This is a genomic window from Rhizobium arsenicireducens, assembly GCF_964021225.1.
Map to the genome: position 1 here is coordinate 1,964,069 of NZ_CAXHYK020000001.1, position 112,973 is coordinate 2,077,041.

Consider the following 112,973-nt stretch of genomic DNA (forward strand, 5'->3'; position numbering starts at 1 on the left):
CTTGGAAAAGATTGCCGCCGAGGGCGAAAAGGCCGACGTTCCGGCCATGCATGGCTGGCGGCGCGAACTGTTCGGCGATGTCGCCCTGAAGCTCATTTCCGGCGACGTCGGCCTGCGCTTCATCGACAAGCGCGTCGAAGCGGTGGAATTCTGAACCCTGGACGGTGATGGAAGAGGACGGGACCCATGGAACTCCCCGCCCCGCTCAGAGCCGCCGTCGAGCAGATGCTGGCGCATGAGCCGATCGAGCGCCTGGCCCGTGCCAGCGAAAAACTCTCCGACCGCTATCGTCGAGAAGTGCGCGACGGAAAATTTCATCTCGATGGCGAACTGGCCGCCAAGGCCTATCTCGCCACCCGCCTGCCGGCGACTTTTGCCGCCGTGCGCGCTGCGCTTTCGATGGTCGAGGAGGCGTCCCCCGATTTCGAACCAGCGAGCCTTCTCGATTTCGGCGCCGGACCCGGCACTGTGCTCTGGGCAGCCACCGATGCCTGGCCGGAACTGGATCGTGCCACGCTCGTCGAGGCAAGCCCCGCCATCCGATCGGTCGGCGCGGCGCTGGCGAAGCACTCGAACGTGGCAAGCGAGTGGCTCGCCGGCGACGTCACAGGCACCGTCCCGCAACTGGAACCGGCCGACCTGGTCACGCTCGCCTATGTGCTGGACGAGATCGCCGAGACGGCCATACCCACTGTCGTCCAGCGGCTCTGGGATCTGACCGCTCACACCATCGTCATCGTCGAACCGGGTACGCCCGCCGGATGGCGGCGCATCCTTGCGGCGCGGCAGACGCTGATCGACGCGGGCGCCCAGGTCGTGGCGCCATGTCCGCACGCGCAGACCTGTCCGATCACCGCACCCGATTGGTGCCACTTTTCCCGTCGGGTCGCGCGTTCCCGGGTCCACCGCCTTTCCAAGGGCGCCGAGGTGCCGTGGGAAGACGAAAAATACATCTTCATCGCCGCCTCGCGCCATGCCGCCGCGCCACCGTCCGCCCGGGTGCTGGCGCCGCCGCGCACCTCCAGCGGACTTGCCAGGCTGAAGCTCTGTCTCGCCGATGGTCGGGCCGAGGAACTGACCGTCAGCCGCCGCGATGGCGCCGTGTTCAAGGCAGCCCGGCGCGCCGACTGGGGCGACGCCTTCGAGCCGGAAACCGGGGAAGGCGGCGGCGATGACGATTAAGCTTGATGGCGCAACCGCCGACCGCTTCGCGCGGATCGCCCTTGGCCATGTCGAGCGGGAGTATCCGCACAAGCCCGGTCATGTGCTTGCCGCAGCGACGGACCTTCGCTCGCCTCGTGAAAGCCATCCTGTCTTCTTCGGCAGCTTCGACTGGCATTCCTGCGTGCACGGCTACTGGATGCTGGTCCGGTTGCTCAACCGTTTTCCCGACATGCCATCGGCCGAGGCGATCCGCGCGCTGCTCACCCGCCGGCTGACCGGCGAGAGCATCGCGGGCGAATGCGCCACCTTCGATCGCCCGATGAATCGCGGCTTCGAGCGGCCCTATGGCTGGGGCTGGCTGCTGAAACTGGCCGCGGAACTGGAGGCGGCCGAAGACCGCAGTTTCGCCCGGACCCTGCGGCCACTGACAGACCGGATCGTAGGGCGCTTTTGCGAATTCCTGCCGCTCGCAACCTATCCGGTGCGCGTCGGCACGCATTACAACACCGCCTTCGCGCTCAGGCTCGCGACCGACTATGGCGAGGCCGTCGAGGACAAAGCACTCAACGATCTGCTGCGGACCACCGCGCGGCGCTGGTATGGGAAGGATGCGAATTGCCCGGCCTGGGGCGAGCCGTCCGGCGACGATTTCCTATCCTCGACGCTGATCGAGGCGGAATGCATGCGCAGCCTCATACCTGAAGCCGAGTTTTCCGAGTGGTTCACCCATTTCATGCCCAACCTGATGCAATGCGAGCCAAAGACCCTGTTCGTGCCAGTCACCGTATCCGATCGCTCCGACGGCAAGATCGCCCATCTCGACGGGCTGAACCTGTCGCGCGCCTGGTGCTGGCGCTCGTTGGCGATATCCGTTGCGGAGACGGACGCCCGCCGCACGATCATGAACGCGGCGGCCGACCGCCACCTGGAGGCCGCCCTTGCCCATGTCGCCGGGGACTACATGGGCGAACATTGGCTGGCGAGCTTTGCCGTGCTGGCGCTGGAGGCGTGACGGCATTTCTGGCATTCCAAGAGCCCGGTCGCGAACAGCAGCCGTGCCGACCCCGCGAAGCTGGATCAATCGCATCGTCGGAAGATTACCTCCCGGCGATGGCGTTGCCGATCAAAAGTAGAGCGTCGTGCCGTCCGTGGTTTCCCATGTCTGGCTATTGCCGGAGATATCATAAGCATAGGTGCCGCCCGCGTTCTGTTGCAGGGGCGGCTTTATCGTAGCGGGCATCTGAGCACCACCGACCGGCGCATCGTTGAAAGTGTAGGACTGGCTCCAGTCGACTGATGTCGGCATGGATGGAAGCCTTGTCGCCCAGGCGACACTTGCGCCCTCCGCCGTCTGCGGAGACTTTTGAAAGATAGTGTAGTTTCCGGAATGATTGGTATTGTTGACAAACGATAAGCTGTAGGCCGCCATAGTATTCACCTCGGGATGTCGAATATCGACAAAATATTGCGAACAGCAGCAAATACAACGACCGGAATTGGGGCCATCTCCATTGGAAACCAATTGGTTAAACAGGTGAAAATAGAACAGCTAAGATTTCATTGAAAGCAGGCCGGCCTTCCCATACCCACAGAAGCCCGGCGACCACAGGTCGTTGCTATTCGAACCGGAAGGCCAACCGCTTGCCGGTCAGGCGTGCGAGCTGTTGCAGACGACCGTCCAGACGTTCACCAGCGAAGTCACGATAGGCGTGCGGAACGACGAATTCGAGATCGAGATCCGGCCGAGTGGACTTTCGGAACGCCAGCTCGTGCACGATACCCGGCATCGAGGCGGAGAAGAGATAGACGACACGGAGAAGACCGCCGAGCAGCTTGGCGCGCTCCAGCAACCGTTCGGTGGCAATGGTCGCGAGCGGTCCCGTCTGACCATCGTCGTTTAGGCCTTCGAAACGATAGTAGTTGGCAAGTGCGATGAAGGCGCGGCCAGGATGGGTGATGCCGACGAAAGAGGAGTGGGCGATAATGTTCAAGGCCTGCAGGCCGCGATAGTCGGGATGGGCGCGCCAGCTGATGTCTGCAAGCAGGCAGGCGGCCTGCCGGTAGCGGCTCTCCTCTTCCGTTTCGATCGCGCCGAAACAGGGCATCATCCGGCCGGTCCAGTCGGCGAGTTCCCGGGCATGCTCCGGCGAACGGGCCCTGAGAATCGCAAGTTCGTCGGCCGCCGCCAGCAGCGGGTCGAGCGCGCGATCCTCCCTGGTCAGCAACGAGTAGAGGTAGCCCTCGCGCACCCCCTGCGCCGAGAACGAAACCCGGGCAGGCCGCATGGCCTCCAGAACCTCGCGCATGGCGACCGCACCGAACGGCAGCAGCGCCCGGCGGTTCTTGGAGATCGATCCCCAAGCCTGGTCACGGGCGTTGGCACCGGATATGATGTCGTCGAGAAAACGGGTGATTTCCTCGAAAGGCAATTCGTATCCCTGCATCATGTGCAAGGGATATTTGCCCATCTCCATGTGCAGCTTGGCGATATTTCGCCACGTGCCGCCCACCGCGTAGAAGGTGCGGCCCCTGCCCCGTTCCAGCAATTCAGCCGATTTGATCATTCTGCGGGCATGTGCCCGGGCTTTGGCTATCGAGCCGCCGGCCGTCTCCGACAACCTCAGACCACCGAGTGGCAGGGTGATGCCGGTGCCGAGCTCGCGGCCCTTGATGTCGATCAGTTCGAGCGAGCCGCCGCCGAGGTCGCCGGCAATGCCGTCTGGATGGTGAAAACCACTCACGATGCCGAGGGCGGAGTAGATCGCTTCCTGCTCACCGGTCAGAACCTCGATGCGGTGACCGAGGATTTCCTCGGCGCGGCGGATGAAGTCGGGGCCGTTTGCGGCCTCTCGGGCGGCGGCCGTGGCCAGGACATACATCTCGGTGGCCTTCGCCTGCCGCGACAGCGCACCAAAGCGCTTAAGCGAAGCAAGGGCGCGTGACACGCCTTCGTCGTCCATTCGTCCGGTGGTCGCAAGGCCCTTGCCGAGACCGCAGAGGACCTTCTCGTTGAACAGCACCGTCGGTGCCCGCGACAGGCCTTCATAAATGACCAGTCGGATCGAGTTCGAACCGATGTCGACGACGGAGACAGGGGCTATGCCAGGCAATCGCCCCTGTGCTTCTGATCTTGTCATGAAGTACCAGTTATTGTTTCCTGCCGGAAATGATGCCGGCAATCAGTTTCGGCGCACTCTCTTTCAGTGATTCTCCCCGACCTGAAAGGCTCGGATTGGTCATAAAATAGTGCTGCGCGTTAAATGGTTCCTCGCCGGGCCGCACTTCCATGCGCCGCGACGTCCCGTCGGGCAATATCTCGTAGCTCTGCTGGTTGTCAATCAAGTTGCCCAGCATGATCTGTGAAAGAACCTGCTCATGCACGGTCGGATTGACGAGCGGCACCAGCGTCTCGACGCGACGGTCGAGATTGCGCGGCATCATGTCGGCCGAGCCAATGTAGACCAGCGCGTTTTCTGACGGCAGGCCATGACCATTGCCGAAGCAGAAAATGCGGCTGTGTTCCAGGAAACGGCCGACGATCGACTTGACGCGGATGTTGTCGGACAGACCGGGCACGCGCGGGCGCAGGCAGCAAATCCCCCGGATGACCAGATCGATCTCGACGCCGGCCTGGCTGGCACGATAAAGCGCGTCGATGATTTCGGGATCGACCAGCGAGTTCATTTTCATCCAGATCGCCGCTGGCTTGTCGTTGCGCGCGTTGACGGTTTCCTCCTCGATGTGACGCAGGATGCGCGGCCGCAGCGTATAGGGCGAAACCGCGAGCTTCATTCCCTCTTCCGGCTCGCCATAGCCGGTGATGAAATTAAACACATTCGCCATGTCATGGGCGATCTTCGGATTGCAGGTGAAGAAGGACAGGTCGGTGTAAATCTTCGCCGTGACGGGATGGTAGTTGCCGGTGCCCAGATGGCAATAGGTCCTAAGCTTGCCGTCCTCGCGCCGCACGACCATCGACATCTTGGCGTGGGTCTTCAGTTCGATGAAGCCGAACACGACCTGCACGCCGGCGCGCTCCAGGTCGCGTGCCCAGCGGATATTGGCCTCCTCATCGAAGCGGGCCTTCAGCTCGACCAAAGCCGTAACCGACTTTCCGGCATCGGCTGCGTCGATCAGGGCCCGCACGATCGGGCTGTCGTTCGAGGTGCGGTACAGCGTCTGCTTGATCGCCAAAACGTCCGGATCGCGCGCCGCCTGGAGCAGAAACTGCACGACGACGTCGAAGCTCTCGTAAGGATGATGGACCACCATATCCTTTTCGCGGATTGCCGCCAGGCAGTCGCCGGCATGTTCGCGCACGCGCTCGGGGAAGCGGGCGTTGTAGGGCTCGAAACGCAGGTCGTCGCGCGGCGCCTTGGCAATTTCCGAGATGGTGTTGAGGGCCAGCAGACCAGGCAGGACGGCGACGCGATTGTCCGGAACCGCCAGTTCTTGCACGACAAACTGGCGCAGGCCGATCGGCATTTCGGAATCGACCTCGATACGGATCACCGATCCGCGACGGCGGCGCTTGAGCGCCCTCTCGAAGTAGCGCACCAGGTCTTCGGCCTCTTCCTCGACTTCGATGTCGCTGTCGCGAATGATGCGGAAAGTCCCGAACCCCTTGACCTCGTAACCTGGATACAGCTTGTCGATGAACAGGCCGACAACGTCTTCCAGCGTGATGTAGCGGATCGTCGTCTTGTCGTCCGGCAGGCGGACGAATCGATCCAGCGTCGGCGGCAGGCGCAACAGGGCGGTCATCGGCTCGCCGCCGCGCCGGCTCCCAAGCTGCAGCCCCATCGAGAATCCCAGGTTCGGGATGAACGGGAAAGGATGGGCGGGATCGATGGACAGCGGCGTCAGCACCGGGAAGATCGATTCCTCGAATTCGGTCGCCAGCCAAGTGCGATCCTCGGCCGAAAGCGCCGCCGGCCGGACGATGAGGATGTCTTCCTTGGCGAGATATTGCTGCAGGACGGCCAGCGAAGCCTGCTGCTCCATCTGCAAATTGTCGATTTCCTTGAGGATGTCATCAAGCTGTTCGGCTGGCGTCTTGCCATCAGGGCTCTTGATGGTGATGCCCTCGCGCACCTGCCCTTCGAGGCCGGCGACGCGCACCATGAAGAATTCGTCGAGATTGGCGGCGGAAATCGACAGGAATCGGATCCGCTCCAGCAAGGGATGCGCCGTGTTCAGCGTTTCCTCGAGCACGCGGCGATTGAATTGCAGCCAGGAAAACTCACGATTGATGAAGCGCAAGGGGCTGTTGGACAGATCCTCCGGTGCCTCCCCAACGATTGCATCGGGGGTGTTCGTCTCAGTCGCCACAGAATCCATTGCCCATCCCTCAATTGCCGGAGTGCCCGCAATTATAACAGTTTAACGACAATCCTGTGACGCTCACTTAAAGCCTTCCGGCTCGTAGAGTTCACCCAAGACCTCCGCCGCGAGCGCTCGCGTAATTTTCGTCCGTCGGGACAACGCGAGCCGGTCGAGCCGCTCGACGACCTCCTGTGCCGCCGCGCAAGACCGTTCCATGCGCTTCACGATATAGGCGACGATCTTGTCGTCAATATTAAGCTGGCGGTCGGCGAACAGTTTGACAATGACCTGGGACAACAGCGCCTCGTCCGGGCTGCCGATCTCGACCATGGTCGCAGCCCTCAGACGCGAGCGCAGGTCAGGAAGCGTCACCGGCCATGAAAGCGGCCAACTGCGCGAGGTCATGAGCATGCTGCTGCCATGCTCGCGCACGCTGTTGATCACATGGAAAAGCTCGACTTCGTCGAAGCCGACGCGATCGGCGTCTTCAAGAAGCACGGGCCCTGCGGACGCCAGCCGCGAGGCCTCGCCGCCGGTCACCGGGTTGATCGCTGTTGCGCCTGCCTGTTCGCGCCAGATCTCGGCGAGATGGGACTTGCCCGAACCGGCCGGTCCCGACAGGATAACGATCGGAGAGGGCCAGTGTGGCCAGCTGTCTATCAATGCGACAGCGGTCGCCAACCGATCCGAAACCAGGAGGTCGTCACGTCCGGTCGCCGTGCCGTGATCGAAAACGAGCGGCAGCTGTTCGGCTGTCCCTCGACGCGTCGCGGCCTTGCTGATGTCACGCATTCACTTCTCTGCAACGCCAGGGTTCGTCTCGCCATCTGCGATAGACGTCTGCCCGTAATATAGGTCGCTTTGAAGATACCGCGTCAGGGCAAAACGGACAAGCACGCCGATGGACGCCGCTGCCGGCACAGCCACCAGCACGCCAACAAAGCCGAACAATACGCCGAAGGCGAAGAGTGCGAACATCAGCCAGACCGGGTGAAGCCCGACGCTTTTGCCCACCCACTTCGGCTGCAGGATGTTGCCCTCGATGAACTGGCCGGAAAAGAAGAACAGGACGACAATGATCAAGTGAACATAGTCCGGCCAGAACTGCACCACCGCCACGCCCGCGGCGAGCACCAGGCCGACCGTCGAGCCGACATAGGGAATGAAACTCAACAGGCCCGTAAGAAAGCCGATCAACAGGCCGAAGTTCAGGCCGATCAGCGAAAGGCCAACCGCGTAATAAATCCCGAGGAACAGGCAAAGAGAACCCTGCCCACGGACGAAGCCGGCGATGGTGCTGTCGAGTTCGGTGGCGATCTGGCGCACGACGGCGACGTGGTTGCGCGGGATCCAGCCATCGACCTTGGCGATCATCCGGTCCCAGTCGAGCAGCAGGTAGAAGGCGACGACCGGGGTGACGATCAGCAACGAGGCGATATCGACCAGCGCCTTGCCCGAATTCCAGATCTGCGCGAGCAGCGTACCTAGGAAGCCGACGCCTTCGGAGAGATATTTGGAAAAGTTTTCCTTGATGCCTTCCGATTGGGTGCTGAGCCAATTCGGCAGCCATGCGGCGTTGGAGGTGGTGATATAGGTCTGCAGTTGCGTGATGTAGCCCGGTATACGCTGGATGAACTCGTTGAGCTGGCTTGCCAGAATCGGGATGATGATCATCAGCGACAGGACGAAAACGACGATGAAGGTCGCCAGGATGACCACGGTCGCCCACATGCGCGACAGGCCGAGCCGTTCCAGCCGGTCGGCGACCGGATCGAGAAAATAGGCCAGCGCCATGCCGGCGATGAACGGCAGAAGGATGGTTCGGAACATCATTAGGAAGACTATGAAGACCACGAGCGCGGCCAGCCAGAACAGCAACTGCCGCCTGAGCCCGCTCCCACTGATGTGCTGAACCATTGTCCGTCTTCCTCTTTCTCGCCGCAGCCGCATATCTTGCCGGCTCTTCTAGCAGGAAACGCCAGATAGGTCAGGCCGAAACGGAAGGTCAAGCTCGTGCAACGCGGCAACATCACGCCGGTGGCGAAAACGCCGGAAAACCGCGCTTTCGCCGCCGCGCGACTTGCATATCCGGGCTCTTCATGCAATGGCCACCGGCAATATCGACACCCATCGGAGGCACGAGATGAGCCAGTCTGAACGCAACGGTTTGACCTATAGCGACGCGGGCGTCGACATCGATGCCGGCAACTTGCTGGTCGAGAAGATCAAGCCAGCCGTGCGCTCGACACGCCGTCCCGGCGCCGACGGCGAGATCGGCGGCTTCGGCGGCCTGTTCGACCTCAAGGCTGCCGGCTTCACCGATCCGGTTCTTGTTGCCGCCAATGATGGCGTCGGCACCAAGCTGAAGATCGCCATCGACGCCGGCATCCACGACACGGTCGGCATCGACCTCGTCGCAATGTGCGTCAACGACCTCGTCGTCCAGGGCGCCGAACCCCTGTTCTTCCTCGACTATTTCGCCACCGGCAAGCTCGACCCGGACCAGGGGGCTGCCATCGTCGGCGGCATTGCGGCCGGCTGCCGCGAGGCGGGCTGCGCGCTGATCGGCGGCGAGACGGCCGAAATGCCGGGCATGTACTCGGGCGGCGACTATGACCTTGCCGGCTTTGCCGTCGGCGCAGTCGAACGCGGCAAGCTGTTGCCCGCTGGAGACATTACCGAAGGCGACGTTATCCTCGGGCTCGCCTCCTCGGGCGTGCACTCCAACGGCTTTTCGCTGGTGCGCAAGATCGTCGGTCTTTCCGGCCTCGACTGGAACGCGGCTGCGCCCTTCGACAACGGTAAGTCGCTGGGTGCCGCCCTGCTCGAACCGACCCGAATCTACGTCAAGCCGTTGCTGAAGGCGATCCGCGAGACCGGGGCCCTGAAGGCGCTCGCCCACATCACCGGCGGCGGCTTCCCGGAGAACATTCCGCGCGTGCTGCCGAAACACCTTGCCGCCTCGATCGACCTCGACGCCATCACCGTTCCGCCGGTCTTCTCCTGGCTCGCGCGCACCGGCGGCGTTGCCCAGAACGAGATGCTGCGGACCTTCAACTGCGGTGTGGGCATGATCATCGTCGTGGCCGAGAAGGATGCCGCGCGCGTTACCGAAGTGCTTTCGGCCGAAGGTGAAAAGGTCGTGACGCTCGGCCGCATGATCGCCCGCGCCGAGGGTGAGGCCGGCACCCGCTACGAAGGCAAGCTCGCTCTATGACGACGGCCCGGAAACGCGTCGTCGTCTTCATCTCCGGCGGCGGTTCGAACATGGTGGCGCTGGCGGATGCCTGCGCCGCACCGGACTTCCCGGCAGAGATCGTCGCGGTCATCTCCGACAAGCCAACGGCGGGTGGACTTGCCAAGGCCGCCGCGCGCGGCATCGCCACCTACGTGTTCGAGCGGCGCGCCTATGCCAGCAAGGCCGAGCACGAGGCGGCGATCCTTGATGTGCTGGCCGCACTTTCGCCCGACATCATCTGCCTCGCCGGCTACATGCGCCTGCTCAGCGCCGATTTCATCCGTCCTTACGCCGGGCGCATCCTCAACATCCACCCTTCCCTGCTGCCGCTCTTCCCTGGGCTGCACACCCATCAGCGCGCGATCGACGCCGGGATGATGGTGGCCGGTTGCACCGTGCATTTCGTCACCGAAGCCATGGACGAGGGGCCTATCGTTGCCCAGTCCGTCGTGCCGGTTCTGCCGGGCGATACATCGGATAGCCTCGCCGCCCGGGTGCTGACCATCGAGCACCGCAGCTATGCGAGGGCGTTGCGCCTTTTCGCCGACGGCACGTTGCGCATGGGCGCCGACGGCCGCGTCGAGCGTACCGGCTATGCCGGAGACGCGGCGGCGACCCTGGTTTCGGTCTAAGAGACTATTTCGCGTTGCTCATGAAGTAGGACGCGCCCCAGGCCAGCAGGCTGCGGGGTAGAAATCGCGTCGAAAGGGTGATCAGCTTGTTGGCGAAGCCCGGCACCACGCTCGGCCGCCCGGCATAGAGGGCTTTAAGGCTGGCCTCGACCACAACCTCGGGCGCCATCAGAACTGCTGATGCCATCCGGTTGAGCCGGTGCCCTGCCCGGTCCCAGAACGGCGTTTCGGTCGGGCCGGGACAGGTGACGGTGACCACGACCCCGCGCCGCCTCAATTCCCTGTGCAGCGCATGGCCGAATGACAGGACATAGGCCTTGGACGCCGCGTAGACTGCATAGCCCGGGATCGGCTGGAAGGCGGCCGTACTGGCGACCAGAAGGATATGCCCGCCGCCGCGATCGGCCATCTCTCCGGCAAAGACGTGAGCAAGATCGGTCAGTGCCCGGACGTTGACATCCACCATGCCGAGGGCCTCATCGCGTGGCCGGCCGGCAAACCGTCCCTGGACACCATAACCCGCATTGATCACAAGGGTGTCAATCGCGATTCCGCGGGCGCCGATTGTCTCCTTGAGCCGCAAACAGGCGTTCGGGTCCGCGAAATCCGCAGCTTCCACGGCGACCTCGATCGGATGAGCCAGCGATAGTTCCGCCGCCATCTCCTCCAGAGCGTCGGCCTTGCGGGCAGTCAGCACGAGATTGTAGCCGCGCGTGGCGAGCGCCACCGCGAAGGCACGCCCCAGCCCGCCGGTCGCCCCGGTGATCAAAGCCCATTTCCGATCGCCCGCCATTCGCATCTCCCCACTTGCGGCGGATCATCGGGAAAAATGCACCCGCTCGCAAGCTCGAATGGCCGCAGAAACAAGGCGCTCTGCGAGCCGACGGAAAGGGGCATGGGCACCGGCGATTTATGGGCCCATTTTTGGCCGCTACAAGGCCCAGATGTGGTCGCTCCAAGCCATTGAGAGTGTTTGCCTTTTCCATATGGTGCCGGCCATTGGACATTTCACATGGGGACCTCTCGCATGAACAGACTGCTGACCACGACCGCTCTTTTTGCCGGTATTGCGCTCTGCCCGACCTTCGCTGTCGCGGCGGACGATCTCTTCACCTCGCCCGATGGCGCCTTCTCGCTCTACGGCAGCGTCGGCCTTGCCAATGTCAAGGCTGGCGAATTCGTCTATGACGGTTCCCACAAGCTCAGCCAGCTCAACTGGGAAAGCAAGGGCATGACGCTCTACACCCTCGGCGCCGATGCCCAAATCGACAAGAACTGGAAGGTCCGCGCGGCCTTCAACGTGGGTACCGGCGGTAACGGCCACATGGTCGACTACGACTGGATGGACTACAGCAATCCCGACTGGACGGACCGTTCCATCCATCCCGACACGCGGCTCGACCACTATTTCAGCGGTTCGATCGAGATCGACCGCGGAGTGTACGAGAACGACACGACGAGCTTCGACGTCGGCGCAGGCTTCCGCTATACCGACGTCAAGTGGACCGCCTATGGCGGCTCCTTCATCTACAGTGGCGGCGGATTCCGCGACACGATCGGCAATTTCCCCGACGGCGAGCGCGGCATCAGCTATCAACAGAAAATCCCGGTCGGTTTTCTGGCGGTCAATGGCTCGCACACGATTGGCGCGTTGACGCTGAGCGGCGGTCTGCAAGGCGGCTTGAGCTTCGGCATCGATGACATTGATGATCACTGGATGCGCGACCTTCGCTTCTACGACAACATGAACGTCGCCCCGATGCTCGGCGCCAATGTCACGGCAAATTACCAGCTCAACGAAATGGCGGCGCTCTTCGTCACCGGTTCGTTCGAGCGCGTCTTCCATGCCCGAGGCGACATGAAAATGGTTGATACCACGGGCGCAAGCCCCGACGTCCGCCAGTCAGACGCAGCCGGTGCGACATACCAGGCGATGTCGATCTCATTCGGCCTCAAGGGCAAATTCTAGAAATACCGAGCCCCCGCGGGCAGCGGTCAACGCTGTCCGTCCGGCCGCGGACGCCCCTTTGCACGTCCGCGGCCCTTTCTATTTCAGCCTGAGAGAATGGCCGGGTTGAGTGCCGCCCATTGCAGCAGCATGATGGTCTTGGCATCCATGATACGACCGTCCTCGATCATCTGTAACGCAGCCTCAAGGGGCACGTCAGTGATTTCTATGTCCTCGTGTTCCTCCGCGAGCCCGCCGCCTTCAGCGATCTTGTGGTCGACATGGACACGCGCGAAGAAGAAGTGCACCTTCTCCGTCACCGCCCCGGGCGAGGCATAGGCGCTGAACAGGTGGCGCGGTTTCTCTATCTGATAGCCGGTCTCCTCCATGGCCTCGCGACACACGGTTTCGGCCGGGTCCTCTCCATGCTCCATCGAGCCGGCGGGCACCTCCAGCAGAAAAGCATGGTCGCCCATCAGGTGGACCGGAATACGGAACTGCCGGACCATGACGACGGCGCGCCGCTGAGGGTCGTAGAGCAGGATCGCCACGGCCTCGCCCCGGTCGAACACCTCCCATTCCAGTTCGACCTTGCTGTCGTCCGGGCGGATGTAGTCGAAGACGATGCGGCGGACATGGCTCCAGCCCTTCCACAGAGTCTCGTCCTTGAGGATGGTGATGCGGATCTGATCGAAGCGGCTCATCCGGCGGCCTTTTCCAGCCAGACCTTGTTGTCGTGGAAGGCGGCCCCGCCATGCGGCGCGACGGCGTCGGCCCCGGTCAGCACGTTGATGCCTTCGCCATCGAGATGCGCCTTGTTCGGCCACAGCCCCTCGGCCACCAGAACCCCGGGCTTGACCGCATCGGTCACCCGGGCGTGGATGCGCAGGCTCCCGCGCGTGTTGCCGAGGCGCACGACGTCGCCGTCTGCGATCGCCAGCCGCGCCGCATCGGCCGAATTGACCATCACCTCGGGTCGTCCTTCCTTCTCCCGCGACGTCGGTGTCTCGGAGAAGGTCGAGTTGAGGAAGTTGCGGGCCGGCGAGGTCGCCAGCCGGAAAGGATGCGCGGCATCGGCCACCTCGATCAGGTCGACCTGGTCGGGAAACTCGGGCAGCGCGGCGACGGGCCCGAGATTGCCGAGATTGGCCGGCGGCTTGTTCGGCGACTTGCCGTTCTGCCAGTCCGGGCGGAAGCGGAACCGGCCGTCGGCATGGCCGAAACCATCGAGATAATGGGCCTTGCGGAACTCCGGCTGGCAGTCGAACCAGCGTTCTTCCTTCAGCGTGTCGTAACCTGGCCAGCCGCTCGCCTTCAGCATGTGGTCGATGTGCTGATATTCCGAGAGACCGAAACCGGGCCGGTCGGCAACGCCGAGGCGCCTGGCCAGTTCCTCGATGACGAAGAGGTTGGTGCGCACCGTTTCCGGCGGCTCGACGATCTTCGGGCCGAGCAGGATATGGCTGTGGCCGCCGCCGCGATAGACGTCGTCATGCTCGACGAACATGGTGGCCGGCAACACGATATCGGCGACTTCCGCCGTCTCGGTCATGAAATGCTCGTGCACGGCGACGAACAGGTCGTCGCGCAGGAAGCCCTTCTTCACCAGCCGCTGTTCGGGGGCGACATTGACCGGATTGGTGTTCTGGATCAGCAGGGCGGTCACCGGGCCGCGGTGGCGAAGGGCCTCTGGGTCGCCGGTCAGCACGCGGCCGATCTGCGACTGGTCGAGCATGCGGATGTTTTCATCAACATAGCTCGTGCCCATGAGTTCGGCCTTGTTGAGCCGGAAGATATCGCCATTGTTGTGGAAGGCGCCGCCGCCTTCGTACTGCCAGGAGCCGAGCACGGTCGCCACCGACAGCGCGGCATGCATGCCGGCCGACCCATTGCGCTGGCGGGCAAAGCCATAACCGAGACGGAAGAAGGTCTTCTTCGTCGTGCCGACCAGGCGGGCGAAGGTCTCGATCTCCTCGACCGAAAGTCCGGTGATCGCGGCAGCCCATTCCGGGGTCCGCGATTTCAGATGGGCCTCAAGCCCGGCCGGGTCGTCGGCATATTGCGCCATGTAGGCGCGGTCGGCGTAACCGTCGCGAAACGCGATGTGCATGGCGGCGCAGGCGAGCGCCGCATCGGTGCCGGGCCGCACGATCAGGCCGAGATCGGCCTGCTTCATCGTCGCATTGTCGTAGACGTCGATCACCACGATCTTCGCGCCGCGTTCCTTGCGGGCCTTCATCGCATGGGTCATCACGTTGACCTGGGTCGCAACCGCATTGGTACCCCAGATGACGACGCAATCGGCTTTGGCAATCTCGCGCGGATCGGGACCGCGCAGCGCGCCGGTGCCCATGACATAGCCGGTCCAGGCCATGTTGGTGCAGATCGAGCCGAAGAAGCCGGAATAACGCTTGGCGTGGCGAAGGCGCTCGATCGAATCGCGCTGCACCTGGCCCATCGTACCGGCATAGAAGTAAGGCCAGACGGCCTCCGAACCGTGTGCCGCTTCGGCCTTGACGAAGGCCTCCGCGATCTCGTCCAGCGCCTCGTCCCACGAGATTTCCTGCCAGGCGCCCTCGCCTTTTGCGCCTTTGCGGCGCTTCGGCGTCAGCAGCCGGCCGGGATGATACAGCCGCTCGGCATAGCGGGCGACCTTGGCGCAGATGACGCCGGCCGTGTAGCTATTGTCGGGCGAGCCGCGGACGCGGCCGATCCGGCCGTCCGCCTCGAGATCGACGTTGAGCGCGCAGGCGGATGGACAGTCGTGCGGACAGACCGTATGACCAGTGGTTCGGATAGGGCTCGCGATGTTCATGACCTTTGTATATGGCAAGGCCGAACGGCTCAAAAGCCCCATTCCAAGAAATCATGGAACCCATCAGGTCGACAGATGAACTATCGCCACATCTACCATGCGGGTAATTTTGCTGACGTGCTGAAGCATGCGGTGTTGGCGCGGCTGATCGTCTATCTGCAGCAGAAGGACAAGGCCTTCCGCCTGCTCGACACCCATGCCGGCATCGGCCTTTACGACCTCTCCTCCGAGGAGGCGCAGAAGACCGGCGAATGGCGCGAAGGCATCGGACGGCTGATGGAGGCGGAGCTTCCAGAACCGGTCGCCACGATCCTGGCGCCCTATCTCGACGCGGTCCGCAGTCTCAACCCCCAAGGCGAGATTGCGCTCTATCCCGGATCGCCGAAGCTTGCCCGCATGCTGTTCCGGCCGCAGGACCGTCTTTCGGCGATGGAGCTTCATCCCGACGACAGCCGCCGGCTGGCCCGGCTGTTCGAGGGTGACTACCAGGTGCGGGTGACCGAGCTCGACGGCTGGCTGGCGCTCGGCGCCCATCTGCCGCCGAAGGAAAAGCGCGGCATCGTGCTGGTCGATCCGCCCTTCGAGGAGGAGGGCGAATATGACCGTCTGATCGAAGGGCTTTCGCGCGCCTGGCGCCGCTTCCCGGGCGGCGTCTATTGCCTCTGGTATCCGATCAAGAAGGGCGCGCCGCTTACCGCCTTCCACGAGGGCTTGAAGGCGCTGGAGATCCCCAAGATGCTGTGCGCCGAGCTTTCGGTGAAGAGCGACCGCGACACGACCGGGCTGTCCGGCACCGGCCTCATCATCGTCAATCCGCCCTTCACGCTGAAGGACGAGTTGCATGCGGTCCTTCCCGAACTGAAGCGCGTGATGGCCCAGGATCGCTACGCCTCGCACCGCTGCTTCTGGCTGCGCGGCGAGACGACGGACGCGGAGCGGCAGGACGACTGAGACGTCGCACGAGCCCACCCGCTCCTCCCTTGACCTTGCCCTGCTTTGCCAACATTCTGACGGCACAAGGGAGAGCTTCCATGTCCGCCAGATTGCTGATCCGTACCGCGCTTTCGCTCGCCGCCTTCCTGCCGCTGACTGTCGCGACCCAGGCTGTCGCCGCCACACCGTACTGCGAGGAGGTAGCGGGCACCGTTTCCGGCCGTTTTGCCCAGAACATGCGGAACTTCCTCGATCTGGACCTGTCGATCGCCGAATTCGGCGTGATCCACCAAAGCAGGCTCGAGCCGCGTGACGCCACGCATCGGGTTGAACGCCGCTACTGCCGGGCGAAAGTCATCACCACAGACGGCGCGCGGCGCCAGCTCTGGTATCTGATCGAAAGCAATTGGGGCTATGCCGGCGTCGGTTCCTCGGTCGAGTTCTGTGTCAGCGGCCTCGACCCGTGGCACGTCTACGGCGCGCACTGCAAATCGCTGCGTTGAGGCGTTTCCAGGCGAGCGGCTAAAGCATGTCTCGCGGAAGAGGCACCGCGTTCGGGGCAAAGACATGCGAAAAACAAGAAACCAAAGCGTTCGGAGATGATCTGAACGATCGCGCCACCCCCTAGGGCTTCGCGCCGGCGCGAAACTGCGTGCGTTCGAAGATCGGAATGACCAGAAGCGCCATTGCCAGCGGGATCAGAAGATAGAATAGCCGGAACACAAGCAGCGCGGCGATCACATCGGCCTGCGCCAAGTCCGGCAGGCCCATGACGAAGACGAGCTCGAGCACACCGAGGCCGCCGGGGGCGTGCGAGATCAGGGCAGCCGAGAACGACACCAGAAAAATGCCCAGCACGACGACAAAGCCGGGATTACCGGCCTCCGGCAAGGCGAAATAGATGATGCCGGCGGCACCGATCAGTTCCATCGGACCGATTATCAATTGGGACAGCACCACACGCGGTGCCGGATAGCTCATCTGGAACGAGCCGATGCGCAAGGGGCGGAGCCTCAGCAGGCTGGCGAGCGCATAGAAACCGATCAGCGTGAGAATGAGATAACCGGTCGCCGACGAGGCGCCCATCGGCAAGAGGTCGCCGAAGCGTTCGGTGATGTCTGGCTCCCAAACCAGTACGAGACCGGCGAGAAGCAATGTGCCGAGGAAAAACGTGAACGAGCAGAGCGCAATCAGGCCGCCGATCTCGCGCGCGGTCAGCCCCTTGGACGAATAGGCGCGATAACGCACCATGCCACCGGAAATGACCGAGGCTCCGACGTTGTGCGAGAGGGCATAGGCCGTGAAGGAACAGACCGTTATGAACAGCCAGCTTACCTTGCGGCCGAGATGCATCAAAGCGATGCGGTCATAGCCTGCAAGCGCAGCGTAAGCGACGAGCGAGCAAAGGCCGGCCATGATCCAGCCATGCGTGGGTATCTGAACGAGGCTGTCGTGTAGATCGTCGAGCGACAATCCTCGCAGTTCTTTGTAGAGAAGCCAACCGGAAACCGCTATCGTCGCGGCACCGATCACCGGCCAGAAAAATTTCTTCAGGGTCATTCAGTCTTGCCGATCTTCTCTCCTCGAAGCAGAACACGCTGCCATCTGTCCGGCGAAGACCCCAGTTTGGAGTCGAAGGGTTAATGCTTCAACCTCTTCGCGCGACATTGCTACTATTGTTGAGTGCTGTGGCATGGTTCGCACCCCTGCAGGCCCATGCACAGACAAAGGGGCGAGATTTTGATTTCTACGTCCTTTCGCTCTCCTGGTCCCCGACGTTTTGCGCATCGAAGGCGGGCGCGGGCAATCGCGACCAGTGCGCCACCTCGCGCCGCCACGGCCTGATCGTGCACGGCCTGTGGCCACAGCACGAACGCGGCTATCCCGCATTCTGCCGCACCGGCCCGCCGCAACGGGTTCCGCCAGGTCTCGCACGCAGCTATTTCGACATCATGCCTTCCATCGGCCTTATCGGTCATCAATGGCGCAAGCACGGCTCCTGTTCCGGCCTCAGTCAGCAGGAGTATTTCTCCACGACGCGCGCCGCGTTCCAACGCCTACGAATACCCTTCGTACTGAAGGGTGCAGCGCAGGAGACAAGGCTCTCGCCCGTCGAACTGGAACGGCAAATCATCCGAGCCAACCCGAGCCTCGAACCGCAAGCAATCGCCGTGATATGCGAGGCGGGCAAACTCGACGAGGTGCGGATCTGCCTGACGAAGGACCTTCGCTTTAGAACCTGCCCCGAAGTCGACCGAAGCGGTTGCAGGCAGGCTTTGATTACCGTTCCGCCCGTCTATTAGACGGGCGGTCGAGGCACTTTCCATAAGACCCATGAGGACCAAGCCGATGAAATTGTTCTGTTCGCCACCCTCGCCCTACACCTCCAAAGTTCGCATGGCAGCCTGCCATCTCGGCATCGAGCTTGAGGAAATCGTCGTCAACACCGCCGATAACCCGCCCGAACTGATCAGCGCCAATCCGCTCGGCAAGATCCCGACCCTGATTACCGACGACGGTCAGGCCGTCTTCGACAGCCGGGCGATCATGCAGCTTTTGCATCGAACAGCGAAGAAGCGGCTCTATCCGAAGAAGCACGCCAAGCGCACCGAGGCGGAAGTGCTGGAGGCGCTCTGCGACGGTATTGGCGATTGCCTGCTAGCGATCGTCTATGAAAAGCGGCTGCGGCCGCCGGAACTCCAGAGCCAGGATGCGATCGATCGCCAATGGGCCAAGGTCGAACGAGGTCTAGATTACCTGGACGGACATATGCCGAAGCTCGGAAAGACCCTGCATGGCGGTCACTTCGCACTGGCCGCGGTTCTCGGCTATCTGATGCTGCGCTTTCCCGGAGAATGGGAGAACGGCCGCACGCGGCTTGCGGCCTGGCCAGGCACGTTTTCCGAGCGCTTCAAGGGATATGCCGAGCTTCGGCCGCAAGCGTGAGTAAACCCGGCGTTCATCCAAGCCACAAAAAAGCCGGGCGCGAGCCCGGCTTCTTTTTGTCTACAACGCGTTCGGATCAGAACTTCACGCCGATACCAACCTTGACCGAGTGGTCGTCGAAACCGCGCGATACGTTTGCGCCGTCGATGTTGAAGTCACGCGAAGCGTAGTCCGTGTAGCGGTATTCGACGCGAGCGATGATGTTGTCCGTGACAAGGGCTTCGACGCCCGCACCGACGGTGTAGCCGACGGCGTACTTATCGTCTTCGTCCGTCGCGCTCTCGATCTTGTGGTTGGCGGCGGCAATACCACCGGTACCATAGATCAGGAACGGGTTCATGTCGTAACCGACGCGGGCACGCAGCGATCCGTTGACGCCCTGCTTGCCGGTGAGCGCACCGCCGACCGAAGTACCGGCCGAACCTTCTTCGCCATTGTAGCCGATGTCGGCTTCAGCACCGTAGACGATCTGACCACTCTGCATGTTGTAACCACCATAGAGCGCACCGCCAACGCCGTCGGCGTCGCGGTCGTCGCTACCGTCGAAACGGCCCCAGTCATAGGTAACCGCGCCACCGACATAGGCGCCAGTCCAGCCACCCACCGGAGCGACATAGCTTTCAGTCACAGCCGGAGCCTGCGGAATCTGGTCGATGGCGTCAGCAGCCCTGGCTGCCTGAAAAGCCGTCAGACTCGTGGCGGAAGCCAGAAAATCATAGTGAGGGTACGCATACTTTGTCTCCTTTCAGTTCCGAGCCGTGCCCAATGAAAATGAGGGCCGACTTGAACGATAGATGTAAATCCCTGCCCGTTCCAAACTGAAGATGGGCGTCAATTGAGGATTTGAAAGAGCCGAAATATGAATTCTTTGTGGCGCACAGGTGACGGAATTTGGATGTTGCTTAATGGCAACAAAGCTTTCATTAACCATACCGAAGCGTTAACAGTGATTTACTCACAAAATATGGCACTCAACTGAAACTATATATAACTATACATCTGAGCACGCAAAGAAGAGAATTGTCGCGTCCCTATGCAAAACACGCCGCGCAGTCCTATATGGCAAGCACAACCAGAGAAAACCAAGTCAGATCGCTATGAAAGACAACATTCCAAAGACAGCCCTCATCACTGGATCGGCAAAGAGACTTGGGCGCGCCATAGCGCTGGATCTGGCGCGTCACGGGTTTGCGATTGCTGTACACGCGAACCGTTCCAGCGACGAGGCGGAAGCGGTTGTCCGCGAGATTCGCGGCTTTGGCGGTCGCGCCTTCGCATTTCAGGCTGACCTCCGTGACAAGGCCGCGACCGTCGCACTGATACCCAGGGCGACTGAAGCGCTCGGCCCGATCGGGCTTCTCGTCAACAATGCCTCCGTCTTCGTCGACGACAGTGCCGAGGCCTTCGATGCCGAAGTCTTTGACCAGCATTTCGACCTGCATGTGCGCGCGCCGGCTATCCTGGCATCCGCCCTGCTTCAGCACCTTCCGCCCGAGCGGAGCGGGATGATCGTCAACATCATCGACCAGCGGGTGCTGGCACCCACGCCGCGCTTCTTTTCCTATGGCCTGTCAAAGGCGACGCTGCTCGCCGCAACGCATACGATGGCACAGGCCTTCGCGCCGCAGGTTCGCGTCAATGGCATCGGTCCTGGGCCGACATTAAAGAGCGTTCGGCAGACGGAGGAGGATTTCCAGGCACAGATTGACGCCCTGCCCCTTCGACGCGGACCGGAACTTGAGGAATTCGGCCGGACGATCCGCTTTCTTTTTGACACGCCGTCGATCACCGGCCAAATGATTGCGCTCGATGGCGGACAGCATCTCGCCTGGCGCGTGGCCGGTGCAACGGAGATCAATGAATGACCGGAGGAAAGCTGCCGGACGGCGGCGTTCTCTATGACGGGACGGAAGAGGACGACGATATCGTCGTCGAGAGCGATGCGCCGCGCGCGGTGCTGAGCGTCGACTGGAGCGTCACCAACGTCAACGAAACGGGTCTCGTCGGCGCCGAACTGATCGGCGAATTCGTCAAGCAGTTGCCCAACAGCCCCGGCGTCTACCGCATGCTCAATGCCGAGGGTGACGTGCTTTACGTCGGCAAGGCGCGCAGCCTTAAGAAGCGCGTCGGCAACTATGCCCAGGGGCGGCTTCACTCCAACCGTCTGACGCGCATGGTGCGCGAGACCGCCAATATGGAATTCGTCACGACCCGGACCGAGGTCGAGGCCCTGCTGCTCGAAGCCAATCTCATCAAGCGTTTGCGGCCGCGCTTCAACGTGCTGCTGCGCGACGACAAGAGCTTTCCCTACATCCTCCTCACCGGTGACAGCCGAGCGCCGGCAATCTACAAGCATCGCGGCGCGCGCGGCCGCAAGGGCGACTATTTCGGCCCCTTCGCCTCGGCAAGCGCGGTTGGCCGGACGATCAATTCCCTGCAACGCGCCTTTCTGCTTCGGACCTGCACCGACAGCGTTTTCGAGAGCCGGACCCGTCCCTGCCTGCTCTACCAGATCAAGCGCTGCTCGGCGCCATGCACGCATGATATCTCAGATGCCGATTATGCTGTGCTGGTGCGCGAGGCGAAGGATTTCCTCTCTGGCAAGAGCCAGAACGTCAAGGCGTCTATCGCCGCTGCGATGAACGAGGCGGCCGAGAACCTTGATTTCGAGCGGGCCGCCGTGTTTCGCGACCGCCTGGCCGGCCTCAGCCACGTGCAGAGCCACCAGGGCATCAATCCGGCCAATGTCGAGGAGGCGGACGTGTTCGCCATTCATCACGAGGGCGGACTTACCTGCATCCAGGTGTTCTTCTTCCGCGCTGGCCAGAACTGGGGCAACCAGGCCTATTTCCCCAAGGCCGATCCGCAGATGAGCAGCGCCGAGGTGCTCAACGCCTTCCTTGCGCAGTTCTATGACGACAAGCCCTGCCCGCGGCAGATCCTGCTGTCCGAGGTGATCGAGGAACAGGACCTGCTCGCCACGGCGCTCACCGAGCGGGCCGGCTACAAGGTGCATATCCTCGTGCCACAGCGCGGCGACAAAAAGGATGTCGTCGACCACGTCACGGCCAATGCGCGCGAAGCCCATGGCCGCAAGCTCGCCGAGACGGCATCGCAAGGGCGCCTGCTGCACGGCTTCGCCGAAACCTTCGGCCTGCCGTACGCGCCCCGCCGGATCGAGATCTACGACAATTCGCACATCATGGGCACCAATGCCGTTGGGGGCATGGTGGTCGCCGGGCCGGAAGGCTTCGTCAAGGGCCAGTACCGCAAGTTCAACATCAAGTCGGAGGACATCACGCCGGGCGATGACTTCGGCATGATGCGCGAGGTGATGACCCGCCGCTTCTCGCGTCTTCTCAAGGAAGAGGGAAAGCCCGATCGCAGCGTTGCGCCGGACGACTCGGCCGATGCCGCCTTCCCCGCCTGGCCCGACGTGATCCTGATCGACGGCGGCCAGGGCCAGATGACGGCGGTGCGCGCCATTCTCGATGAACTGGGTATTGCCGATTGTGTGACCGCGATCGGGGTCGCCAAGGGCGTCGACCGCGATGCCGGGCGGGAGCGGTTCTTCGCGCTCGGCCGTCCGGACTTCACCCTGCCGCCACGCGATCCGGTACTCTATTTCATCCAGCGCCTGCGCGACGAGGCGCACCGCTTCGCCATCGGATCGCACCGCGCACGGCGCAAGAAGGAAATGGTGAAGAATCCTCTGGACGAGATCGCCGGCATCGGCCCGACGCGCAAGCGGGCGCTGCTGCAGCACTTTGGTACGGCCAAGGCCGTTTCCCGCGCCGCCGTCACCGACCTGACCGCTGTCGAGGGGATTTCCGAGGCGGTCGCCAGGCTGATTTACAACCATTTCCACGAAAAAGCCGCGGATTGACGCCACCAGACGCGCGTTGGAGGCTCACGAGCTTAAAAACAATTCAGAAATCTTGTGTTGACGGTCGCGTCGGGAAACCGTCATCTACACACCAAACATATCCGACAGACAGGGCATCATGGCTTCGCGCGCTTACAATATCCCCAATCTCCTGACCTACGCCCGCATACTGGCCGTGCCGCTGATCGTCCTGTGCTTCTTCATCGAGGGCCGGCTTGAAAGCTCCGACTTCGCCCGCTGGACCGGCCTCGGCATCTTCATCGTCGCCTCGATCACGGACTATCTCGACGGTTATCTCGCCCGCATCTGGAACCAGACTTCCAATATCGGCAGGATGCTCGATCCGATCGCCGACAAGCTGCTCGTCGCCTCGGTGCTGTTGCTGATGGCGGCCGACGGGACGATCGCCGGCTGGTCGCTCTGGGCGGCCATTACGATTCTGTGCCGCGAGATTCTCGTTTCCGGCCTGCGCGAATACCTTGCCGCATTGAAGGTCAGCGTGCCGGTGACGCAGATCGCCAAGTGGAAGACCACGGCGCAGATGTTCGCTCTGGCCTTCCTGCTGGCCGGCCCTGCCGGCGACAAGGTCCTGCCCTACACGACGGAAATGGGCATTACCCTCTTGTGGATCGCTGCCGTGCTGACATTCTATACGGGCTACGACTATTTCCGTGCCGGCGTGAAGCACATGGTGGATTGATATGGTCAAGCTCGTCTATTTCGCCTGGGTCAGGGAACGGATCGGCAAGGGCGAGGAGGAAATCGAACTCCCCGGCCACGTGAAGACCGCTGGCGACCTCATCGCCCATTTGGCGACGCTCGGCGAGGAATACGAAAACGCCCTGCAGTTTCCCAAGGCCATCCGGGTTGCGATCAACCAGGAGCATGTCGAGCACGACGAACCAATCGCTGGCGCCCGCGAGATCGGGCTCTTTCCGCCGATGACGGGTGGGTGACATGGGCGCGCTGCATGGACGTGCAAGCGGGAGAGCGATGAGATGACCGTCCCAACCATCCGCGTCCAGAGTGAGGACTTCGACCTTTGTTCCGAGAGCCAGGTACTCACCCAAGGTCGGGCCGACATCGGCGCCGTCGTTTCCTTCGTCGGCCTCTGCCGCGATGAAGCCGGCACGCTTTTGGCGCTTGAACTCGAACACTATCCCGGCATGGCCGAGGCCGAGATCCGACGCATCGGTGAAATGGCGATCGCCCGCTTCGACCTGATCGGCCTGACCGCGATCCACCGCTTCGGCCGCATTGCACCGGGCGAACAGATCGTGCTGGTCATTGCCACGGCTCCCCACCGCCAGGCAGCCTTCGACGGCGCCAGTTTCATGATGGACTTTCTCAAGACCTCCGCACCCTTCTGGAAGAAGGAGTATCTGAAGGACGGCACGATCGGCGATTGGGTGTCGGCCAAGGATGCCGACGACCGCGCCCGCGACAAGTGGCGCTGATCAGCGAATAATGCGCTCGCGGCGACCGATGACCACGGCGACGCCCCAGCAGTGAAAAACCGGGATCTTTCGACCCCGGTTCCTTTGGCATTCTCAACTGGGCAGAGCCATGCGAGGCCCCGCGTAAAGCCTGGCTCAGCCTACGATTTCGGTGTCAGAGAACCAGTACTTGATTTCCTGCGCAGCGGTCTCCGGGGCGTCCGAGCCGTGGACCGAATTTTCGCCGATCGACAGGGCATGTGTCTTGCGGATGGTGCCTTCGTCGGCGTTGGCCGGGTTGGTGGCGCCCATGATCTCGCGATTCTTCAGGATGGCGTTTTCGCCTTCGAGAACCTGAACGACGGTCGGGCCAGAAGTCATGCCTTCAACCAGTTCGCCGAAGAACGGGCGTTCCTTGTGAACGGCGTAGAAGCCCTCGGCGTCGCGCTTGCTCATCCAGACGCGCTTGGAAGCAACGACACGCAGGCCGGCGTCTTCGAGCATCTTGGTGATGGCGCCCGTCAGGTTGCGCTTCGTTGCGTCCGGCTTGATCATCGAAAAGGTGCGTTCAATCGCCATCGGTCTAGTCCTTTTGTCTTAAGGGGAAAGTGGGCGGTTTCTAGCCGTCTCAGGCCCTGAAAACAAGGGGCTTGCATGAATTTCACGCGGGCGTCACACACGACGCTGGTGCGCCGCGCGCCGGCTCTGCTTTCAGGCAACCGCCCTCGCCTCGCCGTGATGGAGATCGAGGCAGCGCTCGAACCAATGACGCGCGGGATCGTCTTCCGCGAGGTGGACCGATCCGGTGGTGATCCGCAGCCATTGCAGCGCGCCGAACGGAATGTAGTCGCAGAATAGCGGCCTCTCGCCACCGATGAAGGGTTGGAACTTCAGTATATGCCGAAGCGGCTCGAGCTTTGCCGGGAAAGCGGCAATTTCGGCGGCGCGATCCGGCGCCACCTCCTCCAGCGGCTTGCCAAAGCGGTCCTCGCGGTTGGAGCGAAAATAGGCCTGGTCGACGGGCGCCAGCATGTCGTGGATGTCGAGCAGTGCGATGCGGGTGATGGCGGTGTGCAGAACCAGCTGGGAATAGCCTTCGACGAAACGCGCCATGGCCTTGCCGCCGTCTCCGCGAAACAGCGACGGTCGCTCCGGATAGGCCTCCTCCAGATAGAGGGCTATCGCAAAGCTGTCGGCCACCAGCCGCTCGCCGTCGCGCAACAGCGGGACGATTCGGGTGGCGCCGTTCTCCACCTTGGCGATTTCGGTGAACGGTAGCGGCGCCTCTACAAAATCGAGGCCTTTGTGGCGGAGCGACATCACCGTCTTCCAGCAATGCGGCGAGAACGGGCGGGCGCTGTCGGCGCCGCAAAGGGTGTAGAGCGTCCTGGACATGCTCATTCCTCGTAGAGGGCCGCGGCCCGCAATGGCAGTTTCGCTGGTGGCATTCGAATGCAGAACCTGCTGACAATCAAATCAGGAAATTTCATCGCTAGCATCACACCAAGTTGTGGCGATCTCCGCTAATATGCGAGACGCCACCTTTGGGGAGACCAGCCATGCTCCAGCATTTTCAAATGTTTGCGGCCTACAACCAGTGGGCCAACCGCAATCTCTATTCGGCGGCCCGGGAACTGACCCCAGACGAGCTGAACGCCGACCGCGGGGCCTTCTTCGGCTCATTGTTCTCTACCCTGACGCACCTCGTGGTCACTGACCGGATCTGGCTCAGACGTTTCACGGGTGCGGGGCCTCAGCATTCCACGCTCGACGAGAAGCCGTTTATGACATTTGCGGAACTCTCCGGGGCGAGGCAGGAAGAAGACCGGCGCATCATCGACTGGTGTGATGGTCTCACGAAGGAACAGATCGGCGGCGACTTCACCTATACGCCGATCACCAATCCCACGCCGATCACCCAAAGGCTCCGGCCCGCGCTCGCCCATCTCTTCAACCACCAGACCCATCATCGCGGACAGGCGCACGCCACCCTGACGGCGCTCGGCAAACCTTCGCTCTCGCTCGACCTTATCTATTTCCTCCGGCAAGAAGGCCAGCAGTGGCTTTAGGCGCCAGAGCTTGCCTCAGACGCAAGAAGCCGGCGGATCGCTCCGCCGGCTTTTCATGCCGAATGACATGGGCAGACCAGATCAGGCTGCCCGTTGCTGACGACCGTAACTTTCCCCCGTCGAGATCTGGAAGCGGACCATGAGTTGTTCGAGTTGCGAGGCTTCGTTGGCCAGCGACTGGATGGCTGCGGAGGATTCCTCCACCATGGCGGCGTTCTGCTGAGTGTTGCGGTCGATATGGCCGATTGCGGCGTCGATTTCGGTCAGGCCGTTCGATTGTTCGCGCGCGCTGCGAACGATCTTTTCGACTTCGAGGCTGATCGCAGTGACTTCGTTCGCGATGGTGTGCAGCGCCTCACCTGTCTGGTCGACAAGGCCGACGCCGTTCTTGACCTCGGCGCCCGAGGCGGTGATCAAGGCCTTGATGTCCTTTGCCGCATTGGCCGAGCGCTGCGCAAGTTCGCGCACTTCCTGGGCGACGACGGCAAAGCCCTTGCCGGCCTCGCCGGCGCGGGCCGCCTCGACCCCGGCATTGAGCGCCAGCAGGTTGGTCTGGAAGGCGATCTCGTCGATCACGTTGATGATTTGCGAAATTTCGCGCGACGATGTCTCGATCTTGCCCATCGCCTGGACCGCATTGGTGACGATCGAGCCGGAGCGCTCGGCGCCGTTGCGGGCATGCTCGACCAGACGGCCGACGTGTTCCGCGACCTTCGCGGTCTGCTGAACGGTCTCTGTGACGTTGCTAAGCGCACTTGCGGTTTCCTCGATCGAGGCGGCCTGGCGTTCGGTGCGCGACGAGAGGTCGTGGTTCGCGTGACTGATCTGGCCGGTCCCATCACGGATGATGCGGACCACCTGGCTCACCTGGCCGATGACCAATTCCAGCCCCTCGACCGAAGTGTTGAACGAGCAGCGCAGCTTGTCGAGTTCGCCCTTGAACTCCTGCGAGATGCGATGCGAAAGATTGCCGGCGGCGAGCTGGCTGAGCGCCTCGTCCAGCTTGCTGACGACGAAGTCGACGGCTTCGGCCTCGCGGGCCTTTTCCTGCTCGCGCTCGGCCCGCAGATGCTCGGCATGCTCGTCGGCCTGGCGGGCCTGCTCGGCCATCGTCGTGGCCTTGCGTTCCGCGCTCGTGGCCGCCTGGACCGCCGCCTCGGATGCGATAAAGGCGCTGACGACCGAATGAGCAAGGGCAATGAGGACGCCGCTCTGGAGCACCAGCACCACCGCATGCAGCACGACGCGAGAGAAGTCGGATTCGCCGGGGAAGATGGCAAACGGCATGACGAAGAACAGGAGCACATGGTGCACGGCGACCAGCGCCGCGTAGCCGACCAGCGCGCGCCAGTCGACCCAGACGGCACAGATCGCCAGCGAAGCGAAGAAATACATATGGATGTCGATCTGCAGCGGCGAACCGGCAAACGCGAAGACCATGACCGCGACTGTCGCCGCATGCGCCATTGAGGTGACGATACGGGTCGTCGGACCGGTGCGGTCCTTCATCCAAAGGAGCGTCGCCGAGCCGACGATCAGCAAGGTGGCGACGATGGAAAAGAGATCGAAGCCGTCGGCGCGCATGATATTGCGCAACACGATCAGCGCGAAATTCAGCCACAGAAGCGCGACGATCCCCGTCGAGGCCTTGTGCCGCAAAGCGTTCAGAGCATTCATGTCAATTCCCTTCAAGGCAGCCGACTGCCAGATCATGGTTCAGCACAAGGAGCGCGCCGGCACGCATCAGACGGCCGGCAAAGTCATTCGCATCGGAATAGGCAACCGACACCCAGGCATAACGCCCAGACCAGACGAGGCGGCCGCCCGCGTCTCCGATTACCTGCATATTGCCGCTCGCGTCGCCGCCCGGGTCCGTGACGACCAGAACGAAAGGCCCTGCCGGACGCGCCCAGACCGCCACGATTAGCAGCAGAAAGAACGCGAAATTCGCCAGGACGATCGACCTGTGCAATGCCATCAGTCGTTGCTCCTTGTTTCCTTCCGCGCACCGCTCCTCTTTCGGTGGCTTTGCCGTGCGAGACCTGTGGAAAACACTGCCGCCAGACTTCGCACTGCAAAATTAGGGTACCGCGCGGTAACTAAGATTTCATTAAATGGCCTTTGCCGCACCTCAGCTGCCGGATCAGTGAGCGCTGCGGGTCCGGTTGCACACGAAGCAGGCACTAAGGCAAAAATTAACCCAATGAAGAATGTTGGCGGCCAGGACCTCACCTCCTGCCGCCAATTTAACGGAATCCAGAAGACTGGAACCTACGCTCCCCCCGCAACACCGGAACAGCCGCCTATCAGGGGACAAGACATGCAGCCTCACGCCAGCATCCCGCATCAGAAATCTCATCCCAATCAGGCCGGCGTGAAGCCTGGACCCGGAACGGATCACCTGCAGAAGGTTGCGGGCTTCATGACAATACATGGCATAGCCGGGCTGCCCCGCAACTATCACCTCGTCCACGAGGCGCTCCACGGTCACAATGCCGGGCTCGCCCGCGACCTCGCCGCTCTCGCTCAGCGTCCCACGCAGCACGCCCTCGACCAGCTAGGACTGAAACACCGTCTTGCCAGTCATTGCTGGCTTGCCGAGGAGAGGCTGCAATCCGAAAGTGCCGCGCTGCTCCACAACCTGGGCGACCATCTTGGCCTGGGCATTCTGCACAAGCAGACTTTCGCCCGCGCCCTTGAAACCATCACCCGGTCGATCCGCGAAGACGAGACACGGGAAATCGGCGAGCTGATCGCCGAGCTCGATTTCCTGGCGGCAGCGGCGGCAGACCTGCTGCAGGCCGAGACGGAACTTGCCGTGAAGCTGAAGAAGGGCCTGCAGCAGATAGAGGCGGCGGACCGCGCAGCCGAAGCCGCGAAAGTCATGAAGGCGAAAGATGGCCTGACCGGCTTGCCTAATCGGCTGGCTTTCATGAACCGACTCGGCGAGCTGTTTGCGGAAGATGTGCCTGCACCCGCGACGGCGCTGGTCCTCATCGACGTCGACAACTTCCGCTCGATCAACCTGCAATTCGGCGAGGAGGCCGGCAACCGCCTGCTGAAGCGCATGGCCGCCATCTTCCGCAAGACGATCAAGAAGAACGATTTCGTCGCCCGCATCGACGGGGACGACTTCGCTTTCCTATTCAGCGACGTTTCGGGCGAGGAAGCTTATGCGATCGCCGAACGCCTGCATGGCGCCGTCGAAAACAATCTGGTCTTCGCCACCGAGCACGGTTCCCAGCACGGTGGGCTCGGCCTGTCGATCGGCATCGCGCTCAGCCACGACGCCGATGCGCCGATGGAACTCCTGGCCCAAGCGCAAGCCTCGCTCGGTGTAGCCCGCGCCAATCCGCGCCAGCCGATTGCCGTCTTTGTGCCCGAACGCGGCCGAGCCGGAGGCCGCCACGTCGCCTGAGGGCAAAAACCGCAAGCGGAGCGGCGCGCCTGTTGCCCGGATGCCACCCTCGACACGCCTCCATCGGCCACGGCCTACGCCAATCCGCCCGCAGCTTGCCTTTGTGCCGCACATCGGCCAAAAGCGCGGGCATGATTACCATCAACGACATATCGGCCCGCATCGCCGGCCGCCTTCTGATCGACCATGCCAGCGTTTCGCTGCCGAGCGGCACCAAGGCGGGTCTCGTCGGCCGCAATGGCGCCGGCAAGTCGACGCTGTTCAAGATCATCACCGGCGACCTCTCGCCCGAGAGCGGTTCGGTGTCGATCCCGAAGAATGCGCGCATCGGCCAGGTGGCGCAGGAAGCGCCCGGAACCGAGGAGTCGCTGATCGAGATCGTGCTGGCCGCCGACAAGGAACGCGCGGCCCTGATGCTCGAGTCTGAAACGGCGACGGATCCGCACCGCATCGCCGATATCCAGGTGCGGCTGTCCGACATCGACGCCCATTCGGCCGAGGCGCGCGCCGCGACCATCCTTGCCGGTCTCGGCTTCGATGCCGAAGCGCAGCTGCGTCCTGCCTCGTCGTTTTCCGGCGGCTGGCGCATGCGCGTGGCGCTGGCGGCCGTGCTGTTTTCCGAACCCGACCTGCTGCTGCTCGACGAACCGACCAACTATCTCGACCTCGAAGGCACGCTGTGGCTGGAGGACTATGTGCGGCGCTATCCGCACACCGTGATCGTCATCAGCCATGACCGCGACCTCCTGAACACTGCCGTCAACTCGATCATCCATCTCGACCAGAAGAAGCTGACCTTCTATCGCGGCGGCTATGACCAGTTCGAGCGGCAGAAGGCGGAAGCCGACGAGCTGCAAACCAAGGCCAAGGTGAAGAACGAGGCGGCGCGCAAGCACCTGCAGAGCTTCATCGACCGGTTCAAGGCCAAGGCCTCGAAGGCCAAGCAGGCGCAGAGCCGCGTCAAGGCGCTGGAGCGGATGGGCACGGTCGCCTCGGTGATCGAGGACCATGTGCAGCCGATCACCTTCCCGGAGCCGGAAAAACAGCCCGCCTCGCCGATCATCGCGATTTCCGGTGGTGCGGTCGGCTACGAGCCCGGCAAGCCGATCCTGAAAAACATCAACCTGCGTATCGACGCCGACGACCGCATCGCGCTGCTCGGCTCCAACGGCAACGGCAAGTCGACCTTCGCCAAGTTCATCTCCGGCAGGCTCAAGGCCGAAAGCGGCGAGATCAAGCTGGCACCGAGCCTGAAGATCGGCTTCTTCGCCCAGCACCAGCTCGAAGACCTCGTTCCGAACGACACGCCAGTCGAACATGTGCGCCGGCTGATGCCGGGCGCGCCGGAAGCCAAGGTACGCGCCCGCGTCGCGCAGATGGGCCTTGCCACCGAAAAGATGGCAACCGCAGCGAAAGACCTGTCGGGTGGCGAAAAGGCCCGCCTGCTGATGGGCCTTGCCGCCTTCCATGCGCCGAACCTTCTGATCCTCGACGAACCGACCAACCATCTCGACATCGACAGCCGCCGCGCGCTGATCGCGGCGCTGAACGACTACGACGGCGCGGTCATCCTGATCTCCCATGATCGCCACCTGATCGAGGCGACCGTCGACCGGCTGTGGCTGGTCAACAACGGCACCGTTTCCCCCTTCGAGGGAGACATGGAGGAATATCGCAGCCTAATCGTCTCTTCGGGTAAAAAAAAAGACGAAAAGGACAAGCCTGACCCCGTAGCCGACCAGGCGAGCAAGGCCGACCAGCGCAAGGTGGCCGCCGAGCGGCGAGCCTCGCTCGGCCCGCTGCGCAAGAAGATCAACGATATCGAGGCCGAGACCAAGAAGCTGGAAAAGCTGATTGCCGCTCTGGATGCGGAACTCGGCGACCCCGCACTCTACGAAAAGAGCCCGGCCAAGGCCGCCGACAAGGTCAAACAACGCGGCGAGGCCGCCGCAAAGCTCGCGGCAGCGGAAGAGCAGTGGCTCGAACTGTCGGCCGAGTATGAAGAGGCGATGGCGGGGTAGAGCAAGCAGCCGATTTACAGCTTTATCTCGCCGACACGCATCGGCACTATCAGATCCTCATGACCCTATACTGCTCGATGGACGACATCCGGCCCGAAAGCCACACCCGTGCGGAGGCTCAGGCCTTCTTTTCCCAGCGACCTTCATTAGTCTGTTGCCAGTAGGTGAGCTTGTGGCCCTCGGTCTTGAGCTTCTTCCACTGGCCGCGCGCACCTTCGAGCTGTTCCTGATTGTGGCCGTCGAAGACGAAGACTACGCGGTCGTATTCGAGGGCATCCGGCGGCTCGGCGCCGTCCACGATGAATCGGACAGTTGCGCCGTTTATATTGTCCGGCACGGTGGTGATCAGCACCGGCTGCGCTTCCGGTTCCTCGCCGGCATCGGTGCCGTGGGGCAGGAAACTGTCGTCGCGCCAGCTCCAGATATGCGTGTCGAGCGCATCGCGGCGAGCCGGTTCGACAGTCTGAACCGCAACCCGCCAGCCGCGCTCGACGCTCTTTTCGAGCAACGGCGGCAGGGCATCCTCGAGCTTCGATTCCGTCAGGTGGTAGAAAAGAATCTCGGCCAAGACCCCTGCCCTCTGCAATGTCACGCTTCGTAGTTGGAGCGGACCAGTTCGTCGAGCAGGCGCACGCCGAAGCCCGAGCCCCAAGACTGGTTGATTTCGTCCGCCGGCGATGACATGGCCGTGCCGGCGATGTCGAGATGGGCCCAGGGCGTGTCTTTGACGAATCGCTTGAGGAACTGCGCCGCAGCGATCGAACCGGCATGACGGCCGCTCGAGTTCTTCATGTCGGCGAACTTCGAATCGATCATCTTGTCGTAGTCCTTGCCCATCGGCAGGCGCCAGAGGCGCTCGTTGGTGGCAAGACCGGCGGCGAGCAATTTTTCCGAAAGCGCATCGTCATTGGAGAACAGTCCGGCATGCAGATTGCCGAGCGCCACCAGGACCGCGCCGGTGAGCGTCGCGAGGTTGACCATGAATTCCGGCTTGAAGCGGTCGTTGCAATACCAAAGCGCATCGGCGAGCACGAGGCGGCCTTCCGCATCGGTGTTGATGACCTCGATCGTCTGGCCGGACATCGAGGTGACGATGTCGCCCGGCCGCTGCGCATTGCCGTCGGGCATGTTCTCCACGAGGCCGATGATACCGACGACGTTCGCCTTGGCCTTGCGGGCGGCGAGCGTGTGCATCAGGCCCGTCACGGCGGCGGCGCCACCCATGTCGCCCTTCATGTCCTCCATGCCGGCGGACGGCTTGATCGAGATACCGCCGGTGTCGAACACGACGCCCTTGCCAACGAAGGCGATCGGCTTGTCCTTCGCCTTGCCGCCCTTCCACTGCATGACGACAAGGCGCGGCGGACGCACCGAGCCTTGAGCCACGCCGAGCAGCGCGCCCATGCCGAGCTTCTTTATCTCCTTTTCGCCGAGGATCTCGATGTCCACGCCAAGTGATTCGAGCTTCTTCGCCGTGTCGGCGAATTCTTCCGGGCCGAGCACGTTGGCCGGCTCGTTGACGAGGTTGCGCGCCAAGATCACACCCTCGGCTACCGCCTCAGCATCCGCGAAGGCCTTCTTCGCCACAGCCGCGTCGGCCATGACGATGGTAACCCTGACGTCCTTGTCGTTGGAATTGGCGTCATCGTCACCATTGACGTCGTTCTTTTTCTTGGTCTTGTAGGTGTCGAACTTGTAGGCGCGCAGCAGCATGCCGAGCGCGAAGTCGGCGGCAGCTTTTGGCGAGATCTCCAGACCGGCAACATCAAGGAAGACGGTGGCCTTGTCGGCGCCCTTGAGCGAGGCCGCGGCCTTGCCGCCGGCCTTCAGCCAGTCATGGGCCGCGATCGTTTCGGCCTTGCCCAGCCCGATGACGACGATACGATCGGCCTCCGAGCCGTGCGGGGCGACGATGTCGAGAGTGGCCATGGACTTGCCGGTGAATTTTGCGACCTTGGCGGCGCGGGCATAGATGCCAGCCGGATCGGCTTCCGCGGCGCCGGACGGCAGATCCGCCTCGACCGTCTTCAACAGGACGGCGACACCTCCCGTGACACGATGGGATTTGGAAAAGGTAATGTCGATCTTGCTGGCCATGGGGACTCCATCGAGCATGGAAGGATTTAAGAGAAGCGGACCGCGATCTTCTCCTTTTCCGCTGCTAAGGCAAGGAAAACCGGTCGTGGCCGGGTGACTATCCCCGATGGAGGGAACGTGATAGCGCGGCCTCTTGTCAGGCCAAGCCGAGTGCGGATAGGTTCCGCCCGCTCCGCGCAGATCGAGCGAAGTGACAACAAATGGATATGGAATCGCCTTTGCCGAAGTCAGACTACAAAGCCCTGCTCGATTCGCTCCGCCGCGACGGGGACGCTTATCGCGCCAGCATCCTGGCGCTGGCCCTGTTCACGCTGTGGTGGCTGCTGCTGGCAATCTTCTATTTCTTTCCGGTATTGGACATCACCACGAGCGCAGCGTTCTTTGACAGAACCCAATGCCCGGACGGGACCGCCGCTGGTGTCGTCTGTGGCGACTTCCCCTCTCGGCTGGACCCGCTCCTTATCTTTCTGCGCAAAGTCCTGTTTTACGCTCCGTCCGCGGCGGCAATCGTTGTGATCATAGCCCTGGTCAAGGCTCTGCAGCACCACGGGGCGACCTACGAACCGGCAAAGGTGCGGCGCTACGGCCTTTCCCTGATCGCATTCTTCCTCGGGCCCTATGTTCTGGTCAACCTGCTGCTCAAGAGCTTCTCCGGTCGCCCGCGGCCGCACCAGACCGATCTTTTCGGCGGCGAGCAGCCATTCATGCCGGCGGGATCCTTTGCCGGCCAGTGCGACAACAACTGTTCCTTCGTATCAGGCGAGGCCGCCGGCGCCGGATGGCTGATCTGCCTGATCCCGCTCCTCCAGAAAAAATTCCGTCTCGTCTTGGCGTCCGGCATTGTTGCCGTATCGTTGATCACGCCGGCCTTCCGCCTCAGCTTCGGCGGTCATTATCTTTCGGACGTCGTGCTCGGCTGGCTCTCCTCCCCGGTCGTCTTCGCGCTGGTGGTGGCCGTGTTCGAAATAGCGCGAGTGCGGAAAAACGCAGTATGACAATGCGGAAAAGCGAAGGCCGCCTGTCGCCAAAATGCCGCAAGCGTCGTAGAGAGAGCCAATCCTTAATCGCGGGCGCAATCGGATTGCCGCGCCCCCAGGGAACGGCATGAAGCTACTCGAACTCTACATCCTGCGGCGTGTCGGCCAGATGTTCCTCACCGCGCTCCTGCCGGTGCTGGCGATCATCTGGACTACGCAGGTGCTGGCGCGAATCAATCTGGTGACCGACAGCGGCCAGTCGGTCGGCTCGTTCATGAAGCTCGCGACGCTCATCCTGCCGACCATCGTTCCGGCCGTCCTGCCCTTCGCGCTGGTGATCGGAATCACCCAGACGCTGACAGCGATGAACAATGATTCGGAACTGACGGTGATCGACGCGGCGGGCGCGCCGCGCCGCACCATCAGCCGACCGCTTCTCCTTTTCGCCGTCGCGCTCAGCGTCTTTTCCTTCCTCATGGCCAATTTCGTCGAGCCCAAGTTGCGGGTCGGGACGCGCCACATGATTGCCGCCGCCTATGCCGACCTTCTGTCGACGGTCATCGAGGAGAAGAGCTTCCGCCGGATCGAGGACGGTCTCTATGTGCAGATCTCGGAACGCCTGTCCGGGCGCGTGCTGCGTGGTCTGTTTGTCGCCGACTCGCGCGATCCCGCCTACTCTCTCATCTACTACGCTCGGGAGGGCGCGGTCGACGAGAGCGGCACGGCGCTGGTGATGAAGGACGGCGAGGTGCAGCGCAAGACGCCCGAAGGTGAGGTGTCGATCGTGCGATTCGATTCCTATTCCTTCGACCTCTCCGATCTGTCGCAGACGCGCGGCCAGGCCCGCCTCAGTGCGATCGACCGTGATCTTCCTTTCCTGCTCAATCCCGATCCCAGCGACCCGCATGTGCAGAAGAACGCCGGTGAATATCGCAGCGAATTGCATCGTCGGCTGAGCACCTGGGCCATGCCGCTGGTGTTTGCGCTGATCGCACTTGTAATCTGCGGCAATGCCCGCTCGCATCGCGAAGCTCGGCTTCATCCGATGGCATCGTCGCTGGCCATCGCCCTCGGGCTTTACTGGCTATCAAACTACTCCGTGAAGTTGGCCGAAGGCGACGCCGCCTTCGTGCCTCTCGTCTATGCTGTGCCATTGGCGGGCGGCGGCGTTTCCGCCTTCCTGTTGTTCACAGGCCGACAATTGCGTCTCCCCTGCGCCATCCGCAATGCCTCGGCCCGACTGTGGAACGCGCTGGCTGCGCATTTCCCGCGTCGCGAATCATCCGGCAATGGGTCTGCGTCATGATGCTGACACTCGGGCGTTACTTCTTCCGCCGGTATGTAACGACGATGCTCTGGTTCCTCGCCGGCGTCATTGCCATCGCCTATCTGATCGACTTCAGCGAAACCTCAGGGCGGCTTGCCGGACGAGGGGTCTTTTCCGTGTGGGAGTTGCTTTGGCTGACAGCGCTTCGCCTCCCCTCTATCTTGCAGCAGACGATCCCCTTCATCACGCTGTTCGTTGGCATGACGACACTGATCGCCCTCAACCGGAAATCCGAACTCGTCATCGCGCGCGCTGCCGGCATCTCGGTCTGGCAGTTCATGGCGCCCTTCCTCGTCGGCGCATTCCTCGTCGGGCTGACCACTTCTTTCGTCATCAATCCGCTCGCGGCCTGGGGCCAGCGGCAGGCACTGCAGTTCGAGGCGAATTCGCGCGAGAGCGGAGGACGCCCCTCCTCCAACGCCGTGCCGTGGTTGCGGCAGATCAGCGGCAAGGCCGATGTGGTTGTCGGCGCTGAGACGGTTCTTGAAGACGGAACCTTCCTCGTCGGCGCCGTCCTGATCCATTTCGACAGCGACGGCCGCATCATTCTGAGACAGGACGCGCACTCGGCGAAATTGAAAGATGGTTACTGGATGCTTACCGAGGTGACGGAGACCCGTCCCGGTGAGATACCCACAAGGCTCGCCACAGCCAAAGTCAGTACCAATCTGAAACAGGAGTTCGTCCAGGAACGCCTCGCCCAACCGGAGACCGTTGCTTTTTATGATCTTTCTAGGAAAATCGCCGTCGCCAAATCATTCGGTGTATCGACCAAAGCGCTTGAGACGCAGTTTCATTCACTTCTCTCGCTACCATTCCTATTGGTCGCAATGACTCTGATTGCTGCAACCGTCTCATTAAAATTCAGCAGGTTCAACCAATCTCGCTCGGTGATTCTGGGTGGAATCCTGTCGGGCTTCGTGCTTTATGTGGTGACCGTGCTTGTAAAGGCATTCGGAAGCAGCGGTGTCGTACCGCCGTTCGTTGCGGCTTGGGTTCCAGTCGTCGTGGCGATGGCCTTGGGAGCGACAATCCTGCTTCATCAGGAGGATGGTTAGTGGCGGTAAGTGACCGCGAGAATATCAGAAGGCTAGCCCTAGCCCTGCTGACGGGAGTTGCCGTGTGCGCATTGGTGTCACCGGCCGTGGTCGCACGCGCCCAGGATGGCCAGCCAGCCCCCGCGCTCACAACTGGTATTCCCGAAGATGCAAAGCTCCTGCTGGCAGCCAATGAACTGGTCTATGACCGTGACGCTGAACGCGTAACCGCGATCGGTGGCGTGCAGATCAACTACGGCGGCTACCAGATGGTCGCCAGCACGGTCGTCTACGACCAGAAGACCGGCCGCATGACGGCCTCCGGCAACATTGAACTGGTCGAGCCGGGCGGTAACCGCATGTATGCGGACACGCTCGACGTGACCGACAATTTCGCCGACGGCTTCGTCAAGGCACTGCGAATTGAGACGACCGACAATACCCGGCTGGCCGCCGAGAGCGGCGAGCGTGTGGACGGTCGGGACATGATCCTCAACAAGGGCGTCTACACCGCCTGCCTGCCATGCGCTGATCATCCGGAACGTCCGCCGCTTTGGCAGGTCAAGGCCGAGCGGGTGATCCAGAACGGCGAGAAGCACACGGTGCGGCTGGAGAAGGCCCGCTTCGAACTGTTCGGCCGCACGATCGCCGTCCTGCCAGCGATCGAAGTGCCCGACCACACCGTCAAGCGCAAATCCGGCTTTCTCTTCCCCGTGATGCGCACATCGGAAAACCTCGGCTTCGGCCTGACGGTTCCCTATTATTTCGCCATTTCGAACCATCGCGACGCGACCGTCAAGGCGACCGGCCTAACCAGCCAGGGTGTTCTGCTTGAGGCCGAAATCCGCCAGCGCTTCGAGAACGGCACCGCTTCGTTCCGTGCGGCCGGCATTGACCAGTTGAACCGCGAAAACTTCGACGCAGGGACCAGCGACGCCGATCGGGACCTGCGCGGCATGGTGGCGTCCGAAGGCAAGTTCGTGATCAACCCGCGCTGGAGCTTCGGCTGGGACGTCATGCTTCAGAGCGACAATAATTTTGCCCGGACCTACAGCCTCGAAGGGCTCGACGACACCACCCACACCAATCAAGTCTACCTGACGGGACTCGGCAAGCGCAATTCCTTCGACATGCGCGGCTACTACTTCGACGTCCAGAACGCCGACCCTCAGAACAATGCCGAAAAAATGCAGCCAACGGTGCTGCCCTCGGTGGACTATGCCTACTATGCTCCCGAACCGGTCGCCGGAGGCCAGCTTTCCGGCAATCTGAACTTCACCGCCCTGTCCCGCTTCAAGTCTGACGAACTCGACGTCGATGGCGATGGCATCGACGATCGTTTCCCCGGCCTCAAAGGCACTTCGAGCCGTCTGACCGGCGAACTTGAATGGAAGCGCACCCTCAGCGTGCCAGGTGGCCTGCAACTGACGCCGCTGCTTGCCGCCCGCGGCGACGCCTACGGCCTGGACGTCAATGCACCAGCCGACTACACCGGAAACGTCACCTCACAGACGGCTGAAACCCGCTACATGCTGACGGCGGGGCTCGAGGCTCGCTACCCGCTGCTGATTACGACCAACAACAGCAGCCATATCATTGAGCCAATCGCCCAGATCTATGCGCGCAACGACGAGCAACTGGCTGGTCGTCTTCCGAACGAGGACGCGCAGAGCTTTGTCTTCGATGCGACCAACCTTTTCGATCGCGACAAATTCTCCGGCTATGACCGGGTCGAGGGGGGCACCCGTGCCAATGTCGGCTTGCGCTATACCGGTTCTTTCGACAACGGCTTCGGCGTACGCGGCGTGTTTGGCCAATCCTACCATATCGCCGGCCTGAACTCCTTCGCCACCGACGATCTCGTCAAGGTCGGCACCGATTCCGGCCTCGAGACCTCCCGCTCGGACCTTGTGGGGATGGCTGGCGTCGATATGCCCAATGGCCTGTCGGTCGCAACCAATGTCCGCCTCGATGAGCGAACCCTGGCGCTGCGCCGCGCTGATGCAAATGTTTCCTTCTCCAACGAGACGCTTCAGACGAGCTTGACCTACACGCAGATCGCGGCACAACCCGAATACGGATTGGCAGCGCGCAATGACGAAATCCAGTCTGCGAGTTCAATCAAGGTCAGCGAGTATTGGTCGCTGTTCGGGTCGATTACCTGGGACATCGACGATAGCATCATTAACCGCAAGGGCATCGGCATCTCCTACGCCGACGAATGCACGGTGTTCTCACTCGTCTACTCGGACAAGTACGATCCCGAAGAGGAATCGGCGAGCGACTGGTCGATCGGCGCACGCCTAACCTTCCGTACGCTCGGCGACGTCAAGATTGGCGATACGGAGTTGACTGGGTTCAATTGAGGCTGGTTCCCGGCTAAGCCCCTCGCAATTGCCGGCAGCGTCATTGTTTCGCCGCACAGATTGTGCAATCGGTGCGACAGATTATACTTTGACCGGACTATGTTTAGGCGGGATGAGCACGCTGTTGCTCCTGCTGGAAAGGAAGATGATGGCCATTGCAAAGAAGGGGAAGCGGTTGCTGCTCGCCTGCGCGGTTGCGCTGGCGATTGTTGCGGGTGACGCGACCGTCGGCAACGTTGCTCAGGCTGCCAGCCAGGTCGTCGCCGTCGTCAACAAGGCGGCCATTACCAATGGTGATGTCTCGCGGCGTGTCGCCTTCCTTCGCCTGCAGCGCCGCACCGGCAATTTGAACCAGATCGCCAAGCAAGAGCTGATTGACGAAGCTCTGAAGCGGCAGGAAATCGCTCGTGTCGGCATGTCGGTCAGCACGTCCGATGTTGATGCCGCCTATGCGCGTTTCGCCTCCGGCAACAAGCTTTCGCCCCAGCAGATGGACACGATCCTGGGCCAGGCTGGTGTCGGGGTCGAGCACTTCAAGGCTTATATTGCCGTATCGATGAGCTGGCCTCGCCTCGTCAATGCCCGCTACGGTTCAAAGAACAAGCTGTCGAACCAGGAACTCGTCACCCGCCTTCTGGAGAACAAAGAGAAGCCGGTGACCACCGAGTACTTCCTGAAGCAGGTCATATTCGTGGTTCCGGCCTCGAAGAAAGGCATTGTCGGCAAGCGCAAGGCAGAAGCCGAAGCCTCGCGTGCCAAATTTCCAGGCTGCGACGGCGCCATGGCCTTCGCCAAGAATTATCTGGATGTCTCGATCCGCAATCTCGGCCGCGTACTCGAACCCGAGCTGCCGCCAGACTGGAAGCCGCTGATCGAGAAGGCTACGGGCGGGACGACCGGTACGCGCGTGACCGAGCGCGGCGTCGAGTATCTGGCGATCTGCAACCAGCGCCAGGTCTCGGACGATGTCGCAGCGGAAGTCGTTTTCCGCGCCGAAGACCTCGGCAAGGAAAAGCAGGACGACAACCCGAATGCCAAGAAATATCTGGAAGAACTGCGCTCGAAAGCACAGATCGCCAACAACTGAGCCGAGCACCGGATGACCTCTGCCGACCACCTTCCTCTTGCGCTTAGCCAGGGCGACCCGGCAGGCATCGGTCCCGACATTGCGCTCGGCGCATGGGTGAAGCGGGCGGAATCCCAATTGCCGCCCTTTCTCTTCATCGGGGATCCGGCTGTACTTGCAGTTCGCGCACGCCAGCTCGACCTCGATGTACCGCTCAAGGAAACGGATGCAGGCGGCGCGTTTGGCGTGTTTGACAAGGCGCTTCCCGTTCTCCCCGTTCCGATCGGCTTCGATGTCGTTGCCGGCGAGCCGCACGTCGCCAATGCCAAGAGCACGATAGCGGCCATCGAGTCCGCCGTGCAGCTCTGCTTCGACGGCAAGGCGCGCGCCATGGTCACCAATCCGATTGCCAAATCCGTGCTCTACGAAGCGGGGTTCGCGTTTCCCGGTCACACCGAATTCCTCGCCGAGCTCGCGAGGCGCAGCACCGGCGAGACCTATCGCCCGGTGATGATGCTGGCAGGCCCCAAGGTCCGAGCCGTACCCGTGACGATCCACATCCCGATCAAGGACGTGCCCGGCGCGCTCACAGAGGCAGCGATCATCGAGACCTGCCGGATCGTCGCCAGAGATCTGAAGAACCGTTTCGGCATTGCCCATCCCCGTCTCGCTGTCGCCGGGCTCAACCCACATGCCGGCGAAGGTGGCGCGATCGGCCATGAGGACGAGGACGTCATCCATCCGGCCATCATGAAGCTGCGCGGCGAGGGCATTGATGCGTTTGGTCCGCTACCGGCCGATACCATGTTCCATGACGATGCCCGCCGGCGCTACGACGTCGCCATCTGCATGTATCACGATCAGGCGCTGATCCCTGTCAAGGCGCTCGGCTTCGATGATTCGGTCAATGTCACGCTCGGGCTCCCCTTCGTCCGGACCTCACCGGACCACGGCACTGCCTTCGGGATCGCCGGCCAGGGAATCGCCCGCGAGGACAGTCTGATTGCGGCGCTGAAACTCGCCGACGAGATCAGCCGGACGAGCGAAGCAAAAACCTGATGGCCGCCATTGACGGACTGCCACCGCTGCGCGACGTGATCGCCCGCCACGGGCTCGACGCGCGCAAGGCTCTCGGCCAGAACTTCCTGCTCGACCTCAACCTTACGCAAAAGATTGCCCGCACCGCCGGGCCGCTGGAAGGCGTGACGGTGTTCGAGGTCGGCCCCGGCCCGGGCGGCCTGACGCGCGCCATATTGTCGCTTGGCGCCAAGAAGGTCATCGCCGTCGAACGCGACGCGCGCTGCCTGCCGGCACTCGCCGAAATCGCAGACTATTATCCCGGACGCCTCGAGGTAATCGAGGGCGATGCGCTGAAGACCGATTTCGAGGCGATGGCGCCTGAGGGTCCGGTCAAGATCATCGCCAATCTGCCCTACAATGTCGGCACGCAGTTGCTGATCAACTGGCTGCTGCCGAGGAAGTGGCCGCCGTTCTGGCAATCGCTGACGCTGATGTTCCAGAGGGAAGTCGGCCTGCGTATCGTCGCCGACGAGAGCGACGATCACTATGGCCGGCTCGGCGTGCTGTGCGGCTGGCGCACCGAGGCGCACATGGCCTTCGAAGTGCCGCCGCAGGCCTTCACGCCGCCGCCAAAGGTGACGTCGTCGGTTGTGCATCTGGTGCCAAGGGCAGAGCCCCTTCCCTGCGATGTGGAGAAGCTCGAACGCGTAACACAAGCCGCCTTCGGCCAACGTCGCAAGATGCTGCGCCAGAGCCTCAAGCCGCTCGGTGGCGAGACGCTGCTCGGCAAGGCCGCCATCGATCCGGCGCGGCGCGCCGAGACGCTTTCGGTCGAAGAATTCTGCCGGATCGCCAATTTGCTGTAACGGACTGCCCTCAGCCTAAATTGCCATCGCAAGAACAGATCGCGATCACTGGCCGTCCGAAGCGACCAGCGTGCTGACGAAGTCGAACAAGCCGTGACGCCGGTCACGGCGCAGGCGCTCGGCCTTGACGATCGACTGCACGGCATCGAAGGCGGAATCCAGATCGTCGTTGACGATCACATAGTCATATTCGCGCCAGTGGGAGATTTCCGCCCGGGAATTGGCAAGCCGGGTCTGGATAACCTCCTCGGTATCTTCGGCGCGGCGGTGCAGGCGTGACTGCAGTTCCGCCATAGTCGGCGGCAGGATGAAGATCGACACGACGTCCGCCTTCATCTTGTCCTGCAGTTGCTGGGCGCCCTGCCAGTCGATATCGAAAAGCATATCGCGACCTTCCGACATGGCAAGTTCGACGGGATCCCGTGGCGTGCCGTAGAAGTTCCCGTGAACCTCGGCCCATTCCAGTAAAGAGTCCGAATCGCGCATGCGCTCAAACTCGCGCGGCGAGACGAAGTGGTAATGTACCCCCTCTATCTCGCTCTGGCGGCGCTGGCGCGTGGTAACGCTGACTGACATGCCGATATGGCGGTCGCGTTCCATCAGATTTCGGGCGATCGTCGACTTTCCCGCGCCTGACGGCGACGAGATCACCAGCATTAGCCCGCGCCGCGCGATCGGTATGATCGTCCCCTTGCCCTGTACCATCCGTTCACTCCAAATTCTGGACCTGTTCGCGGAACTGGTCGATCACGACCTTAAGCTCGATGCCCGCGGAGGTCACAGCCACGGCATTCGACTTGGAGCAGATGGTATTCGATTCGCGATTGAATTCCTGCGCGATGAAATCCAGCTTTCGACCGACTGGCCCGCCTATGGCCAAGAGATCGCGCGCAGCCGCGACATGCGCCTTCAACCGATCGATCTCCTCGCGCAGATCGGCCCGGGTGGCCAGCAACGCGACTTCGGCATGCAGCCGATCGCGGTCGAGTGTTGCCGCGGCACCGATCAGTGCATTTATCTGGCTTTCCAGCCTGCGGGCGATCTCGTCTGGCTGGCGCGAGGGGTCGGCCTCGACGGTTCGCGCCAGATCCTCGATGTGACTCACCTGGTCCGATAGCAGGCGGCAGAGCGCATCGCCCTCGATGCGTCGCATCTCGCTGAGCGAATGCACGGCGCGTTCCAGCCCGGCGAGAATATCCGCATCGCGACTGGCAATCGCCTCGGGGTCGTCGGACGCTTCCTTGAACTCGACGAGACCACGGATCGACAGTAGCGCATCGAGCCTGATCGGTGCGGGATCAACGAGCCCGTCGCCCAGATCGTCCCTCAGCTTCAGCAGGGCATCGAGCGCGTCACGGTTCACCACGGCTTCTACGCGGTTTTCGCTGACCTGCACGGTCAACCCAACCTGAACATTACCACGCGTCACATATTGTGACAGCAGGCGCCTGATTTCCGGCTCCAAGCCCTCCATGCCCTGCGGCAAGCGCATGCGGATGTCGAGCCCCTTGCCATTGACCGAGCGAAGTTCCCAAGCCCAGCGATACCGGCCGCTGGTTCCTTCGCTGCGGGCAAAGCCGGTCATGGATTGTAGTGCCATCGCCCGTCCCCGGTTTGCTGCTCAGTTCTTCTTTTTGCCAACGACGGCATCCGGGTCGGCTTCCGGCGGCGCATCGACTGCCGCACCCGGATCCTCCCCGCGTTCAGCCTCGATCTTGCGCCAGTTCCTCACATTCGCGTTGTGCTCATCGAGCGTTGCGGCGAAAGCATGACCGCCGCTGCCATCGGCGACGAAGTACAGGTCCTTCGTCTTCCACGGATGAGCGACGGCTTCAAGGGCAGCGCGGCCCGGATTGGCGATGGGGCCTGGCGGCAGTCCCTTGATAACATAGGTGTTGTACGGCGTTTCCTTCTTCAGGTCCGACTGATAGATCGGCCGGTCGGAAGGCTTGCCGTCGCCGCCGAAGAGGCCGTAGATGATGGTCGGGTCGGATTGAAGACGCATGCCCTTGGCAAGGCGGTTGATGAAGACTGATGCGACATGCGCCCTTTCGTCATCCTTGCCGGTCTCCTTTTCGACGATCGATGCGAGCGTGACAAACTCCTCCTTCGTCTTGATCGGAAGGTCAGGGTCGCGCTTTTCCCAGATCTGGTCGATGAGCTTTTCCTGCGCGGCCGCCATCTGGCTGACGATCTCGCTGCGCTTTGTGCCGCGCGAATATTTGTAGGTGTCGGGCCGAAGCGAACCCTCGGCGGGCAGTTCTGCCGGCAGTTCCCCTTCCAGCACCGGATCGTCCGCCAGACGCTTGAACATCTGCTTAACCGTCAGCCCCTCCGGCATGGACACGGAATAGAGAATGGATCTGCCCGACTTCAAGAGTTCCATGATCTCCTTCATCGACGCCGACGCTTTGATTTCGTATTCACCGGCCTTCAGGGTCTCTCCTTCCTTCAGGTAGGTCGCAGTGACATGGCGGAAGATACGGGCGTCGCCGATGATGCCGTTGCGCTCGAGGCTGCCGGCAATCTCAGCAAGGCCTGCGCCGCTCCGAACGACGAAATTGGTGTTGGTCGCAAGCGGCCCGGGATTCTGATAGGTCGACGTCACATAGAAAAAGCCGGCGACCGCGATCGCGAAGACCGCCACGGTCAGGGTCATCAAGAAATTCAGGAAGATCACCAACTGGCTGCGTGCCTTGCGCGAGCGGCGAGGCGGGGCGGGTACCCGCTCCGGCCGCAGCGCTTCGTTCGGAGACTTGGGAATGATCGGCCCCTTGGGAGATGCCTCCGATCCGCGACCAAAAGAAACTCCGCTGTTCTGGCTATTGTCGGTCACCGGCAATCCTCTTCAGTTCGGTATCGCTGCTGTCTGGCCAAGCAATGCGGCAGAAAACAGGTCAATGCCGTCCCCGACGGGCCGGCATCCACAAGCTCCAGCCTGTTGGCGGCGCTCAGCCCTGATAGCGCTTCAGCACCAGGGAGGCGTTTGTACCGCCAAATCCGAACGAATTGGACAGCGCGACGTTGATTTCGCGCTTGCGCGCCCTGTGGGGCACGAGATCGATCGCCGTCTCGACAGCGGGATTGTCGAGGTTGAGCGTCGGAGGAGCGACATTGTCGCGAATGGCAAGTGCCGAGAAAATCGCCTCCACGGCACCGGCTGCACCGAGCAGGTGGCCGATGGCCGACTTGGTCGACGACATCGATATCTTCGAGGCAGATTCACCGACCAGACGCTCGACGGCGCCGAGCTCGATCGTATCCGCCATGGTCGAAGTGCCATGGGCATTGATGTAATCGACATCGGCCGGCGCCAGACCGGCGCGCTTCAGCGCCATGGTCATGCAGCGGAAGGCGCCGTCGCCATCCTCGGATGGGGCGGTAATGTGGAAGGCATCGCCGGACAGGCCGTAACCGACCACTTCGGCATAGATCTTGGCGCCGCGCGCCTTGGCGTGCTCGAGTTCCTCGAGCACAACGATCCCTGCACCCTCGCCCATGACGAAACCGTCTCGATCCTTGTCATAGGGACGCGAGGCCGCCTTCGGATCGTCGTTGCGCGCCGTCGACAAAGCCTTGCAGGCGGCAAAGCCGGCGAGAGAAATGCGGCTGATCGGCGATTCCGTGCCGCCGGCCACCATTACGTCGGCATCGCCGAAAGCGATCAGCCGCGCCGCATCGCCGATGGCATGGGCGCCGGTGGAGCAGGCCGTAACGACCGAATGATTGGGACCGCGCAGCTTGTGGCGGATCGACACCTGGCCGGAGGCGAGGTTGATCAGGCGGCCTGGAATGAAGAATGGCGACAGGCGCCGCGGACCCTTGTCGCGCAGGATGTAGCCGGCTTCAACGATGCCTTCGATGCCGCCGATGCCGGAACCGATCAGAACGCCAGTCGCACACTGGTCGTCATTGGTCTTCGGATGCCAGTCGGCATCCTTAAGCGCCATGTCGGCGGCAGCGATCGCATAGATGATGAAGTGATCGACCTTGCGCTGCTCCTTGTGCTCCATCCAGTCGTCAGGATTGAAGGCACCCTCGGCATTGCCGGTGGGGATGCGGCAGGCCACCTTGGCCGGCAGATCATCGACTTCGAATTCAGTTACGAGGCGGGCACCACTTTCGCCGGCGAGAAGTTTCGCCCAGGTCAGTTCAGTTCCACACCCTAGCGGAGATACCATGCCGGTACCGGTGATAACGACACGTCTCATCGCTCGTAGTCCACCCCACTCTTGCAGTCGATGCCATCAGAAAACAGTAAGGCCCGCAGGTCGCGGGCCCCGGCAGCACAGGCGGCCAAAGCCGCCTTGCCGCTATATTTGCGCTCGATCAGGGCTGAGCCTTCTCGATGAACTTTACAGCGTCGCCGACCGTCAGGATCGAGTCAGCGGCATCGTCCGGGATCTCGACGCCGAACTCTTCTTCGAAGGCCATGACCAGTTCGACAGTGTCGAGCGAGTCCGCACCCAGATCGTCGATGAAGCTGGCGCCTTCAACAACCTTTTCAGCGTCAACGCCGAGATGATCAACAACAATTTTCTTCACGCGTTCTGCGATATCGCTCATGTCGGTTTCCTCGACCTTCTTAATCTCAGGGGCGTCTGGACGACTTCCCTACCCTGTTTCAAACCGGTGAACATTTTCTCTGCCACCGGCAAACCCGTTCAGCCCCGCTTCAACGAACAAAACCATGCAATCAAACGCATAGCGATCCCCGTGAAATTCGGAACGACTGTTCACAGTCATGGCCCGCTTAACACGGTTTAGCCGCGCCGCAAAGCCAGAAAAGTCGCCCCGGGGCAGTGCTCAACATCCAATTGGGAAACAACGGCATCACGGGCAACGTTCAATCAGATCATTGCCATGCCGCCGTTGACGTGCAGCGTCTGCCCGGTCATGTAGCCCGCCTCATTGGAAGCGAGGTAGACGACGGCGGATGCGACTTCCGAGCCGGTGCCCATGCGGCGCATCGGGATGGCGCCCATGATCGCGTCCTTCTGCTTGTCGTTGAGCTTGCCGGTCATGGAGCTTTCGATGAAGCCCGGTGCGACGCAGTTGACGGTCACGTTGCGCGTCGCGATTTCCTGGGCGAGCGACTTGGAAAGGCCGATCATGCCGGCCTTCGAGGCGCAGTAGTTGGCCTGCCCCGGATTGCCGGTGACGCCGACCACCGAAGTGATGTTGATGATGCGACCGAAGCGGCGGCGCATCATCGGATGGGTGAGCTCGCGCGTCAGGCGGAAAACGGCCGTCAGATTGACTTCCAGGACACTGTCCCAGTCGGCGTCCTGCATGCGGACAAAAAGGCCATCCTTGGTGATGCCGGCATTGTTGACGAGGATGTCGACGCCTTCGAGGTCTGCTTCAGCCTTCTCGCCGAGCGCCTTGACCTCGTCGCGATCGGACAGGTTGGCCGGGAAGATCTTGACGCGGTCGCCGAGTTCGGCGGCGAGTGCCTCGAGCTTTTCGACGCGCGTGCCGTGCAGGCCGACGATCGCGCCCTGGGCGTGCAACTGCCTGGCGATCTCCTCGCCGATACCACCGGTCGCACCGGTCACGAGGGCCTTGCGGCCGGTCAGGTCAAACATGTTCCTAGTTCCTTGTTCCAGATCATCCAGTCAATCAGCCGAGCAGCGCGGCAAGCGCCGCGTCGATGTCGGCCGGAGAGTTGACGGCAATGCCACTGACGTTCTTGTCGATGCGGCGCGCCAGCCCGGTCAGCACCTTGCCTGAACCTACTTCATAAAGTGTCGTCACACCATTTGCCGCGAACCACTCGACCGTCTCGCGCCAGCGCACCTGGCCGGTCACCTGCTCGACGAGCAGATCGAGGATCTCACTGGCGTCGGTGACGGGGGCGGCCCGGACATTGGCGATCAGCGGGACGACTGGATCATGCTTCGCCACCTTCGCCAGCGCCTCACGCATGGTTTCGGCGGCTGGCCCCATCAGAGCCGAATGGAAGGGTGCCGAGACTGGCAACATGATGGCGCGTTTGGCGCCCTTTTCGCTGGCAAGGGCCGCCGCCTTCTCGACGGCCGCCTTCCCGCCAGAGATGACCAGCTGGCCACCGCCGTTGTCGTTCGCAATCTGGCAGGGACCCGTGGCGGACGCTTCCTCGCAGACAATCTCCACGTCGCCTCGTTCGAGGCCGATGATCGCCGCCATCGCGCCCTCGCCCGCCGGAACGGCGGCCTGCATGGCATTGCCGCGGATGCGCAGGAGACGCGCGGTGTCGGCGAGCGAAAAGGTGCCGGCAGCACAGAGCGCGGAATATTCGCCGAGCGAATGACCGGCGACGAAGGATACCCTGGACTTGAGATCGAGGCCGCGGCCCTGCATGACGCGGATCACCGCCATCGATACCGCCATAAGCGCCGGTTGCGCATTGGCGGTGAGCGTCAGCGTTTCTTCTGGTCCCTCGAACATGGTCGCGGAGAGTTTCTCTCCCAGCGCCTCGTCGACTTCGGCAAAAACCGCCTTGGCTTCGGCATAAGTTTCGGCAAGCTCCTTGCCCATGCCGACAGCCTGACTGCCCTGGCCGGGGAATGTGAATGCAATGCTCATGGGGATATTCCTTCTCGGGATGATGTTCTTCCCTGGCTTTTTTCTTTTCCCATTGCCGTGTTTCCCGAGTGTGTCAAGACCGGGACGCCTGGGCGCGCATTTTGCCCACGGAACGAATTCGGCTCATTTTGCACTTGCGAATGGTCGACGCGCTCTTAAATTCGCGCACGACCTTTTCTCTTTCTGAAGCCCCCAGCACGGATCCCTTTTCATGAAATACAATAATCTCGGCCGCACCGACATATCGGTCTCCGAAATCTGCCTCGGCACCATGACCTGGGGCTCGCAGAACACCCAGGCCGAAGCCTTCGAGCAGATGGATTACGCCGTCGAAAAGGGTGTGAACTTCTTCGACACCGCCGAACTCTACCCGACTACGCCGCTTTCGCCCGAGACCTACGCCCTGACCGAAACGATCATCGGCAACTGGTTCGCCAGGACCGGCAAGCGAAAGGACGTGGTTTTGGCCACCAAGGTCGCCGGCGCCGGCCGACCCTATATCCGCGAGGGCAAGGCGATCACCGGCGCTTCGATCCGGGAGGCGGTGGACGCCAGCCTCAAGCGCCTGCAGACCGACTACATCGACCTCTACCAGATCCACTGGCCCAATCGCGGACATTTCCACTTCCGCCAGGCCTGGGTCTACAATCCCTTTGGCCAGAACCGCGAGCGTGCGCTTGCAGACATGAACGAAAAGCTCGAAGCGCTCGACGAATGCGTCAAGGCCGGCAAGATCCGCGCCATTGGCCTCTCCAACGAGACGACCTGGGGCACGCAGAAGTTCATCGCGCTGGCCGAGGCCCGCGGATTGCCGCGCGTCGCGACCGTGCAGAACGAATACAATCTGCTCTACCGCCATTACGACCTCGACATGGCGGAGCTATCCCACCACGAGGACGTCGGCCTGCTGGCCTATTCGCCGCTTGCTGCCGGGCTCTTGAGCGGAAAGTATCTCGGCGGGAACAAACCTGCCGGATCGCGCGCCGCGATCAACGGCGACCTCGGCGGCCGCCTGCAGCCGCTGCAGGAAGCACCCACCCGCGCCTATGTGGAACTCGCCAGGGCACATGGGATCGACCCGTCGGCGCTTGCCATCGCCTTTTGCCTGACAAGACCCTTCATGGCTTCGGTCATCATTGGCGCGACATCCATCGAGCAGTTGAAAGTCAATATCGGCGCTGCGGATCTCGTTCTACCGGACGGTGTGCTGAAGGGGATCGCCAAGATACATCGCGAATACCCGATGCCCATCTAGGTGGAGTTGGAACCGAAGTGCGCTGATGCTGATCTTGACCCCACAAGTGACCATTCGGCAACAATTTTGTTTCTGAAGAGTTCCCGCTCTGTAAAAGGGGGCCGGCAATGACCATCTGGGCCTGTGCTCAACTTGGGAAGCCTTCCCAGACACAAAGGGGATAAACGTGGATTACATCCTGGTCGTTGCCGGAATTGCGGGACTGTATTTTGGCGCCGAGTGGCTCTTGCGCGGGGCGATCGCCCTGGCTCAGAAGCTCGCGATACCGACACTCGTCGTCTCGCTGATCATCGTCGGCTTCGGCACGTCCATGCCGGAACTCCTGGTGTCCATTCGCGCCGCAACCACTGGTTCGGCCGATATCGCTCTCGGGAATGTCGTCGGATCCAATACCGCCAATGTCCTCCTGATCGTCGGCGCATGTGCTTTGATCTATCCCATCTCCACCTGGGACCGGGCCGTGCGCCGGGACACCTATGTCATGATGGCCGCCTCGCTTCTGCTTCTTGGTCTGGTCCAATTTGGCTCGATCGAACGCATAGCAGGCCTGGCCATGGTGGCGCTCCTGCTCGCCTATGTCGGTTATGCCTACCTCCAGGGTCGCAAGGCATCAGTCCCGCTTGACGAGGAGGTCAAGCACGAAAAGCTCAGCGGCGTCTTCATGGCGACGTTGATTGCTGGCGGTCTGCTGACACTCTTTGCTGGCGCGGAGGCTCTGGTTCGCGGAGCGACCAATCTGGCGCGCGATTTCGGCGTGTCGGAAGCCGTGATCGGCCTGACGGTCGTCGCCATCGGAACGTCCCTGCCCGAGCTGGCCACCGGCATCATGTCGGCCTTGCGTCGTCACTCCGACATCATGATCGGCAATATCGTCGGCTCGAACATTTTCAACATCCTGTTCATCCTCGGTGTCACCTCGATCATACAACCGGTTAGCGCCGCCCCCCGTTTCGCGAGCTTCGACGTGCCGGTGATGCTGGCGATCACGCTCGGATTTTCGGCCTTGCTGCTGACCCATGTCGGCGTACGCCGGCTCGTAGCCGGTGCCATGCTGGTGATTTACGGGGCATACACCTTTGCTCTGGTGCAGATCTGAATTTGGATCGCCCACGCCGGCAGGCACGGCTGCCGGCGTGGCTCAGCCGACTTTCAACACTGTTTGCCCCTGATCGAGCGCAAAGCTGTAGGACAGGCCAGCGCCATTCAGCGCCTTCTGATCGAGTGTCAACGTGATGCGGTCCGTCGTTCCTTCGAAGGAAGCGGTCAGTGTATTTCCAGTCACCGAGATCCGCACATCCCGCTCCAGGTAGCCGTCGAGCCTGAGGGTCACGCCGCCGTTGGACGTGATGGCGTCCTGCCCGTCACCGCGGGCGAATGCGTATTCCGCAACCGCATTCGATGCTGTCTGATTGGTCCGCTTGAACACGATCGTGTCGTTGCCCGTGCCGCCCGAGGCGAATATCCTCGTGCCTTCGAGAGTGAGGTCATCATCACCCTCGCCGCCATCGATCCCGATCAGCGCCTCACCGGCGGCCGCAATGCGATCGTTCCCCGCACCGCCGGAGATGCCCATCACCAGCCGGGCCGCGATCTCGACGACGTCGTCTCCGCCACCGGCGTCGACATAGGCGATGAAACCCCCACTTGCGCTTATCCTGTCGGATCCGTTCCCGGTGGCAATCGAGGCGATGGACGCGGCCTTTGCGGTCACGTGATCGTCACCGTTCCCCGTCTCGACATTGGAGACGCTCTGCGCGCGGAAGGTCAAACTGTCGTCGCCGCTGCCTCCTCTTGCCGCCGTGATATGGCCCAAGGTTTCGTCGACCGTGCCGGTCTCGTCGACAGCTTCGTCTCTCAGGGCGAGGATCTCGATAATCCGGGCAAGTGCCCTCTGGCCAGAAGTCTCGGCAACAACCGCAGGCTCCGACTGCCCCCAGGATGAGGAAGGCAGCCGCGGACGCAGGTCAGCATCTGCAGGTGAAAACAACTGAGTCGCATAGGCACTCGCAGACGGATTGCGATAGAAGCTGTTGATCACCGGCATGGCAGTATTCCTGACGAAAAGTCGCACCAAAATCTGGACGCAGCATGGACTGAAGAAGTTCAGAATTAGCTTACAGGCCGCCCGAGCGATCCCGAAACTGATACACAAATCTCGGTAAGCGCGTGGTTAACCCCGCAACGAAAGACGCCATGGGCGCAGAAAATTCCGCAGAGACCTTGCATTTCCGGCCGATACGCGTATAAGCGCGCCGTTCACAACACCCGGTCTTTCTGGCTGGTGGCTGAACGGAGGGCAGGCTCCAGCAATGGATCCGCAGGAACCACAAGGGTTCCGGTCTCCCGTGTCTCCGCTCTCGACCGTCTCGAACACAACGCTTTTCTTGCCTCGGCCTGGCCGAACAGGAGCAGTCGTTGAGGCTTAGCGCCGGATCCGGGTGATGACAACCGCAAGAAAGGCAAAGCTTACAATGGCTCTTTACGAACATGTATTCCTTGCCCGGCAGGATATGTCCGCTCAGCAGGTTGATGCCCTCGTCGAACAGTACAAGGGTGTTATCGAAGCGAATGGCGGCAAGGTCGGGCGCGTAGAAAACTGGGGCCTCAAGTCCCTCACCTACCGCATCAAGAAGAACCGCAAGGCTCATTACGCGCTGATGGACATCGAAGCTCCGGGTGCGGCGATCCACGAAATGGAACGCCAGATGCGCATCAACGAAGACATTCTTCGTTACATGACCATCGCCGTGGAAGCCCACGAAGAAGGCCCGTCGGCCATGATGCAGAAGCGCGACCGTGATGACCGTCCGCGCCGTGACGGCGACGACCGTGGCCCGCGCCGCGAAGGTGGCTTCAGCGACCGTGGTCCGCGTCCGGACCGTGGCCCGCGCGAAGGTGGCTTCGAGCGTCGTCCGCGCGAAGACCGCGCGTAAAGCTGAGCAAAAGGAGAAATTACAATGGCTGATGCATCCTCTTCTCAGGCACGTCGTCCCTTCCATCGTCGTCGCAAGACCTGCCCCTTCTCGGGCGCAAATGCTCCGAAGATCGACTATAAGGACGTTCGTCTGCTGCAGCGCTACATTTCCGAGCGCGGCAAGATCGTACCTTCGCGTATCACCGCAGTTTCCCAGAAGAAGCAGCGCGAACTCGCCAAGGCGATCAAGCGCGCCCGCTTCCTCGGCCTGCTGCCGTACGTCGTAGCCTAAGACCGATCCGAAGCCTGCCGGCATCACGCCGGCGGGCTTCATCCCTTCCGCGTTGGGCGCGGATCGGAACCATGCCGACGGCCGCCAGCTTCAAGCGAAGCTTCAGCGACTTCAGGTGAAATCCCATGTTGGGGACGGACTTCAGGATCTGATTCCGGCTTCTCCCCTAACTGCTTGAACCAGCAGGACAGCGAGCGTGAAACAAGTGAACAGACAATTGCTGCTGATCGGCGTGATCGCCGGTATTACCGCTACCCTGCTGGTGCTGGGCGCGAATGCGCAGCCGTCGTTTTCCTCGATACTCTATGCCGCTTCGGCTCTGCCCGTCCTGATCGTCGGCCTTGGCTGGGGAAATGTGGCGTCAATCACCGCCATCGGAACAGCAGCTGTCCTCGGCGCGCTCGCTATCTCGCCGCTCTTTGCGCTTGCCATGGCCATCTTTACCCTGCTTCCGGCCGGCTGGCTCAGCCATCTCGCCAATCTCGCCCGGCCCGCTTCCGAGATCGGTGGCCCCGACGACCTGGTGGCCTGGTACCCGCTGTCCGACATCCTGCTGCATCTGTGCGGGCTGGTGACGCTCGCGGTGATCTTTCTCGGCGTCATGATCGGCTACGGCCCGGACCTGACCGGCCAGATGGTCGATATGCTGATCGCCTCGGTCAACGAGCGCGATCCGACGCTTGCGGCCGACCCTGCCTCGATCGAGCAAGTCAAGCGCACGATGGTACTGCTGCTGCCGATCGTTCAGGGCGGTATCTGGGTGCTGATGCTATTTGCCGCCTATTACATCGCCATGCGCGTCGTGAACTCTTCCGGCCGGGCGCTGCGCCCGCGCGAGGACTTTCCGTCTTCGCTGCGAATGAACCGCAACGCGGTCTACATTTTCCTCGCCGGGATCGTCGCCTGCTTCCTCGGTGGTGTGCCGGCACTGATCGGAGCGACGATTTGCGGCACCTTCGGCGCGGGCTTCCTGCTGGCAGGCTTCGGCGTGCTGCACCTGCGCACGCGCGGCAAGGACTGGCGCCTTCCGGCGCTCGTTCTCGCCTATATCTCCGCTCCGATGATCCTGCCGGCCTTCATCATTCTCGTCCTCGGACTTGCCGATACAAGGCGGACCGTGGCCCTGACCCCGGCCCGCAAGGCCAAGACTGACCAGTCCGAGTCGTAAATTCAAACTGAAAGGAACAGAAAAATGGACGTGATTCTTCTCGAACGCATCGCCAAGCTCGGCCAGATGGGCGAAACCGTAAAGGTTCGTGACGGCTTTGCCCGTAACTACCTCCTGCCGCTGGGCAAGGCCCTGCGCGCCAATGCCGCGAACAAGGCACGCTTCGATGCCGAGCGCGCAACGCTCGAAGCCCGCAACCTCGAGCGCAAGTCCGAGGCCCAGACGGTCGCCGAAGTTCTCGACGGCAAGCGCTTCATCGTCGTTCGCTCTGCCGGCGAAACCGGCCAGCTCTACGGTTCGGTTGCCGCCCGTGACGTCGTTGAAATCCTCGCCGCCGAAGGCTTCAACCTTGGTCGCAGCCAGGTCGAACTGAACACCCCAATCAAGGCCATCGGCCTGCACAAAGTGGTCATCCATCTGCACGCCGAGGTCGAAATCGCGGTCGAACTCAATGTTGCCCGCTCGGCCGACGAAGCCGAACGCCAGGAAAAGGGCGAAAGCCTCACCTCGGCCGACGCCATCTACGGCGTGGATGAAGACGCGCTTCGCCCGGAAGACTTCTTCGATCCGGACGCTGACCGCGACGAAGGCGACGACGAATAAGACCAGCGCCTGCTGGACACGACGCCCGGGTCTCGCGACCCGGGCGTTTTTGTTTTTCCTGCCGATTGCGCGGCGAGTGATGGCGTTTGAAGTTTTGCCGTTCACGGCAGGGCTTTGCGATATGATCAGACGCGGATTGGCGATTCGTTTGGCGAGAATTTCGCGCAAGCACTTTCCTCACGATGGGTGCTGATTCTATTCGATGCCCTGTGGATAGAAGGGGACAAGTCCCGTGCGCTCGATTGAAGTTGACTCGCACCAACCCAGCCGCCAAATCCATAGGCCAACACGATAGACATTCCCGAGAAGAAAAGACGGTAGCCCGCGATGAACGATGCTGCGCGCAAGATAGCCCCGATCCAGCCGGCCGAAGCCCACTACCGGGAAGCGCCGAACAATATTGAGGCCGAACAGGCCCTTCTGGGTGCGATTCTCGTCAACAATGACGCCTATTACCGCGTCTCCGACTTCCTCAAGCCGGATCACCTGTACGAGGCCCTGCACCGCAAGATCTTCGAGGTCGCCTCCGAGATCATCCGCATGGGCAAGACCGCCAACCCGGTCACCATCAAGACCTTCCTGCCAGCCGAGCAGAAGGTCGGCGACCTGACGGTTGCGCAATACCTCGCCCGCCTCGCTTCGGAAGCGGTCACCATCATCAACGCCGAGGACTATGGCCGGGCGATCTACGACCTCGCGCTCCGGCGTTCCCTCATTCAGATCGGCGAAGACGTCGTCAACATCGCCTACGACGCGCCGCTCGACATGCCGCCGCAGGCACAGATCGAAGACACCGAACGCCGCCTCTTCGCTCTTGCCGAGAATGGCCGTTATGACGGCGGCTTCCAGTCATTCAACGATGCGGTTGCACAGGCGATCGACATGGCCGGCGCCGCCTTCGAACGTGACGGGCACCTGTCCGGCATTTCCACCGGCATCATGTCGCTCGACAGCAAGATGGGCGGCCTGCAGCGCTCCGACTTGATCGTGCTGGCCGGACGTCCGGGCATGGGCAAGACCTCGCTCGCGACCAACATAGCCTACAATATCGCCGCCGCTTATGAGCCCGAGATCAATCCGGACGGCTCCTTCAAGGCCAAGAACGGCGGCGTCGTCGGCTTCTATTCGCTGGAAATGTCGTCCGAACAGCTCGCCACCCGTATCATCTCCGAGCAGACGGAGGTCTCGTCCTCGAAGATCCGCCGCGGTGACATCACCGAAGCCGATTTCGAAAAGCTCGTCGCCTGCAGCCAGATGATGCAGAAAGTGCCGCTGTTCATCGACCAGACCGGTGGTATCTCGATCGCCCAGCTGTCGGCCCGCGCCCGTCGCCTCAAGCGCCAGCGCGGCCTCGACTGCCTGGTGGTCGACTATATCCAGTTGATGACCGGTGCCGGCAAGGCGGGCGAGAACCGCGTGCAGGAAATCACCCAGATCACCACGGGCCTGAAGGCGCTCGGCAAGGAACTCAACGTTCCCATCATCGCGCTGTCTCAGCTGTCGCGTGGCGTGGAAAGCCGCGAAGACAAGCGGCCACAGCTGTCCGACCTTCGTGAGTCGGGCTCGATCGAGCAGGATGCCGACGTCGTGCTGTTCGTTTTCCGTGAGGAATACTATGTAAAGAACAGCGAGCCGCGCGACATGGCCGACCCCAAATATCCGGAATGGGAAGCACTGATGGACAAGGTCAAGGGCACGGCCGACGTCATCATCGCCAAGCAGCGCCACGGACCGACCGGCACCGTCAAGCTCGCCTTCCAGGCGGAATTCACGCGCTTCGCCGACCTCGCCGACCCGAGCTTCACCGCCTATGAGGAGCCGTGAGCCAGCACAGTCAAAAATCTCGGCCACGGAGTTTCTGACGGTCAAGCCGTGCGGAGCTGCGCGGCAAACAATTGTGCATTGCGAGATTTAGTCGGCCACATACGTTCCCGGGCACGCGAAAAATGCTAGGGTCGCGGACAATTCTCTCAGCCCAGTGGTACCCAGACGATGACCGCCGCCCTCGACCTGACCGACGCCTCCGATGAGTTTCTCGCCGCCCCTCTCCGACTAACCATCGATCTTTCCGCCCTCGCGGACAATTGGCGGGACATGGCCAGGCGATCCGGCAAGGCGCGCACCGCGGCCGTGGTCAAAGCGGACGCCTACGGCCTTGGCATCGAAGATATCGGCCAGACGCTTTATCATGCGGGCGCGCGTGACTTTTTCGTTGCGATCCCTTCCGAGGGCGCGACGCTCAGGCCCTACGCACCCGAAGCGCGGATTTTTGTGCTGTCCGGCATATGGCCAGGCATGGAGGAGACCTTCTTCGAGTACGATCTCGTTCCGGTCCTTGCCTCGCAGGAACAGCTCGTCTTCTGGATGTCGGTCGTTGCAGAGCATGGCGACCACCCTTGCGCACTGCATGTCGATACCGGCTTCAACCGCCTCGGCCTGCCGCTCGAGGATGCCCTGGCACTGGCCGACGACGTGTCGCGGCCAGCGAGCTTCTCCCCGGTTCTGGTGCTCAGCCATCTCGCCTGCGGCGACGATCCGTTATCCCCGATGAACCGCCAGCAACTGGAATCATTCCTGAAGGTTAGCGCCGCCTTCGAAGGGATCGATTCAAGCCTTTCAGCTTCTGCTGGAACCTTCCTCGGGCCGGAATACCACTTCGACCTGACCCGTCCCGGCATCGCGCTCTATGGCGGCGAGGCAGTCAACGGCGTGAAGAACCCGATGCGCGCGGTTGCAACCGCCGAAGCCCGCATCCTGCAGATCCGCGAAGCCAAGGCCGGAGAAGCGGTGAGCTATGGCGCAACCTGCACGCTTGGCCGCGACAGCCGGCTGGCCGTGGTCTCCGCCGGCTATGCCGACGGCTATTTACGTTCGCTCTCGGGCAGCGGTGTGCCGCTTCGCGAGACGGGAATTGCCGGCGCCTGTGGTTTTGTCGCCGGCCACAAAGTGCCGGTCGCCGGCCGCGTCACCATGGACCTGACGATCTTCGACGTGACCGACGTGCCACCAAACGCCATTTCCGCCGGCGACTATATCGAACTGTTCGGCGCCAACATGCCGATCGACGAGGTGGCCCGCGCCGCCGGCACGATCGGTTACGAACTGCTGACGGGGCTCGGCCTACGCTACGAGCGGCGCTACATCGAAGCGCTCTAGGATACACGCGGCCGGCTTGCGCATTCCCGCGATTTCTCCTAACTGAGAGATCGATATTCACTTTTTGTTCCGCGTGCGGCGCGGACACAGGAATTCTCCCGGATGGCGAAAGCGAAGACCCAATTCATCTGCCAGAACTGCGGCACGGTGCATAACCGCTGGGCCGGCAAGTGCGACGGCTGCGGCGAGTGGAACACCATCGTCGAGGAAGACCCGATGGGCGGCATCGGCTCCGGTCCTGGAAAGACGCCGAAGAAGGGCCGCCCGGTCACCCTCACCTCGCTGTCCGGCGAAATCGAGGAAGCACCGCGCATCCCGACCGGCATGGGCGAACTCGACCGTGCGACTGGTGGCGGTTTCGTGCGCGGCTCGGCCGTGCTGATCGGCGGCGATCCGGGCATCGGCAAGTCGACGCTTCTCATGCAGGCGGCCGCCGCCCTGTCGCGCAAGGGCCATCGCGTCATCTACGTCTCGGGCGAAGAGGCGGTCGCACAGGTTCGGCTCCGCGCCCAGCGTCTCCACGCCGCCGACACTGATGTTCTTCTCGCCGCCGAGACCAATGTCGAGGACATCCTCGCCACCATTTCCGAAGGCAAGCGCCCGGATCTCGTCATCATCGATTCGATTCAGACGCTGTGGAGCGACGCGGCGGATTCGGCACCGGGCACAGTCACGCAGGTCCGGACCGGCGTGCAAGCTATGATCCGCTTTGCCAAGCAGACCGGCGCCACCATGGTGCTGGTCGGCCATGTCACCAAGGACGGCCAGATCGCCGGTCCGCGCGTGGTCGAACACATGGTCGATGCGGTGCTCTACTTCGAGGGCGATCGCGGCCATCACTACCGCATCCTGCGCACGGTGAAGAACCGCTTCGGCCCGACCGACGAGATCGGTGTTTTCGAAATGTCTGACAAGGGCCTGCGTGAAGTCGCCAACCCGTCGGAACTCTTCCTCGGCGAACGCAATGCAAAGTCGCCCGGCGCCGCGGTCTTCGCCGGCATGGAAGGGACCCGCCCGGTGCTCGTTGAAGTACAGGCGCTCGTCGCGGCGACAACGCTTGGCACGCCGCGCCGTGCCGTCGTCGGCTGGGATTCGTCGCGCCTTGCGATGATCCTCGCCGTGCTCGAGGCCCATTGTGGCGTTCGCCTCGGACAACACGACGTCTACTTGAATGTTGCGGGCGGATATCGCATCTCTGAGCCCGCTGCGGACATGGCGATCGCCTCTGCCCTTGTTTCGTCACTGGCCGGTCTTGCCCTTCCCGCCGATTGCGTCTATTTCGGCGAAGTCAGCCTGTCAGGCGCGGTCCGTCCGGTTGCGCATACGGCCCAGCGGTTGAAGGAGGCGGAAAAGCTCGGCTTCTCGTCCGCTGTCCTGCCTGCCGCTTCGTCGGAACTTCCGAAAGGGGCGACCGGGAAGTGGAGCGAAGTCGAGAGCCTGCCCGATCTCGTGGCGCGGATCGCCGGCTCACGGTTGAAGGCGCGCTCGGAAGAGGCTGGCGACTGATCCAATCCGGCCCGGCCGGCTTAAGGCGACAGTGGTCGCGATGGCAAAAAAGCAGGCGGTGGCCGGCAAGTCTTGGAGTTGGTATTTATGCCCATTACGATTTTTGACGGTATTGTCATCGGCGTCGTGCTGTTCTCGGCCGTACTCGCCATGGTGCGCGGATTTTCGCGCGAAGTCCTTTCGATCGCCAGCTGGGCCGGCGCGATTGCCGCCGCCTATTATCTTTATCCGGTGCTGCTTCCTTACGTGCAGAACTACACGAGTGATGACCGCATCGCGATCGCCGGATCGGCCGGCATCATCTTTCTGGTGGCACTGATCGTCATCTCGTTCATCACCAGCCGCATCGCCGACTTCATCATCGATAGCCGCATCGGCGCGCTTGACCGCACGCTCGGTTTTCTGTTCGGCGCGGCGCGCGGCATCCTGTTGCTGGTCGTCGCGGTGGCTTTCTGGAACTGGCTGGTCGACGTCAAGCATCGCCCTGACTGGGTCAACAATGCCAAGTCGAAGCCCTTCCTCGACGCGCTCGTGCTGAAGCTCGAGGCCGTTCTGCCGGAAGACATCGAGCCGCAAATCCGCGCACGCATCCTCGGCAAGGAAGAGCCGGCGACGAATGCGCCGGCTGCCGAAGCTCCGACCGATCAGGCGCCGGACAACTTGGTACCAACGGAAGACGCACCGGCCGCCAACAACTGACCGGGCTGCGGCCTTCGGCCGCGCCAAAGACAATCACTTGCGGACGCCGCCGGATCAGGACAGACCGGCGGCTTCCGTGTTAAAGCCGTCCCGGCACATCTGTCCGATCGAGCAAAGGCCTGCTTCCATGTCTCAGTCTGATTTTTCCGGTTTTGAATGGAGTCTCGAAGACGACACACTCCATGAGGAATGCGGGGTGTTCGGCATTCTGGGCCACCCCGATGCGGCGACCCTGACTGCGCTGGGCCTGCATGCGCTTCAACATCGCGGCCAGGAAGCGGCCGGCATCGTCTCGTTCGACGGGCGTCAGTTTCACACCGAAAAACACATGGGCCTGGTCGGCGACCACTATACCAATCCGGCGACGCTCGCCAAACTGCCCGGTTCGGTGGCCATCGGCCATACCCGCTATTCGACCACCGGCGAAGTGGCGTTGCGCAACGTGCAGCCACTGTTTGCCGAACTGGAAGAAGGCGGCATCGCCATTGCCCATAACGGCAACTTCACCAACGGTCTGACCCTGCGCCGCCAGATCATCGCCACCGGCGCCATCTGTCAGTCGACCTCCGACACCGAAGTCGTGCTGCATCTCATCGCCCGCTCGCGTCATTCCTCCACGGCCGACCGCTTCATCGACGCCATCCGCCAGATGGAAGGCGGTTATTCGATGCTGGCGATGACCCGCACCAAGCTCATTGCCGCCCGTGACCCGATCGGCATCCGCCCGCTCGTGATGGGCGAACTCGACGGCAAGCCTATCTTCTGCTCGGAAACCTGCGCGCTCGACATCATTGGCGCCAAGTTCGTCCGCGACGTCGAGAATGGCGAAGTCATCATCTGCGAGATCCAGCCGGACGGCTCGATCACCATCGACGCCCGCAAGCCTGCCAAGCCCCAGCCGGAACGGCTCTGCCTGTTTGAATACGTCTATTTCGCCCGTCCCGACTCCGTCGTCGGCGGCCGCAACGTGTACCAGACGCGCAAGGCCATGGGCCTCAATCTGGCGACCGAAGCCCCTTGCGACGGCGACGTGGTCGTACCGGTGCCCGACGGCGGCACGCCGGCAGCGCTTGGCTATGCCCAGGCCAGCGGCATTCCCTTCGAATACGGCATCATCCGCAACCATTATGTTGGCCGCACCTTCATCGAGCCGACGCAGCAGATTCGCGCCTTCGGCGTCAAACTCAAGCATTCCGCCAACCGGGCGATGATTGAGGGCAAGCGGGTCGTGCTGGTCGACGATTCGATCGTGCGCGGCACCACCTCGCTGAAGATCGTGCAGATGATCCGCGATGCCGGCGCCAAGGAAGTGCATATCCGCGTCGCCTCGCCGATGATCTTCCATCCGGACTTCTACGGCATTGACACGCCGGACGCCGACAAGCTGCTGGCCAACCAGTATGCCGGACCGGAAGCGATGGCGAAGTATATCGGTGCCGATTCGCTCGCCTTCCTGTCGATCGACGGGCTTTACCGCGCCGTCGGCGGCAAGCCGCGCGATAACAATGCGCCGCAATTCACCGACCACTATTTCACCGGCGATTATCCAACCCGTCTGCTCGACAAGGAAGGCGAGAAGATGGGCCGAAAGGTCTCCATGCTGGCGACCAACGGCTGAGTTTCAAGGACAGATACCATGACAGTTGACCTGAAGGGCCGTATCGCGCTCGTCACCGGCGCCTCGCGCGGCATCGGCTACTACACCGCTCTCGAACTCGCCAAGGCCGGCGCCCATGTCATTGCCTGCGCCCGCACCGTCGGTGGGCTTGAAGAACTCGACGACGCGATCAAGACCGTCGGCGGCACCGCGACGCTCGTACCCTTCGACCTTGCCGACATGAATGCGATCGACGCTCTTGGCGCCTCGATCAATGAGCGCTGGGGCAAGCTCGACATACTTGTCGCCAATGCCGGCGTGCTCGGCGTCATCTCGCCGATCGGCCACATCGAGGCCAAGGTGTTCGAAAAGGTGATGACCATCAATGTCACCGCCACCTGGCGCCTGATCCGCTCGGTCGAACCGCTGCTCGTCAAGTCTGATCAGGGTCGCGCGCTGATCCTGTCATCGGCTGCTGCCCACAAGTGCCGCCCTTTCTGGGGCGCCTACTCAGCCTCCAAGGCTGCCGTCGAGGCGCTCGCCCGGACCTGGGCGGGTGAGACACAGCGCCTGCCGCTTCGCGTCGTATCCATCGATCCGGGCGCCACCCGGACCGCCATGCGCGCCCAGGCCATGCCGGGTGAAGACCCGAGCACGGTTCCGCATCCCTCAGAAGTCGCCGCGAAGCTTCTGCCGCTGTGCGGCCCCGGCCTCACCGAGACCGGCAAGCTCTTCGTCGTGCGAGAGAACAAGCTCGTCGACTACCGGATGCCGGAGTGAACCAACTTGGAATGCGAAGCAGGAAGGTTCCCGCCACCTGAACTCCCCGGACAAAGGTCATCGATGAGAGCTAGCCTGACAAAGAAGATCATCCAGGTTTGCGACCGGAAAGTGGCTGAGAAGGGTCCCGACATCGGTCTGTCCTTCTACGCCTCATTCGCCAACAGGAACGAGATCCGGAGCTGCTGATGGAGGCGGCGGAATGATGGATACGCACCCACCGGCTCGACCACTTCGAGAAGGCCTCAAAGATCAAGCAGATGGTGGTGGCATGCGGCGCGTAGCCGAGAGCCGGAAGCCGCTGGCTTATGCGATCCTCCACTCTTGACCTCGCGCGCGGCCCGCGCCATAACTCGCCCCATGAAAACGACCATCTGCATTATCTGCGGGATCATTATTCGCTAGCGTCAGCGCTGGCCCGGCCGTTTTCGTCTCCTGACCCAAGTCCCAGATGACAAACGCCCCGGTCCAGCCGGACGGCTTGGCTATCGGGAGACAGGAATGGCGGTAAGCCTCAAGCTTTACAACACACTGACGCGCGACAAGGTCGATTTCACCCCGATCGATCCCGAAAATGTGCGCATGTATGTCTGCGGCCCGACCGTCTACGACTTCGCCCATATCGGCAATGCGCGCCCTGTCATCGTCTTCGACGTGCTCTACCGGCTGCTGCGCCATGTCTACGGCGAAAGCCACGTCACCTATGTGCGCAACATCACCGACGTCGACGACAAGATCAACGCCCGCGCGCTGCGCGATTTCGGCGCGCAGATCGCCGACGGCGCGATGACGCTGAACGAGGCCATCCGCGCGGTCACCGGCAAGACTGAGAGTCAGTTCCATGCCGACGTGGCGGCGCTCGGCTGCCTCAAGCCCACCGTCGAGCCGCGGGCAACCGACAATATCGGCCAGATGATCGCCATCATCCAGCGGCTGCTGGACCAGGGTCATGCCTATGTGGCTTCCGGCTCCGAAGGCCATGAGGTGCTGTTCGCCACCGCCTCCATGGCCGACTACGGTCAGCTTTCAAAGCGCAAGCTCGAAGACCAGCAGGCCGGCGCCCGCATCGCCGTCGAGGCCCACAAGATGAACCCCGGCGATTTCGTTCTGTGGAAACAGTCGGCCGACACCGAACCCGGCTGGAAGGCCGACTTCACCTTCGAGGGTGAAAAGGTTGCGATCTACGGCCGCCCCGGCTGGCATATCGAATGCTCGGCCATGTCGGATCGCTATCTCTGGGAAGAGATCAAGGACCGCCTTTCGCCGAAGGCCAAGGCCCGCCCGCACCAGTTCGACATCCATGGCGGCGGGCTCGACCTGATCTTCCCCCATCACGAAAACGAGATTGCCCAGTCCTGCTGCGCCTTCGACACCGACGTCATGGCCAATGTCTGGATGCACAACGGCTTCCTGCAGGTCGAAGGCCGCAAGATGTCGAAGTCGGAGGGCAATTTCGTTACGATCAACGAGTTGCTGGAAACGGACAAGTTCGGCGGGCGGAAGTGGCCGGGCGAAGTGCTCAGGCTCGCCATGCTGATGACGGACTACAAGCAACCAATTGACTTTTCAATTTCGAGGCTGCGAGAAGCAGAGGCTTGGATTAAAAACTGGTCTAGCGTTCTTTCTTTGATATCCGGAACACAAGGCTTCACTCCTCGGCCTGACGAAAATCTCCTCCGGATCCTTTCCAATGATCTCAATACGGTTGAGGCACTGCACTATTTGAAGTCGCTTTCAGCGAGTGCGGTAGCGTCGATTGAGCCAGCAGAACGTCTAGTTTGGGGCCTAAACCTACTTGGGTTGTTGAATGCTGACGTAAACCGGATTGTATTTATGTCGGCAATGACCAGCAACACGCTTACAAGCGCCGAAAAGGAAGATGTCCTTAGAATGGCGCTGGCATCGATATCGGCTCACGACGGTGTTCGGATCTTGCTCAAAGATCATCCAATGCTTCCCACATATATGGAAACGCTTGCACACGCAGGGAAAGTTCTTTTTCAAGAATGGCAAGAAGCCTTTGATTCCGGTCACCTTTCAGACATCAGCTTAAAGCTCAGACAGCGGTCAGAGTATCTTGCAACGAAGCAGTTCACTGAGGCCGATCGTATCCGTGATGAGCTTCTCGCCAAGGGCATCCAGCTCAAAGACGGCAAAGACAAGGAAACCGGAGAACGCTTTACGACTTGGGAACTTAAGCGATGAGCGACGATCTCACAGCCGCCGTCCATGCGCTTGTCGACATGCGCCTTGAAATGCTGAAGGCAAAGAACTTCGCCGAAGCCGACAAGATCTGCGACGATCTCCTGGCCAAGGGCATCCAGCTCAAGGACGGCAAGGACAAGGAGAGCGGCGAGCGGGTGACCACCTGGGAGGTCAAGCGGTAGGATGTCCGTTCTGGCGTTTGCTGACACCCCCCTCTGCCCTGCCGGGTATCTCCCCCTCAAGGGGGGAGATCGGGACGTTGCGCCGTCGCAGGAACACCTGAACCGCAGCGTTCGCGGATATGGACTTGAATCTGGGCGGTCTGCCTTCCTTCGCTTTTTGGCAAACTCACGGGTTCTCATGTGGACAGAGACGGCTGCGGCCTGGTCGATCTCCCCCCTTGAGGGGGAGATGCCCGGCAGGGCAGAGGGGGGTGAAACCTTGACCACCGCGCCAACATCAGGAGACCCATCATGACCGATGCCATCTACACCGGCGGATGCCAGTGCGGCGCGATCCGCTTCCGGGTCAGTGGTGTTCTCAAGGACTCGTCGATCTGCCACTGCCGCATGTGCCAGAAGGCGTTCGGCGCCTATTATGCGCCGCTCGTCTCGACGCGGGGAGCACAACTGGAGTGGACGCGCGGAGCGCCGAAGAAATTCCGCTCGTCCAATTTCGCCAGTCGCGGCTTTTGCGACCGTTGCGGCACGCCGCTGACGTATGAGGCGCCCGACGGCGTGGCGATTGCCGCCGGCGCCTTCGACGATCCGTCGCGCCTGCCGCCGGTCGTGCAGTTCGGTGTCGAGGGCAAGATCGACTTCGTCGATCACCTGCACAAATTGCCCGGCCACCGCACCGAAGAAGATGCCGATGAGGCTCCCTTCGTGCTGGAGATCGTGTCCTACCAGCATCCCGACCACGACACCGACGGCGATTGGCCGAAGGAGAGCCAAGCATGATCGAGAAGAACCCCAATACGCAAATGCCGAAATGGTTGCTCTACGGCCTGATCGCCAAGGGGCTACTCGTTGTTCTGGTGACGGGCGGAGTCGTCGCCTATGTGATGCTGGCGTAGGGAGACGCAGATGGACGGAATTTTCACCGGCGGATGCCAATGCGGCGCGGTCAGGTTCCGGGCGGAAAAGCTCGGGCGCCCGTCGATCTGCCATTGCCGCATGTGCCAGAAGGCCTTCGGCTCGTTCTTTGGCGCCTTTGTGACGGCCGACCATGCGCATCTGACCTGGACGCGCGGCCAGCCCTCGCTGTTTCGCTCCTCCGCCAAGGTCAAGCGCGGCTTCTGCAACAAATGCGGCACGCCGCTCTCCTATCATGTCGGCGAGAGCATCGAGCTTTCGATCGGCGCCTTCGACCATCCGGAAGCGCTGGAACCGCAAGTGCAGGTCAACCACGACAAGCGCCTGCCCTGGATCGATCATCTGTTCGAAAAGCCAGCGTTGAAGACGCCGGACATGGAGGCTTTCTTCGCCTCGGTGGTTTCGAACCAGCATCCCGATCATGATACGGCGGTCTGGCCGCCCAAGGAGGAGTGAGCCGTGAGCGGATCCGAGAGCCATAGCGGTGGATGCCAGTGCGGCGCGGTGCGCTACCGCATTGCCGGCAAGCTCGGCTATCCGCATCTCTGCCACTGCCGCATGTGCCAGAAGGCCGGCGGCAATTTCTTCATGGCGCTTGCCGGTACGCGCGAGGAGAACTTCGCGATCACCCGCGGTACGCCGGGCTGGTTTTCCTCCTCCGATCCCTGCCGCCGAGGCTTTTGCGAGAGATGCGGCACGCCGCTCTTTTTCAAGACCGCCGATTCCCCCTATGTCAGCGTGACGATCGGCAGCCTCGACGATCCGGAGGCGACCACGCCCGTGTCGCAGGACGGAGTGGAGGCGCGGATTTCCTATTTCGACAAGCTCTTCTCGCTTCCGCAAAAGGCGACCGACCGCTCAGACCTGCCGGACGGCAACGCCCGGATCGCACAGAGTAACCACCAGCATCCCGACCACGATACGGCCGTCTGGCCGCGGTAAAAGGATTGATCATGACCAATGACTTGCGCGGCTTCTACCCGGAGATCGAACCGTTCGAGACCGGCTTCCTCGATGTCGGCGACGGCCATAGGATCTATTGGGAACGCGTCGGCACCAGGGGCGCCAAGCCCGCCGTCTTCCTGCATGGCGGCCCGGGCGGCGGCACGAGCCCGACGCAGCGCCGCCTGTTCGATCCGAAGCTCTACGACGTCCTGCTGTTCGACCAGCGCGGCTGCGGCAAGTCGACCCCGCATGCCGGCCTGGAAGCCAACACCACCTGGCACCTCGTCGCCGATATGGAGCGGCTGCGCGAGATGATGGGGATCGAGAAATGGCTCGTCTTCGGCGGCTCCTGGGGCTCGACACTGGCGCTCGCGTATGCGGAGACGCATCCGGAGCACGTGTCGGAATTGGTCCTGCGCGGCATCTACACACTGACCAGGGCCGAGCTCGACTGGTACTACCAGTTCGGCGTGTCGGAAATGTTCCCGGACAAGTGGGAGCGTTTCCAGGCACCGATCCCGCCCGAGGAACGGCACGAGATGATGGCGGCCTACCGCCGCTACCTGACCGGCACGGACAGGAAGAAGCAGCTGGAATGCGCGATCGCCTGGAGCACATGGGAGGGCGGCACCATCACGCTCCTGCCGAACCCGGACTACGAGGCGCATTTCGGCGAGGACGACTACGCGATCGCCTTTGCCCGGATCGAGAACCATTTCTTCGTCCATGCCGGCTGGCTGGACGAAGGACAGTTGCTGCGCGATGCCCATAAGCTCAAGGACATTCCCGGCGTCATCGTGCATGGCCGCTACGACATGCCCTGCCCGGCGAAATATGCCTGGGCGTTGCACAAGGCCTGGCCGAAGGCCGATTTCCACCTGATCGAGGGAGCGGGCCACGCCTATCTGGAGCCAGGCATCCTCGACCAGCTGATCCGCGCGACGGACCGGTTTGCCTGCAAGGAATAGGACTTGCCCCCTCACCCTGACCCTCTCCCCGCAAACGGGGAGAAGGGATGGAAACGTCGGCGGCACGGTCCTTCTCCCCGCTCGCGGGGAGAAGGTGGCGGCAGCCGGATGAGGGGCCACGCAATGAAGTGACGACATATGCCTCGGGAGGCACACACATGACACGCGAAAAGATCTACCTCTTCGACACGACGCTGCGCGATGGCCAGCAGACGCCGGGCATCGATTTTTCGGTCGAGGACAAGATTGCGATCGCCGCCATGTTGGACGAGTTCGGTCTCGACTATGTCGAGGGAGGCTATCCGGGCGCCAATCCGACAGACACGGCCTTCTTTTGCCAGAAGCGCACCAGCCGGGCTTCCTTCGTCGCCTTCGGCATGACCAAGCGCGCCGGCGTCTCGGCGTCGAACGATCCGGGGCTGACGCAGCTGCTGCAGGCAAAGAGCGATGCCGTCTGCCTGGTCGCCAAAACCTGGGACTATCATGTAGAAGTAGCGCTCGGCTGCACCAACGAAGAAAATCTCGACAGCATCCGCGAGAGCGTCGAGGCGGTGGCCGCCGCCGGCAAACAGCCGCTGGTGGACTGCGAGCATTTCTTCGACGGCTACAAGGCCAATCCCGCTTACGCCCTTGCCTGCGCCAAGGCAGCCTACGAGGCCGGTGCGCGCTGGGTGGTTCTGTGCGACACCAATGGCGGCACCCAGCCGCCCGAAATCCGCGATATCGTCCAGGCGGTGATCACTGCTGGCGTTCCGGGCTCTGCGCTCGGCATCCACGCGCATAACGACACCGGGCAGGCGGTGGCCAATTCGCTCGCCGCCGTGGAAGCCGGCGTGCGCCAGATCCAGGGCACGCTGAACGGCATCGGCGAGCGCTGCGGCAATGCCAACCTCGTGACGATCATCCCGACGCTCGTCCTGAAGGAGAGCTATGCGTCGCGCTTCGAAACCGCGATCGACACTGACAAACTGGTGGAGCTGACCCGGCTTTCGCACGCCTTCGACGAGTTGCTCAACCGCTCGCCCGACCATCAGGCGCCCTATGTCGGGGCTTCGGCCTTCGCCACCAAGGCCGGCATCCATGCCTCGGCGCTGCTGAAAGACCCGCGCACCTACGAGCATGTCGTGCCCGACAGCGTCGGCAATTTCCGCAAGGTCATGGTCTCCGACCAGGGGGGCAAGGCCAATTTCATCAACGCGCTCAAGCGCCGCGGCATCGAGGTCGACAAACGGGATCCGCGGCTCGACACGCTGATCTCGATCGTCAAGGAGCGCGAATCCTCGGGTTATGCCTATGAGGGCGCGGATGCGAGTTTCGAGCTGCTGGCGCGCCGCACGCTCGGCACCGTGCCGGAGTTCTTTTCGGTCGAGAGCTTCCGCGTCATGGTCGAGCGCCGCTTCGACAGCCATGGCCGGCTGAAGACGGTGTCGGAGGCGGTGGTGAAGATGGTGATCGACGGCATGGCCGTGATGTCGGTTGCCGAAGGCGACGGCCCGGTCAACGCGCTCGACCTGGCGCTGCGCAAGGACATCGGCAAGTTCCAGGCGGAGATCGCCGATCTTGAGCTTGCGGACTACAAGGTGCGCATCCTCAACGGCGGCACGGAAGCCATCACCCGCGTGCTGATCGAATCCACCGACGATACCGGCGTGCGCTGGTGGACGGTCGGGGTGTCGGAAAACATCATCGACGCCTCGTTCCAGGCGCTGATGGATTCGGTCGTTTACAAGCTGATGAAGAACCGCCAGCTCGCGGGCAGGATCGCCGCCGAGTAGCCGTCACTCCGCGGCGGCGGCGACCAGGGCGTGGGTGGAAAGGCCCCAGTCCGGCTCTGAATACCACTCGTCCTCCGCCGGTGTCCCCTTCCAGCGCAAACTCTGCACCGCCCGCCAATTGTCGGCGAAGGCGGCGCGCAGGCGCGTGTGGCAGGCCCAGTCCGATGGGATAACGCCCTCGCCCCAGATGAACGAGACCCCCTCGATGAAACGGGCCGAATAGCCTTCGGCTTCGCGCCTCACCAGCAGGAAGCCGGCCATGGCGGTGTATTCCGGCCCCTTCTGCTTGCGTCCCTCGAACAAAGGCACGCCGAGCGGAAACAGCAGGCGTCCCCCCGGCTTCAATCGCTCGATCCACGGATCAGCGGGCCTGTCGACTGCGAAATTGACGTAGACGATGTCCGCTTCGCCCTTCGGCCATTCCAGCCCGTTGCCGCGCACCACCTCGATATTCGCCCGGTCGGCCAGGCAGGTCCGCGCCCGGTCGCCCAGCGCCGCATCATATTCAATGGCGAGGACGCGCCCGTTGGTGCCGACAAGTTCCGCCAGGATGGCGGAATAGTATCCCGTCCCGGCGCCTGCATGGATCACGGTTTCGCCCGCCCGGGGCGCCAGGGAATGAATGGCGAGCGCATGCAGCGAGGGACTGCCGTTGTTGAGACCCCGCGAGGCGTCGAGCGCCACCAGCACATCCTCATAGAGCGTCGCGACGTCATGCGACGGCACGTCGCGATAGCCGCCCCGGTCCTGGATCAGCCAGGGTGGTCGCCCGAGGAAGTCCTCGCGCCTCACATCGGAAAACGCTTCCGCCAGGCGGTCGTCCGCAAGGACACCCGCCTTCTGCAGCATCCGCACCGCATAGTGCTGACGCTGCTCCATGGTCGAACCGGCCAGCATGATCCGCCTCCATCTGCACGGCCCCCGATTGCAAATTTGCCGCGCGCACGCATCAAAAGCAATCGGCCATTGTTCACCCGAATGAATTTGCCCATTCGCCAGTCCTCCGGTAACTCGCATGCCCAGATACTGACCAGGATCCGTCCATCATGACCGAACAGATCGCACCAGCCGTGAAGAACGAGGACAGCGCGCGCGGCTTTGCCTTCGCCTTTGCCGCCTATTTCATGTGGGGCTTCCTGCCGCTCTATCTCAAGCTGGTGGCGCATATTCCGCCGATGGAGGTCGTGGCCAACCGCATCGTCTGGTCGCTGCCGATCACGGGAGTCATCCTGTTCTTCCTCAAGCGCGGCGGCGACGTGTGGAAGGCGATCCGCACGCCGTCAATGCTCGCCATGGCGTTCGTTACGGCCACCCTCGTGACTATCAACTGGTTGGTCTATGTCTATGCGATCACCTCCGGCCAGGCTCTGCAGGGCGCCCTTGGCTACTATATCAACCCGCTGATCTCGGTGCTGATCGGGGCCATCCTGCTCAAGGAGCGGATGATGCTGCCGCAGAAGATCGCCGTCCTGCTAGCCGCGATCGCGGTCGCTATCCTCACCTATGACGCCGGGGGGCTGCCGTGGATCTCGCTGGCACTGGCGTTCAGCTGGGGATTCTACGCCTTCTTCCGCAAGACGCTGCCGATCGGCCCCAATCAGGGATTTTTCCTCGAGATCCTGATCCTGTCGTTACCGGCCTGCCTCTATATCCTGTTCATCGAACTGAGCGGCACGGGGCACCTGTCCAACGGCTCGGGCGCGACCGACATCGGCCTCTTGTTCTTCAGCGGGATCGCCACGGCGATACCCCTGATGAGCTATGCCAACGGGGCAAAACTGCTGCGGCTGTCGACGATCGGTATGATGCAATACATCGCACCGACCATGGTCTTCATCACTGCGGTCTTCGTATTCCACGAGCCGTTCGGACAAACGAAGTTCATCGCCTTCCTGTTCATCTGGGCCGCTCTGGTCACGTATTCCTGGCCGATGATCCGCGAGTATCGCAACCGCTGAGCGGCGGGAACGAATAAGTCGAACGTCTCGGGCATACCAAGCGGGGCCAATCTTCAGAGCCGGGAAATGACCTCTTCGGCGCCGTCGAGATCGCGGACCGTTTCGAGCTTCTCAAGGATCGCCGGCACGATGTCGTCGATTTCGGCGACCACCATCGGCTGGACCCGGTGAGCGGTGTGGATGAAACCCTGTTCGCGCATGTGGCGCACCAGTTCGAGCATTGGATCCCAGAAACCGTTGACGTTGGCGAAGACCATCGGCTTTTCGTGGCGACCGAGCTGTGCCCAGGTCATGATCTCAACGATCTCCTCCAGCGTGCCGATACCGCCCGGCAGGGTGACGAAAGCGTCGGAGCGCTCGAACATGGCATGCTTGCGGGCATGCATGTCGGGTGTCACAATCAGTTCGTCGAGCTGGCCCAGGGAATGGCGCGTCGCCTCCATGTCAACCAGGAATTCTGGGATGATGCCGGTCACCTGTCCGCCGTTCGACAGAACGCCGCTCGCCACGGCCCCCATGATGCCCTTGGTGCCGCCGCCATAGACGAGCCGCAGGCCGTGGGCGGCGATCGAATGGCCGAGTGCACGGCCAGCCGCAATGTAAGACGGATCGCGTCCGGGTTGTGAACCGCAATAGACGCAGATGGATCGAATCGAAGATGCATTTTCAGTCATGTCCGAAACATGACTATGGAGCGCCGGCGAGGTCAACAAAATTGACCGAATCCTGTTCGCTATAACTCCGAATCCATTGGGAACGCTTGTGAAAGTCGGAAGATAGGGCTAGCAATTTTTGAAGATTAAGGCGGCTGTTCCGCCGGGAGACTGACAATGATGAAAAACCGCGCCGTTTGGGTGGCCTTGTTGGTGCTCGGCGTTGCAACCCTGCTGATGGTGTTCTTCGTCCTGCCGCGCATCTCGCCAGTCACGGAGGATGCGTCGAAGGCTGTTACCACAACCGTCGACGCGGCCAAGGATACTGCCGAAGCCACGATCGCGGACACGGCCAGGACGGCAGCAGAGAAGATGGACCGGCTGAAGGCTGAGGCCACCACTGCGGTGACGACGATGAAGGCGCTGTTTGCCGAAGGTCGCACGCCGGCGGCCGACGCGTTTGCCACGGCCAAGGGCGTCGCCCAGGTCGCAGTCTCGGCGCTCGTCGCCCTGGACATACCGGCAGGCATAGACGCCACGCTCGACACGGCGATGAAAAAGGCCCGCGAGGACGCAGCCAGGGCGCTCGGCCTCATCGAGCGACTGCCTGACGATCCGGCAAAGGCCGCGGGGCTCATCGCGGCCATCGAGAGTGCGCTGACCGGTACAGTCGCTCCAGAGACGACGCCTGCCGGCCCCGTCGCGCCGCCCGAAGTGGCCGCCGATGCTGCCGCCTTGCCGCGCTTCGATGTCCTGCGCGTGGAGCCTGACGGCTCAACCGTGATAGCCGGAAATGCGGCGCCGGGTTCGAAACTCGAAATCCTCTCCGGCGACAAGGTGATCGCCGCACTCGACGTCGATCCGAGCGGCGACTTCGCCGCCGTGCTCGACCAACCGCTGCCTCCGGGCGACCACAGCCTCCAACTCAAGGCAACGGACAAGGATGGCAAGCTGGTCACCTCGGAAGAGGTCGCCACGATCTCCGTTCCCACGGATGCGACCGGCAAGCTGCTGGCCATGGTTTCCAAACCCGGTGAAGCAAGCCGTCTGATCACGCTTCCGGAAAGCGTCAACTCCGCTACCAAGCAGGAGCGTGTTGCGCCAATCGATGGTTCCGACGCGCCTGCAACGCCTGCCGCTCCCGCCAGCGGTGAGAGCGCTGCAATTCCAACAGACGAATCGGCTGCAGGGGCCGGAAACGCCTCAGCCACTCAGGCCGAAATCCAGGTATCCGCGGTCGAGATCGAGGGAGACCGCATCTTCATCGCCGGCAAGGCACCGGCCGGAAGCAGTGTCCGTGGCTCTGCGAACGAGACGATCGTCGGCAATTCCACGGCCGATGCCAGCGGCAACTTCGTCGTCGAGGGGAAGATTACGCTTTCGGTCGGCGTCCATATGATCCACGCCGAGCTGCTCGATGCCGCCGGCCAGGTGGTCGTGCGGACTTCGGTGCCGTTCAATCGTCCCGAAGGCGAACAGGTTTCCGTCGTTGCGCAGAACATCCAGACGGCATCCGGCCAAGTTGGCGCCATGGTGCCCGTCGATCTGGCCGCCTTCGAAACACTGCGCGGTTCGCTCGGCCAGGCCTTTGCCCTGCTGCAGGGACTCTATGCCGACGGCAAGACACCTGTGCTCGAAGAGCTTGCCGCGGCCCGCTCGGCGACCGAGATCAGCCTGAAGTCGATTGCCGAATTCCGTCCGGCCGCCGCTGCAGCCAAGCCTATCGTCGATTTTGTTGCGGCAACGGCTGCGAAGGCCGGCACGGCCCATGCCACGCTGCAGGCCCTGCCGAACGACATCGAGGTGATCGCTGCTGAAACGCCAAAGATCGCGGCACTGATCGAGGCGGTTCTCTCGCCATCAGCCCCCACATCCGACCTGGTTTTGCCGCCCGACGCAACGTCGCCCTCGGCAGCGGGAACGCCGGCTACGCCGCAGGATATGGCAGCCGCGCCGAGAACGATCGAGCAGGCGCCGCTGACTGAAAGCAGCAATAGTGTAATCATCCGCCGCGGCGATACGCTGTGGCAGATTTCCCGCCGCGTCTACGGCCAGGGCGTACGCTATACGACCATCTATCTCGCTAATGCCAACGAGATCAGCAATCCGGACCTGATCGAGCCGGGCCAGGTGTTCCGCGTGCCGAGCGAGGCGCTGCCAAACGCGGAGGAACTCCACCGCAAGCGGCTGAGCGGCGAGGCCGGCAACTAGGCGGCGGCGAAGTTCCTCCGGAACGACGTTGCATTGGGCGAGACAAAGCCCTATCTGCGAATGAGGCGGCGGCTCCCCGGGGGCGCCGCCTTTTGGCACTAAAGAGGCTTCCAAGGGCGTATCAGGAATGGCTGGCAACAAGAAGACGGTTTCGGCGGACAGCAGCAATCCCCTCCACACCCTTGTCAATCTCTGGCCCTACATGTGGCCGCGCGATCGCCTGGACCTCAAGATGCGGGTCGTTTGGGCCACCGTATTCCTGCTGATATCAAAGCTCGTGCTGATCCTGGTTCCCTATTTCTTCAAATGGGCGACCGATGCGCTGAACGGCAAACTCGATATGGCCGGCATCCTGCCCACCTTCCTGCTCGGGGCCGTGGCGCTGGTCATCGTTTACAACCTCACCCGCATTGCCCAGGTCGGCCTCAACCAACTACGCGATGCGCTGTTTGCCAGCGTCGGCCAATATGCGGTGCGCCAGCTCGCCTTTCGCACCTTTGTTCACATGCACAAGCTGTCTCTACGCTTCCATCTGGAGCGCAAGACCGGCGGCCTGTCGCGCATCATCGAGCGCGGCACCAAGGGCATCGAGACGATCGTCCGCTTCACCATCCTCAACTCGATCCCGACGCTCATCGAATTCCTGCTGACGGCGGCGATTTTCTGGTGGAGCTACGGCTTCTCCTATCTCGCCGTCACGGCCTTCACCGTCTGGGCTTATATCTGGTTCACCATCCGCGCCAGCGACTGGCGCATCGGCATCCGCCGGGCGATGAACGACAGCGACACCGATGCCAACACCAAGGCGATCGACTCCCTTCTCAACTTCGAGACCGTCAAATATTTCGGCAATGAGGACATGGAGGCCAGCCGCTTCGACCAGTCGATGGCACGTTACGAGAAATCGGCCACCCAGGTCTGGACCTCGCTCGGCTGGCTGAACTTCGGTCAGGGCCTGATTTTCGGCGTGGGCACCGCCGCCGTCATGGTGATGTCGGCGATCGCCGTCCAGCAGGGCCAGCAGACGATCGGCGATTTCGTCTTCGTCAATGCCTTGCTGCTGCAGCTCGCCGTACCGCTCAACTTCATCGGCTTCGTCTATCGCGAAATCCGACAGGGGCTGACCGATATCGAACAGATGTTCGATCTGCTGGAAGTCGAAGCCGAAGTCGTGGACAAGCCTGGAGCGAAGGACCTCGCCATCAGCCAGGGCGCAATCGTCTTCAAGGATGTCCATTTCGCGTATGATTCGCAGCGCCCCATTCTCAAGGGAGTGTCCTTCGAAGTGCCCGCCGGCAAGACGGTGGCCGTGGTCGGCCCATCCGGTGCCGGCAAGTCTACCATCTCGCGCCTGCTCTACCGTTTCTATGACATCCAGCAGGGGTCTATCACCATCGACGGGCAAGATGTTCGCGACATCACTCAGAAGAGTCTGCGCGCGGCCATCGGCATGGTGCCGCAGGACACGGTCCTGTTCAATGACACGATCGCCTATAACATCCGATACGGGCGCCCCTCCGCCAGCGACGCGGAAATCGAACAGGCTGCAGAGGTCGCGCAGATCGGCCGGTTCATGCGCGAATTGCCCGACGGCTTCCAGACCAAGGTCGGTGAGCGAGGCCTGAAACTCTCGGGCGGCGAGAAGCAGCGTGTGGCGATCGCCCGCACCGTACTGAAGGCGCCCCCGATCCTCATTCTCGACGAGGCGACCTCGGCGCTGGACACCACGACGGAGCAGGAAATCCAGGCGGCCCTCGACATCGTGTCCAAGAACCGCACGACGCTGGTCATCGCGCACCGTCTTTCGACCGTCGTCGGCGCCGATGAAATCATCGTACTGAAGGGTGGCGAGATCGCCGAGCGCGGCACGCATGCGGCATTGCTCGACAAGGATGGGCTCTACGCCTCGATGTGGAACCGCCAGCGCGAAGCGACCCAGGCAGAGGAACACCTGCGCCAGGTGCGCGAGAGTGACGAACTCGGAGTAGTGATCCGCAAGCCTCCGGCCTCCTGATCACACCGTTCCGCTGGTAACGAATGACGAACGGCTATCGGCGATGCAGATGCGATTGCGACCGCTGCTCTTGGCTCTGTAAAGGGCGTCATCGGCGCGCTTGAGGGCCTCGTCCAGTTCTTCCTCGCTGGGCCGGAACCCGGCAAGGCCGATGCTGATGGTGCCGGCAACGGCCGCTAGGGCCGTATCAACGCAGGCGCGTTCGACCTCGGCCCGCATCCGGTCGGCAGCCTCTACCGCCTCGTCCATCGAGCAACCGGTAAACAGGGCGTAGAATTCTTCCCCGCCGGCACGGGCGATGACATTGCCCTCCCCGATCGTCGCCTCCAGCGTACTAGCAATCATCCTCAGCGCGTTGTCACCCTCGGCATGACCCAGCCGGTCGTTGATCAGTTTGAACTGATCGACATCGAGGACCGCCACCACGAGGGACCTGTTGGCCCTGCGGGCCTCTTGCGCCAACTGCTCCGCCAAATCGAAGAACTTGCGCCGATTGTAAGCGTTGGTCAGCGGATCGCGCTCGGCGGCCTCGATCAATCGTGCCTCGAGCATCTTCCGCTCGGTGATATCGAGAATTGCCCCCGCAATGCCTCGGACACGCCCGTCGCCGCTCTGGATAGCCGCCTTGTGGAACACCACATGACGACGCACACCGCCGCTGTGACAGACCTCGCTCTCATAGACCTGCGTCCCGCCACTCTGCAGCAGTTCGTCGTCTGCCGCCTGATACCGGTTCGCCAGCGCCTCGGGAGCCACCTCGAAGACCGAGTGGCCGACCACGCCGTCCGGCGACCTGCCGATGAAAGCGGCGAAGGCGACATTGCATCCGACATAGAGGCCTTCGGCATTCTTGAAGAAGATCGGCGCGGGCAGGTTATCGATGCAGGCCTGCAGGTAGTCGCGCTCGATCGCAAGATGAGCTTGCTCCTGCTGTGCGCCGCGCGCCCTTTCGAGCGCCCGGCGCGTACGGGCCAGGCAGACGCCAACATCTTTCGGCGAAGTGGGGTCGATGACGTCGTCGGCACCAAGCGCAATCGCGCGCTCGATCCAGCCGAAGCTCAGTTTCTCGGAGGCAAGGATGAGATAGGCATGCTCGCCCAGCGCCAGGCGGAGTTCGCGCACGGCACTGCCCAGCCGCTCTTCCGCGACCGGAACGACGTAGGCAACCGGCTTCTTCGGGATTTCGACGAATGCGGGCGCGGCCACCCCCATGTCAGCCAAAAGCGGTGGTATCGGACGGCCATCGACGGCAAGCCAGACAATCTCGCTGTGATCCTTCGCGTTGCCCTGAGGCATCGAACTTTGTTCAGTACTGGACAATTACTCTTCCGTCTTTTTTCAGATTGCCGGAAATCCATGTTTCCAAGGGGATACCGACAACTTTAGCAATCGCTTTTTAGGGGTGAAACGTTGACGGATGGTGCACGCGAACCCGTGCACCAAAAATGGTCGCACCTCCGCACGTTTTGCCGTTCCGTCGGGTTTCCGTTGCGAGAGCATTGCCCCCGGCACGCTTTCGCGGTAGTCAGCCACCTCGATCCTTTGCAGCGAAACGAGGTTTTTCATGGATCTGTTCGAGAGTATCCGTAAGGCTATCGTGCCAGTGCACAAAGAGGGTTACCCCTTCGTCGCCATATTCTTCGTGGCGTCCCTGATTCTGGGCTGGATCTTCGAGCCGCTGTTCTGGGTCGGCATGGTTTTGACCCTGTGGTGCGCCTACTTCTTCCGCGACCCGGAACGGGTCACCCCGCAGGACGACGATCTGGTCGTCAGCCCGGCCGATGGCCGCGTGTCCTTGATCCAGATGACCGTTCCGCCGGAGGAACTGCATCTCGGCAGCGAACCGATGCTGCGCATCTCGATCTTCATGAACGTGTTCAACTGCCATGTGAACCGCGCGCCGGTGCGCGGCCGGATTAGCAACATCGTCTATCGTGAGGGCAGCTTCCTCAACGCCGAATTGGACAAGGCAAGCGAAGAGAACGAGCGCAACGGGCTCGTCATCGAAACCGCCCACGGAAATCTGGGCGTCGTGCAGATTGCCGGCCTCGTGGCACGCAGAATCGTCTGCTGGGCCAATCCGAACGATTCGCTGGCTGCAGGCGAGCGCTTCGGCCTGATCCGCTTCGGCTCCCGACTGGATGTTTTCGTACCGGCCGGCGCAGAGCCCCGCGTATCGGTCGGCCAGACCGCCATCGCCGGGGAGACGGTGATCGCCGAGTTCGGCTCCGCCAAGGGGCCTGTCGTCAGCCGCCGCAGCTGAGGTCAGGGAGGACACCAGCGCCATGACGACGCAAAAGCCGCCGACTGAGGAGAACGGGAACCACGATCGCGCGAGGGGGCCGCGCCTGCGCGAGATCCCGTTGCGGTTGCTCGTTCCGAACCTGATTACGGTTCTGGCGATCTGCGCCGGCCTGACCGGTGTACGTCTGGCTTTCGAGCATCGCTACGAGCTTGCGGTCGCCATGGTACTGGCTGCTGCCTTTCTCGACGGAATTGACGGGCGCATCGCGCGCATGATGAAGGCGACGTCCAAGTTCGGCGCTCAGATGGATTCGCTCGCCGACATCGTCAATTTCGGCGTGGCGCCCGCCCTCGTGCTCTACGTCTTCATACTCGATCAGGCCCGATCCTTCGGCTGGATCGCCGCCCTGATCTACGCGATCGCCGCTGGGCTACGCCTCGCGCGCTTCAATGTCATGGCGGAGCGCGAGACCAAGGTTCCGTGGCAGTCGGAGTTCTTCGTTGGCGTACCTGCCCCGGCCGGGGCCATGCTGGTGCTTCTGCCGGTCTATCTCGGCTTTCTTGGCGTGCCGCCAAGCGCGCCTGTGGCTTTCGGCGGCGCCGTCTACACAATTCTGATCGCCTATCTGCTGGTCAGCCGACTGCCGGTCTGGTCGGGCAAGTCCGAGACCAGCCGCATCCGTCGCGATCTCGTCCTGCCGATGATTCTCGGCGTGGTGCTCTATGTGGCACTACTGATGAGCTTCACCTGGGAAGTGCTGTCGCTGACCGTGCTGGGCTACCTTCTGTCGCTGCCATTCGGTGCACACGTCTGGCACCGCCGCTACGGCACACTGACGATCGGCGAAGAAGCTCCCGAAAAAGGGCTTTCAGAGATAGACCGCGGCCTCTAAGGCCCGATTCCCAGCCTGAAGCCTGTCATTTCCCCAAAAAATCCGGCTATCTCTCGCGAAATATGGCCGCGCTTGATCAAAATTGATTTGCGCCGCGGTCTCCGCCACGCTTTTGTCGTGATCAGCTCCAATAGAGCATAAGAAAACAAAAAGAATACTCAGGGAACACTTCAGGAGCATGACATGACCACCAAGAAGCCCGCCGAGACGAAACCGGCGATCCAGTCTCTCGACTCCCATTATCGGCCGCTCGGCCTCAAGGCCGTCATCGCCGCAGCGCTGATGCTGAAGCGCAAGCCGGTCAAGAAGGCATCGGCCTGAACTCTAGAACAAGCTCATCTGGCCACCGCCGGATGACTTCTTCTCCGTCTCGGCCACCGCCAGACTTTCCCCGACCGGCGCTTGAACTTCCGGTCCGGTGTTCTTGACCTTGTTGACAAGATCCGACACGGGCACCGCCTCGAAGAAATCCTCCTCCGCGGCCGTCATCAGATCGGCGACGTGCCGGGGCTCCCCGCTCTTGCAGTCCAGCCAGCGCTCGAAATCCTCCGGTTTGATCACGACCGGCATGCGATCATGAATGCGGCCGATCGTGCGGTTGGAGCCTACGGTCAGGATTGCACCCGTGTCTACTTCCGATCCATCCGCCGACGACCAGGTTTCCATCAGACCTGCGAAGGCGATGATCTTGCCATGGCGTGGTTTGATCCAATAGGCTTGCGATTTCTCGCCGCTGTCCTTGGCCGGCCGGTGCCACTCATAGAAACCCGATGCAGGGACCAGTACGCGACGATGTCGCATGGCGGCGCGGAAAGATGCCTTGCCGATTGCCGTTTCCGAGCGCGCGTTGATCAGCAGCGGGAATTCCTTCGGGTCCTTGACCCAACCCGGCATCAGCCCCCAGCGGACGAGTACGCCTTTTCGATTCGGCATATTGCTGCCCGGCTCCTGCCGGTCGCCGGCAACGACGACCAGGATCGGCTGCGTTGGCGCGATATTGTAGCGCGGCGGAAACCCCTCAAGCTCCATAAGCCCGAGAAAATCCCGAACCTCTTCGGGAGTCGCCGTCAGTGAGAAGCGTCCGCACATGTTAAAGGCATCGCACCTGCCAAAGCACCGGTCAAGCGGGTGCAGCAAGAGTCGGAGTGCTTGCAGCTGCGTGCTAAACTGGCGATTAGTCGGAGGGTCGAATCTCCGCCAAGCCAGGTGCCCGCAGAAAAGACCCTTCAGGAGATCCGGTTCATGCAAACCCGTCCCCGCCTCGCCTCCTCCGCCATCGTCGAACGCGACGGCCGGTTCCTGCTGGTTCGCCGGCGCAATCCACCGGCCGCCGACCTTTATGCGTTTCCCGGCGGCAGGGCAGAGCCGGGCGAAACACCGGAAGAAACGGCAATTCGGGAACTCTTCGAGGAAACGGGCCTGCTCGGACGGGAACCGCAACTGATTGAAACCGTCGAACTGCTGCCCGAAGACGGAGCGCCGGAAAGCCATTTTCTGCTTTCGGTGTTCCGCGTGGTGGCCCCGCCGGAGACCATCGCAATCGCAAATGACGACGCGCTCGAGGCAGGCTGGTTCCTGCCGGAGCAAATCACCGAACTGCCGGTTCCAGAGAGCGTCCGCGCCTGCATCGAAAGGCTGGTCAGGCGCCGTGAAGCGGGATAAACAAAAGTGCGGCGCAGTGTTTGCCGAAACGTGACGGAAGCGACGACAAGGCAGGGCATGCGCGCGACAGGATCTTTTGCCAAGGCATTCTTCGCCCTCGCCGTAGTCGCGATTGGCCACATACCGGCGATGGGTCAGTCTGCCGATGTTCCCGCGGTCGCACAGGAGCCACTCTCCGAGACGATAGAAAAGCCTGCGCCCTACGACGAAAAGCTGGCTCGCCTGTCGGAAATATTGGGCGCGGTGCACTACCTGCGAAATCTCTGCAACAAGGATGGCGAACGGGAATGGCGTGACGCCATGCAGACGCTCATCGACGCGGAGACTGCAAGCGAGCCGCAGCGGCGGGCGCGAATGGTCGCCGCCTACAATCGCGGCTATCGATCATTCGCATCCGTATACACGACATGCACGGCATCCGCAGTCGCTGCGGAGAGCTTCTACCGTAACGAAGGCGCAACACTGGCTGTCGAAATCGCGGCTCGCTATGGAAATTAACGATTAATTCACCTGTTTTGGTCTCGGGCCGTGTCGTTTTGATAAAAGGCTGATAGTGTCCTTAACAGGTGAGTAAGGACTACGCTTCGGGGAATGACCATGGAACCGCGCCGCAACGAGATCGACGACATGATCGTGCATGAGAAGACGCAGGCCGCGCTGGAATACCAGAACGAAGCCTGGGCCGACGGTATCGCGGATGGCATCGAACCGGAAATCATCGCCGAAGCCGCATTTGCGCTCGCCATGCGCGAGACCATTCGCGTCCTTGGCGAGGACGGAGCCGAAGCCATCCTCGATTCGCTGCGGAGCCGAATGCTGGCCGGCGAGTTCTCGCCCGAACGGTGTGTTCAGTAGCAAAGCCCAGAGGGCAACTCGATGCATAGCAGACCGGAGCCCTTTTGGCACGATCGCTTCGTGAGCCTCATTTTTGTCGCCCTTACTGTCGGCATGATGCTCTGCGCCCTCAGGCCAGCCATGGCCCTTTCGGACATCCCGCAGCTTCCGGCTCCGCAGCAGGATCCCGCTGTAACGGAGACGCCGGAGCCAGACGAGGGACCGGACGAGATGCCTGATTCAGGACTGATCGGCATACCTGACCCCGATCCGTTGATCAGAAGACCGGCGGAAGATCTGCCCCTGGGCAATGCAGCGACCGACCCCAACGAGCCCCCGCCGGAGGTCATCTACGACCTATCCAAGGCGCCGGAGCCGGTGCGCCGCATGCGCGAACTGATGATCGAGGCGGCCGCGTCAGGCGACATCGAACGCCTGCGCATGCTGATGAATCCCGGCCCGAATCAGACCAAGATCCTTCTAGAGACAAGCGATGTCGATCCGGTCGCCGCACTCAAGGAACTGTCAGGTGACGAGGAAGGCATCGAGATCCTTGCCATCCTGATCGACATCCTGTCGACCGGCTTCGTGCGGATCGATGCCGGGACACCGGACGAGGCTTATGTCTGGCCTTATTTCGCCGAAAAGCCGCTGGCGCTCCTAACACCGCCGGAAAAGGTGGAGCTTTTGCGGATCGTCACCGCCGGTGATGTGGCCGAGATGCAGGAACTGGGCAATTACAATTTCTTCCGCCTCGGTATATCGCCGGATGGACAGTGGAAATTCTTCACCGCCGGCGACTGAGGCTCTCCCGCACCACCTGCCGCTGCCTGCGCCTCCACCGTGGATGATTTTTCTTCGCCGGTTCGGAATCGATTCCCTTTTGCAATCCGATGTTCTAACTCTCGGGCATCGACCAACCGGAAGGGAACGACGATGCCTGTAGCCTCCTTGCCGGACCGCGCCCTGATCAAGGTGTCCGGTGCCGATGCCGAGCACTTCCTGCACAACCTGGTGACAACCGACATCGTCGCCCTGCCGCAGGGCGAGGCATGGCCCGGAGCCTTGTTGACGCCGCAGGGCAAGATTCTCTTCGACTTTCTCGTCTGGCACGACGGCGACGGCTTCGTGCTGGACACGACGCTCGACCAGCGTGACGCACTGGTCAAACGGCTGTCCATGTACAAGCTCCGCGCCGCAGTCGAGATTGCCGCCCACAACCGGACTGGAGTGACGGTTGCCTGGGGAGAGGAAGAGGGCGAGGCAGGCCTCGTCGATCACCGGTTCGCGGTCGCCGGTGTCCGTGTCTTGCGCAGGCCAAGTGGCACCGAAGTCTCCGACACCCTCGGCTACGACGCGCTCCGGGTGCTCTCCGGCATTGCCGAGTCCGGCTCCGACTTTGCCCTTCAGGACGCCTTTCCCCACGATGTCCTGTACGATCTCCTGGGTGGGATTTCCTTCAAGAAGGGCTGCTATGTCGGGCAGGAAGTTGTCTCCCGCATGCAGCATCGCGGCACGGCGCGGCGGCGGGTCGTCGTCGTCACCGCAGAGAACGCCCTGCCCTCCCCGGGAACCCCGATCACCGCTGATGCAAAGCCGATCGGCACGCTCGGAACTGTTGCTGGCAATCGCGGACTGGCGATCGTGCGTATCGATCGTGCAGGCGAAGCAATCGCGACCGGCAACCTGATTTTCACTGGAGACACCGGGGTGAGCCTTGCGCTTCCCGGCTGGTCCGGCCTCGCCTTCCCCAGCGGTGGCGCGGAGGAGGGCTGAGAAATGGCAGAGGCCGCCGCACTCTCGGGCCGCGCCTGGCAGCGCATGCTGTCCGGCCGCCGGCTCGACCTGATCGACCCCTCGCCGCTCGACGTCGAGATTTCCGACATCGCCCACGGCCTGGCCCGTGTCGCGCGCTGGAACGGCCAGACCTCGGGCGACCACGCGTTTTCGGTCGCCCAGCACAGCCTGATCGTCGAGGACATATTTCGCCGCCTCAATCCGAAGGCGACCGCAGACGATATGCAGATGGCGCTGCTGCACGACGGCCCCGAATATGTGATCGGCGACATGATCTCGCCGTTCAAAGCGGTGGTCGGCGGTGGATATAAGCTGGTGGAAAGGCGCCTGGAGGCGGCGATCCACCTGCGCTTCGGCTTGCCGGCACATCCGACCCGCGCGCTCAAGGACCAGATCAAGAGAGCTGACACCATTTCCGCCTATTTCGAAGCGACCGAACTCGCCGGCTTCGCCGAGCCGGAGGCTCGCAAGTTCTTCGGTCAGCCACGCGGCATATCCCGCGATACGCTGCTGATCGCGCCGTTGCCGGCCTATCAGGCGCAGGCCATGTTCCTTGAGCGCTTCGAGGCCATCGAGTCTGCCCGCGCGGTCCGCTCCAAGGTGACGTCATGAGCCTGATCGTCGTCTCACCGCTTTCGCGCATCGCCGAAATCGCCGTCCGCCACAAGGCGCGTGAGATGATCACCCTCATGGCCGAGAAGCAGGATTTTCACCGCCCGGCAGTGATCTCGGCGGACCGGCACCTGAAACTCGGCGTCAACGACATAACCTTTGCCGGCACCGGCGACCTGATCGCGCCGCAGGAGCGGCATGTACAACAAGTCATCGACTTTGCCCGCACTTGGGATCAGAGAGCGCCGCTCCTCATCCATTGCTGGATGGGCGTTTCGCGTTCGCCGGCAGCGGCCCTGATCGCCAGCCTCGCCGTCGCTCCGGAAGATGACGACGAGGCGCTGGCGCTGCGGCTGCGGGCTGCATCGCCCTTTGCCACCCCCAATTCCCGACTGGTGGAAATCGGCGACAGTCTGCTTGGTCGCGGCGGACGGCTGAAGGCCGCGGTCAAGGCGATCGGCCGGGGTGCCGATGCCGACGGCAATGCGCCCTTCGTACTGCCGCTGCCAGGAATGGTGGCTCCATGACGGACCGGACCACGTCGGTCGAGATCGGCCTCAATGCGGCGATCGTCGCGGTCACCGGCGGGAACCCGCGCATTTTGGTTGTCGGAGACCCGACCAGCCGGCTCGAGGGCCTGCCTTTCGGCCCGTTCGACCCCGTCCGCCACCGGACGATGGAAATGTCGCTGCGCACCACGGTCACGGCGCAGACCGCACTGCACATGGGTTATATCGAACAGCTTTACACTTTCGGCGACCGCGGCCGTCACAAGATGGCCGGCGATGTCGGTCCACATGTCGTGTCGGTCGGCTATCTGGCACTGACCCGCATGGACCCGGCGCGCGAGGCCGGTCTCGATGCCGCCGGCGTCCACTGGCGCGACTGGTACAGCTATCTGCCGTGGGAAGACTGGCGCCACGGGCGCCCGACGGTGATCGACCGGGTAATCCTGCCAGCGCTGGTGCAATGGACGGAAGAGGATCTCGCCGATGACAAGGCGGAGATGCGGCCGTCGCGCCGCTCGCGCCTGAAACTGGCCTTCGGTCTCGACGATTTCCCCTTTGACGAGGAACGTGTTCTGGAACGCTACGAACTGCTTTACGAGGCGGGACTGGTGGACGAAGCGGTACTGGACGGCCGGCTCGCGGTCCGGCGCGTGTCGGCGCCGCTCGGCATCGCCATGCTGTTCGATCACCGGCGAATCGCGGCGACTGCGCTCGCGCGGCTACGCGGCAAGATCAAATATCGCCCGGTCGTCTTCGAACTGATGGCGCCCGAGTTTACGCTCACCGAACTGCAGGCGACTGTCGAGGCGATCTCCGGCCGCCACCTGCACAAGCAGAATTTCCGCAGGCTGGTCGAGGGCGCTGAACTGGTCGAGCCGACCGGCGGAACGCTCGCGACCGGAGGTCGGCCCGCCGCCCTTTTCCGTTTCCGTCGACAGATCCTCGAGGAAAGGCCAGCGCCCGGGCTCAAATTGGGCGGACGCTGAGCCGACGGCAGCACTCGGCTCCAATACAGAAGCGTATGCTTGAACCTGCGGCGAACTGGCCGAGAGCCCCGTGGTGCTGGCACGGCGGTAAAACTGGCTGCCGTAGCTGTCAGATCGAAAGCTCGGCGCCCGACGTCTCAACCAGGCTCGCCTTCAGAGCCGCTCGTGTGAGCTGAATAGGCGGCGATGACCTGCTTCATTTCTTCCAACACATCGAACAGGCTGACGGTGTCGTCGTCTTCGGCAAATCGGCCATCAGTGCCAACGGCCCCATTCTCGGCGGCGGTGAGCATCATGTTAACGATGCCACCCGCAACCTGCGAGGATAGGCCGCTCGCGGCATTCTCGTTCTTCACCGTCGGGTCTTGACTGCGCGGCGTGCCGGAAGCCTTTTCCTCGACGGCCAATTCATCGCCACTGACCGCGCCGTCACCATTGATATCGAGCCTGGAAAGCGAAGTCGAATATAGAGAATTGCCGCTGAGCGACGAAGATATATTGGTCATACAAACCCCCGAAAACATCGGCCAAAATGCCTTGATCCGCAGTACGCAATACAAATCCGGCGGGACGACTCCCGGCTACGGGATTCTCGGAATTCGGTCAAAAGCCAATATTTATCTACGATAAGTAGTTTGCGACCTTTCTAACATACTCCAATGGATTGAACTCATGGAGCTTCCTGCGGTCGCTGTGACGAAGAACACTGCAACCCAAACGCTCAAGACCGAGACCAATTAACTGACTTCTGTCAGCCGATATCCACATCGAGGCCGATATCGAGGGTCGGGGCGGCCATGGTGACCTTCGAAGTCGAGATGTAGTCCACACCCGATTCGGCAATCGCGCGAATCGTCTGGATGTTCACGTTGCCGGATGCTTCCAGCATCACGCGGCCGATGGCGGACGGATAGTCCGCGCTTGAAATCCCGTGATGCAGCCGGTTGATCTCCACCGCTTCGCGCAGGGTGTCCGGCCCCATGTTGTCGAGCAGGATGGCGTCCGGCCGCGCGCCGAGCGCCTCGCGCATCTGGCCGAGATTGTCGACCTCCACCTCGATCTTCACCAGATGCCCGGCATAGGCGCGGGCAGCCTCGATCGCGGCGGCGACGCTGCCGGCAACGGCGATATGGTTGTCCTTGATCAGAATGGCATCGTCCAGGCCGAAGCGGTGGTTCGAGCCGCCGCCGAGCCGGACGGCGTATTTTTCCACCGCCCGCAGGCCTGGCAGGGTCTTGCGCGTGCAGATGACGCGGGCGCGGGTGTGGGCGATCTCGGCGGCGAAGCGCGCCGTATAGGTCGCGACGCCCGAAAGGTGCATCAGGAAGTTCAGCGCGACCCGTTCGGCCGAAAGGATGGAGCGCGCCGGGCCTTCAACGCGGATGAGCTCATCGCCGGCCTTGACCCGATCGCCGTCGGCGGTCTTTGCCTCGAACACGACGGAAGGATCGACCAGCCGGAAGGCGGCGCGCGCCAGTTCGATGCCGGCGATGACGCCGTCCTCGCGGCTGTTGAGCGCGGCCCGCGCCGTCCTTTCCGGCCCGATCGTCGCATAGGTGGTGATGTCGCCGGCGCGGCCGAGATCCTCGATGAGTGCCGACCGCACCTGGTCCTCGACCATCAGGGGAAGCAATACGGGGCGAAGGGGCTCGGTCATCGGGTATTACCTCTGTCTTGGATCAGCCGACGATCTCGGCGGCGATGCGGTCGGCATCCTTGAGCGTCATGAAGCTGCGGTGGCGGAAGGCCTCCACAGCGTCCGGGAAATCGGAACGGTAGTGCCCCCCACGGCTCTCCTCGCGCTTAAGCGCCGCGGTGGCGATGAGCTTGGCGGCGGTCGCCATATTGGAGAAGCGGACGCGCTTGTTGATGCCTTCCAGCCGGACGATCTGGCGGATCAAATCCTTCAGGCCATCGGCATCGCGAATGACGCCGGCGTGGGCCGACATTGCGCTGCGCAGCGTCTTCAGTTCGCGGCTGTCTTCCAGCGTCACCAGTTCGTCGTTCTCGCCGGCATCCTTCGGCCATTCGTAGAGCGAGGATTCGGGCAGCATGCCCTTGATGTTCTCGGCGATCCGGGCGGCGAAGACGACCGCTTCGAGCAGCGAGTTGGAGGCGAGCCGGTTGGCGCCATGCACTCCGGTTGAGGTCACTTCGCCCGCGGCCCAGAGGCCGTCCACGGTGGTCTTTCCGTCGGCATCCACCAACACCCCGCCCATGTGATAGTGCACGGCCGGCACGACCGGGATCGGCTGGGTGACCGGGTCGATCCCCGCCGCCATGCACGAGGCGTAGACGGTCGGGAAGAGATCGGCGAAATGCGCGCCGACCGCCTTGGTGCAATCGAGAAAGGCGCCGCGACCGGCCTTGACCTCGGCAAAAACGCCGCGCGCCACGATATCGCGCGGGGCGAGCTCGGCATCGGCATGCAGGTCCGTCATGAAACGATGCCCGGCACGGTTGATCAGGATTGCGCCGTCGCCGCGCAGCGCCTCGGTCGCCAGTGGCGCCGGGTCGTGGCCGATGTCGATGGCGGTCGGGTGGTACTGGACGAATTCCGGATCGGCGATCATGGCGCCCGCCTTGGCGGCCATGCCGAGCCCGGCGCCGCGCGCCTCCGCGGGATTGGTGGTCACCTGATAGAGATGGCCGACGCCACCCGAGCACATAACCACCGCACGTGCCGGAAAGGCGACGCGGGTCTTCGACTGGCCGGCATCAGGACGGGCAATGACGCCCGAGACGAAGCGCCCCTCTGCCACCAGTTCCTCGACGACGTAGCCTTCCATGACGCGGATCGACGGCGTCTTGCGCACCGCGGCGATCAGCGCTTCCATGATGGCGCGGCCGGCCTGGTCGCCCTTGACGCGGACGATGCGGCGCTCGGAATGGGCGGCCTCGCGCGATAGCAGCAATTGACCCTCGAGATCGCGGTCGAACGGCACACCATAGGCGAGCAGGTCGCGGATGCGGTCCGGGCCTTCCGAGATCATCAGCCGGGCGATCCGTTCGTCGACAATGCCGGCGCCGGCCACCAGCGTATCGGCAAGGTGCTTGTCGAAGGTGTCGCCGGGGCTCATGGCCGCAGCAATCCCCCCTTGCGCCCAGGCGGAAGACGCGCCCTGCCCGATAGGCGCGGCCGCGAGAATCGTCACCGGACGCGGCGCGAGCTTCAGCGCGCAGAACAGGCCGGCCAGCCCGCCGCCGATGATGACGATATCGTCGACACCCTGCCAGGATAGCGGACGCATGGATTCCAGTTTCGTTGACATTCAGGCAATCTCCGCCGCCGGCCGAAACCGGGCCCGTCAGTTCTTCAGATTGATCATCCGCTCCACCGCAAGGCGGGCACGATCGGCGATCGCCGGATCGACGGTCACCTCTTCCGTCATGAACAACAGGCTGTCGAGGATCTTCGGCAGGGTGATGCGCTTCATGTGCGGACACAGATTGCACGGCTTGACGAAGTCGACGTCGGGCACTTCTGCCTGGATGTTAGAGGCCATGGAACACTCGGTCACTAGCAGCACACGGCCCGGCCGCTTGGTCTTGACATAGTTTATCATGCCCGAGGTGGAGCCGGCATAGTCGGAAACCGCAAGCACGCTTGGATGGCACTCCGGATGGGCGACGATCTCGATCGATGGATCCGCCGCCTTGTATTCCATGAGCTCTTCCGCGGTGAAGCGCTCGTGCACCTCGCAATGGCCCTGCCAGGTCAGGATCTTCTTGCTTGTCTGATTGGCCACGTTCATCGCCAGATATTCGTCCGGAATGCAGAGCACGGTATCGGATTCGAAGCTGTCGACAACGGCAACCGCATTCGAAGAGGTGCAGCAGATGTCGGTCTCGGCCTTCACGTCGGCCGAGGTGTTGACATAGGTGACCACCGGCACGCCCGGATAACGCGCTTTGAGCGCGCGGACATCAGCGCCGGTGATGGATTCCGACAGCGAGCAGCCGGCACGGCCGTCGGGGATCAACACGGTCTTTTGCGGATTGAGCAGCTTCGAGGTCTCGGCCATAAAGTGCACGCCACACTGGACGATGATCTCGGCATCGACGCGCGTGGCGTCGCGAGCAAGCTGCAGGCTGTCGCCCTTGATATCAGCGACGCAATGGAAGATTTCAGGCGTCTGGTAATTGTGCGCGAGAATGACCGCGCCGCGTTCCTTCTTGATGCGGTTGATCGCATGGATGTAGGGCGCAAAGACGGGCCACTCGATCGCTGGAATGAACGCCTTCACCTTTTCATAGAGGTGCTCGGTTTCTTTGGCGACAGCCGGCGTGAAGGAGAGATCGGGGCGCTCGATGACGCCGAAACGCTCCGCTGCCGTCGGGGCCACGCGCGCCGGCGCAAGATTTTCGCTTTCCGTGAGATGTGCCATGCCGAACCCCTCGCGATTGGGCACCACTTATGCTCATTTTGAGCAAAAATGGGATTAAAGAAAACCGGCGGCTGCCGGCGACGTTGATTTAGAAAGTTTTGTGACGGATTGCAAGGGCAATTGCCTTGGCAGCGAAAGGCGCGGAAGCTCCGCTCACGACCGGCATTGACCTGGGGGCAAGCTGCCGCCAAGAATGCGCGCCATGAATGACCGCCCCTCATCCGCCGCCCTCGTTCCCGCAAATTTCGCACCGCAGGCTGAGCTTGCCGAAGCACTGCTGCCGCATGCGATATCCGGCGACGACGGCTCACACGATCTCGCCCATATCCACCGCGTTTTCCGCAATGCCATGCGGATCGCCGAGCAGGAAGGCGGCGATCGTCGCATTCTTGCGGCTGCGGTGCTTTTGCATGACTGCGTGGCGGTGGAGAAGAGCTCGCCGCTTCGATCGCAGGCTTCACGGCTTGCGGCGGACAAGGCGACCGGCCTGCTCACCGCCCTCCAATGGGAGGCACCTTACATCACCGCCGTGGCCCATGCCATCACCGCGCACAGTTTCTCCGCCAACATCGCGCCGGAAACGCTGGAGGCGAAGATCCTGCAGGACGCAGACCGGCTCGACGCGATCGGCATGATCGGGGCGGCGCGCTGTTTCTACACCGCCGGCCGGATGGGCTCGGCGCTGTACGACCCCGTCGATCCGCTGGCAGAGCATCGAGAGCTTGACGACCGAGCCTTCGCGATCGACCATTTCGCCGCAAAGCTGTTCAAGCTCTCCGAGAATTTCCAGACCGCTGCGGGCGCCGCGATTGCCCAAGCGCGCCACGAACGGCTGCAGGCCGTCCTCACCCAATTCATCGACGAGATCTGAGGCTAAAAATGCACGTCAGCGAACTTCACATCTATCCCTTCAAGAGCGGGCGCGGGATCGGCCTGCCCGTCGCGCGCATCGACGCGCACGGCCTTTCCGGTGACCGGCGGATGATGCTGACCGACCCGTCCGGTCATTTCATCACCCAGCGGGAACTGCCGGCGCTCGCGACGCTGACCGCCCTTCCCCAGTCGACCCACCTCCACCTGTCGCTTGCCGACGGCCGCGAGATGATGGTTGCCCCGCCGCATCCCGAGCGTCGCATGGGCGTGGCGATCTGGAAATCGATCGTCGACGTCGCGGTCGCGGAGGACAGCGTCAACGAGCGTCTCTCCGGATGGTTTGGCCGCCCGGTAAAGCTCGTCTTCTTCGACGGCGAGGCCGAGCGTACGGCCAGCAGCGAGTGGGCTGGCCCCGACACGCCGGTCACCTTTACCGACGGCTACCAGGTCTTGGTCACCACCACGGGATCCCTTGCCGCACTCAATGCCGACATGGCGGAGAACGGCGAAGGCAACGTCGGCATGGAGCGCTTCCGCCCGAACATCGTCGTCGACTGCGACGAACCCTGGCCCGAAGACGGCTGGGCGGCGATCGAGATCGGCGGCATCCGCTTCGATCTGGTCAAGCCTTGCGCCCGCTGCATCATGACAACGCAGGACCAGCAGACAGGGTCGCGCGACGGGGCCAATCCGATGCCGGCCATGGGGCGCATCCGCATGTCGGCCGACCGCCGCGTACCCGGCCCGCTCTTCGGCTGGAATGCCGTGCCGCGCGGCGAAGGCAAGGTTTCGCTCGGCGATCCTGTTCGCGTGGTCGAGCAGAGGCCCGGTAGATGGGCGATCAAGACGCGATAGGGATGGCTTACCCCACAAAAGTGGCAGGCCTTGTGCCGCTTGAATCCGCTCCAGTTACCGTGCGGTCAATACGGAAGAGCCCTCGGCGCCGTTCAGATTTCCTCGACCTGAGTCTGATTTCAATCAATTTCGCTGATTGAAACTTCACCAGAATGCGCTTGGCGCCGACAGGTCCCGGCTCTAACGTCCAGCCGCGAAAAGGAGACAATTCGATGGTCACGACTGCCCGCACCCCCCTGCCCTGGCTGATCATCGTCAGCGGGTCGCTGATCGCACTGCTGACCTTCGGGCCACGCTCCGCCATGGGCTTTTTCCAGTTGCCCATGCTCGCTGACACAGGGTGGGACCGTTCCACCTTCGCGCTCGCCATGGCCCTGCAGAACCTGTGCTGGGGCCTTGGGCAGCCCTTCTTCGGTGCGCTGGCCGACAAATATGGAACGGCCCGCATCCTGACCCTTTCGGGCATTCTCTATGCAGGCGGCCTGCTTTTGATGGCGAACGCCGGGTCTCCCATATGGCTGCACATCGGCGGCGGCGTGTTGATTGGACTTGCGATCGCAGCGGGTTCGTTTGGCGTCGTGCTTTCAGCCTTCGCCCGCAACGTGTCGCCGGAGCAGCGCTCTCTTGCCTTTGGCATCGGCACGGCGGCCGGTTCAGCCGGCATGTTCCTCTTCGCGCCGCTGAGCCAGGCCCTGATTTCCTCCTTCGGCTGGTCGGACAGCCTTGTCTACATGGGCGCGCTGATGCTCATCGTGCCCCTGCTCGCCTATCCGCTTCGGGGTAATGCCAATTCCGGAAGCCAGTCGCAGAGCCAGTTCAAGCAATCGGTCGGCGAGGCGCTGAAGGAAGCCTTCGGCCACAAGAGCTACCTGCTCCTCACCAGCGGATTCTTCGTCTGCGGATTCCAGGTCGCCTTCATCACGGCACACTTCCCCGCCTATCTCGGCGATATTGGCATCGACGCGCGCTATGCGGTGATCGCGATGGCGCTGATCGGCTTCTTCAACATCATCGGATCGCTCGCCTCGGGCGTGATCGGTCAACGCTATTCCAAGCCCTACTTCCTGGCACTGATCTATCTCGCCCGCTCGGCGGCGGTGACACTCTTCCTGCTTCTGCCGCAGTCTCCGACTTCGGTGATCCTGTTCGCCATCGTCATGGGCCTGCTCTGGCTGTCGACCGTGCCGCCGACCAATGCGCTCGTCGCCATCATGTTCGGCACGCGTCATCTCGGCCTGCTCGGCGGACTGGTCTTCCTGTCTCATCAGATCGGCTCCTTCCTCGGCGTGTGGATGGGCGGCTATCTTTACGACCGTCTCGGCTCCTACGACAGCGTCTGGTGGTTCGGCGTGGCCCTCGGCATCTTCGCCGCGATCGTCCATTGGCCAATCCGCGAAAAGCCCGTGGAGCGGACGATTCCGGTTGTGGCGTAGCTGTCGAATTCGGCAGCATTTTTTAACGATTAGGGCAATGCGGATTATTTTTGCCGCATTGCACACATATTAAAACCGTCACAGAAAATTATTTTGTTTTTCACGCAAGGCCGGTTGACGCAGCAGACTTGCACACCTACCTTGATGCAGTCGGTTCGAACCGGAAGAAACCGGGCCTCCCAAGTGAGGCCCTTGCCAATAAGGAGGTCAGCGAAATGCGTGTTGTTTTCCATCATGCCGCCCGCCCTTGGCAAAAATCCCCGCTCGGTGTGGCGACATGCGCTCGCTGCCGTTGCTTCTGTCGAATGTGACGCTGCGAACGCACTGAACTCTACTAACGACGCAATATTTTATTGCCTGCGCAGACGCGCAGGCGGGGAAACCGTTATGGAAAAGCAAGTCATCGAATATGCCGGTGTTCCGGTCGGGATCACCATTCAAGATGGCGACCGGCTGAAGTTCATCGCCGTCAAGTATCCCGTCATTGCTCTGGACGGAGGCTCCTACCAGAGCGTGAGTGAATTGCAGAGCGCTATTCACCGTCACATCCAGGAAACGGCCGCCGATCAGGAGATGTTCCGGGTCGCAGCCAATGGCGCAACCGCATCCGCCGCCGCCAAGGTTTTCAGCGCCGCCTGACAGAAGCCCTCACGCGCCGCGCCGGCCTCCAGCCCGCGCGGCTCGTAGACATGGCGGTTGAGAAAAAAGCCCGTCAGTCGAAAAGCAGCTGCAAGGCTATCGCTGTCCGCCGCCTTCGATACGCCAGGATTGAGAAAGTTCGGCAGCGCAAGCATTCTGTCCGCCCAAGGCAATCCGGCCTCACGGCAGACGGCCCTCCCCGTCTTGGGCGAGACGAAGGCCAAATCGTCGCGCTGGCCCGTGGCGGCGCACTGGTCGAGGTCAAGGCCGTAGCCGAGATCGTTCAGCACGGCGAGTTCGAAACGAATGAACAGTTCGCCCGCCGTCGCCGGCTCGTCGAGATGATCGAGGATGACGTCGAGCGCGTCGAACAGATGCGGATGCGGATCACGCTCCGGGAGGAGGCGCAGCAGCGCCGCCAACGCCTGCACGCCATAGACGGCAGTGGCGCTCTCCATCAGCCGCGCGGCGCGGAGCTTGACGGGTTCGACACGAAACTCCCCCAGATGCTCGTCGAGGCGTGCCCGCCAGGTCACTTCGACGCGATTCCCCGGCTGCAGCACGGGCTGCATGGTGCGCGAACGCCCGCCCCTGACCATGCCCAGATGGCGGCCGCGCGCGCGCGTGATCACCTCGGCGATGACGCTCGTCTCGCCATGGCGCCGTGCGCCGAGGAATATCGCTTCATCCGTCCATTGCATGCCTCTCTTCTAGCCTATTTGCAGCGGGGCGGACAGACCGGAAGGGCCCCGCAGGTGCACGCTGCAACCTGCCCGACATGATATTCGCCAAGTTTTCGCCTGCCCTCGGGCGAATCGGTATAGTCGGAACAGGCAACCGTCCCGCGACCGCCCAGCCTCAGGCCCCCGCAATGCAGCCATCGTCTTCCGGCTTTTCAGATCATACGCCCGATCCGGGCCTGTTGCCCCAGCTTCCGGTTCCGCTGCGCTGGCTTTTGCTGCTGGCGCTCTCGCTGCTTCTCTCCGCCTTGCTGCAACTCGTCCACCTGCCGGGATCCCTGCTACTCGGGCCGATGGTCGCGGCGATCGTCGTTGCCACCAACGGCGCGCGGCTGTCGGTTCACCGTATGCCCTATATCGGCGCCCATTCGCTTCTCGGCTGCGTGATCGCCCGTTCGCTCGATGTCGGCATCTTGCAGACATTTGCCGCCGACTGGCCGATCTTCCTGGCGATCGTGCTGGCGGTCATCGGCGCCAGCAGCCTGATGGGCTATCTCATGGCGCGGAGCGGCAGCCTGCCGGGCACGACGGCGGTCTGGGGGACATCGGCAGGAGCCGCCTCCGCCATGATGCTGATGGCAGAGGCCCATGGCGGTGACGTCCGCCTCGTTGCCTTCATGCAGTATCTGCGCGTGGTCTGCGTTGCCTCCGCCGCCTCGCTGGTCGCGGCCCTGTTCTTCCAGGTGCGCGGCGGCCCCGTCCATGAGATCGTGTGGTTTCCACCCGTCGACTGGATCGAACTGGCAAAGACGCTGGCGGTGTCCTTTGCGGCCAGCGCGGTGGGCGCACGGCTGAAGATCCCGGCCGGGACCATGCTGCTGCCGTTGATCGCCACGGCGGCGCTGCATGCGGCCGGCTGGATCACGATCGACCTACCGCCCTGGCTGCTGGCGATCGGCTATGCCACGCTTGGCTGGAAGATCGGGCTCAGCTTCACCCGCCGCATCCTGCGCCATGCCGCCCATGCGCTGCCGCAAATTCTTGCCTCGATCGTCGTGTTGATCGCCTTCTGCGCCGGGCTCGCGGCACTCTTGACCTACCAGTTCGGCATCGATCCATTGACTGCCTATCTGGCCACCAGCCCTGGCGGACTGGATTCGGTTGCCATCATCGCCGCCTCGACACCGGTCGACCTGTCCTTCGTCATGGCGCTGCAGACGGTGCGACTGTTCCTGGTGCTGTTGCTCGGTGGACCGATCTCGAAATTCGTCGCCCGCCGCATCGAAGGCTAACGCGCGCTCAATTCTTCGGGAATTCGAGACCCATCTCGCGGAAGCGCTCGGGATCATCGCCCCAGTTCTCGCGAACCTTGACGAACAGGAAGAGATGCACCGGCTGCTCAAGGATTTCCGAGATCTCCTTGCGCGACGCGGTCGAGATCGACTTGATCGCGTCACCACCCTTGCCGAGCACGATCTTCTTCTGGCTGTCGCGCTCGACATAGATGACCTGCTCGATCCGAACCGATCCGTCCTTGCGCTCCTCCCAGCTTTCCGTCTCGACATGCGAGGAATAAGGAAGCTCCTGATGGAGCCTGAGGAACAGTTTTTCGCGGGTGATTTCGGCCGCGAGCTGGCGCATCGGCAAGTCTGAGATCTGGTCTTCCGGATAATACCACGGCCCTTCGGGCAGGCGCTTCGCCAGGAAATCCATCAGGTCGTCACAGCCGGAGCCAGTCGTCGCCGAAACCATGAAGGTCTGTTCAAAGGCAATGGTTTCGTTCGCCTTGGCGGCCAGATTCAGCAGGTCCTCATGGCGAACCCGGTCGATCTTGTTGAGCACGAGAATCTTGGGCTGGTGAACCTCCTTGAGTCCCTCGAGGATGGCTTCCGCATCGCCGCGCAGGCCGCGCTCGCTGTCGATCAGGAGCAGGATCAGGTCCGCATCCTTGGCGCCGCCCCATGCGGAGGTCACCATGGCACGGTCGAGCCTGCGGCGCGGCTTGAAGATGCCGGGCGTATCCATGAAAACGATTTGGGCACGGTCGTGGATGGCAATGCCGCGCACGATGGCGCGCGTCGTCTGTACCTTGTGGCTGACGATCGACACCTTGGCGCCGACGAGCCGGTTCAGCAGCGTCGACTTGCCGGCATTGGTCGCGCCGATTAGGGCCACGAAGCCGGAATGCGTGGGCTTGTCGCCGACGGCGGCACCTTCGACGGAGGGGTTTTCGATATCAGTCATGGTTTCCAATCAGCCTGCGTCCACGGACTTCGTCCAGACGCCTTCGCGTTCAAGTATTTTCGTAGCGGCGACCTGCTCGGCGGCGCGCTTGGAGCGATCCGTCCCGCTTTCAGGCGCAATGCCGGGGATTTCGACAATCACCGTGAAACGGGGATCATGATCCGGTCCGGCGCGTTCGGCAATCCGGTATGCCGGGGTCTTTGCGAATTTCGCATGCGCCCATTCCTGCAATTCAGTCTTGGCATCGCGTCGCGCACCGTCGGCCCGGCTCGCCTTTTCCTCCCAAAAGCGCAGGACGAAGCCGCGCGCGGCCTCCAGTCCTGCATCGAGATAAATTGCCGCAATCAGGCTTTCGACAACATCGGCCCGGACATTGAGCATAGCCTTGCCGGTCAGTTTCTTGACGTCGGAACCGGTGCGGATGAAGCGGTGCAGTTCCAGCTCGTCGGCGATCGTAGCGCAAGCCTCGGCGCTCACCAACTGGTTGAAGCGCACGGATAGCTCGCCTTCGGTCGCATTGCGGAAGGTCTTGAACAGCAGTTCGGCGACGCAAAGGCCGAGAACCCGGTCGCCGAGGAATTCCAGGCGCTCGTAGTCGCCCCCCTTGGACGAGGGCGTTGCGCTTGAATGGGTGAACGCGCGGTCGAGCCGTTCCTTCTCGGCGAAGGTGTAACCGATCGCGGTTTCGATGCGCGTCCGATCCTCCTCGCCGAGCCCCTTCGGTCTTCTCATTCGACTACCTTGAACAGGCGATCCCAACGCATGTTGGACGGCCACTTCCACACTTCGCGGAACGAGGTATCGTTGCCCAGCGAGAAGAAAATCACCGAAGCGCGGCCGATCAGGTTCTCTTCCGGCACGAAACCGACATCGAAGCGGCTATCGAGCGAATTGTCGCGGTTGTCGCCCATCATGAAATAGTGGCCTTCGGGCACGATAAATTCGCGGGTGTTGTCGCCGCGGGTGTTCTGCGCCTGATCGAGCGTGTCGTAGCTCACGCCATTGTCCATGGTTTCGCGGAAGATCGGCACGTCGGTACCCGGGTCGAGGCTGTAATCGGAAGTGAACCGGCCATCCTCGGCGCGGGCTACAGGCGTGCCATTGATGTTGAGCACGCCGTCAATCACCTGGATGCGATCACCGGGCAGGCCGACGACGCGCTTGATATAGTCGATCTTGGGGTTTGGCGGGAAACGGAAAACGGCAATGTCGCCACGTTCCGGCTGGCTGGCGAAGATGCGGCCTTCGAACAGGTCCGGGGAGAACGGCAGCGAATACTTCGAATAGCCGTAGGAGAACTTGTTGACGAAGATGTAGTCGCCGACGAGCAGCGTCGGCATCATCGAGCCCGAGGGGATGGTAAAGGGCTGGAACAGGACCGTCCGGATGATCATGGCCAGGAGCAGTGCCTGGATGATGACCTTGATATTTTCCCAAAGGACACTCTGCTTCTTTTCAGCTTCCACGCCGTCATTTCCTTTTCTGGCAAATCCTGCCCTGTCTAGTCGGTTCGCGTCGCTGCGGCAACGGCAGAGGCGCGGAAAATACCCTATCCTGCAGGTCGTCAGTCGCGCGCCGGGCGGGCCTCGATGATCACGAAGGCCTGGGCCAGCGGGTAGTCGTCGGTAATGGTAAGATGAACTAGCGGCTCATGACCGGCCGGCATCAGCCGTAGCAAGGCCGCGGCGGCACCGCCCGTCAGTTCCATCGTCGGCTTGCCGCTCGCAGCATTGACGACGCCCATGTCTTTCCAGAACACGCCCTGGGCCATGCCAGTGCCGAGCGCCTTCGACATCGCCTCCTTGGCGGCAAAGCGCTTGGCGTAGGATTCAGCCCGGTTTTTGCGACCGTCGGATTTTAGCCGTTCGATGTCGGTGAAACAGCGCTGCGTGAAACGCTCGCCAAAGCGTTCAAGCGATTGCTCGATGCGGCGTATATCGATGAGATCGCTGCCGATGCCGATGATCATGGGCGATCATCCAGCCAAGCTGCGCCTGGTTCGAATGCCCGGCGCCGGCGCAATGGAGTGGTGTAAAGGGCCTCAGCCCAGGAACAAAGGGACAGCATAATCCACATGTAGTAGATGCCCCCTCATCTCGACAAGCCAGCGCCAGCGAAAATCGTCCACCGGCCGGCAGGACATGGAGAACTCCCGATCTGTCACATCCTGAAAGATCATCTTATGGCGTTAGAAACGGCTACGGAACTGGCCGCGTTCAATCTCGCGCTGGCGATACTCAAGGTCGATAATGTCGCGTGCGCCATTGAGATAAGCCATCTCACGTTCGGCCGAGGTGGGAACGCGCAGGGCGTTTACGAACTTACGAAGGGGCTTGAACATATCTTCTGTCCTCTTTCTTTCTCTCTTGTGTGAGAGAAAGATAATTGTGCGGCGCACAAATTACCAGATCTGAAAAGGGGGCACTGGCATGCGGCATTTGCATGGCGGGTTAAGGAAGGCTTGACGATCGGGAAGCCACATCAACGGACGCGGTTCCCATGTCCTATGCTTTCAGCAGGGGCGTCCGGCTCCTGTCACCCCGAACGGGTAACGCGGCGTCGCCCAAGGCGGGTTGCCCGCCACAGGTCGGCTGCTTCACCCGGCCAACCAATCGATTGCCAACCCGTCCGTCGCCGGTCAGTCGTAGACTCGCTGAACCGTCGAAATGCAGTCCAGGTCGTTCAACTCGACGATCAACTGGTTCAACTGGCGCAGGTCCCAGACCTCAACGTCGATCACCATCTCGGTGAAGTCGGACGCGACACCCACCATCGATAGCGTTCGAATGTTGATGTCGAGCCGCGCGACTGTCTGGGCAACGGTTGCCAGCGTGCCGGGCTCATTGATTGCATTGATCGAGATGCGCGCCATGAAGCGCGACTTGTTCGCCTCGTCCAGGTCCCAGCGCACGTCGATCCAGCGCTCCGGCTCGTCGTCGAACTTCTGCAAGGCAGACGCCTGGATCGGATAGATGGTGATACCCTTGCCCTGCTCCATGATGCCGACGATCCGGTCGCCGGGGATAGCGCCGGCGGGAGCGAAGAACACTTGCGCATTGGCGCCCAGACCACGGATCGGAAGACGCTCGCCCCCCTCGGCCCCGTCTGTGGCCTTGCCGGGAATCTTGAAGACCATGCCATTGGCACTGTTCATCGCGAACCAGCCTTCATCGGACGAAGGTTTCACCGTGACGCGTTCGTCCTGATAGTCGGGATAGACAGCGCGCAGGACGTCGATCGACGATAACTCGCCACGCCCGACGGCGGCGATGGCATCCTCCACGTCGCGCTGGCCGAGGCGGTGCAGGACCGGTTTGAGCCCGTCGCGCGAAAAAATCTTGCCGGCGCGTTCGAACGTGCGTTCAAGTATCCGGTGACCGAGGCCCGCATATTGCTTGCGGATCGCCACGCGGGTGGCACGGCGTATTGCGGCGCGCGCCTTGCCCGTGACGACGATCTCTTCCCAGGCGGCCGGAGGTACCTGGACACCCGAGCGGATAATCTCCACCTCGTCCCCGTTCGAAAGACGCGTGACGAGCGGCATGATCGAGCCGTTGATCTTGGCGCCGACCGTGGTGTCGCCGATGTTGGTATGGACGGCATAGGCGAAATCGATCGGGGTCGCGCCGCGCGGCAGCGCAATCAGCTTGCCCTTCGGTGTGAAGCAGAACACCTGATCCTGGAACAGCTCGAGCTTGGTGTGCTCGAGAAACTCTTCCGGATTGTCGCCTTCGGCGAGCGCCTCGATCGTATGGCGCAGCCACGAATAGGCATTGCTCTCGCGCGACAGCAGTTCGCCGTCTCCACCTGCCTCGCCGTCCTTGTAGAGCGCATGGGCGGCAATGCCGTATTCGGCGATCTCATGCATGCGCTTGGTGCGGATCTGCAGTTCGATGCGCTGGCGCGAAGGGCCGACAATCGTGGTGTGGATCGAGCGGTAGTCATTCTGCTTCGGCGTCGAGATATAGTCCTTGAACCGGCCGGGCACGACACGCCAGCGCGTATGGACGATCCCGAGTGCCCGATAGCAGGCCGGAATGTCGTCGACGATGATGCGGAAACCGTAAACATCGGATAACTGTTCGAAGGACAGCGACTTCGACTGCATCTTGCGAAAAACCGAATAGGGCCGCTTCTGCCGGCCCTTGACGCTCGCATTGAGCAGCCCGTTGGCGACGAGCAGTTCGCACAACTCGTCCTCGATCTTCGTGATCAGGCCCTCGTTGCGCTGGGAGAGTTCGGCGAGGCGCTGGGTAACTGTCTCGTAGGCTTCCGGATTGATATAGCGGAAGGACAAATCCTCCAGTTCGTCGCGCATGTCCTGCATACCCATGCGGCCGGCGAGCGGCGCATAAATCTCCATCGTCTCTTCGGAGATACGGGCACGCTTGTCGTCGCGCATATGCTCGAGGGTGCGCATGTTGTGCAGGCGGTCGGCCAGCTTCACCAGAAGCACGCGAACGTCGTCGGAGATCGCCAGAAGCAGCTTGCGCAGGTTTTCCGCCTGCTTGGCCTTCTTCGTAACCAGATCGAGCTTCTTCAGCTTGGTCAGACCCTCGACAAGACGGCCGATGTCCTCGCCAAACAGTTCATCGATTTCGGCGCGAGTGGCCGTCGTATCCTCGATCGTGTCGTGCAATAGGGCAACCGCAATGGTCGCCTCGTCGAGATGCATCTCCGTCAGGATGGCGGCGACTTCGAGCGGGTGGGAAATATAGGGGTCGCCGCTGGCGCGCGTCTGCTTGCCATGCTTCTGCATGGCATAGACATAGGCCTTGTTGAGCAGGGCTTCATTGGCATCGGGCTTGTATTTCTGAACCCGCTCCACGAGCTCGTATTGCCGCATCATGCCAAGGTGCTCCAAAAACGAAAAGCGCGCCAATCGACAGGGATTGGCGCACGAGAATGAATTTCCGAGACTCTAATGCCCGATTGCTTGACGATTAGTAATCGTCGCTCTTTTCCGGCGGGACAAGTCCTTCAATACCTGCCAGAAGATCCTCTTCCGACATCTGGTCGAAACTCACGGCTTCGGGCTGCTCGTCATCGTCCTCGCTCTTGGCGGCAACGGCGCCGGCAGCGATCAGGGAGCCGGTATCCTGTTCCGGCTCGTCGACTTCGACATGCTTCTGCAGCGAATGGATCAGGTCTTCCTTGAGGTCCCCCGGCGAGAGCGTCTCGTCGGCGATCTCGCGTAGCGCCACAACCGGGTTCTTGTCCTTGTCGCGATCGACGGTGATGGGCGCGCCCTGGGAAATCTGGCGGGCGCGATGGCTCGCGAGCAAGACGAGCTCGAAGCGGTTGTCTACTTTGTCGATGCAGTCTTCAACGGTGACACGGGCCATTGCCTGTCCTTTGCGCTCGGGAATTTAAGGATTTAGCAGCCCGATACTATCAATGGAAGGCGAATTCAAGTTTTTCGTCACCAAGGCATCGCACCGGCGGCGAGCGCCGGCCAAAATAATCACCGCACACAGAGGGAATTTCAACCTATGCGCGCTTGGAATATCATGTTCCCTGCCCTAGATATTTTTATATGAATATTTCATAATTTAGGTGGGGTATTCATGAGTGAGAAGACAAGGTTTTGTTTTAATTGTCTTTTATCACTAAGTCTTATTCTCAGAAAAGGATATTGGCACGATGTTTGATCCTCGGGAAAAAATCGCACTCTTCATCGACGGCGCAAACCTCTACGCAGCCTCGAGAAGCCTGGGCTTCGACATCGACTATCGCAAATTGCTCAAGGCCTTCCAGAAACGCGGCTATCTGCTGCGCGCCTACTATTACACTGCACTGATCGAGGATCAGGAATATTCCTCGATCCGCCCCCTGATCGACTGGCTCGACTACAACGGCTACAAGGTCATTACCAAGCCGGCCAAGGAATTCACTGACTCGATGGGGCGCCGCAAGGTCAAGGGCAATATGGACATCGAACTGGCGATCGATGCCATGGAACAATCCGAGACGGTCGACCACCTGGTGATTTTCTCGGGCGACGGTGATTTCACCACCCTTGTGGAGGCTCTGCAGCGCAAGGGCCGCAAGGTTTCAGTCGTCTCGACCATGGCGACCCAGCCACCAATGATCGCCGATGACCTGCGCCGTCAATCGGACCACTTCATTGACCTGATTTCGCTCAAGGCGGAAATCGGCCGCGACCCGAGCGAGCGTCCTGTACGCCAGACGGAGCCCGCGCCTGCCAGCGAAATGGGCGAATGATCGTCCGCATAGGCTCCAGAAATCCGCCGCCATCCGAAATCCAACAGGTCTGGTACCGGATCGTGGCCGTCGCCCCCAAGATTGCAAAACAACGCGCAACTATCTGAAATTGTAGTATTTCCTCTCGCCGGTCGGGCCTGAGGAAAATCGCTCGTTTGTTAGTTTATTATGATTCTCTTCACCAATCTGGAGCTATCATTTCATCTCACGTTAATCGCGTCCGCGACGAGCGACCTGACGGTAAATTACTCTCGCCCGAGGGTGACCTATTGCACAGCGATTCTCGCCCGAACCTCTTCTAGGTATCCGTAATGTCAGGTAACAACCAATCCGCCTCCCAACTCAACGATCGTCTTAACTTCCTTGGACTGAATGCCGAAGAACGCGACCGTCTTGCCAGCCTTCAACCTCTCATCAAAGCTGAAATCGGCCCCGCACTCGACGCGTTCTATGCTCGCACCAAGTCGCATCCGGAAACTGCCCGTTTCTTCGCCAACGACGCCCATATCGCCCATGCCAAGCAGAAACAGGAGGCCCATTGGTCGCTGATAAGCTCAGGCAAGCTGGACAGCCACTATGTCGAAGCTGTCTCGACCATCGGCCGCACCCATGCGCGCCTCGGCCTTGAGCCGCGCTGGTATATCGGCGGCTATGCGCTTGTGCTGGAAGGGATCATGGAGGGCGTAATCACCGAAGAGTTGCGCGGCTTCATGCAGGGACGCAAGGCCAAGCGCCTGGCGCAGAACCTGACCACCATCATGAAAGCCGCCATGCTCGACATGGACTATTCGATTTCGGTTTATCTCGACACGCTGGCGGAGGAGCGTACGCGTGCCGAGGAAGAACGTCATCGCCTGGAGCAGGAACAGCAAGTGGCGCTGGACGCTCTCGATGCCGCCCTTGGCCGACTCAGCAGCGGTGACCTAACGGCGACGATCGACAAGGAACTCGCGCCGAAGTTCGACACCCTTCGCAACAACTTCAATTCGGCGGTCAATGCGCTCGGCTCGGCATTTTCGGAAATTCACACCGAAGCATCACGCACCGCGACCAACACCCGCGAACTGACGTCGGCGACCGACGAAATGGCCAAGCGCACGGAGCAGCAGGCAGCAGCCCTCGAAGAGACCGCCGCCGCGCTCGAGCAGATTACGACCGTCGCCAAGCAGACGGCACTTCGCACGCAGGAAGCGCGCGAAGCGGTCGTTGCCTCCGCCGACGAGACGGTTCGCTCCGGCCAGGTGGTTGCTCAGGCCGTCGAAGCGATGGGCGACATTGAGACATCTTCGAAGAAAATCACGCAAATCATCAGCGTGATCGACGAAATCTCCTTCCAGACCAATCTTCTCGCCCTCAATGCCGGCGTCGAGGCGGCGCGGGCTGGCGAGAGCGGACGCGGCTTTGCCGTGGTTGCCCAGGAAGTGCGCGAGCTTGCGCAACGCTCGGCTGCCGCCGCAAAGGAAATCAAGACCCTGATCGATCGCTCGTCGCAGGACGTGGCACGGGGCGTGTCGCTGGTACACAAGACCGGCGAAGCCCTAAGCACGATCGGTGAGCAGGTGCATGCGATCAACGGCCATATCGCCGCGATCACCACCTCCTCGCAGGAGCAGTCGGCCGGTATCAGCGAAATCAATGCGGCGATCAACAGCATGGACCAGATGACCCAGCAGAATGCCGCCATGGTGGAGGAAACCAATGCCTCGACCCACGCGCTTCTGGAGGTATCGCACCACCTGACGAACCTCGTCTCGCGCTTTACCGTCTCGACGGAAATCGCCATGCCGCGTCAGTCTCAGGACTACCGCCAGCGCTACGCTGCATAATGGGAAAATCAGTCGCGGTCAGCGCCGCGGCTATCTCATTCTCAAGTATCGAAGACCGCGCCCTTGGGCGCGGTCGCTATCTGATTGCCTCGAAGTTGATCGGCTGGGCGCCCTGCCAGAGCACCATCTTGCCCATCGCCTCGAGATGCTCCCGCCCGTCGACCACCGTCAGGAAGTGGTTTCCGGCGAGAGCACCCATCTTGCTGGCAAAATGCGAGCTGCCATAGGCGAAGAGAAGCTCCGTTTCGCTGTAACCGCCGGGATAGAGCAGAATGTCGCCGCGCGAGGGATGGCAGGTGTGGTTCTCGAAGCCGGCGCCGAACTGGAGGTCGCCGAGCGGAACCCAGACAGCCTCACCGCTCCAGCGCGAATGGATCGCCTGGTTGCGGAACGGCAGAAACGTCTTGAAAATCCGGCAGGTCTCCGGCGCCTTTTCGAGCTCGAACCGCGCGGTGAAGACGAAAGGGCCAACGCTGACCTTCAGCAGATCCGTCATGGTCAGCCGCCCGTCTTCAGCAAACGCGACTTCTGTCGGTTCCAGTCACGTTCCTTCTCCGTCTCGCGCTTGTCGTGCAGTTTCTTGCCCTTCGCGAGCGCGAGTTCCAGCTTCGCCCGGCCCTTCTCGTTGAAATAGATCTTGAGCGGGACCAGCGTCATGCCCTCGCGATTGATCGCCTGGCGCAGACGACCGATCTCGCGCTTGTTGAGCAGGAGCTTGCGGCGGCGGCGAGGCTCGTGATTGAAGCGGTTGGCCTGCAGATACTCCGGCAGGTGGGAATTGATCAGCCAGATCTCATCACCCTCATCCGAGGCATAGGACTCGGCGATGTTCGCCTTGCCTTCGCGCAACGATTTGACCTCCGTACCGGTCAGTTGGATACCGGCCTCGTAGGTGTCGATGATCTCGTAGTTGAAGCGGGCCTTGCGGTTTTCCGCGACAATCTTGTTGATTGTGCGCTGGCTGCCTCTGGGTGCCATGGTGACGATCCGATCCGCCCGGAATGCTTGTTCTTGGCCGGGCGGCGGGCATCCCGTCCGGCTCTTGTCGTGCCTATGTAATATAGTTGTCAGCGCAAAAAAAGAAGCCGGGCGGAAAACCGCCCGGCGCCACGCATTTCAAAGACTTGCAGTCCCTCAGTTGAGCAGGCCGGCGTGCTTCAGTGCCGCATCGATCGCGGCTTCGGTCACAGGCTCGAGCGTCGGTAGAAGCGGCAGGCGCACGGCCCGGTTCATGCGCCCGATACGCGACAGCGCATATTTTGCACCGCAGACGCCTGGCTCCAGGAAGATCGCCTTGTGCAGCGGCATCAGGCGGTCCTGAAGAACAAGCGCCTTCTTGTGGTCGCCGGCAAGCGTCGCCGCCTGGAATTCGGCGCAGAGCTTCGGCGCGACATTGGCGGTGACCGAAATGCAGCCGACGCCGCCATGGGCGTTGAAGCCGAGCGCGGTCGCATCCTCGCCCGAAAGCTGGATGAAGTCACTGCCGCAGGTAATGCGCTGATCCGAGACGCGCTCGAGCTTGCCGGTCGCATCCTTGACGCCGACGATGTTCTTGTGGGCCTTGGCGAGCACGCCCATGGTCTCGGGGCTCATATCGACGACGGAGCGGCCGGGAATGTTGTAGATGAAGATCGGCAGCTTCACGGCATCGGCAACAGCCGCAAAGTGGGCAATGAGGCCCTTTTGCGTCGGCTTGTTATAATAAGGCGTGACGACGAGCAGCGCATCGGCGCCGACCGTCTCGGCATGCTGGGCAAGTTCGATCGCTTCCCTGGTATTGTTGGAGCCGGCACCCGCGATAACCGGGACGCGCTTCGCTGCCGATTCAACGCACAGTTCGACCACCCGTTTGTGCTCGTCATGGGAGAGCGTTGGCGATTCGCCAGTGGTGCCGACGGGCACCAGGCCGCTCGAACCCTCTGCGATCTGCCACTCCACATGAGCGGCAAAGGCTTTCTCGTCAACGGCACCGGTTTCGGTAAAGGGCGTGACAAGTGCGGGAATGGATCCCTGGAACATGCAAAAACTCCTCAGGGCCGGCATCCATGCTTCGGCCGTATTCCTTGGCTACAACGCGCGCACATTACTTTGCGGACAGGGGCGCGACAAGCCAAGGCACGGGGCTTTTGTGACAGCTCACCACCCCTTCAATGGTCGTAGATTTTGCTTGTGCGGTAAGATTTCGTTAACTTGACGAATAGCTAATGGAGGATATTCGGATTTTCCAGCGGGCACTCGAGATGAAGAAGACCATTCTCCTCGCATCCGTCGTCGGTTTTGGCCTGACCGCGTTCGCTTATGCCGGCGAAACCGTCGCTCCGGCCGTCGTTCCCGTCCCCTCACCGAAGCCGTCCATGCCTTCGGCTGCCACCGCCCTGCCGCCTTCGTTCGAAATGACCGGTACCATTCCGCGGACCGCCCGGATCAATTCGGCGAGCATGCTGCTGAAGGCCGGTCTGGATGCCTTGTCCGACAGGAAGGCCCCCGAGGCGCTCGCGATCCGCAACCGCATGCCCGACGGGCTAGACCGCAACATGCTCACCTGGTCTATTGCTGTGTCCGGGATGAGCGGCATTCCGTCAGCAGAAATCGCTGCAGCGCAACGCAAGCTGGAAGGCTGGCCGGGGCTCAAGGCATTCCGCGCCAATTCCGAGCGGGCACTCTATCGCGAGAATCCGCCAGCGCGCGACGTCATCGCGGTCTTCGGCCAGACGGCACCGGAGACGGCAGAGGGCGTGGTCCTCCTTGCCCGCGCACTGATCGAGACCGGACAGAAGGAACGCGCGGCCGAGGTGCTGAACAAGCTGTGGCGTGAAGACGCACTCGACCAGGACCGGGAAGACCGGATCCTGAAGGGGTTTCCCGGCCTTTTCACCGCCGCGGACCACAAGGCCCGCATGGACTACCTGCTCTATCGCGGCCGCACGGCGCAGGCGAAACGTTTCTCCTCGCTTGGCGAGGCCCAATCCCTCTACAATGCCTGGTCGGCGGTGCTGGCCAGGTCGTCGAAGGCGGCGACGCTGCTTGCCGCCGTCGATCCGCGCTGGCGCTCCGATCCGGCCTATCTCTTCGCGCGCATCGAGCATCTGCGCCACCAGGAGAAATATGAAGAGGCGGCAGAGCTGATCGCCAAGGCGCCAAGCGACCCGAAAAAGCTGATCAACCCCGGCGAATGGTGGAACGAGCAGCGGATCGTCGCGCGCGGGCTCGCCGACCAGGGCAAGTTCAAGGCAGCCTACCAGATCGTGTCCCGTCATTTCGCCACCAGTCCCGTCGATGTGGCGGACGCCGAATTTCATGCCGGATGGTACGCTCTGCGCCGGCTGCAGGACCCGACAGCGGCAGCTGACCATTTCCGCAGGATTCTACAGGTCTCCGACAGGCCGCTTTCAGCGTCGCGCGCCTGGTATTGGCTCGGCCGCACCTCCGAAGCAGCCGGTGACGGCAAGGCGCAGGAGAATTTTGCCAGGGCGGCGCGCTTCGCCAGCACCTTCTACGGTCAACTCGCTGCGGCGCGGCTCAACAACAACCGGCTGGACATACCCTACCCCATGCCAAGTCCCGAGGACCGGCAGAGCTTCGCGCGGCGCGAGGCCGTACAGGCGATGGCCCGCTTCGAGGCCGCCGGGCATGGCTGGCGCGCCGAAAGCCTCTACCGCTCGCTGGCCGAACAACTCGACCGCCCAGGAGAACTGGCACTTCTGACCGCCAAGGCGGAACAGTTCGGCGGCCACCATCTGTCGCTCCAGATCGGCAAGATCGCCTATGCCCGCGGCATCAACGTCCCGGCGCTCGCGTTTCCGGTCGGGGTCATTCCCTCCAGTGCCAATATCGAAGGGTCGGGCAAGGCGCTGGCCTATGCGATCGCGCGGCAGGAAAGCGCCTTCAATCCGGCCGCGGTGTCCCCGGCCGATGCGCGCGGCCTGTTGCAGCTCATGCCGGGAACCGCAAAGGCGGTGGCGACGCGCTACGGACTTGCCTATTCCAAGGAAAAGCTGACGGCCGATCCGGCCTACAATGCAACGCTTGGCGCCCATTATCTCGGCGAGCAGATCGACGCTTTCGGCGGCTCCTATATCCTGACGTTCATCGCCTATAATGCGGGGCCGAAGCGCGTGTCGCAATGGATTGCCCGCTATGGCGACCCACGCGGCAAGCCGATCAACGAAGTGGTCGACTGGATCGAGCGCATCCCCTTCCCCGAGACCCGCAACTACGTCCAGCGCATCATGGAAAACTACCAGATCTACAAGAGCCAACTCGGTCAGGAGACCGACATCGTCGCTGATTTGCGCTTCGGACGGTGACGTTCTGGCGGGCCCGCTTTGGCGGCGCTGAAAACTCCGCTACATCTCTCTTCCAGGACACAAACAGGAGGCCGGGATGTCAGCGGATTACAATGAGGGCTTTGTTGATCGTTTCATCGAGACAGACGATGGTCTTTCGCTCCACGCCCGGCTCTACGGCGAACATCTGCCCGGCGAACCCATCATCTGCCTGCCTGGCCTCACCCGCAATGCACGCGACTTCCACCAGCTTGCGTTGATTCTCTCACGCTCTGCCCAGCCATCGAAGGTCGTGGCGATTGATTCGCGCGGACGCGGATTGTCCGATTGGGACAGCGATGAGAGCCGCTATACGCTGGCGGTCGAAGCGCTGGATGTCATCCATGTACTCGACAGCCTCGGGATCGACCGCGCCGCTTTCATCGGCACCTCGCGCGGCGGCCTGATCCTTCATCTGCTGGCCGTCAGCCACCCCGGGCGCCTTTCTGCGGTCATCCTGAACGACATCGGCCCGGTGATCGAGGTCGAAGGGCTGCGGCAGATTCAGGCCTATCTCGGAGGCGAACGGCAACCGAGGGACTTCGACGAGGCGACGGCCATTCTGCGGGAGGTTCACGGCTCGGGCTTTCCGGCCTTGTCGGATCGCGACTGGCACGACATGGCGCATGCGATCTATCGGCAAAGGGGCGGGAGCATACGTCCAGACTACGATCCTGCAATCGCCGCGCAGTTTTGTGCGGCAGACCTCAGCCAGCCGCTGCCCGATCTCTGGCAGAATTTCGCGGGCTTCGCCAATCTGCCGCTGATGGCCATCCGCGGCGCGACATCGCGACTGCTGTCGCCGGACACGATGGCTGAGATGGAAAGACGGCATCCCGGCATGGCTTCGCTCACCGCCGCCGGACAGGGTCACGCCCCGATCCTGCATCTGGATGGAATCCCGCAGCATATTCAGGCCTTCCTCGCGGCCCGGTTCACTTAGCCGAAACCAGAAATCAGCAAAACGCCGGATTTGACGGTATCTGGCCGCACGAAGGAGTTTCCCTTCATATTCGGGCACCACCTCAGACGGAAAAAGCCCGGTCTTGCGACCGGGCTTTCCCTATAAGATCCGGAGATCCTATTAGAACGAACGGGTCAGGCGAACGAAGCCCTGCCATTCACTATCAGCACCAGGTGCATCGACGTCAATGTAAGCCACATTAGCCGATGCCGCCAGACCAGTTGCGATCTGGTATTCAACGAGCAGGTCAGCGGACCAAGCATCAACACCGTCTACGAACATGTAGTCGCCGTAGTAGTTGACTTCCGGGGTGATGGTCAGCTTGTCGGTTGCCTTGAAGGCATAAGCTGCACCAACGGTCCACTCGGCGGTCAGATCGACAAGCGGGTTCGTATAGGCGCTGATGCCCGAAGACCAAGCGCCATTCAGAGCGAAAGTACCCGGACCGACTTCGGCCGAAACTACACCAGCGATCGCACCTTCTTCAGCTTCAAAGTCATAAACGCCATAAAGGGCGAGCGAAGCCACGCCGAGGGAAGCGGAAGCCATGGCTTCAAGACCGACAGCGTTATCCGCGTAGAAGCCGGACAGATCGTCGACGCCGAGACCAACGGTGAACGCATCGCTGGCGTACGTGTAGCTAACCGTGTTGAAGCGGGTCGTGGTGAAGAAGAAGTCGCTTTCACCAGCCAGACCGAAGCTATCGATAAAGGTCCAAGCGCGACCAACCTTGAAGCCGCCAACTTCGATGTAAGCTTCGCGAAGGAACATGGCGCCAGCGTTGGTAGCTTCGAGATCGATGTACGAACGAACCGTACCAACTTCCGAGTCATTGCGGGCATCGAAGTGAACGCGGGCACGAACGGCCGAGGCCCAATCGAATTCGTTATCTACGCCGTCACCCCAGGTGGCATCACCCATGTTAAGCGTTGCACGAATCTGGCCGCCGATCTTGAGGCAGGTTTCGGTGCCGGGGATGTAGAAGTAGCCGGTGCCGAAAGCGTCGCAAACGCGAACGTATTCCATCGGCTCAGGTTCAGCTGCAACGATAGCGTCGGCAGCCTGTGCGCCGGTGACTGCAACGAGAGCTGCAGCGGAGCCGAGAAGAAGGCTCTTGATGTTCATATTGACCTCCAGTCAATTATGAACGGAGGGCGTAGGGCAAGATCGAATAAGATCGTCTATTCAATCACATAACGAGAAATTCACGATTGCCGCTGCGTGGGCCATCGAAGAGCGGTGAACTCTCGCTGCCTGGCGAGATGCAAAGACCGCATGGAGAAACGGCAGCAAACACGATGCGCTCGATCAATCGGGACTGGTTTTCTGGAGAGGCGCTCGACAAGAGCAAGGTGGCGGAGAGGAAGGGATTCGAACCCTCGATACGCTTTTGACGTATACTCCCTTAGCAGGGGAGCGCCTTCGACCACTCGGCCACCTCTCCGGTCCGGCCTGATTATTGGCTTGATTGGGCGAATGCAAGGCCTTTTCGTCGCCGCTCTCATTTTCCGGCGCAGGTTTCATGCCTCCCTATATATAAAGCTGCCTCCGGAGCTCGTCGTAGCCTGCCTGGCCACTGGCGAGCCGATCCCTGGGTGATTCTGCGAATCTGACCGAATCGTGACCCCTGAAACTGATTTGGGTTCGCAATTTAACCGAGACAGGCTCCCAAACCGGCTGGGTTTGCACAAGATCGCCGCTCGGCGAATGCCGGGCCTCCCTTGCAAACAGGGGGAGAGAGCCCGCGTCACCTGTACCGTTTCGGGATATGAGTCGTTCAGCGGGCTGCGCCGACGCGTCGCAATCTTGCGCTAAGTGCCTTTTTCGTAAGGACTTTCTTAATAAGAGGTAAACAGAAGGCCGGGCTCGGGCGAGGGTTTGTGTCCTTTCAGCAACAGGGCCTTGGGAAGGGGGATGGGTTTTGTCGCTTTCGGTGGTTTGGTGATTGCATGACGGTCGGCGTTTTGTATTTTCAATCTCGGAAGCGAGGCGGTGGATCGTCCGTCTTCTGAAAACCGACGGGGATGGGGCAGGGAA

General features: G+C 62.1%; 110 protein-coding genes, 1 tRNA gene and 2 pseudogenes (1 of these 113 cut by a window edge). 68 read left to right on the forward strand and 45 right to left on the reverse strand.

Annotation, left to right across the window (positions count from 1 at the left end):
* The 3 genes in view from rnd to ACWPVA_RS09725 are tightly spaced (at most 32 nt apart) and all read left to right on the forward strand, a layout consistent with a single transcriptional unit that may run on beyond the window.
* A protein-coding gene (rnd, locus tag ACWPVA_RS09715; protein WP_454287484.1) for a ribonuclease D crosses the window boundary here: on the forward strand, positions 1-154 show its final stretch. Its footprint begins 992 nt before the window's first position; the window shows 154 of its 1,146 coding nt (coding positions 993-1,146); its start codon lies off the left edge, out of view; it ends in the stop codon at positions 152-154.
* Between the two features lie 32 nt (positions 155-186).
* Positions 187-1,182, forward strand: coding sequence for a small ribosomal subunit Rsm22 family protein (locus tag ACWPVA_RS09720; protein ID WP_454287485.1), 996 nt, complete (start codon positions 187-189; stop codon positions 1,180-1,182).
* Positions 1,172-2,176, forward strand: coding sequence for a DUF2891 domain-containing protein (locus ACWPVA_RS09725; protein ID WP_454287486.1), 1,005 nt, complete (start codon positions 1,172-1,174; stop codon positions 2,174-2,176). Before ACWPVA_RS09720 ends, ACWPVA_RS09725 begins: the two co-directional genes overlap by 11 nt.
* A 111-nt stretch (positions 2,177-2,287) precedes the next feature.
* On the opposite strand, the gene ACWPVA_RS09730 is transcribed toward ACWPVA_RS09725, so the two are convergent.
* The 5 genes from ACWPVA_RS09730 to ACWPVA_RS09750 form a co-directional block, all read right to left on the reverse strand.
* On the reverse strand, positions 2,288-2,593 hold the full coding sequence (locus ACWPVA_RS09730; protein WP_454287487.1) for a hypothetical protein: 306 nt from the start codon (positions 2,591-2,593) through the stop codon (positions 2,288-2,290).
* Between the two features lie 187 nt (positions 2,594-2,780).
* Positions 2,781-4,301 carry an exopolyphosphatase gene (gene ppx / locus ACWPVA_RS09735; protein ID WP_454287488.1) on the reverse strand — a complete coding sequence of 507 codons (1,521 nt, stop codon included), beginning with the start codon at positions 4,299-4,301 and terminating at the stop codon, positions 2,781-2,783.
* 10 nt (positions 4,302-4,311) lie between these two features.
* Positions 4,312-6,504, reverse strand: a complete 2,193-nt coding sequence (locus ACWPVA_RS09740; protein ID WP_454287489.1) for an RNA degradosome polyphosphate kinase — start codon at positions 6,502-6,504, stop codon at positions 4,312-4,314.
* A 63-nt stretch (positions 6,505-6,567) separates the two neighbouring features.
* Entirely contained in the window at positions 6,568-7,281 is a 714-nt protein-coding gene (gene hdaA / locus ACWPVA_RS09745) for a DnaA regulatory inactivator HdaA (protein WP_454287490.1), read from the reverse strand.
* A complete protein-coding gene (locus tag ACWPVA_RS09750; RefSeq protein WP_454287491.1) occupies positions 7,282-8,406 on the reverse strand; it encodes an AI-2E family transporter in 1,125 nt (374 codons plus the stop codon).
* Between the two features lie 226 nt (positions 8,407-8,632).
* On the opposite strand from ACWPVA_RS09750, the gene purM reads away from it, so the two are divergent.
* Positions 8,633-9,706, forward strand: coding sequence for a phosphoribosylformylglycinamidine cyclo-ligase (purM, locus tag ACWPVA_RS09755; protein WP_454287492.1), 1,074 nt, complete (start codon positions 8,633-8,635; stop codon positions 9,704-9,706).
* Complete coding sequence (gene purN, locus ACWPVA_RS09760; RefSeq protein WP_454287493.1) at positions 9,703-10,359, forward strand: phosphoribosylglycinamide formyltransferase; 657 nt, start codon at positions 9,703-9,705, stop codon at positions 10,357-10,359. The genes purM and purN overlap by 4 nt, the downstream gene beginning before the upstream one ends.
* Positions 10,360-10,363: 4 nt before the next feature.
* On the opposite strand, the gene ACWPVA_RS09765 is transcribed toward purN, so the two are convergent.
* On the reverse strand, positions 10,364-11,152 hold the full coding sequence (locus tag ACWPVA_RS09765; RefSeq protein ID WP_454287494.1) for an SDR family NAD(P)-dependent oxidoreductase: 789 nt from the start codon (positions 11,150-11,152) through the stop codon (positions 10,364-10,366).
* 234 nt (positions 11,153-11,386) lie between these two features.
* Here ACWPVA_RS09765 and ACWPVA_RS09770 point away from each other — a divergent pair, with 234 nt between their 5' ends.
* Positions 11,387-12,328, forward strand: coding sequence for an omptin family outer membrane protease (locus tag ACWPVA_RS09770; protein WP_454287495.1), 942 nt, complete (start codon positions 11,387-11,389; stop codon positions 12,326-12,328).
* Positions 12,329-12,411: 83 nt separating this feature from the next.
* On the opposite strand, the gene ACWPVA_RS09775 is transcribed toward ACWPVA_RS09770, so the two are convergent.
* Both ACWPVA_RS09775 and ACWPVA_RS09780 read right to left on the reverse strand, forming a co-directional pair.
* Positions 12,412-13,011 carry an NUDIX domain-containing protein gene (locus tag ACWPVA_RS09775; protein ID WP_454287496.1) on the reverse strand — a complete coding sequence of 200 codons (600 nt, stop codon included), beginning with the start codon at positions 13,009-13,011 and terminating at the stop codon, positions 12,412-12,414.
* Positions 13,008-15,122 (reverse strand): molybdopterin-containing oxidoreductase family protein, encoded by a 2,115-nt coding sequence (locus ACWPVA_RS09780; protein ID WP_454287497.1) that lies wholly within the window; start codon positions 15,120-15,122, stop codon positions 13,008-13,010. The genes ACWPVA_RS09775 and ACWPVA_RS09780 overlap by 4 nt, the downstream gene beginning before the upstream one ends.
* 75 nt (positions 15,123-15,197) lie before the next feature.
* On the opposite strand from ACWPVA_RS09780, the gene ACWPVA_RS09785 reads away from it, so the two are divergent.
* Both ACWPVA_RS09785 and ACWPVA_RS09790 read left to right on the forward strand, forming a co-directional pair.
* Positions 15,198-16,073: a 23S rRNA (adenine(2030)-N(6))-methyltransferase RlmJ gene (locus ACWPVA_RS09785; protein ID WP_454287498.1), complete on the forward strand. Its 876-nt coding sequence runs from the start codon at positions 15,198-15,200 to the stop codon at positions 16,071-16,073.
* 80 nt (positions 16,074-16,153) lie between these two features.
* A complete protein-coding gene (locus tag ACWPVA_RS09790; protein WP_454287499.1) occupies positions 16,154-16,558 on the forward strand; it encodes a hypothetical protein in 405 nt (134 codons plus the stop codon).
* A gap of 121 nt (positions 16,559-16,679) precedes the next feature.
* On the opposite strand, the gene ACWPVA_RS09795 is transcribed toward ACWPVA_RS09790, so the two are convergent.
* The gene (locus ACWPVA_RS09795; protein WP_454287500.1) at positions 16,680-17,615 is read right to left on the reverse strand and encodes a lysylphosphatidylglycerol synthase domain-containing protein; all 936 of its coding nucleotides are present in this window, start codon (positions 17,613-17,615) and stop codon (positions 16,680-16,682) included.
* An 83-nt stretch (positions 17,616-17,698) separates the two neighbouring features.
* Here ACWPVA_RS09795 and ACWPVA_RS09800 point away from each other — a divergent pair, with 83 nt between their 5' ends.
* Together ACWPVA_RS09800 and ACWPVA_RS09805 are read left to right on the forward strand one after the other, a co-directional pair.
* Positions 17,699-18,358, forward strand: a complete 660-nt coding sequence (locus ACWPVA_RS09800) for a ribonuclease T2 family protein (protein WP_454287501.1) — start codon at positions 17,699-17,701, stop codon at positions 18,356-18,358.
* A gap of 46 nt (positions 18,359-18,404) precedes the next feature.
* On the forward strand, positions 18,405-19,001 hold the full coding sequence (locus tag ACWPVA_RS09805) for a glutathione S-transferase (RefSeq protein ID WP_454287502.1): 597 nt from the start codon (positions 18,405-18,407) through the stop codon (positions 18,999-19,001).
* 76 nt (positions 19,002-19,077) lie between these two features.
* On the opposite strand, the gene ACWPVA_RS09810 is transcribed toward ACWPVA_RS09805, so the two are convergent.
* On the reverse strand, positions 19,078-19,710 hold the full coding sequence (locus ACWPVA_RS09810; RefSeq protein ID WP_454289563.1) for an outer membrane protein: 633 nt from the start codon (positions 19,708-19,710) through the stop codon (positions 19,078-19,080).
* A 388-nt stretch (positions 19,711-20,098) separates the two neighbouring features.
* On the opposite strand from ACWPVA_RS09810, the gene ACWPVA_RS09815 reads away from it, so the two are divergent.
* The 5 genes from ACWPVA_RS09815 (at position 20,099) to ACWPVA_RS09835 (ending at position 24,344) form a co-directional block, all read left to right on the forward strand.
* Positions 20,099-20,866, forward strand: coding sequence for an SDR family oxidoreductase (locus tag ACWPVA_RS09815; RefSeq protein WP_454287503.1), 768 nt, complete (start codon positions 20,099-20,101; stop codon positions 20,864-20,866).
* Entirely contained in the window at positions 20,863-22,887 is a 2,025-nt protein-coding gene (gene uvrC / locus ACWPVA_RS09820) for an excinuclease ABC subunit UvrC (RefSeq protein ID WP_454287504.1), read from the forward strand. The genes ACWPVA_RS09815 and uvrC overlap by 4 nt, the downstream gene beginning before the upstream one ends.
* 118 nt (positions 22,888-23,005) lie before the next feature.
* On the forward strand, positions 23,006-23,587 hold the full coding sequence (gene pgsA / locus ACWPVA_RS09825; RefSeq protein WP_454287505.1) for a CDP-diacylglycerol--glycerol-3-phosphate 3-phosphatidyltransferase: 582 nt from the start codon (positions 23,006-23,008) through the stop codon (positions 23,585-23,587).
* A gap of 1 nt (position 23,588) precedes the next feature.
* Positions 23,589-23,843, forward strand: a complete 255-nt coding sequence (gene moaD / locus ACWPVA_RS09830; protein ID WP_454287506.1) for a molybdopterin converting factor subunit 1 — start codon at positions 23,589-23,591, stop codon at positions 23,841-23,843.
* A gap of 42 nt (positions 23,844-23,885) precedes the next feature.
* Positions 23,886-24,344, forward strand: a complete 459-nt coding sequence (locus ACWPVA_RS09835) for a molybdenum cofactor biosynthesis protein MoaE (protein WP_454287507.1) — start codon at positions 23,886-23,888, stop codon at positions 24,342-24,344.
* Between the two features lie 135 nt (positions 24,345-24,479).
* Here ACWPVA_RS09835 and ndk read toward each other — a convergent pair whose 3' ends face one another.
* Both ndk and ACWPVA_RS09845 read right to left on the reverse strand, forming a co-directional pair.
* Positions 24,480-24,902: a nucleoside-diphosphate kinase gene (gene ndk, locus ACWPVA_RS09840; RefSeq protein ID WP_454287508.1), complete on the reverse strand. Its 423-nt coding sequence runs from the start codon at positions 24,900-24,902 to the stop codon at positions 24,480-24,482.
* Between the two features lie 132 nt (positions 24,903-25,034).
* Positions 25,035-25,718 (reverse strand): glutathione S-transferase family protein, encoded by a 684-nt coding sequence (locus tag ACWPVA_RS09845; RefSeq protein ID WP_454287509.1) that lies wholly within the window; start codon positions 25,716-25,718, stop codon positions 25,035-25,037.
* A 164-nt stretch (positions 25,719-25,882) separates the two neighbouring features.
* Between ACWPVA_RS09845 and ACWPVA_RS09850 the strand changes: the two genes are divergently transcribed.
* Complete coding sequence (locus ACWPVA_RS09850) at positions 25,883-26,392, forward strand: DinB family protein (protein WP_454287510.1); 510 nt, start codon at positions 25,883-25,885, stop codon at positions 26,390-26,392.
* Positions 26,393-26,473: 81 nt separating this feature from the next.
* Here ACWPVA_RS09850 and ACWPVA_RS09855 read toward each other — a convergent pair whose 3' ends face one another.
* Complete coding sequence (locus ACWPVA_RS09855) at positions 26,474-28,069, reverse strand: methyl-accepting chemotaxis protein (protein ID WP_454287511.1); 1,596 nt, start codon at positions 28,067-28,069, stop codon at positions 26,474-26,476.
* Position 28,070: 1 nt separating this feature from the next.
* The gene (locus ACWPVA_RS09860; protein ID WP_454287512.1) at positions 28,071-28,370 is read right to left on the reverse strand and encodes a hypothetical protein; all 300 of its coding nucleotides are present in this window, start codon (positions 28,368-28,370) and stop codon (positions 28,071-28,073) included.
* A gap of 66 nt (positions 28,371-28,436) precedes the next feature.
* On the opposite strand from ACWPVA_RS09860, the gene ACWPVA_RS09865 reads away from it, so the two are divergent.
* On the forward strand, positions 28,437-29,810 hold the full coding sequence (locus tag ACWPVA_RS09865) for a GGDEF domain-containing protein (RefSeq protein WP_454287513.1): 1,374 nt from the start codon (positions 28,437-28,439) through the stop codon (positions 29,808-29,810).
* 131 nt (positions 29,811-29,941) lie between these two features.
* Complete coding sequence (gene abc-f, locus ACWPVA_RS09870) at positions 29,942-31,831, forward strand: ribosomal protection-like ABC-F family protein (protein WP_454287514.1); 1,890 nt, start codon at positions 29,942-29,944, stop codon at positions 31,829-31,831.
* A 118-nt stretch (positions 31,832-31,949) separates the two neighbouring features.
* Here the strand turns inward: abc-f and ACWPVA_RS09875 are convergent, their stop codons facing one another.
* Both ACWPVA_RS09875 and ACWPVA_RS09880 read right to left on the reverse strand, forming a co-directional pair.
* A complete protein-coding gene (locus tag ACWPVA_RS09875; protein WP_454287515.1) occupies positions 31,950-32,399 on the reverse strand; it encodes a DNA polymerase III subunit chi in 450 nt (149 codons plus the stop codon).
* Between the two features lie 20 nt (positions 32,400-32,419).
* Positions 32,420-33,928, reverse strand: a complete 1,509-nt coding sequence (locus ACWPVA_RS09880) for a leucyl aminopeptidase (RefSeq protein ID WP_454287516.1) — start codon at positions 33,926-33,928, stop codon at positions 32,420-32,422.
* A gap of 218 nt (positions 33,929-34,146) precedes the next feature.
* On the opposite strand from ACWPVA_RS09880, the gene ACWPVA_RS09885 reads away from it, so the two are divergent.
* The 7 genes from ACWPVA_RS09885 (at position 34,147) to rsmA (ending at position 42,587) form a co-directional block, all read left to right on the forward strand.
* A complete protein-coding gene (locus ACWPVA_RS09885; RefSeq protein ID WP_454287517.1) occupies positions 34,147-34,923 on the forward strand; it encodes a phosphatase PAP2 family protein in 777 nt (258 codons plus the stop codon).
* A 109-nt stretch (positions 34,924-35,032) separates the two neighbouring features.
* A complete protein-coding gene (gene lptF, locus ACWPVA_RS09890; protein WP_454287518.1) occupies positions 35,033-36,211 on the forward strand; it encodes an LPS export ABC transporter permease LptF in 1,179 nt (392 codons plus the stop codon).
* A complete protein-coding gene (lptG, locus tag ACWPVA_RS09895; protein WP_454287519.1) occupies positions 36,208-37,290 on the forward strand; it encodes an LPS export ABC transporter permease LptG in 1,083 nt (360 codons plus the stop codon). The genes lptF and lptG overlap by 4 nt, the downstream gene beginning before the upstream one ends.
* The gene (locus ACWPVA_RS09900; protein WP_454287520.1) at positions 37,290-39,635 is read left to right on the forward strand and encodes an LPS-assembly protein LptD; all 2,346 of its coding nucleotides are present in this window, start codon (positions 37,290-37,292) and stop codon (positions 39,633-39,635) included. Before lptG ends, ACWPVA_RS09900 begins: the two co-directional genes overlap by 1 nt.
* A 148-nt stretch (positions 39,636-39,783) precedes the next feature.
* The gene (locus ACWPVA_RS09905) at positions 39,784-40,722 is read left to right on the forward strand and encodes a SurA N-terminal domain-containing protein (RefSeq protein ID WP_454289564.1); all 939 of its coding nucleotides are present in this window, start codon (positions 39,784-39,786) and stop codon (positions 40,720-40,722) included.
* 12 nt (positions 40,723-40,734) lie between these two features.
* A complete protein-coding gene (gene pdxA / locus ACWPVA_RS09910; protein WP_454287521.1) occupies positions 40,735-41,760 on the forward strand; it encodes a 4-hydroxythreonine-4-phosphate dehydrogenase PdxA in 1,026 nt (341 codons plus the stop codon).
* Positions 41,760-42,587 (forward strand): 16S rRNA (adenine(1518)-N(6)/adenine(1519)-N(6))-dimethyltransferase RsmA, encoded by an 828-nt coding sequence (gene rsmA / locus ACWPVA_RS09915; protein ID WP_454287522.1) that lies wholly within the window; start codon positions 41,760-41,762, stop codon positions 42,585-42,587. Before pdxA ends, rsmA begins: the two co-directional genes overlap by 1 nt.
* 45 nt (positions 42,588-42,632) lie before the next feature.
* On the opposite strand, the gene gmk is transcribed toward rsmA, so the two are convergent.
* The 7 genes from gmk to fabD all read right to left on the reverse strand — a co-directional run bounded on the left by gmk (position 42,633) and on the right by fabD (position 49,154).
* The gene (gmk, locus tag ACWPVA_RS09920) at positions 42,633-43,292 is read right to left on the reverse strand and encodes a guanylate kinase (protein WP_454287523.1); all 660 of its coding nucleotides are present in this window, start codon (positions 43,290-43,292) and stop codon (positions 42,633-42,635) included.
* Positions 43,293-43,296: 4 nt separating this feature from the next.
* On the reverse strand, positions 43,297-44,187 hold the full coding sequence (locus tag ACWPVA_RS09925) for a YicC/YloC family endoribonuclease (protein WP_454287524.1): 891 nt from the start codon (positions 44,185-44,187) through the stop codon (positions 43,297-43,299).
* Positions 44,188-44,208: 21 nt separating this feature from the next.
* On the reverse strand, positions 44,209-45,423 hold the full coding sequence (gene mltG, locus ACWPVA_RS09930; protein WP_454287525.1) for an endolytic transglycosylase MltG: 1,215 nt from the start codon (positions 45,421-45,423) through the stop codon (positions 44,209-44,211).
* A 115-nt stretch (positions 45,424-45,538) separates the two neighbouring features.
* The gene (gene fabF, locus ACWPVA_RS09935) at positions 45,539-46,798 is read right to left on the reverse strand and encodes a beta-ketoacyl-ACP synthase II (RefSeq protein WP_454287526.1); all 1,260 of its coding nucleotides are present in this window, start codon (positions 46,796-46,798) and stop codon (positions 45,539-45,541) included.
* A gap of 118 nt (positions 46,799-46,916) precedes the next feature.
* A complete protein-coding gene (locus tag ACWPVA_RS09940) occupies positions 46,917-47,153 on the reverse strand; it encodes an acyl carrier protein (RefSeq protein WP_028736116.1) in 237 nt (78 codons plus the stop codon).
* Between the two features lie 284 nt (positions 47,154-47,437).
* Complete coding sequence (fabG, locus tag ACWPVA_RS09945; RefSeq protein WP_454287527.1) at positions 47,438-48,175, reverse strand: 3-oxoacyl-[acyl-carrier-protein] reductase; 738 nt, start codon at positions 48,173-48,175, stop codon at positions 47,438-47,440.
* Positions 48,176-48,209: 34 nt separating this feature from the next.
* A complete protein-coding gene (gene fabD / locus ACWPVA_RS09950; protein ID WP_454287528.1) occupies positions 48,210-49,154 on the reverse strand; it encodes an ACP S-malonyltransferase in 945 nt (314 codons plus the stop codon).
* Positions 49,155-49,365: 211 nt separating this feature from the next.
* Here fabD and ACWPVA_RS09955 point away from each other — a divergent pair, with 211 nt between their 5' ends.
* Entirely contained in the window at positions 49,366-50,409 is a 1,044-nt protein-coding gene (locus tag ACWPVA_RS09955) for an aldo/keto reductase (protein WP_454287529.1), read from the forward strand.
* A gap of 166 nt (positions 50,410-50,575) precedes the next feature.
* Positions 50,576-51,505, forward strand: a complete 930-nt coding sequence (locus ACWPVA_RS09960) for a calcium/sodium antiporter (RefSeq protein ID WP_454287530.1) — start codon at positions 50,576-50,578, stop codon at positions 51,503-51,505.
* A gap of 42 nt (positions 51,506-51,547) precedes the next feature.
* Here ACWPVA_RS09960 and ACWPVA_RS09965 read toward each other — a convergent pair whose 3' ends face one another.
* Positions 51,548-52,453 (reverse strand): RTX toxin, encoded by a 906-nt coding sequence (locus ACWPVA_RS09965; RefSeq protein ID WP_454287531.1) that lies wholly within the window; start codon positions 52,451-52,453, stop codon positions 51,548-51,550.
* A gap of 427 nt (positions 52,454-52,880) precedes the next feature.
* On the opposite strand from ACWPVA_RS09965, the gene rpsF reads away from it, so the two are divergent.
* The 18 genes and pseudogenes from rpsF to cimA all read left to right on the forward strand — a co-directional run bounded on the left by rpsF (position 52,881) and on the right by cimA (position 70,111).
* Positions 52,881-53,342, forward strand: a complete 462-nt coding sequence (rpsF, locus tag ACWPVA_RS09970) for a 30S ribosomal protein S6 (protein ID WP_454287532.1) — start codon at positions 52,881-52,883, stop codon at positions 53,340-53,342.
* 24 nt (positions 53,343-53,366) lie between these two features.
* Positions 53,367-53,615 (forward strand): 30S ribosomal protein S18, encoded by a 249-nt coding sequence (rpsR, locus tag ACWPVA_RS09975; RefSeq protein WP_454287533.1) that lies wholly within the window; start codon positions 53,367-53,369, stop codon positions 53,613-53,615.
* A gap of 196 nt (positions 53,616-53,811) precedes the next feature.
* Complete coding sequence (locus tag ACWPVA_RS09980; protein WP_454287534.1) at positions 53,812-54,783, forward strand: DUF2232 domain-containing protein; 972 nt, start codon at positions 53,812-53,814, stop codon at positions 54,781-54,783.
* A 24-nt stretch (positions 54,784-54,807) separates the two neighbouring features.
* Entirely contained in the window at positions 54,808-55,386 is a 579-nt protein-coding gene (gene rplI / locus ACWPVA_RS09985; protein WP_454287535.1) for a 50S ribosomal protein L9, read from the forward strand.
* Between the two features lie 327 nt (positions 55,387-55,713).
* Complete coding sequence (locus ACWPVA_RS09990) at positions 55,714-57,210, forward strand: replicative DNA helicase (protein WP_454287536.1); 1,497 nt, start codon at positions 55,714-55,716, stop codon at positions 57,208-57,210.
* 168 nt (positions 57,211-57,378) lie between these two features.
* Positions 57,379-58,542, forward strand: coding sequence for an alanine racemase (gene alr / locus ACWPVA_RS09995; RefSeq protein ID WP_454287537.1), 1,164 nt, complete (start codon positions 57,379-57,381; stop codon positions 58,540-58,542).
* A gap of 102 nt (positions 58,543-58,644) precedes the next feature.
* On the forward strand, positions 58,645-60,048 hold the full coding sequence (gene radA, locus ACWPVA_RS10000) for a DNA repair protein RadA (protein ID WP_454287538.1): 1,404 nt from the start codon (positions 58,645-58,647) through the stop codon (positions 60,046-60,048).
* A gap of 87 nt (positions 60,049-60,135) precedes the next feature.
* Positions 60,136-60,747, forward strand: coding sequence for a CvpA family protein (locus ACWPVA_RS10005; protein ID WP_454287539.1), 612 nt, complete (start codon positions 60,136-60,138; stop codon positions 60,745-60,747).
* Positions 60,748-60,874: 127 nt separating this feature from the next.
* Positions 60,875-62,365 carry an amidophosphoribosyltransferase gene (gene purF / locus ACWPVA_RS10010; protein WP_454287540.1) on the forward strand — a complete coding sequence of 497 codons (1,491 nt, stop codon included), beginning with the start codon at positions 60,875-60,877 and terminating at the stop codon, positions 62,363-62,365.
* 18 nt (positions 62,366-62,383) lie between these two features.
* Entirely contained in the window at positions 62,384-63,124 is a 741-nt protein-coding gene (locus tag ACWPVA_RS10015) for an SDR family NAD(P)-dependent oxidoreductase (protein ID WP_454287541.1), read from the forward strand.
* A 63-nt stretch (positions 63,125-63,187) separates the two neighbouring features.
* Positions 63,188-63,408: pseudogene (locus ACWPVA_RS10020) on the forward strand (DUF6500 family protein).
* Between the two features lie 217 nt (positions 63,409-63,625).
* Positions 63,626-65,329, forward strand: a complete 1,704-nt coding sequence (cysS, locus tag ACWPVA_RS10025) for a cysteine--tRNA ligase (RefSeq protein ID WP_454287542.1) — start codon at positions 63,626-63,628, stop codon at positions 65,327-65,329.
* Positions 65,330-65,340: 11 nt separating this feature from the next.
* A pseudogene (locus ACWPVA_RS10030) lies at positions 65,341-65,511 on the forward strand (CysS/YqeB C-terminal domain-containing protein); the annotation flags it as partial.
* Between the two features lie 291 nt (positions 65,512-65,802).
* A complete protein-coding gene (locus ACWPVA_RS10035; RefSeq protein ID WP_454287543.1) occupies positions 65,803-66,288 on the forward strand; it encodes a GFA family protein in 486 nt (161 codons plus the stop codon).
* Positions 66,289-66,414: 126 nt separating this feature from the next.
* Positions 66,415-66,879 carry a GFA family protein gene (locus ACWPVA_RS10040; protein ID WP_454287544.1) on the forward strand — a complete coding sequence of 155 codons (465 nt, stop codon included), beginning with the start codon at positions 66,415-66,417 and terminating at the stop codon, positions 66,877-66,879.
* Positions 66,880-66,882: 3 nt separating this feature from the next.
* Complete coding sequence (locus ACWPVA_RS10045) at positions 66,883-67,365, forward strand: GFA family protein (RefSeq protein WP_454287545.1); 483 nt, start codon at positions 66,883-66,885, stop codon at positions 67,363-67,365.
* 11 nt (positions 67,366-67,376) lie between these two features.
* A complete protein-coding gene (gene pip / locus ACWPVA_RS10050) occupies positions 67,377-68,336 on the forward strand; it encodes a prolyl aminopeptidase (protein WP_454287546.1) in 960 nt (319 codons plus the stop codon).
* 158 nt (positions 68,337-68,494) lie between these two features.
* Positions 68,495-70,111, forward strand: coding sequence for a citramalate synthase (gene cimA / locus ACWPVA_RS10055; protein WP_454287547.1), 1,617 nt, complete (start codon positions 68,495-68,497; stop codon positions 70,109-70,111).
* Between the two features lie 3 nt (positions 70,112-70,114).
* Here the strand turns inward: cimA and ACWPVA_RS10060 are convergent, their stop codons facing one another.
* Positions 70,115-71,008 (reverse strand): protein-L-isoaspartate O-methyltransferase family protein, encoded by an 894-nt coding sequence (locus ACWPVA_RS10060; RefSeq protein WP_454287548.1) that lies wholly within the window; start codon positions 71,006-71,008, stop codon positions 70,115-70,117.
* A 149-nt stretch (positions 71,009-71,157) separates the two neighbouring features.
* Between ACWPVA_RS10060 and rarD the strand changes: the two genes are divergently transcribed.
* On the forward strand, positions 71,158-72,069 hold the full coding sequence (gene rarD / locus ACWPVA_RS10065) for an EamA family transporter RarD (protein WP_454287549.1): 912 nt from the start codon (positions 71,158-71,160) through the stop codon (positions 72,067-72,069).
* A gap of 53 nt (positions 72,070-72,122) precedes the next feature.
* Here rarD and ACWPVA_RS10070 read toward each other — a convergent pair whose 3' ends face one another.
* Complete coding sequence (locus ACWPVA_RS10070; RefSeq protein ID WP_454287550.1) at positions 72,123-72,743, reverse strand: LOG family protein; 621 nt, start codon at positions 72,741-72,743, stop codon at positions 72,123-72,125.
* Between the two features lie 156 nt (positions 72,744-72,899).
* Between ACWPVA_RS10070 and ACWPVA_RS10075 the strand changes: the two genes are divergently transcribed.
* Both ACWPVA_RS10075 and ACWPVA_RS10080 read left to right on the forward strand, forming a co-directional pair.
* Positions 72,900-74,933 (forward strand): LysM peptidoglycan-binding domain-containing protein, encoded by a 2,034-nt coding sequence (locus ACWPVA_RS10075; protein ID WP_454287551.1) that lies wholly within the window; start codon positions 72,900-72,902, stop codon positions 74,931-74,933.
* Positions 74,934-75,060: 127 nt separating this feature from the next.
* Entirely contained in the window at positions 75,061-76,947 is a 1,887-nt protein-coding gene (locus ACWPVA_RS10080) for an ABCB family ABC transporter ATP-binding protein/permease (protein WP_454287552.1), read from the forward strand.
* Here ACWPVA_RS10080 and ACWPVA_RS10085 read toward each other — a convergent pair whose 3' ends face one another.
* Positions 76,948-78,267, reverse strand: a complete 1,320-nt coding sequence (locus tag ACWPVA_RS10085; RefSeq protein ID WP_454287553.1) for a diguanylate cyclase — start codon at positions 78,265-78,267, stop codon at positions 76,948-76,950. It lies immediately after the preceding gene.
* A 244-nt stretch (positions 78,268-78,511) separates the two neighbouring features.
* Here ACWPVA_RS10085 and ACWPVA_RS10090 point away from each other — a divergent pair, with 244 nt between their 5' ends.
* The 3 genes from ACWPVA_RS10090 (at position 78,512) to ACWPVA_RS10100 (ending at position 80,405) form a co-directional block, all read left to right on the forward strand.
* Positions 78,512-79,210 (forward strand): phosphatidylserine decarboxylase, encoded by a 699-nt coding sequence (locus ACWPVA_RS10090; protein ID WP_454287554.1) that lies wholly within the window; start codon positions 78,512-78,514, stop codon positions 79,208-79,210.
* Between the two features lie 22 nt (positions 79,211-79,232).
* Positions 79,233-80,084 carry a CDP-diacylglycerol--serine O-phosphatidyltransferase gene (gene pssA, locus ACWPVA_RS10095; protein WP_454287555.1) on the forward strand — a complete coding sequence of 284 codons (852 nt, stop codon included), beginning with the start codon at positions 79,233-79,235 and terminating at the stop codon, positions 80,082-80,084.
* A 183-nt stretch (positions 80,085-80,267) separates the two neighbouring features.
* Positions 80,268-80,405 carry a hypothetical protein gene (locus tag ACWPVA_RS10100; protein ID WP_454287556.1) on the forward strand — a complete coding sequence of 46 codons (138 nt, stop codon included), beginning with the start codon at positions 80,268-80,270 and terminating at the stop codon, positions 80,403-80,405.
* Positions 80,406-80,408: 3 nt separating this feature from the next.
* On the opposite strand, the gene ACWPVA_RS10105 is transcribed toward ACWPVA_RS10100, so the two are convergent.
* The gene (locus ACWPVA_RS10105) at positions 80,409-81,173 is read right to left on the reverse strand and encodes an SOS response-associated peptidase (protein ID WP_454287557.1); all 765 of its coding nucleotides are present in this window, start codon (positions 81,171-81,173) and stop codon (positions 80,409-80,411) included.
* Between the two features lie 153 nt (positions 81,174-81,326).
* Between ACWPVA_RS10105 and ACWPVA_RS10110 the strand changes: the two genes are divergently transcribed.
* The 8 genes from ACWPVA_RS10110 to ACWPVA_RS10145 all read left to right on the forward strand — a co-directional run bounded on the left by ACWPVA_RS10110 (position 81,327) and on the right by ACWPVA_RS10145 (position 86,484).
* Entirely contained in the window at positions 81,327-81,746 is a 420-nt protein-coding gene (locus ACWPVA_RS10110) for an NUDIX hydrolase (protein WP_454287558.1), read from the forward strand.
* Positions 81,747-81,875: 129 nt separating this feature from the next.
* A complete protein-coding gene (locus ACWPVA_RS10115; protein ID WP_454289565.1) occupies positions 81,876-82,244 on the forward strand; it encodes a TIGR02301 family protein in 369 nt (122 codons plus the stop codon).
* Positions 82,245-82,343: 99 nt separating this feature from the next.
* Positions 82,344-82,601 carry a hypothetical protein gene (locus ACWPVA_RS10120; RefSeq protein ID WP_454289566.1) on the forward strand — a complete coding sequence of 86 codons (258 nt, stop codon included), beginning with the start codon at positions 82,344-82,346 and terminating at the stop codon, positions 82,599-82,601.
* A 21-nt stretch (positions 82,602-82,622) separates the two neighbouring features.
* Positions 82,623-83,384, forward strand: coding sequence for a hypothetical protein (locus tag ACWPVA_RS10125; RefSeq protein WP_454287559.1), 762 nt, complete (start codon positions 82,623-82,625; stop codon positions 83,382-83,384).
* A gap of 132 nt (positions 83,385-83,516) precedes the next feature.
* Positions 83,517-84,356 (forward strand): CAF17-like 4Fe-4S cluster assembly/insertion protein YgfZ, encoded by an 840-nt coding sequence (ygfZ, locus tag ACWPVA_RS10130; protein WP_454287560.1) that lies wholly within the window; start codon positions 83,517-83,519, stop codon positions 84,354-84,356.
* Between the two features lie 3 nt (positions 84,357-84,359).
* Positions 84,360-84,989 (forward strand): hydrolase, encoded by a 630-nt coding sequence (locus ACWPVA_RS10135; RefSeq protein WP_454287561.1) that lies wholly within the window; start codon positions 84,360-84,362, stop codon positions 84,987-84,989.
* A complete protein-coding gene (locus ACWPVA_RS10140) occupies positions 84,986-85,516 on the forward strand; it encodes a tyrosine phosphatase family protein (protein WP_454287562.1) in 531 nt (176 codons plus the stop codon). The genes ACWPVA_RS10135 and ACWPVA_RS10140 overlap by 4 nt, the downstream gene beginning before the upstream one ends.
* The gene (locus tag ACWPVA_RS10145; RefSeq protein WP_454287563.1) at positions 85,513-86,484 is read left to right on the forward strand and encodes an NUDIX hydrolase; all 972 of its coding nucleotides are present in this window, start codon (positions 85,513-85,515) and stop codon (positions 86,482-86,484) included. The genes ACWPVA_RS10140 and ACWPVA_RS10145 overlap by 4 nt, the downstream gene beginning before the upstream one ends.
* Before the next feature lie 137 nt (positions 86,485-86,621).
* Here ACWPVA_RS10145 and ACWPVA_RS10150 read toward each other — a convergent pair whose 3' ends face one another.
* From ACWPVA_RS10150 to nadA, 4 genes are all read right to left on the reverse strand, one after another.
* Entirely contained in the window at positions 86,622-86,990 is a 369-nt protein-coding gene (locus ACWPVA_RS10150) for a hypothetical protein (protein ID WP_454287564.1), read from the reverse strand.
* A 245-nt stretch (positions 86,991-87,235) separates the two neighbouring features.
* Positions 87,236-88,141 (reverse strand): carboxylating nicotinate-nucleotide diphosphorylase, encoded by a 906-nt coding sequence (nadC, locus tag ACWPVA_RS10155; protein ID WP_454287565.1) that lies wholly within the window; start codon positions 88,139-88,141, stop codon positions 87,236-87,238.
* Between the two features lie 22 nt (positions 88,142-88,163).
* Positions 88,164-89,756, reverse strand: coding sequence for an L-aspartate oxidase (locus ACWPVA_RS10160; protein ID WP_454287566.1), 1,593 nt, complete (start codon positions 89,754-89,756; stop codon positions 88,164-88,166).
* 36 nt (positions 89,757-89,792) lie between these two features.
* A complete protein-coding gene (gene nadA, locus ACWPVA_RS10165; RefSeq protein WP_454287567.1) occupies positions 89,793-90,872 on the reverse strand; it encodes a quinolinate synthase NadA in 1,080 nt (359 codons plus the stop codon).
* 202 nt (positions 90,873-91,074) lie between these two features.
* On the opposite strand from nadA, the gene ACWPVA_RS10170 reads away from it, so the two are divergent.
* The 4 genes from ACWPVA_RS10170 to ACWPVA_RS10185 all read left to right on the forward strand — a co-directional run bounded on the left by ACWPVA_RS10170 (position 91,075) and on the right by ACWPVA_RS10185 (position 94,672).
* On the forward strand, positions 91,075-91,743 hold the full coding sequence (locus ACWPVA_RS10170; protein ID WP_454287568.1) for an HD domain-containing protein: 669 nt from the start codon (positions 91,075-91,077) through the stop codon (positions 91,741-91,743).
* An 8-nt stretch (positions 91,744-91,751) separates the two neighbouring features.
* A complete protein-coding gene (locus ACWPVA_RS10175) occupies positions 91,752-92,600 on the forward strand; it encodes an MOSC domain-containing protein (protein ID WP_454287569.1) in 849 nt (282 codons plus the stop codon).
* A 212-nt stretch (positions 92,601-92,812) separates the two neighbouring features.
* Positions 92,813-94,033, forward strand: a complete 1,221-nt coding sequence (locus ACWPVA_RS10180) for an MFS transporter (protein WP_454287570.1) — start codon at positions 92,813-92,815, stop codon at positions 94,031-94,033.
* A 219-nt stretch (positions 94,034-94,252) separates the two neighbouring features.
* Positions 94,253-94,672 (forward strand): hypothetical protein, encoded by a 420-nt coding sequence (locus ACWPVA_RS10185; protein WP_454289661.1) that lies wholly within the window; start codon positions 94,253-94,255, stop codon positions 94,670-94,672.
* On the opposite strand, the gene recO is transcribed toward ACWPVA_RS10185, so the two are convergent.
* Positions 94,600-95,373 carry a DNA repair protein RecO gene (recO, locus tag ACWPVA_RS10190; RefSeq protein ID WP_454287571.1) on the reverse strand — a complete coding sequence of 258 codons (774 nt, stop codon included), beginning with the start codon at positions 95,371-95,373 and terminating at the stop codon, positions 94,600-94,602. The genes ACWPVA_RS10185 and recO overlap by 73 nt on opposite strands.
* 170 nt (positions 95,374-95,543) lie before the next feature.
* Between recO and ACWPVA_RS10195 the strand changes: the two genes are divergently transcribed.
* Complete coding sequence (locus ACWPVA_RS10195; protein ID WP_454287572.1) at positions 95,544-96,644, forward strand: AbrB family transcriptional regulator; 1,101 nt, start codon at positions 95,544-95,546, stop codon at positions 96,642-96,644.
* Between the two features lie 7 nt (positions 96,645-96,651).
* On the opposite strand, the gene era is transcribed toward ACWPVA_RS10195, so the two are convergent.
* The 7 genes from era to rpoZ form a co-directional block, all read right to left on the reverse strand.
* Positions 96,652-97,596 carry a GTPase Era gene (era, locus tag ACWPVA_RS10200; protein WP_454287573.1) on the reverse strand — a complete coding sequence of 315 codons (945 nt, stop codon included), beginning with the start codon at positions 97,594-97,596 and terminating at the stop codon, positions 96,652-96,654.
* Positions 97,597-97,605: 9 nt separating this feature from the next.
* A complete protein-coding gene (rnc, locus tag ACWPVA_RS10205) occupies positions 97,606-98,328 on the reverse strand; it encodes a ribonuclease III (RefSeq protein WP_454287574.1) in 723 nt (240 codons plus the stop codon).
* A complete protein-coding gene (gene lepB, locus ACWPVA_RS10210; RefSeq protein WP_454287575.1) occupies positions 98,325-99,062 on the reverse strand; it encodes a signal peptidase I in 738 nt (245 codons plus the stop codon). The genes rnc and lepB overlap by 4 nt, the downstream gene beginning before the upstream one ends.
* Positions 99,063-99,160: 98 nt before the next feature.
* Positions 99,161-99,565 carry a holo-ACP synthase gene (acpS, locus tag ACWPVA_RS10215; protein ID WP_454287576.1) on the reverse strand — a complete coding sequence of 135 codons (405 nt, stop codon included), beginning with the start codon at positions 99,563-99,565 and terminating at the stop codon, positions 99,161-99,163.
* A gap of 219 nt (positions 99,566-99,784) precedes the next feature.
* Positions 99,785-99,937 (reverse strand): DUF3563 family protein, encoded by a 153-nt coding sequence (locus tag ACWPVA_RS10220; protein ID WP_454287577.1) that lies wholly within the window; start codon positions 99,935-99,937, stop codon positions 99,785-99,787.
* A 297-nt stretch (positions 99,938-100,234) separates the two neighbouring features.
* The gene (locus ACWPVA_RS10225) at positions 100,235-102,445 is read right to left on the reverse strand and encodes a RelA/SpoT family protein (RefSeq protein WP_454287578.1); all 2,211 of its coding nucleotides are present in this window, start codon (positions 102,443-102,445) and stop codon (positions 100,235-100,237) included.
* A 94-nt stretch (positions 102,446-102,539) separates the two neighbouring features.
* A complete protein-coding gene (gene rpoZ, locus ACWPVA_RS10230; RefSeq protein WP_454287579.1) occupies positions 102,540-102,941 on the reverse strand; it encodes a DNA-directed RNA polymerase subunit omega in 402 nt (133 codons plus the stop codon).
* A gap of 298 nt (positions 102,942-103,239) precedes the next feature.
* Here rpoZ and ACWPVA_RS10235 point away from each other — a divergent pair, with 298 nt between their 5' ends.
* Together ACWPVA_RS10235 and ACWPVA_RS10240 are read left to right on the forward strand one after the other, a co-directional pair.
* Positions 103,240-103,821 carry a LabA-like NYN domain-containing protein gene (locus ACWPVA_RS10235; protein WP_454287580.1) on the forward strand — a complete coding sequence of 194 codons (582 nt, stop codon included), beginning with the start codon at positions 103,240-103,242 and terminating at the stop codon, positions 103,819-103,821.
* Positions 103,822-104,132: 311 nt separating this feature from the next.
* Entirely contained in the window at positions 104,133-105,647 is a 1,515-nt protein-coding gene (locus ACWPVA_RS10240; protein WP_454287581.1) for a methyl-accepting chemotaxis protein, read from the forward strand.
* Positions 105,648-105,723: 76 nt separating this feature from the next.
* On the opposite strand, the gene ACWPVA_RS10245 is transcribed toward ACWPVA_RS10240, so the two are convergent.
* The 3 genes from ACWPVA_RS10245 to dapA form a co-directional block, all read right to left on the reverse strand.
* On the reverse strand, positions 105,724-106,143 hold the full coding sequence (locus ACWPVA_RS10245; protein WP_454287582.1) for a DUF3830 family protein: 420 nt from the start codon (positions 106,141-106,143) through the stop codon (positions 105,724-105,726).
* A 2-nt stretch (positions 106,144-106,145) separates the two neighbouring features.
* A complete protein-coding gene (gene smpB / locus ACWPVA_RS10250; protein ID WP_454287583.1) occupies positions 106,146-106,625 on the reverse strand; it encodes an SsrA-binding protein SmpB in 480 nt (159 codons plus the stop codon).
* Between the two features lie 156 nt (positions 106,626-106,781).
* Complete coding sequence (dapA, locus tag ACWPVA_RS10255; protein WP_454287584.1) at positions 106,782-107,666, reverse strand: 4-hydroxy-tetrahydrodipicolinate synthase; 885 nt, start codon at positions 107,664-107,666, stop codon at positions 106,782-106,784.
* Positions 107,667-107,887: 221 nt separating this feature from the next.
* On the opposite strand from dapA, the gene ACWPVA_RS10260 reads away from it, so the two are divergent.
* Both ACWPVA_RS10260 and ACWPVA_RS10265 read left to right on the forward strand, forming a co-directional pair.
* Positions 107,888-109,954 (forward strand): transglycosylase SLT domain-containing protein, encoded by a 2,067-nt coding sequence (locus ACWPVA_RS10260; RefSeq protein WP_454289567.1) that lies wholly within the window; start codon positions 107,888-107,890, stop codon positions 109,952-109,954.
* A 76-nt stretch (positions 109,955-110,030) separates the two neighbouring features.
* Positions 110,031-110,915: an alpha/beta fold hydrolase gene (locus tag ACWPVA_RS10265; RefSeq protein ID WP_454287585.1), complete on the forward strand. Its 885-nt coding sequence runs from the start codon at positions 110,031-110,033 to the stop codon at positions 110,913-110,915.
* 141 nt (positions 110,916-111,056) lie between these two features.
* Here ACWPVA_RS10265 and ACWPVA_RS10270 read toward each other — a convergent pair whose 3' ends face one another.
* Together ACWPVA_RS10270 and ACWPVA_RS10275 are read right to left on the reverse strand one after the other, a co-directional pair.
* The gene (locus ACWPVA_RS10270) at positions 111,057-112,061 is read right to left on the reverse strand and encodes a porin (RefSeq protein ID WP_454287586.1); all 1,005 of its coding nucleotides are present in this window, start codon (positions 112,059-112,061) and stop codon (positions 111,057-111,059) included.
* Positions 112,062-112,289: 228 nt separating this feature from the next.
* Positions 112,290-112,380: transfer RNA gene (locus tag ACWPVA_RS10275), tRNA-Ser, on the reverse strand.
* Positions 112,381-112,973 lie beyond the last annotated feature (593 nt).

Coding starts and splice junctions, on each gene's coding strand:
- ACWPVA_RS09720 (WP_454287485.1), top strand. CDS start 187: ATGGAACTCCCCGCCCCGCTCAGAGCCGCCGTCGAGCAGATGCTGGCG.
- ACWPVA_RS09725 (WP_454287486.1), top strand. CDS start 1,172: ATGACGATTAAGCTTGATGGCGCAACCGCCGACCGCTTCGCGCGGATC.
- ACWPVA_RS09730 (WP_454287487.1), bottom strand. CDS start 2,593: ATGGCGGCCTACAGCTTATCGTTTGTCAACAATACCAATCATTCCGGA.
- ppx (WP_454287488.1), bottom strand. CDS start 4,301: ATGACAAGATCAGAAGCACAGGGGCGATTGCCTGGCATAGCCCCTGTC.
- ACWPVA_RS09740 (WP_454287489.1), bottom strand. CDS start 6,504: ATGGATTCTGTGGCGACTGAGACGAACACCCCCGATGCAATCGTTGGG.
- hdaA (WP_454287490.1), bottom strand. CDS start 7,281: ATGCGTGACATCAGCAAGGCCGCGACGCGTCGAGGGACAGCCGAACAG.
- ACWPVA_RS09750 (WP_454287491.1), bottom strand. CDS start 8,406: ATGGTTCAGCACATCAGTGGGAGCGGGCTCAGGCGGCAGTTGCTGTTC.
- purM (WP_454287492.1), top strand. CDS start 8,633: ATGAGCCAGTCTGAACGCAACGGTTTGACCTATAGCGACGCGGGCGTC.
- purN (WP_454287493.1), top strand. CDS start 9,703: ATGACGACGGCCCGGAAACGCGTCGTCGTCTTCATCTCCGGCGGCGGT.
- ACWPVA_RS09765 (WP_454287494.1), bottom strand. CDS start 11,152: ATGGCGGGCGATCGGAAATGGGCTTTGATCACCGGGGCGACCGGCGGG.
- ACWPVA_RS09770 (WP_454287495.1), top strand. CDS start 11,387: ATGAACAGACTGCTGACCACGACCGCTCTTTTTGCCGGTATTGCGCTC.
- ACWPVA_RS09775 (WP_454287496.1), bottom strand. CDS start 13,011: ATGAGCCGCTTCGATCAGATCCGCATCACCATCCTCAAGGACGAGACT.
- ACWPVA_RS09780 (WP_454287497.1), bottom strand. CDS start 15,122: ATGAACATCGCGAGCCCTATCCGAACCACTGGTCATACGGTCTGTCCG.
- ACWPVA_RS09785 (WP_454287498.1), top strand. CDS start 15,198: ATGAACTATCGCCACATCTACCATGCGGGTAATTTTGCTGACGTGCTG.
- ACWPVA_RS09790 (WP_454287499.1), top strand. CDS start 16,154: ATGTCCGCCAGATTGCTGATCCGTACCGCGCTTTCGCTCGCCGCCTTC.
- ACWPVA_RS09795 (WP_454287500.1), bottom strand. CDS start 17,615: ATGACCCTGAAGAAATTTTTCTGGCCGGTGATCGGTGCCGCGACGATA.
- ACWPVA_RS09800 (WP_454287501.1), top strand. CDS start 17,699: ATGCTTCAACCTCTTCGCGCGACATTGCTACTATTGTTGAGTGCTGTG.
- ACWPVA_RS09805 (WP_454287502.1), top strand. CDS start 18,405: ATGAAATTGTTCTGTTCGCCACCCTCGCCCTACACCTCCAAAGTTCGC.
- ACWPVA_RS09815 (WP_454287503.1), top strand. CDS start 20,099: ATGAAAGACAACATTCCAAAGACAGCCCTCATCACTGGATCGGCAAAG.
- uvrC (WP_454287504.1), top strand. CDS start 20,863: ATGACCGGAGGAAAGCTGCCGGACGGCGGCGTTCTCTATGACGGGACG.
- pgsA (WP_454287505.1), top strand. CDS start 23,006: ATGGCTTCGCGCGCTTACAATATCCCCAATCTCCTGACCTACGCCCGC.
- moaD (WP_454287506.1), top strand. CDS start 23,589: ATGGTCAAGCTCGTCTATTTCGCCTGGGTCAGGGAACGGATCGGCAAG.
- ACWPVA_RS09835 (WP_454287507.1), top strand. CDS start 23,886: ATGACCGTCCCAACCATCCGCGTCCAGAGTGAGGACTTCGACCTTTGT.
- ndk (WP_454287508.1), bottom strand. CDS start 24,902: ATGGCGATTGAACGCACCTTTTCGATGATCAAGCCGGACGCAACGAAG.
- ACWPVA_RS09845 (WP_454287509.1), bottom strand. CDS start 25,718: ATGTCCAGGACGCTCTACACCCTTTGCGGCGCCGACAGCGCCCGCCCG.
- ACWPVA_RS09850 (WP_454287510.1), top strand. CDS start 25,883: ATGCTCCAGCATTTTCAAATGTTTGCGGCCTACAACCAGTGGGCCAAC.
- ACWPVA_RS09855 (WP_454287511.1), bottom strand. CDS start 28,069: ATGAATGCTCTGAACGCTTTGCGGCACAAGGCCTCGACGGGGATCGTC.
- ACWPVA_RS09860 (WP_454287512.1), bottom strand. CDS start 28,370: ATGGCATTGCACAGGTCGATCGTCCTGGCGAATTTCGCGTTCTTTCTG.
- abc-f (WP_454287514.1), top strand. CDS start 29,942: ATGATTACCATCAACGACATATCGGCCCGCATCGCCGGCCGCCTTCTG.
- ACWPVA_RS09880 (WP_454287516.1), bottom strand. CDS start 33,928: ATGGCCAGCAAGATCGACATTACCTTTTCCAAATCCCATCGTGTCACG.
- lptF (WP_454287518.1), top strand. CDS start 35,033: ATGAAGCTACTCGAACTCTACATCCTGCGGCGTGTCGGCCAGATGTTC.
- lptG (WP_454287519.1), top strand. CDS start 36,208: ATGATGCTGACACTCGGGCGTTACTTCTTCCGCCGGTATGTAACGACG.
- ACWPVA_RS09905 (WP_454289564.1), top strand. CDS start 39,784: ATGGCCATTGCAAAGAAGGGGAAGCGGTTGCTGCTCGCCTGCGCGGTT.
- pdxA (WP_454287521.1), top strand. CDS start 40,735: ATGACCTCTGCCGACCACCTTCCTCTTGCGCTTAGCCAGGGCGACCCG.
- rsmA (WP_454287522.1), top strand. CDS start 41,760: ATGGCCGCCATTGACGGACTGCCACCGCTGCGCGACGTGATCGCCCGC.
- gmk (WP_454287523.1), bottom strand. CDS start 43,292: ATGGTACAGGGCAAGGGGACGATCATACCGATCGCGCGGCGCGGGCTA.
- ACWPVA_RS09925 (WP_454287524.1), bottom strand. CDS start 44,187: ATGGCACTACAATCCATGACCGGCTTTGCCCGCAGCGAAGGAACCAGC.
- fabF (WP_454287526.1), bottom strand. CDS start 46,798: ATGAGACGTGTCGTTATCACCGGTACCGGCATGGTATCTCCGCTAGGG.
- ACWPVA_RS09940 (WP_028736116.1), bottom strand. CDS start 47,153: ATGAGCGATATCGCAGAACGCGTGAAGAAAATTGTTGTTGATCATCTC.
- fabG (WP_454287527.1), bottom strand. CDS start 48,175: ATGTTTGACCTGACCGGCCGCAAGGCCCTCGTGACCGGTGCGACCGGT.
- fabD (WP_454287528.1), bottom strand. CDS start 49,154: ATGAGCATTGCATTCACATTCCCCGGCCAGGGCAGTCAGGCTGTCGGC.
- ACWPVA_RS09955 (WP_454287529.1), top strand. CDS start 49,366: ATGAAATACAATAATCTCGGCCGCACCGACATATCGGTCTCCGAAATC.
- ACWPVA_RS09965 (WP_454287531.1), bottom strand. CDS start 52,453: ATGCCGGTGATCAACAGCTTCTATCGCAATCCGTCTGCGAGTGCCTAT.
- rpsF (WP_454287532.1), top strand. CDS start 52,881: ATGGCTCTTTACGAACATGTATTCCTTGCCCGGCAGGATATGTCCGCT.
- rpsR (WP_454287533.1), top strand. CDS start 53,367: ATGGCTGATGCATCCTCTTCTCAGGCACGTCGTCCCTTCCATCGTCGT.
- rplI (WP_454287535.1), top strand. CDS start 54,808: ATGGACGTGATTCTTCTCGAACGCATCGCCAAGCTCGGCCAGATGGGC.
- ACWPVA_RS09990 (WP_454287536.1), top strand. CDS start 55,714: ATGAACGATGCTGCGCGCAAGATAGCCCCGATCCAGCCGGCCGAAGCC.
- alr (WP_454287537.1), top strand. CDS start 57,379: ATGACCGCCGCCCTCGACCTGACCGACGCCTCCGATGAGTTTCTCGCC.
- radA (WP_454287538.1), top strand. CDS start 58,645: ATGGCGAAAGCGAAGACCCAATTCATCTGCCAGAACTGCGGCACGGTG.
- ACWPVA_RS10005 (WP_454287539.1), top strand. CDS start 60,136: ATGCCCATTACGATTTTTGACGGTATTGTCATCGGCGTCGTGCTGTTC.
- purF (WP_454287540.1), top strand. CDS start 60,875: ATGTCTCAGTCTGATTTTTCCGGTTTTGAATGGAGTCTCGAAGACGAC.
- ACWPVA_RS10015 (WP_454287541.1), top strand. CDS start 62,384: ATGACAGTTGACCTGAAGGGCCGTATCGCGCTCGTCACCGGCGCCTCG.
- cysS (WP_454287542.1), top strand. CDS start 63,626: ATGGCGGTAAGCCTCAAGCTTTACAACACACTGACGCGCGACAAGGTC.
- ACWPVA_RS10035 (WP_454287543.1), top strand. CDS start 65,803: ATGACCGATGCCATCTACACCGGCGGATGCCAGTGCGGCGCGATCCGC.
- ACWPVA_RS10040 (WP_454287544.1), top strand. CDS start 66,415: ATGGACGGAATTTTCACCGGCGGATGCCAATGCGGCGCGGTCAGGTTC.
- pip (WP_454287546.1), top strand. CDS start 67,377: ATGACCAATGACTTGCGCGGCTTCTACCCGGAGATCGAACCGTTCGAG.
- cimA (WP_454287547.1), top strand. CDS start 68,495: ATGACACGCGAAAAGATCTACCTCTTCGACACGACGCTGCGCGATGGC.
- ACWPVA_RS10060 (WP_454287548.1), bottom strand. CDS start 71,008: ATGCTGGCCGGTTCGACCATGGAGCAGCGTCAGCACTATGCGGTGCGG.
- rarD (WP_454287549.1), top strand. CDS start 71,158: ATGACCGAACAGATCGCACCAGCCGTGAAGAACGAGGACAGCGCGCGC.
- ACWPVA_RS10070 (WP_454287550.1), bottom strand. CDS start 72,743: ATGACTGAAAATGCATCTTCGATTCGATCCATCTGCGTCTATTGCGGT.
- ACWPVA_RS10075 (WP_454287551.1), top strand. CDS start 72,900: ATGATGAAAAACCGCGCCGTTTGGGTGGCCTTGTTGGTGCTCGGCGTT.
- ACWPVA_RS10080 (WP_454287552.1), top strand. CDS start 75,061: ATGGCTGGCAACAAGAAGACGGTTTCGGCGGACAGCAGCAATCCCCTC.
- ACWPVA_RS10090 (WP_454287554.1), top strand. CDS start 78,512: ATGGATCTGTTCGAGAGTATCCGTAAGGCTATCGTGCCAGTGCACAAA.
- pssA (WP_454287555.1), top strand. CDS start 79,233: ATGACGACGCAAAAGCCGCCGACTGAGGAGAACGGGAACCACGATCGC.
- ACWPVA_RS10100 (WP_454287556.1), top strand. CDS start 80,268: ATGACCACCAAGAAGCCCGCCGAGACGAAACCGGCGATCCAGTCTCTC.
- ACWPVA_RS10105 (WP_454287557.1), bottom strand. CDS start 81,173: ATGTGCGGACGCTTCTCACTGACGGCGACTCCCGAAGAGGTTCGGGAT.
- ACWPVA_RS10110 (WP_454287558.1), top strand. CDS start 81,327: ATGCAAACCCGTCCCCGCCTCGCCTCCTCCGCCATCGTCGAACGCGAC.
- ACWPVA_RS10115 (WP_454289565.1), top strand. CDS start 81,876: ATGGGTCAGTCTGCCGATGTTCCCGCGGTCGCACAGGAGCCACTCTCC.
- ACWPVA_RS10120 (WP_454289566.1), top strand. CDS start 82,344: ATGGAACCGCGCCGCAACGAGATCGACGACATGATCGTGCATGAGAAG.
- ACWPVA_RS10125 (WP_454287559.1), top strand. CDS start 82,623: ATGCATAGCAGACCGGAGCCCTTTTGGCACGATCGCTTCGTGAGCCTC.
- ygfZ (WP_454287560.1), top strand. CDS start 83,517: ATGCCTGTAGCCTCCTTGCCGGACCGCGCCCTGATCAAGGTGTCCGGT.
- ACWPVA_RS10135 (WP_454287561.1), top strand. CDS start 84,360: ATGGCAGAGGCCGCCGCACTCTCGGGCCGCGCCTGGCAGCGCATGCTG.
- ACWPVA_RS10140 (WP_454287562.1), top strand. CDS start 84,986: ATGAGCCTGATCGTCGTCTCACCGCTTTCGCGCATCGCCGAAATCGCC.
- ACWPVA_RS10145 (WP_454287563.1), top strand. CDS start 85,513: ATGACGGACCGGACCACGTCGGTCGAGATCGGCCTCAATGCGGCGATC.
- ACWPVA_RS10150 (WP_454287564.1), bottom strand. CDS start 86,990: ATGACCAATATATCTTCGTCGCTCAGCGGCAATTCTCTATATTCGACT.
- nadC (WP_454287565.1), bottom strand. CDS start 88,141: ATGACCGAGCCCCTTCGCCCCGTATTGCTTCCCCTGATGGTCGAGGAC.
- ACWPVA_RS10160 (WP_454287566.1), bottom strand. CDS start 89,756: ATGTCAACGAAACTGGAATCCATGCGTCCGCTATCCTGGCAGGGTGTC.
- nadA (WP_454287567.1), bottom strand. CDS start 90,872: ATGGCACATCTCACGGAAAGCGAAAATCTTGCGCCGGCGCGCGTGGCC.
- ACWPVA_RS10170 (WP_454287568.1), top strand. CDS start 91,075: ATGAATGACCGCCCCTCATCCGCCGCCCTCGTTCCCGCAAATTTCGCA.
- ACWPVA_RS10175 (WP_454287569.1), top strand. CDS start 91,752: ATGCACGTCAGCGAACTTCACATCTATCCCTTCAAGAGCGGGCGCGGG.
- ACWPVA_RS10180 (WP_454287570.1), top strand. CDS start 92,813: ATGGTCACGACTGCCCGCACCCCCCTGCCCTGGCTGATCATCGTCAGC.
- recO (WP_454287571.1), bottom strand. CDS start 95,373: ATGCAATGGACGGATGAAGCGATATTCCTCGGCGCACGGCGCCATGGC.
- ACWPVA_RS10195 (WP_454287572.1), top strand. CDS start 95,544: ATGCAGCCATCGTCTTCCGGCTTTTCAGATCATACGCCCGATCCGGGC.
- era (WP_454287573.1), bottom strand. CDS start 97,596: ATGACTGATATCGAAAACCCCTCCGTCGAAGGTGCCGCCGTCGGCGAC.
- rnc (WP_454287574.1), bottom strand. CDS start 98,328: ATGAGAAGACCGAAGGGGCTCGGCGAGGAGGATCGGACGCGCATCGAA.
- acpS (WP_454287576.1), bottom strand. CDS start 99,565: ATGATCATCGGCATCGGCAGCGATCTCATCGATATACGCCGCATCGAG.
- ACWPVA_RS10220 (WP_454287577.1), bottom strand. CDS start 99,937: ATGTTCAAGCCCCTTCGTAAGTTCGTAAACGCCCTGCGCGTTCCCACC.
- ACWPVA_RS10225 (WP_454287578.1), bottom strand. CDS start 102,445: ATGATGCGGCAATACGAGCTCGTGGAGCGGGTTCAGAAATACAAGCCC.
- rpoZ (WP_454287579.1), bottom strand. CDS start 102,941: ATGGCCCGTGTCACCGTTGAAGACTGCATCGACAAAGTAGACAACCGC.
- ACWPVA_RS10235 (WP_454287580.1), top strand. CDS start 103,240: ATGTTTGATCCTCGGGAAAAAATCGCACTCTTCATCGACGGCGCAAAC.
- ACWPVA_RS10240 (WP_454287581.1), top strand. CDS start 104,133: ATGTCAGGTAACAACCAATCCGCCTCCCAACTCAACGATCGTCTTAAC.
- ACWPVA_RS10245 (WP_454287582.1), bottom strand. CDS start 106,143: ATGACGGATCTGCTGAAGGTCAGCGTTGGCCCTTTCGTCTTCACCGCG.
- smpB (WP_454287583.1), bottom strand. CDS start 106,625: ATGGCACCCAGAGGCAGCCAGCGCACAATCAACAAGATTGTCGCGGAA.
- dapA (WP_454287584.1), bottom strand. CDS start 107,666: ATGTTCCAGGGATCCATTCCCGCACTTGTCACGCCCTTTACCGAAACC.
- ACWPVA_RS10260 (WP_454289567.1), top strand. CDS start 107,888: ATGAAGAAGACCATTCTCCTCGCATCCGTCGTCGGTTTTGGCCTGACC.
- ACWPVA_RS10265 (WP_454287585.1), top strand. CDS start 110,031: ATGTCAGCGGATTACAATGAGGGCTTTGTTGATCGTTTCATCGAGACA.
- ACWPVA_RS10270 (WP_454287586.1), bottom strand. CDS start 112,061: ATGAACATCAAGAGCCTTCTTCTCGGCTCCGCTGCAGCTCTCGTTGCA.